The organism is Acinetobacter sp. BSP-28, assembly GCF_044130285.1.
Lineage (GTDB): Bacteria > Pseudomonadota > Gammaproteobacteria > Pseudomonadales > Moraxellaceae > Acinetobacter.
The window spans coordinates 1-114,195 of record NZ_JBIQOB010000012.1 but is presented as its reverse complement, the minus strand read 5'-3'; the positions used below and the strand labels follow the sequence as shown (position 1 = coordinate 114,195).

General features: G+C 41.3%; 101 protein-coding genes, 1 tRNA gene, 1 other RNA gene and 3 pseudogenes. 47 read left to right on the top strand and 59 right to left on the bottom strand.

Going from position 1 to position 114,195, the window contains the following annotated elements:
• The first annotated feature begins 250 nt into the window (after nucleotides 1–250).
• Complete coding sequence (locus tag ACE01R_RS10700) at nucleotides 251–1,420, top strand: JmjC domain-containing protein (protein ID WP_395551121.1); 1,170 nt, start codon at nucleotides 251–253, stop codon at nucleotides 1,418–1,420.
• 224 nt (nucleotides 1,421–1,644) lie between these two features.
• Here ACE01R_RS10700 and ACE01R_RS10695 read toward each other — a convergent pair whose 3' ends face one another.
• From ACE01R_RS10695 to ACE01R_RS10675, 5 genes are all read right to left on the bottom strand, one after another.
• The gene (locus ACE01R_RS10695) at nucleotides 1,645–3,525 is read right to left on the bottom strand and encodes an ATP-binding protein (protein WP_395551117.1); all 1,881 of its coding nucleotides are present in this window, start codon (nucleotides 3,523–3,525) and stop codon (nucleotides 1,645–1,647) included.
• A complete protein-coding gene (locus tag ACE01R_RS10690) occupies nucleotides 3,522–4,205 on the bottom strand; it encodes a response regulator (RefSeq protein ID WP_395551115.1) in 684 nt (227 codons plus the stop codon). Before ACE01R_RS10690 ends, ACE01R_RS10695 begins: the two co-directional genes overlap by 4 nt.
• Before the next feature lie 306 nt (nucleotides 4,206–4,511).
• Nucleotides 4,512–5,291, bottom strand: a complete 780-nt coding sequence (locus tag ACE01R_RS10685) for a glutathione S-transferase N-terminal domain-containing protein (protein WP_395551106.1) — start codon at nucleotides 5,289–5,291, stop codon at nucleotides 4,512–4,514.
• 23 nt (nucleotides 5,292–5,314) lie between these two features.
• Nucleotides 5,315–5,827, bottom strand: a complete 513-nt coding sequence (gene rraA, locus ACE01R_RS10680) for a ribonuclease E activity regulator RraA (RefSeq protein WP_395551101.1) — start codon at nucleotides 5,825–5,827, stop codon at nucleotides 5,315–5,317.
• Between the two features lie 12 nt (nucleotides 5,828–5,839).
• Nucleotides 5,840–6,505, bottom strand: a complete 666-nt coding sequence (locus tag ACE01R_RS10675) for a nucleoside-diphosphate sugar epimerase (protein WP_395551096.1) — start codon at nucleotides 6,503–6,505, stop codon at nucleotides 5,840–5,842.
• A 214-nt stretch (nucleotides 6,506–6,719) separates the two neighbouring features.
• On the opposite strand from ACE01R_RS10675, the gene rpsT reads away from it, so the two are divergent.
• Nucleotides 6,720–6,986 carry a 30S ribosomal protein S20 gene (rpsT, locus tag ACE01R_RS10670; protein WP_039622003.1) on the top strand — a complete coding sequence of 89 codons (267 nt, stop codon included), beginning with the start codon at nucleotides 6,720–6,722 and terminating at the stop codon, nucleotides 6,984–6,986.
• A gap of 429 nt (nucleotides 6,987–7,415) precedes the next feature.
• Here rpsT and ACE01R_RS10665 read toward each other — a convergent pair whose 3' ends face one another.
• The 3 genes from ACE01R_RS10665 to ACE01R_RS10655 all read right to left on the bottom strand — a co-directional run bounded on the left by ACE01R_RS10665 (nucleotide 7,416) and on the right by ACE01R_RS10655 (nucleotide 12,217).
• Complete coding sequence (locus tag ACE01R_RS10665) at nucleotides 7,416–10,151, bottom strand: M66 family metalloprotease (protein ID WP_395551094.1); 2,736 nt, start codon at nucleotides 10,149–10,151, stop codon at nucleotides 7,416–7,418.
• A gap of 408 nt (nucleotides 10,152–10,559) precedes the next feature.
• Entirely contained in the window at nucleotides 10,560–11,303 is a 744-nt protein-coding gene (locus tag ACE01R_RS10660) for a histidine phosphatase family protein (RefSeq protein ID WP_395551093.1), read from the bottom strand.
• 59 nt (nucleotides 11,304–11,362) lie between these two features.
• Nucleotides 11,363–12,217: a 3'(2'),5'-bisphosphate nucleotidase CysQ gene (locus ACE01R_RS10655; protein ID WP_395551092.1), complete on the bottom strand. Its 855-nt coding sequence runs from the start codon at nucleotides 12,215–12,217 to the stop codon at nucleotides 11,363–11,365.
• A 13-nt stretch (nucleotides 12,218–12,230) separates the two neighbouring features.
• Here ACE01R_RS10655 and ACE01R_RS10650 point away from each other — a divergent pair, with 13 nt between their 5' ends.
• From ACE01R_RS10650 to ACE01R_RS10635, 4 genes are all read left to right on the top strand, one after another.
• Complete coding sequence (locus ACE01R_RS10650) at nucleotides 12,231–12,917, top strand: HAD-IA family hydrolase (protein ID WP_395551091.1); 687 nt, start codon at nucleotides 12,231–12,233, stop codon at nucleotides 12,915–12,917.
• Nucleotides 12,910–13,347 carry an RNA-binding S4 domain-containing protein gene (locus ACE01R_RS10645; RefSeq protein WP_395551090.1) on the top strand — a complete coding sequence of 146 codons (438 nt, stop codon included), beginning with the start codon at nucleotides 12,910–12,912 and terminating at the stop codon, nucleotides 13,345–13,347. The genes ACE01R_RS10650 and ACE01R_RS10645 overlap by 8 nt, the downstream gene beginning before the upstream one ends.
• 156 nt (nucleotides 13,348–13,503) lie before the next feature.
• The gene (gene recA, locus ACE01R_RS10640; protein WP_395551086.1) at nucleotides 13,504–14,547 is read left to right on the top strand and encodes a recombinase RecA; all 1,044 of its coding nucleotides are present in this window, start codon (nucleotides 13,504–13,506) and stop codon (nucleotides 14,545–14,547) included.
• 71 nt (nucleotides 14,548–14,618) lie between these two features.
• Nucleotides 14,619–15,215 carry a regulatory protein RecX gene (locus tag ACE01R_RS10635; RefSeq protein WP_395551085.1) on the top strand — a complete coding sequence of 199 codons (597 nt, stop codon included), beginning with the start codon at nucleotides 14,619–14,621 and terminating at the stop codon, nucleotides 15,213–15,215.
• A gap of 42 nt (nucleotides 15,216–15,257) precedes the next feature.
• Here ACE01R_RS10635 and ffs read toward each other — a convergent pair.
• Nucleotides 15,258–15,354: signal recognition particle sRNA small type (gene ffs, locus ACE01R_RS10630), an RNA gene on the bottom strand.
• A 296-nt stretch (nucleotides 15,355–15,650) separates the two neighbouring features.
• On the opposite strand from ffs, the gene ACE01R_RS10625 reads away from it, so the two are divergent.
• Nucleotides 15,651–16,511 carry a YbgF trimerization domain-containing protein gene (locus tag ACE01R_RS10625; protein ID WP_395551083.1) on the top strand — a complete coding sequence of 287 codons (861 nt, stop codon included), beginning with the start codon at nucleotides 15,651–15,653 and terminating at the stop codon, nucleotides 16,509–16,511.
• A gap of 51 nt (nucleotides 16,512–16,562) precedes the next feature.
• On the opposite strand, the gene lpxA is transcribed toward ACE01R_RS10625, so the two are convergent.
• The 12 genes from lpxA to rimO form a co-directional block, all read right to left on the bottom strand.
• Complete coding sequence (gene lpxA, locus ACE01R_RS10620) at nucleotides 16,563–17,351, bottom strand: acyl-ACP--UDP-N-acetylglucosamine O-acyltransferase (RefSeq protein WP_395551082.1); 789 nt, start codon at nucleotides 17,349–17,351, stop codon at nucleotides 16,563–16,565.
• Nucleotides 17,348–17,833, bottom strand: a complete 486-nt coding sequence (fabZ, locus tag ACE01R_RS10615; protein WP_395551136.1) for a 3-hydroxyacyl-ACP dehydratase FabZ — start codon at nucleotides 17,831–17,833, stop codon at nucleotides 17,348–17,350. The genes lpxA and fabZ overlap by 4 nt, the downstream gene beginning before the upstream one ends.
• A gap of 6 nt (nucleotides 17,834–17,839) precedes the next feature.
• Nucleotides 17,840–18,907 carry a UDP-3-O-(3-hydroxymyristoyl)glucosamine N-acyltransferase gene (gene lpxD / locus ACE01R_RS10610; protein WP_395551081.1) on the bottom strand — a complete coding sequence of 356 codons (1,068 nt, stop codon included), beginning with the start codon at nucleotides 18,905–18,907 and terminating at the stop codon, nucleotides 17,840–17,842.
• Nucleotides 18,908–18,910: 3 nt separating this feature from the next.
• Nucleotides 18,911–19,408 carry an OmpH family outer membrane protein gene (locus tag ACE01R_RS10605; RefSeq protein ID WP_395551080.1) on the bottom strand — a complete coding sequence of 166 codons (498 nt, stop codon included), beginning with the start codon at nucleotides 19,406–19,408 and terminating at the stop codon, nucleotides 18,911–18,913.
• A gap of 36 nt (nucleotides 19,409–19,444) precedes the next feature.
• Nucleotides 19,445–21,907, bottom strand: a complete 2,463-nt coding sequence (gene bamA / locus ACE01R_RS10600; RefSeq protein WP_395551135.1) for an outer membrane protein assembly factor BamA — start codon at nucleotides 21,905–21,907, stop codon at nucleotides 19,445–19,447.
• 86 nt (nucleotides 21,908–21,993) lie between these two features.
• The gene (gene rseP / locus ACE01R_RS10595; protein WP_395551079.1) at nucleotides 21,994–23,349 is read right to left on the bottom strand and encodes an RIP metalloprotease RseP; all 1,356 of its coding nucleotides are present in this window, start codon (nucleotides 23,347–23,349) and stop codon (nucleotides 21,994–21,996) included.
• Between the two features lie 3 nt (nucleotides 23,350–23,352).
• Nucleotides 23,353–24,549: a 1-deoxy-D-xylulose-5-phosphate reductoisomerase gene (gene ispC, locus ACE01R_RS10590; RefSeq protein ID WP_395551076.1), complete on the bottom strand. Its 1,197-nt coding sequence runs from the start codon at nucleotides 24,547–24,549 to the stop codon at nucleotides 23,353–23,355.
• Entirely contained in the window at nucleotides 24,550–25,374 is an 825-nt protein-coding gene (locus ACE01R_RS10585; RefSeq protein ID WP_395551075.1) for a phosphatidate cytidylyltransferase, read from the bottom strand.
• 3 nt (nucleotides 25,375–25,377) lie between these two features.
• Nucleotides 25,378–26,130 (bottom strand): polyprenyl diphosphate synthase, encoded by a 753-nt coding sequence (gene uppS / locus ACE01R_RS10580; protein ID WP_395551074.1) that lies wholly within the window; start codon nucleotides 26,128–26,130, stop codon nucleotides 25,378–25,380.
• A 6-nt stretch (nucleotides 26,131–26,136) separates the two neighbouring features.
• Entirely contained in the window at nucleotides 26,137–26,691 is a 555-nt protein-coding gene (frr, locus tag ACE01R_RS10575; protein ID WP_092819386.1) for a ribosome recycling factor, read from the bottom strand.
• Nucleotides 26,692–26,769: 78 nt separating this feature from the next.
• The gene (gene pyrH / locus ACE01R_RS10570; RefSeq protein WP_092819385.1) at nucleotides 26,770–27,498 is read right to left on the bottom strand and encodes a UMP kinase; all 729 of its coding nucleotides are present in this window, start codon (nucleotides 27,496–27,498) and stop codon (nucleotides 26,770–26,772) included.
• A gap of 57 nt (nucleotides 27,499–27,555) precedes the next feature.
• The gene (rimO, locus tag ACE01R_RS10565) at nucleotides 27,556–28,899 is read right to left on the bottom strand and encodes a 30S ribosomal protein S12 methylthiotransferase RimO (RefSeq protein ID WP_395551073.1); all 1,344 of its coding nucleotides are present in this window, start codon (nucleotides 28,897–28,899) and stop codon (nucleotides 27,556–27,558) included.
• A gap of 360 nt (nucleotides 28,900–29,259) precedes the next feature.
• On the opposite strand from rimO, the gene glnL reads away from it, so the two are divergent.
• Nucleotides 29,260–30,369 (top strand): nitrogen regulation protein NR(II), encoded by a 1,110-nt coding sequence (glnL, locus tag ACE01R_RS10560; protein WP_395551072.1) that lies wholly within the window; start codon nucleotides 29,260–29,262, stop codon nucleotides 30,367–30,369.
• On the top strand, nucleotides 30,356–31,834 hold the full coding sequence (gene glnG, locus ACE01R_RS10555; RefSeq protein WP_395551067.1) for a nitrogen regulation protein NR(I): 1,479 nt from the start codon (nucleotides 30,356–30,358) through the stop codon (nucleotides 31,832–31,834). The genes glnL and glnG overlap by 14 nt, the downstream gene beginning before the upstream one ends.
• Before the next feature lie 67 nt (nucleotides 31,835–31,901).
• Here glnG and ACE01R_RS10550 read toward each other — a convergent pair whose 3' ends face one another.
• From ACE01R_RS10550 to mnmG, 3 genes are all read right to left on the bottom strand, one after another.
• Nucleotides 31,902–32,228 (bottom strand): hypothetical protein, encoded by a 327-nt coding sequence (locus ACE01R_RS10550; protein WP_395551059.1) that lies wholly within the window; start codon nucleotides 32,226–32,228, stop codon nucleotides 31,902–31,904.
• Nucleotides 32,229–32,355: 127 nt separating this feature from the next.
• Nucleotides 32,356–33,561, bottom strand: coding sequence for a 3-(3-hydroxy-phenyl)propionate transporter MhpT (gene mhpT / locus ACE01R_RS10545; protein WP_395551058.1), 1,206 nt, complete (start codon nucleotides 33,559–33,561; stop codon nucleotides 32,356–32,358).
• Between the two features lie 318 nt (nucleotides 33,562–33,879).
• Entirely contained in the window at nucleotides 33,880–35,760 is a 1,881-nt protein-coding gene (gene mnmG, locus ACE01R_RS10540; protein ID WP_395551057.1) for a tRNA uridine-5-carboxymethylaminomethyl(34) synthesis enzyme MnmG, read from the bottom strand.
• Between the two features lie 253 nt (nucleotides 35,761–36,013).
• Between mnmG and ACE01R_RS10535 the strand changes: the two are divergent.
• From ACE01R_RS10535 to ACE01R_RS10435, 21 genes and pseudogenes are all read left to right on the top strand, one after another.
• Nucleotides 36,014–36,358 (top strand): annotated as a pseudogene (locus tag ACE01R_RS10535) (hypothetical protein); the annotation flags it as partial.
• A 251-nt stretch (nucleotides 36,359–36,609) separates the two neighbouring features.
• Nucleotides 36,610–37,500: a bile acid:sodium symporter family protein gene (locus ACE01R_RS10530; RefSeq protein WP_395551056.1), complete on the top strand. Its 891-nt coding sequence runs from the start codon at nucleotides 36,610–36,612 to the stop codon at nucleotides 37,498–37,500.
• Nucleotides 37,501–37,761: 261 nt separating this feature from the next.
• Nucleotides 37,762–38,637, top strand: coding sequence for a bile acid:sodium symporter family protein (locus ACE01R_RS10525; protein ID WP_395551055.1), 876 nt, complete (start codon nucleotides 37,762–37,764; stop codon nucleotides 38,635–38,637).
• A gap of 133 nt (nucleotides 38,638–38,770) precedes the next feature.
• Nucleotides 38,771–39,688, top strand: coding sequence for a 50S ribosomal protein L11 methyltransferase (gene prmA / locus ACE01R_RS10520; RefSeq protein WP_395551054.1), 918 nt, complete (start codon nucleotides 38,771–38,773; stop codon nucleotides 39,686–39,688).
• 3 nt (nucleotides 39,689–39,691) lie between these two features.
• The gene (locus tag ACE01R_RS10515; protein ID WP_395551053.1) at nucleotides 39,692–40,567 is read left to right on the top strand and encodes a DUF3426 domain-containing protein; all 876 of its coding nucleotides are present in this window, start codon (nucleotides 39,692–39,694) and stop codon (nucleotides 40,565–40,567) included.
• Between the two features lie 392 nt (nucleotides 40,568–40,959).
• On the top strand, nucleotides 40,960–41,229 hold the full coding sequence (gene fis, locus ACE01R_RS10510) for a DNA-binding transcriptional regulator Fis (RefSeq protein WP_001086304.1): 270 nt from the start codon (nucleotides 40,960–40,962) through the stop codon (nucleotides 41,227–41,229).
• A gap of 94 nt (nucleotides 41,230–41,323) precedes the next feature.
• Entirely contained in the window at nucleotides 41,324–42,898 is a 1,575-nt protein-coding gene (purH, locus tag ACE01R_RS10505) for a bifunctional phosphoribosylaminoimidazolecarboxamide formyltransferase/IMP cyclohydrolase (RefSeq protein ID WP_395551052.1), read from the top strand.
• A 130-nt stretch (nucleotides 42,899–43,028) separates the two neighbouring features.
• A complete protein-coding gene (gene purD / locus ACE01R_RS10500; RefSeq protein ID WP_395551051.1) occupies nucleotides 43,029–44,312 on the top strand; it encodes a phosphoribosylamine--glycine ligase in 1,284 nt (427 codons plus the stop codon).
• Nucleotides 44,313–44,704: 392 nt separating this feature from the next.
• Nucleotides 44,705–45,619 (top strand): hypothetical protein, encoded by a 915-nt coding sequence (locus tag ACE01R_RS10495; RefSeq protein WP_395551050.1) that lies wholly within the window; start codon nucleotides 44,705–44,707, stop codon nucleotides 45,617–45,619.
• A gap of 898 nt (nucleotides 45,620–46,517) precedes the next feature.
• Nucleotides 46,518–47,390, top strand: a complete 873-nt coding sequence (locus ACE01R_RS10490; protein WP_395551049.1) for a MetQ/NlpA family ABC transporter substrate-binding protein — start codon at nucleotides 46,518–46,520, stop codon at nucleotides 47,388–47,390.
• 73 nt (nucleotides 47,391–47,463) lie between these two features.
• Nucleotides 47,464–48,489 carry a methionine ABC transporter ATP-binding protein gene (locus ACE01R_RS10485; protein WP_312160003.1) on the top strand — a complete coding sequence of 342 codons (1,026 nt, stop codon included), beginning with the start codon at nucleotides 47,464–47,466 and terminating at the stop codon, nucleotides 48,487–48,489.
• Nucleotides 48,486–49,181, top strand: coding sequence for a methionine ABC transporter permease (locus ACE01R_RS10480; protein WP_395551048.1), 696 nt, complete (start codon nucleotides 48,486–48,488; stop codon nucleotides 49,179–49,181). The genes ACE01R_RS10485 and ACE01R_RS10480 overlap by 4 nt, the downstream gene beginning before the upstream one ends.
• A 239-nt stretch (nucleotides 49,182–49,420) precedes the next feature.
• On the top strand, nucleotides 49,421–52,990 hold the full coding sequence (dnaE, locus tag ACE01R_RS10475; RefSeq protein WP_395551047.1) for a DNA polymerase III subunit alpha: 3,570 nt from the start codon (nucleotides 49,421–49,423) through the stop codon (nucleotides 52,988–52,990).
• 33 nt (nucleotides 52,991–53,023) lie between these two features.
• Nucleotides 53,024–53,881, top strand: a complete 858-nt coding sequence (locus ACE01R_RS10470) for an RNA methyltransferase (protein WP_395551046.1) — start codon at nucleotides 53,024–53,026, stop codon at nucleotides 53,879–53,881.
• On the top strand, nucleotides 53,874–54,683 hold the full coding sequence (gene cysE, locus ACE01R_RS10465) for a serine O-acetyltransferase (protein WP_395551045.1): 810 nt from the start codon (nucleotides 53,874–53,876) through the stop codon (nucleotides 54,681–54,683). Before ACE01R_RS10470 ends, cysE begins: the two co-directional genes overlap by 8 nt.
• 112 nt (nucleotides 54,684–54,795) lie before the next feature.
• Nucleotides 54,796–55,710, top strand: a complete 915-nt coding sequence (locus ACE01R_RS10460) for an ABUW_2363 family tetratricopeptide repeat lipoprotein (protein WP_395551044.1) — start codon at nucleotides 54,796–54,798, stop codon at nucleotides 55,708–55,710.
• A 132-nt stretch (nucleotides 55,711–55,842) separates the two neighbouring features.
• Nucleotides 55,843–57,852, top strand: a complete 2,010-nt coding sequence (locus ACE01R_RS10455) for an esterase/lipase family protein (RefSeq protein WP_395551043.1) — start codon at nucleotides 55,843–55,845, stop codon at nucleotides 57,850–57,852.
• A gap of 334 nt (nucleotides 57,853–58,186) precedes the next feature.
• A complete protein-coding gene (mutS, locus tag ACE01R_RS10450) occupies nucleotides 58,187–60,823 on the top strand; it encodes a DNA mismatch repair protein MutS (RefSeq protein WP_395551042.1) in 2,637 nt (878 codons plus the stop codon).
• Between the two features lie 200 nt (nucleotides 60,824–61,023).
• On the top strand, nucleotides 61,024–61,347 hold the full coding sequence (gene fdxA, locus ACE01R_RS10445; RefSeq protein ID WP_004279936.1) for a ferredoxin FdxA: 324 nt from the start codon (nucleotides 61,024–61,026) through the stop codon (nucleotides 61,345–61,347).
• 142 nt (nucleotides 61,348–61,489) lie between these two features.
• The gene (locus ACE01R_RS10440) at nucleotides 61,490–62,203 is read left to right on the top strand and encodes a D-Ala-D-Ala carboxypeptidase family metallohydrolase (protein WP_395551041.1); all 714 of its coding nucleotides are present in this window, start codon (nucleotides 61,490–61,492) and stop codon (nucleotides 62,201–62,203) included.
• A gap of 133 nt (nucleotides 62,204–62,336) precedes the next feature.
• Nucleotides 62,337–63,002 (top strand): O-methyltransferase, encoded by a 666-nt coding sequence (locus ACE01R_RS10435; RefSeq protein WP_395551134.1) that lies wholly within the window; start codon nucleotides 62,337–62,339, stop codon nucleotides 63,000–63,002.
• Between the two features lie 142 nt (nucleotides 63,003–63,144).
• Here ACE01R_RS10435 and ACE01R_RS10430 read toward each other — a convergent pair whose 3' ends face one another.
• From ACE01R_RS10430 to ACE01R_RS10390, 9 genes and pseudogenes are all read right to left on the bottom strand, one after another.
• Complete coding sequence (locus ACE01R_RS10430; protein WP_395551040.1) at nucleotides 63,145–63,987, bottom strand: universal stress protein; 843 nt, start codon at nucleotides 63,985–63,987, stop codon at nucleotides 63,145–63,147.
• A 133-nt stretch (nucleotides 63,988–64,120) separates the two neighbouring features.
• Entirely contained in the window at nucleotides 64,121–64,738 is a 618-nt protein-coding gene (locus ACE01R_RS10425; RefSeq protein WP_395551039.1) for a DapH/DapD/GlmU-related protein, read from the bottom strand.
• The gene (locus ACE01R_RS10420; protein WP_395551038.1) at nucleotides 64,731–65,330 is read right to left on the bottom strand and encodes an IMPACT family protein; all 600 of its coding nucleotides are present in this window, start codon (nucleotides 65,328–65,330) and stop codon (nucleotides 64,731–64,733) included. Before ACE01R_RS10420 ends, ACE01R_RS10425 begins: the two co-directional genes overlap by 8 nt.
• Nucleotides 65,331–65,444: 114 nt before the next feature.
• A pseudogene (locus tag ACE01R_RS10415) lies at nucleotides 65,445–65,540 on the bottom strand (hypothetical protein); the annotation flags it as partial.
• 117 nt (nucleotides 65,541–65,657) lie between these two features.
• The gene (lptB, locus tag ACE01R_RS10410) at nucleotides 65,658–66,404 is read right to left on the bottom strand and encodes an LPS export ABC transporter ATP-binding protein (RefSeq protein WP_395551037.1); all 747 of its coding nucleotides are present in this window, start codon (nucleotides 66,402–66,404) and stop codon (nucleotides 65,658–65,660) included.
• Nucleotides 66,404–66,970 (bottom strand): lipopolysaccharide transport periplasmic protein LptA, encoded by a 567-nt coding sequence (lptA, locus tag ACE01R_RS10405; protein ID WP_395551036.1) that lies wholly within the window; start codon nucleotides 66,968–66,970, stop codon nucleotides 66,404–66,406. The genes lptB and lptA overlap by 1 nt, the downstream gene beginning before the upstream one ends.
• The gene (gene lptC, locus ACE01R_RS10400; RefSeq protein WP_395551035.1) at nucleotides 66,954–67,502 is read right to left on the bottom strand and encodes an LPS export ABC transporter periplasmic protein LptC; all 549 of its coding nucleotides are present in this window, start codon (nucleotides 67,500–67,502) and stop codon (nucleotides 66,954–66,956) included. The genes lptA and lptC overlap by 17 nt, the downstream gene beginning before the upstream one ends.
• Nucleotides 67,503–67,543: 41 nt before the next feature.
• Nucleotides 67,544–68,083: a KdsC family phosphatase gene (locus ACE01R_RS10395; protein ID WP_395551034.1), complete on the bottom strand. Its 540-nt coding sequence runs from the start codon at nucleotides 68,081–68,083 to the stop codon at nucleotides 67,544–67,546.
• Nucleotides 68,084–68,086: 3 nt separating this feature from the next.
• Nucleotides 68,087–69,064, bottom strand: coding sequence for a KpsF/GutQ family sugar-phosphate isomerase (locus tag ACE01R_RS10390; RefSeq protein WP_395551033.1), 978 nt, complete (start codon nucleotides 69,062–69,064; stop codon nucleotides 68,087–68,089).
• A gap of 391 nt (nucleotides 69,065–69,455) precedes the next feature.
• Here ACE01R_RS10390 and cysS point away from each other — a divergent pair, with 391 nt between their 5' ends.
• From cysS to ACE01R_RS10370, 4 genes are all read left to right on the top strand, one after another.
• Nucleotides 69,456–70,877 (top strand): cysteine--tRNA ligase, encoded by a 1,422-nt coding sequence (cysS, locus tag ACE01R_RS10385; RefSeq protein WP_395551032.1) that lies wholly within the window; start codon nucleotides 69,456–69,458, stop codon nucleotides 70,875–70,877.
• A 65-nt stretch (nucleotides 70,878–70,942) separates the two neighbouring features.
• A tRNA-Gly gene (locus tag ACE01R_RS10380) sits at nucleotides 70,943–71,018 on the top strand.
• 298 nt (nucleotides 71,019–71,316) lie between these two features.
• The gene (locus ACE01R_RS10375; protein ID WP_395551031.1) at nucleotides 71,317–71,766 is read left to right on the top strand and encodes a universal stress protein; all 450 of its coding nucleotides are present in this window, start codon (nucleotides 71,317–71,319) and stop codon (nucleotides 71,764–71,766) included.
• Nucleotides 71,767–72,035: 269 nt separating this feature from the next.
• A complete protein-coding gene (locus tag ACE01R_RS10370; RefSeq protein WP_291353810.1) occupies nucleotides 72,036–72,422 on the top strand; it encodes a carboxymuconolactone decarboxylase family protein in 387 nt (128 codons plus the stop codon).
• 98 nt (nucleotides 72,423–72,520) lie between these two features.
• Here ACE01R_RS10370 and ACE01R_RS10365 read toward each other — a convergent pair whose 3' ends face one another.
• The 13 genes from ACE01R_RS10365 to ACE01R_RS10305 form a co-directional block, all read right to left on the bottom strand.
• A complete protein-coding gene (locus ACE01R_RS10365) occupies nucleotides 72,521–73,162 on the bottom strand; it encodes an ATP-binding cassette domain-containing protein (protein ID WP_395551030.1) in 642 nt (213 codons plus the stop codon).
• Nucleotide 73,163: 1 nt separating this feature from the next.
• A complete protein-coding gene (gene modB, locus ACE01R_RS10360; RefSeq protein WP_395551029.1) occupies nucleotides 73,164–73,847 on the bottom strand; it encodes a molybdate ABC transporter permease subunit in 684 nt (227 codons plus the stop codon).
• Between the two features lie 14 nt (nucleotides 73,848–73,861).
• On the bottom strand, nucleotides 73,862–74,626 hold the full coding sequence (modA, locus tag ACE01R_RS10355) for a molybdate ABC transporter substrate-binding protein (protein WP_395551028.1): 765 nt from the start codon (nucleotides 74,624–74,626) through the stop codon (nucleotides 73,862–73,864).
• A gap of 17 nt (nucleotides 74,627–74,643) precedes the next feature.
• A complete protein-coding gene (locus ACE01R_RS10350) occupies nucleotides 74,644–75,870 on the bottom strand; it encodes a molybdopterin molybdotransferase MoeA (RefSeq protein ID WP_395551130.1) in 1,227 nt (408 codons plus the stop codon).
• A gap of 8 nt (nucleotides 75,871–75,878) precedes the next feature.
• Complete coding sequence (gene moaCB, locus ACE01R_RS10345; RefSeq protein WP_395551027.1) at nucleotides 75,879–76,802, bottom strand: bifunctional molybdenum cofactor biosynthesis protein MoaC/MoaB; 924 nt, start codon at nucleotides 76,800–76,802, stop codon at nucleotides 75,879–75,881.
• Between the two features lie 39 nt (nucleotides 76,803–76,841).
• Nucleotides 76,842–77,399, bottom strand: coding sequence for a molybdenum cofactor biosynthesis protein MoaE (locus ACE01R_RS10340; RefSeq protein WP_395551026.1), 558 nt, complete (start codon nucleotides 77,397–77,399; stop codon nucleotides 76,842–76,844).
• Nucleotide 77,400: 1 nt separating this feature from the next.
• Entirely contained in the window at nucleotides 77,401–77,652 is a 252-nt protein-coding gene (locus tag ACE01R_RS10335; RefSeq protein ID WP_395551025.1) for a MoaD/ThiS family protein, read from the bottom strand.
• A 1-nt stretch (nucleotide 77,653) separates the two neighbouring features.
• Nucleotides 77,654–78,694 carry a GTP 3',8-cyclase MoaA gene (gene moaA, locus ACE01R_RS10330; RefSeq protein ID WP_395551024.1) on the bottom strand — a complete coding sequence of 347 codons (1,041 nt, stop codon included), beginning with the start codon at nucleotides 78,692–78,694 and terminating at the stop codon, nucleotides 77,654–77,656.
• Between the two features lie 133 nt (nucleotides 78,695–78,827).
• Nucleotides 78,828–79,454: a molybdenum cofactor guanylyltransferase gene (locus tag ACE01R_RS10325; protein ID WP_395551023.1), complete on the bottom strand. Its 627-nt coding sequence runs from the start codon at nucleotides 79,452–79,454 to the stop codon at nucleotides 78,828–78,830.
• Nucleotides 79,451–82,231, bottom strand: a complete 2,781-nt coding sequence (locus ACE01R_RS10320; protein WP_395551022.1) for a molybdopterin-dependent oxidoreductase — start codon at nucleotides 82,229–82,231, stop codon at nucleotides 79,451–79,453. The genes ACE01R_RS10325 and ACE01R_RS10320 overlap by 4 nt, the downstream gene beginning before the upstream one ends.
• A gap of 312 nt (nucleotides 82,232–82,543) precedes the next feature.
• On the bottom strand, nucleotides 82,544–84,163 hold the full coding sequence (gene nirD, locus ACE01R_RS10315; RefSeq protein ID WP_395551126.1) for a nitrite reductase small subunit NirD: 1,620 nt from the start codon (nucleotides 84,161–84,163) through the stop codon (nucleotides 82,544–82,546).
• 142 nt (nucleotides 84,164–84,305) lie between these two features.
• Nucleotides 84,306–86,852 carry a nitrite reductase large subunit NirB gene (gene nirB, locus ACE01R_RS10310; RefSeq protein ID WP_395551021.1) on the bottom strand — a complete coding sequence of 849 codons (2,547 nt, stop codon included), beginning with the start codon at nucleotides 86,850–86,852 and terminating at the stop codon, nucleotides 84,306–84,308.
• A 25-nt stretch (nucleotides 86,853–86,877) separates the two neighbouring features.
• Nucleotides 86,878–88,224 (bottom strand): MFS transporter, encoded by a 1,347-nt coding sequence (locus ACE01R_RS10305; RefSeq protein ID WP_395551020.1) that lies wholly within the window; start codon nucleotides 88,222–88,224, stop codon nucleotides 86,878–86,880.
• Nucleotides 88,225–88,672: 448 nt separating this feature from the next.
• On the opposite strand from ACE01R_RS10305, the gene ACE01R_RS10300 reads away from it, so the two are divergent.
• From ACE01R_RS10300 to ACE01R_RS10290, 3 genes are all read left to right on the top strand, one after another.
• Complete coding sequence (locus ACE01R_RS10300; protein WP_395551019.1) at nucleotides 88,673–89,260, top strand: ANTAR domain-containing response regulator; 588 nt, start codon at nucleotides 88,673–88,675, stop codon at nucleotides 89,258–89,260.
• A 3-nt stretch (nucleotides 89,261–89,263) separates the two neighbouring features.
• Entirely contained in the window at nucleotides 89,264–90,265 is a 1,002-nt protein-coding gene (locus tag ACE01R_RS10295) for an ABC transporter substrate-binding protein (protein WP_395551018.1), read from the top strand.
• 175 nt (nucleotides 90,266–90,440) lie between these two features.
• A complete protein-coding gene (locus ACE01R_RS10290) occupies nucleotides 90,441–92,519 on the top strand; it encodes a TonB-dependent receptor plug domain-containing protein (RefSeq protein WP_395551017.1) in 2,079 nt (692 codons plus the stop codon).
• A gap of 134 nt (nucleotides 92,520–92,653) precedes the next feature.
• Here ACE01R_RS10290 and ACE01R_RS10285 read toward each other — a convergent pair whose 3' ends face one another.
• Entirely contained in the window at nucleotides 92,654–92,929 is a 276-nt protein-coding gene (locus ACE01R_RS10285) for a hypothetical protein (RefSeq protein WP_395551016.1), read from the bottom strand.
• A 379-nt stretch (nucleotides 92,930–93,308) separates the two neighbouring features.
• Between ACE01R_RS10285 and ACE01R_RS10280 the strand changes: the two genes are divergently transcribed.
• Nucleotides 93,309–94,520, top strand: a complete 1,212-nt coding sequence (locus tag ACE01R_RS10280; protein WP_395551015.1) for an iron-containing alcohol dehydrogenase — start codon at nucleotides 93,309–93,311, stop codon at nucleotides 94,518–94,520.
• A gap of 243 nt (nucleotides 94,521–94,763) precedes the next feature.
• A complete protein-coding gene (locus tag ACE01R_RS10275) occupies nucleotides 94,764–95,732 on the top strand; it encodes an alpha/beta hydrolase (RefSeq protein ID WP_395551014.1) in 969 nt (322 codons plus the stop codon).
• Between the two features lie 16 nt (nucleotides 95,733–95,748).
• Here the strand turns inward: ACE01R_RS10275 and ACE01R_RS10270 are convergent, their stop codons facing one another.
• The gene (locus ACE01R_RS10270; protein ID WP_395551013.1) at nucleotides 95,749–96,930 is read right to left on the bottom strand and encodes a transcriptional regulator; all 1,182 of its coding nucleotides are present in this window, start codon (nucleotides 96,928–96,930) and stop codon (nucleotides 95,749–95,751) included.
• Between the two features lie 201 nt (nucleotides 96,931–97,131).
• Here ACE01R_RS10270 and ACE01R_RS10265 point away from each other — a divergent pair, with 201 nt between their 5' ends.
• Together ACE01R_RS10265 and ACE01R_RS10260 are read left to right on the top strand one after the other, a co-directional pair.
• Nucleotides 97,132–98,643 carry an aldehyde dehydrogenase family protein gene (locus tag ACE01R_RS10265; protein WP_395551012.1) on the top strand — a complete coding sequence of 504 codons (1,512 nt, stop codon included), beginning with the start codon at nucleotides 97,132–97,134 and terminating at the stop codon, nucleotides 98,641–98,643.
• A gap of 143 nt (nucleotides 98,644–98,786) precedes the next feature.
• Nucleotides 98,787–99,506 (top strand): glutamine amidotransferase, encoded by a 720-nt coding sequence (locus ACE01R_RS10260; protein WP_395551011.1) that lies wholly within the window; start codon nucleotides 98,787–98,789, stop codon nucleotides 99,504–99,506.
• Between the two features lie 74 nt (nucleotides 99,507–99,580).
• On the opposite strand, the gene ACE01R_RS10255 is transcribed toward ACE01R_RS10260, so the two are convergent.
• From ACE01R_RS10255 to tkt, 3 genes are all read right to left on the bottom strand, one after another.
• Entirely contained in the window at nucleotides 99,581–100,165 is a 585-nt protein-coding gene (locus ACE01R_RS10255) for a YceI family protein (RefSeq protein WP_086175873.1), read from the bottom strand.
• A 367-nt stretch (nucleotides 100,166–100,532) separates the two neighbouring features.
• Entirely contained in the window at nucleotides 100,533–100,748 is a 216-nt protein-coding gene (locus tag ACE01R_RS10250) for a hypothetical protein (RefSeq protein WP_395551010.1), read from the bottom strand.
• A 161-nt stretch (nucleotides 100,749–100,909) separates the two neighbouring features.
• Nucleotides 100,910–102,898, bottom strand: a complete 1,989-nt coding sequence (tkt, locus tag ACE01R_RS10245) for a transketolase (protein ID WP_395550995.1) — start codon at nucleotides 102,896–102,898, stop codon at nucleotides 100,910–100,912.
• A 933-nt stretch (nucleotides 102,899–103,831) separates the two neighbouring features.
• Between tkt and metK the strand changes: the two genes are divergently transcribed.
• Nucleotides 103,832–104,998, top strand: a complete 1,167-nt coding sequence (metK, locus tag ACE01R_RS10240) for a methionine adenosyltransferase (protein ID WP_395550980.1) — start codon at nucleotides 103,832–103,834, stop codon at nucleotides 104,996–104,998.
• A gap of 117 nt (nucleotides 104,999–105,115) precedes the next feature.
• Nucleotides 105,116–105,427: a monooxygenase gene (locus ACE01R_RS10235; protein ID WP_395550944.1), complete on the top strand. Its 312-nt coding sequence runs from the start codon at nucleotides 105,116–105,118 to the stop codon at nucleotides 105,425–105,427.
• Nucleotides 105,428–105,496: 69 nt separating this feature from the next.
• On the opposite strand, the gene ACE01R_RS10230 is transcribed toward ACE01R_RS10235, so the two are convergent.
• Nucleotides 105,497–105,730, bottom strand: a complete 234-nt coding sequence (locus ACE01R_RS10230) for a hypothetical protein (protein ID WP_395550943.1) — start codon at nucleotides 105,728–105,730, stop codon at nucleotides 105,497–105,499.
• A gap of 317 nt (nucleotides 105,731–106,047) precedes the next feature.
• Between ACE01R_RS10230 and ACE01R_RS10225 the strand changes: the two genes are divergently transcribed.
• The gene (locus ACE01R_RS10225) at nucleotides 106,048–106,233 is read left to right on the top strand and encodes a hypothetical protein (RefSeq protein ID WP_395550941.1); all 186 of its coding nucleotides are present in this window, start codon (nucleotides 106,048–106,050) and stop codon (nucleotides 106,231–106,233) included.
• On the opposite strand, the gene ACE01R_RS10220 is transcribed toward ACE01R_RS10225, so the two are convergent.
• Both ACE01R_RS10220 and ACE01R_RS10215 read right to left on the bottom strand, forming a co-directional pair.
• A complete protein-coding gene (locus tag ACE01R_RS10220) occupies nucleotides 106,234–106,875 on the bottom strand; it encodes a LysE family transporter (RefSeq protein ID WP_395550930.1) in 642 nt (213 codons plus the stop codon).
• 157 nt (nucleotides 106,876–107,032) lie between these two features.
• On the bottom strand, nucleotides 107,033–107,611 hold the full coding sequence (locus tag ACE01R_RS10215; RefSeq protein ID WP_395550927.1) for an FxsA family protein: 579 nt from the start codon (nucleotides 107,609–107,611) through the stop codon (nucleotides 107,033–107,035).
• Between the two features lie 122 nt (nucleotides 107,612–107,733).
• On the opposite strand from ACE01R_RS10215, the gene ruvC reads away from it, so the two are divergent.
• The gene (ruvC, locus tag ACE01R_RS10210; RefSeq protein WP_395550923.1) at nucleotides 107,734–108,279 is read left to right on the top strand and encodes a crossover junction endodeoxyribonuclease RuvC; all 546 of its coding nucleotides are present in this window, start codon (nucleotides 107,734–107,736) and stop codon (nucleotides 108,277–108,279) included.
• Nucleotides 108,280–108,305: 26 nt separating this feature from the next.
• On the opposite strand, the gene ACE01R_RS10205 is transcribed toward ruvC, so the two are convergent.
• Genes ACE01R_RS10205 through ACE01R_RS10195 form a run of 3 tightly spaced genes read right to left on the bottom strand, consistent with a single transcriptional unit; the run spans nucleotide 108,306 to nucleotide 110,428 of the window.
• Nucleotides 108,306–108,632 (bottom strand): hypothetical protein, encoded by a 327-nt coding sequence (locus ACE01R_RS10205; RefSeq protein WP_395550921.1) that lies wholly within the window; start codon nucleotides 108,630–108,632, stop codon nucleotides 108,306–108,308.
• A gap of 36 nt (nucleotides 108,633–108,668) precedes the next feature.
• Complete coding sequence (locus ACE01R_RS10200; protein ID WP_395550920.1) at nucleotides 108,669–108,944, bottom strand: acylphosphatase; 276 nt, start codon at nucleotides 108,942–108,944, stop codon at nucleotides 108,669–108,671.
• A complete protein-coding gene (locus ACE01R_RS10195) occupies nucleotides 108,941–110,428 on the bottom strand; it encodes an NAD(P)H-hydrate dehydratase (protein WP_395550919.1) in 1,488 nt (495 codons plus the stop codon). Before ACE01R_RS10195 ends, ACE01R_RS10200 begins: the two co-directional genes overlap by 4 nt.
• A 23-nt stretch (nucleotides 110,429–110,451) precedes the next feature.
• Between ACE01R_RS10195 and queG the strand changes: the two genes are divergently transcribed.
• Nucleotides 110,452–111,564 (top strand): tRNA epoxyqueuosine(34) reductase QueG, encoded by a 1,113-nt coding sequence (gene queG / locus ACE01R_RS10190; protein ID WP_395551124.1) that lies wholly within the window; start codon nucleotides 110,452–110,454, stop codon nucleotides 111,562–111,564.
• Between the two features lie 286 nt (nucleotides 111,565–111,850).
• Complete coding sequence (gene bioB, locus ACE01R_RS10185; RefSeq protein WP_395550918.1) at nucleotides 111,851–112,840, top strand: biotin synthase BioB; 990 nt, start codon at nucleotides 111,851–111,853, stop codon at nucleotides 112,838–112,840.
• Nucleotides 112,841–112,882: 42 nt separating this feature from the next.
• Here the strand turns inward: bioB and ACE01R_RS10180 are convergent, their stop codons facing one another.
• A complete protein-coding gene (locus tag ACE01R_RS10180) occupies nucleotides 112,883–113,095 on the bottom strand; it encodes a hypothetical protein (protein WP_395550917.1) in 213 nt (70 codons plus the stop codon).
• A 630-nt stretch (nucleotides 113,096–113,725) separates the two neighbouring features.
• Nucleotides 113,726–114,195, bottom strand: a pseudogene (locus ACE01R_RS10175) (hypothetical protein); the annotation flags it as partial.

Sequence of the window (114,195 nt, the reverse complement as noted above, 5' to 3'; positions counted from 1 at the left end):
TGACCTTTCAAAAGTAGAGAGATTGCCTACTCAAAGGTATAAAAATAAAATCAATTAAATATGAGGCAGTGCTGATTTTAAAAATTTAATATTTTTTGATTTATGAAAGAGACCTAATGGTTAAATAAAAGATAATTTGACTTAAATGATCAACATCCAAAACAATAATAAGATCAGAAAATCAACTTCAGCTTGCACCCCAGACTGACTCACGCGAAAATACATCCAAATTTACCAAGCAGTTTTAGCAATGTCCCAAACTTTAGACGTATTAGGCGGAATTACCGCTGAACAATTCCTTGCCGAATATTGGCAAAAAAAACCATTACTGGTTCGTAATGCACTGCCTGAAATTGCCGGTCTTTTAGAACCGAATGATGTTATGGAACTGGCGCTAGATGAAAATGTCACTGCCCGTTTAATCAAGCAAAAAGATAAAGATCAAAACCAATGGTCGGTAAAATCTTCCCCTTTGATTAAAGCTGATTTCCAGAAGATGCCCAAGCTTTGGACACTACTGGTTCAGGCCGTAGACCATTATTCATTTGATCTGGCAGAATTGTGGAAAAAATTCCCCTTCATTCCGCAATGGCGTCGTGATGACATCATGGTGTCTTATGCGCCTAAAGGTGGATCTGTCGGCAAGCACTTCGATTTTTATGACGTGTTCCTGGTACAAGGTTATGGTCATCGCCGCTGGCAATTGGGACAAATGTGTGATGCAGATACTGACTTCGTTGCAGGACAACCTTTAAAATTACTTCCTGAAATGGACGTGAATTTTGATGAGGTTCTTGCACCGGGCGATCTGCTCTATGTACCCCTTGGTTTATCGCACTACGGCGTAGCTGAAGATGACTGCCTAACTTTCTCTTTTGGTTTCCGTATGCCAAATGTAGCAGAAATGATGGATCGGGTCAGTGATAAATTTGCTGCGGATCAATTACTGAAAAACCCGCTTAAAGACATTCTGCGTGACAAAATCAGCCCGATTGGTCAAATAAGCCAAAATGAACTTGAGTATTTAAAAACCGAACTTTTAGCCCAATTGCAAAATCCGACTGTGCTTGAAGATGCCCTCATGAGCCTGATGTCAGAGTCGAAATATCCTGAAAATATTCCAGAGGCAGAAGCCATTGGTACAGGTGACTTGGAAGAAGCTCTGGATCAGGGTTATTCACTCATGCTCGAGCCGGCCTCTCGTCTGCTTTATACTGAAGCTGAAGGTGAATTGCTGTTTTGGGCAAATGGTGAAGGTATTTGTATTTCCGAAGCTTTTGCACCAATTTTAAAACAATTGGCGGATGGCAGTTCAGTACCGCTTGATGAAAATTTGTATGATCCCGACATGTTAGAAGACATTGTGAATCTACTCAATGAGTCTATTCTCATGTTATTGCCTTCTACTGAAGAAGAGTAAATAGCACCATAAGGGGGAAATTCGGTTTCCCCTTTTTTTATTTTTCGCTTTTTATATAACAGCATTTTTTTTAAAGCATATCTTTCTAAACACTAACCATATTTTAAAATGGCACTAAACTCTTTAATTTTGTATTTTTAAAATTTTCTTATTCCTGCGTATAAACATTCATTTTTACTAATAAAAGAGGTCTAATAAAGGTCAATTAATGAATATTGAACTGCTTATTTCAGCTGAACGATCGCCTGAATTATGGTGCGACCTGGCTCAGAAGATAATTTAAACTCGCCGCCCATGCGTTCCAAACGCATTTTCATACTGCGCATACCAATACTTAATCCTTGTTGGACTACACAATCAGCATCAAAACCTACACCATCATCTTCTATACTCAAAATAAACTGACGTTCTGTGACATAGACCATCGTTATCTTTACCTGCCTGGCCTGACTATGTTTAATGATATTGGTCAGGCTTTCTTCCATGACCCGTATCAAGGTAAGGCACTGCAAAGCATTAGGCACTGCTTGCCATTCCTGCGGGAAAATCCATTTAGAACGAATGTCCAGCTCATCCATAAGCTGACTAAAACGGTGCCTGACCGGTGCCACCCACAGTATAGGATTGACTGGAATTTTATTATCTGCAGATGAACCACTATCGATAATTTGTCGGAGATCATCTCTTAATAATTTAAGCATCGATAAAAATTGCTTGTTTGAAATATCATGCGCGCTTTGATCCACTAAAATCATCGAGCGAACCAGTGACGCACCCAAACCATCATGTAAATCATGGGATAAATTGATTCTTTCTTGCAGCTTGACATTTTTAAGCTCTAATTGATGTTTTTCATTTAAACTGGCGCTTAAATCATTACTGACCTGCTGAACTTTCATTTCCAACTGGGCATTAAAAGTTTCAATTTTTTTAACATTACGGGCCAATCTTGAACCTAATATAATCATCATAAAAAAGGTGATAATCGGTCCGGTATAGGGAGATAATGGTCGAACGCTCTTTACTATCTCCCCGGATAATAATAAAAGGTCGAATATCATAAAAATGACAATAGCGCTTAGGCAAATAGCTAAAAAAATATAATCTGTTCTTTTAGATTGAATGGCTTGATAACAGATATATAAATAACCAATAAGAAATAGCCCAACATAGATTAAAAATATCAGTGCAAAAACCCAATAAGCAGACTGCTGTGGGGTTAAAAAAATCCCTAAAATAATCAGTCCTGTAATTCCCCAAATAACTGTCTCAATTTTAATAAAACGCTTTTGGATAAATCTGCATAAATAAATACAGAAACTCACGATATAAAGAGCAAAAAAAGCCAAATTGGCCTGTGCTGCAATTAATGTATTTGGATAAGGAAATGTTTCTGTAGTAAGAATATTAGAAATAAAGAATGCCCACAGCAAGGAACTTAAAGCAAACCATCCAAAAGTGGTTTCTTTTCGCCGCGATAACCAAATAACAAAACAGATCACCCCAAAGGTAATGGATAAAATTAGATTAATCTGAAATAAAGTTCGGCGATTCCATACCTGACTTTGATATGACTCGTAATTGTTTTGTACATTATTAAAAGAAATCTGACCAATACCCGAAGACTGGAAAGCAAAGCCATTCACATAAATCAAAATTTCATTTTTTCCGCTATTTAATCCCGATATCGGTAAAATCCAGTAACGCGGCATATTCCAGCTTTTTGACAGCGGTTCTTGTAAATGCTTATCTCTCCAGAGTAAATCGCCATTTAAAAAGACTGCGCCGGCAGAATTAATATAATCAATTGAAAAAGCAATCGGCTCGGCAAGTTTGGCATTATTGTGACATGACCAGCTCCATTGAATTTTGTACCACGCTGCTCCGTTATAATTTTTCCAGCGTTTTTGCCACTGATCCGGTAAATTTACAGCTTGCCAGCCCTGCTGGGGTAAAATTGTGACTGAACTGGTTTTGACGGTATCAATAGAATGAATGTGCACTGCACATTGTGCATTAATATTTTCAATTATTTCGGCAGAACTGACCTGACTCAGCAGGCTAAGAACAAGAATAAAAAAATAATGCACAATCAATGACTTCATAGAATCCCTAAGGATCGTGCTGCACTCACGGCCTTTGTTCTTTTGGTCACCGACAATTTACGGTATATGTGCTTGATATGACTTTCAACTGTATATTTAGAAACAAACAATTGTTCAGCGATTTCCCGATTACTCATTCCTTGAGCGACCAGATTTAAAATTTCAGTTTCCCGGCCGGTTAACAGCTCCATATCTGCATCTATGGTTTTCTGATCATCGGCTACTGGTATGACCGCAGCCGATATCTGTTTTAAAATTTCTTGTGCAATAAAAGGGTCAATCGGCGCACCGCCACGTAAAATGCTGCGAATAGACAACAGTACTTCTGCATCATCACGTTCTTTCAGGACATAACCTGTCGCACCTGCCTTGATTGCTGAAAATAAACTTTCTTGAGTACTCCAAGCCGAAATCACCAAGATCATGGCATTGCTATCTAGTGCACGGAGCTTTTCAATCAGCTCTATGCCGTTGCCGTCAGGAAGTCCCAGATCAACTAAGGCCAAGGAAATAGGTTGCTGCTCTATTTCCATAAAAGCCTGTTGCAAGTTTTTAGCAAAAATGAGCATATCGTTGCTATAGCCCAGTTCTGTCAATATATTTCTTAAGCGATCTTGAATAAGACTTTCATCTTCAACAACTAAAACTGGTACGGGTAAAATCGTTTCTAATTCTGGCACAAACCACCCCCTGATAGAACCGCTTACTATAGCTAGAAAAACAATCTTAACGATATCCCTAAAACTAGGTAATTTAATGACTTTTAATTAATAAACGATCAATTTTATTTGCTATTCTGCTATCTAACAACCCACATTAACACCATAAAATAAAAACTTTAAAGTTTCAATCGAGGATTTATTCATCATTTATCAATTAATATTCTAAATATCATGCAGTGTGTGACACACTTTGCTTCTAGCTTAAATTGATCAGATATATACCAAAAAAACCGCTACTTTAGCGGTTTCTTTCTTCATATTGGATTACTGACCATATTGCAGGTTTAAGTATTTCACAATCTGTGCCGACTCAAACATTTTGACCTCAGTATTCGGGTCAATTAAATAAGGAACCTGAATGTCGCGCCCCATAATTCCAACGATCTTTTCACGTTTACCACCTGCTAATGGTTGATATTTTCCAGGTTTTAAACGCAGTACTGCCGGCCCCATATCCTGCCAGCGCTCTTTAGCCACGTTATGATAAACATAGGGTAGCTCAAGCTCGGTTAATAGTGCTCGTACCACACGTGTAAAGGGACTGGCTTCAAATCCCCATAACTCCAATAGTTGCTCAGGTGCTGCACGATCTTTTATTTTCTGCTTAATCCAGACGCCACGTGCACCATTCATGATGGTACCGGCTAAAGCTACGACAGGAATTTTGGGATAATGGGCAAATTTTTTCGGTGTGGTTCCAGTTCGACCATAATGTTTAAATAAATAATCAATGATGGCTTGTGATTCATATATTTCAGTACCGGTATTTTCATCTACGAAAAAAGGAAACTGTTTTTTTCCACCTTTTTCTTTGACGATTTTCCGGTATTTCTGGCCACCCTTAGGACAGGGATAAACCTCATAATCCAGATTTAATAAGGTTAAAACTTCACGCACACGGCGACAAAATGGCGAACCCTCAAACTCATAAAGTTTCAGTGATTTTTCAGGCTGCTTGGGAAAAGCTGTACCGCTAACACCGCGTCCGCCTTCAGTTAATGCTGAAGCCAAAGCTTGTATCACTTTAATTTGATGATTCACCATATTTTGTCCTTATATGTTTATCGTTATAAATCGACTAATTTTTCTTTTGCAATCACAATACCGTTGTTATCTGCATAGATGTAATCGCCAGAACTGATGCTTACACCACCAAAATACAAAGTTAAATCTACTTCGCCTATGCCTTTGCGATTGCTTTTTTGTGGTATTGCAGCCAATGCATGTACACCCAGATCCAGTTCGGCAATTGCATCCACATCACGTACACAACCATAGATTACCACGCCATTCCAGTGATTCTTAACGGCTGATTCTGCAATCATATCGCCCATCAAGGCACAGCGCATGGATGCACCACCATCCACCACAAGCACTTTACCGGTACCGTCAGTTGCTAGCAGTTCTTTGACACGTGAATTATCTTCAAAACACTTTACGGTTACCGCCTGGCCCCCAAAGCTTTTACGTGCGCCATAGCTGTTAAAGAATTTGCCATCCATCGATGGGGTAACCACCTGAATTTCTTTTCCTGGATTATCATCAAGTAAATCACATGTTACGAATGCTGGGTTAGACACTTTATATTTCCCTCATTTGGAATTTTGTATGCGTAAATTATCATAAATTTCAAATTTTTCAGTTTGAGTTTGCGCCGCCTCGACCATAGTATGAGCCACTTGCACTGCTGTCACTGGCTTATATTTAAATGTATCAGGAACCAAATGCGAGAATTTTTGATATAAATTTTGACTGATGTCTTCCAACATGCGTTGTTCTGATCGTTTGCCGAGTAATAATGAAGGACGTAAAATAGAAGCTTTTTCCAGCTTTAAATTCCGGATGTGACTTTCTAGCTGCCCTTTTACTTTATTGTAAAAAATTCTGGATTGTGCATTTGCGCCCATAGCACTAATCAACACATAATGTGTCTGGGTCGTTTCAAATAAATCGGCAAAATGTGCATTGATTTCATAATCGATATTATAAAAATTTTCTTTTGAACCTGCCTTTTTTAGCGTAGTGCCTAAACAACTAAAGGCATGACTATAGCCATTTACGTCTTCATCATTTAGTAAAAGAAAATCCTCCAAAATAAATTGTTGTACTTTTTTTAGGCTTTTAAGCTGATAATCTTCATGCCGCACGACTGCCGTTATTTTTTCACAGCTTTCAATCTCGCTGAGCTGTTTCAGTAGTTCACGCCCTACTAAACCTGTTGCGCCAATTACAATTGCACTTTTAATTGATTTAGTCATTTTTTAATCGATCTCTTTAGGTTTTACTAATGTAACGGTTTCTTTATACTTTTTATGCATCTAAAATGTTGTCAAATCAAGTCAAGACTTGACTTAACGCCATAGTTTAATCACAATATGGCACTTGTTTACGGGCTGGTGATAATTCTTCTGATGAAGGTTTTCAGTTGCAATTTCAGCCCGCCCAGACCAATCTAATTCAAGGAGTGCACGAGTGGCAAACTCTGCTCAAGCTAAAAAACGTGCTCGTCAAAACGTTAAAGCACGTAAACACAACGCTAGCTTACGTTCTATGGTTCGTACTTATCTTAAACGTACAGTAGCTGCTATCGCTGCTGGTGATTATGCTGCTGCTACAGAAGCATACAAAACTGCGGTTCCTGTAATTGACCGTATGGCTGATAAAGGCATCATCCATAAAAACAAAGCTGCTCGTCATAAGAGCCGTTTGAATGCACAAGTTAAAGCTTTAGCTAACTAAGTTGTTGCATTGAAAAAAGCCCGTTGAGGGCTTTTTTTACGCCTTGAGTTTAATCATGTATCACTAAAATTCACAACTTTATTTCATTTTTAGTATTAAATCGTTCAGTATCGACAAATACCCCCCATTGATGAAATGGCCATCACTTTATGGCAACTCAGATTGAATTTCCCCATCTAAAAACGATAGAAAATCATCCTTGTTCGAAGATGACAGCTTTACCACAAGGTCTTTCAAGCATTAAAGCAAGTGATGGGCTATGATGCTTCTTATATGATTTAAAATGATGTGATCGTAATAACCTGGCTAGCAAGTTTTAAACTTGGTAAATAAATATAAAAAGCCCTCCTTGGAGAGCTTTTGGGGTTATTTATAAAATAAAGATAGAATCAATAGTGACCTTGCTGCAATAAAGAAACCACCAATAATTTAGTTAGCTAACAGTCTTAAATTTTGTGGTTTTAAATAAGCCAATATTAAGCTGCTATTTGGCGTCAAGTTGGTCCACTTCTGATTTCCACCTCCAGTGCAGGCATAACGAATTAGATTTGCTCGGTTATTGGTTAAGCGACCCGATGCCAAATCAAAACACTGACCTGACTGGCTAATCGCTGATGTTTCAGGTTTCATGGTCCAGATTTGTGTATCTTTATCTGTTGCACAGTCAGTCAAAATAATTTTTGCACCGCCGCCTGTACTGGTTAAGCATTGTCCTACTGCATATCTACTTTGAATCCGTCCTAAACCATCGTAGACCCACTGTTCCGATGCATCAGCGCTACAACCACTTGAACCACTGATGAAGGTGTTGTATTGACCATTTTCGAGCTTTTCAACTTTTAGGCAGTTTGTACCATTTTTAATTAATGAGGTATTGCTGTTCAAATCACTTTTCGACAAACTCAATAATTGAATAAAATTATTTAATGCTGTCATGGCTTCAGGCTTATTGGTCTTTAAATCTGCCTGATATACATTCATCCAGCGGTTTAAACGGTAAATGGTATTTTGCTGTTGTGTATAACGATCCATCTGCTGTACCGCCAAGGCACTTAACTCATTTTTATTCGCTTTATAAGAATCATAAAGTAGTCGTGTCGCAGGTTTCAAGCTCACCACATCATTGGATGCTTGAGCTAATAATTCCTGCTCCAAAGTAGGCAACTCAATTTTTCTTAATGCACTATAACCTTCTGCTTTACCAATATGTACCGCAGGTTTAATCACATCTGTATATTGTGGAATATCCATCGATGCCAATAACTTTTCATTTGCATTGGCTTGTTTACAATACAAATCTACTTTTTGCGGCTGATCTGAAATTGCCAGATTGACATGTAGTTTATTGGCATTACTTCCCAAACGTGCAGGTGATAATGCAACGTTCTTCACCATATTGCGATATTGAATATTTAACCAACATGCAGACTGATCCAAAGCAGTATTTGCACTTGGCAAATCATAAACGTTGCCCCAGTTCGAACGCGCAGCAGGATACAGCAACCCCACCTGATTTACAGGATCATACCCGCCTAAAATCGTCAGCACTGGTTGTCCAAACATATGGGGACGCGGGTAATTCTGCTTTGCCTGATACCATACAGGAGAGGTTGAATTCGGCATAACCGGCTGTGCAACTTCCATTTGGCGCGTATCTTTATTCCACTTTTTATAGCCTGTGGGTGAAGTCTCATCCCAGACATAGCGGTCAAAATGCGGCTGAATCTTTAAGAATGTACTGTAACCTGTGTAATGGGTATATCTTGAGATGGTGCTGTCTGGATAGCCTCCAGACATTGCATCTTTACCATGAGGGAAAATGTCCTGAAAGTTGGGAATCCCGTTGCTTCCATCCCATTTCCATGTGGCCGTCCATGATAGATTGCCACGCATCATATTACGGTAGCCAATATATCCCCAGCCACTGTCTGCATGATGCGCTGCCCAGAATAAATTATCTCCCACTTGTCCAGGGTAATGCCCTAATCCATAATGGTGACCAATCTCATGACTGAATTCATTCCCCACCGAATCATACAATGTCAGCATGCCATTGCCGCCACTTAAACCGTGACCCTGTACGCCATTGGCATAATTTCCTTTGGTATGATGCACGACCACAGTTTGAGTAAGCTGCGGCTGGCTTTGGTTCGCCATCGAAGCACTGGTAATACCCCAGTTTGCAAGATTAATCCCGACACTGAATGTGGATTTCCCCACATCTTCACGCATATCCCCTGCGTAAGCTCCTCCTGTGCTGGTACTGGCAACATCATAAATCGTACCGTTGGAAACCATGACCCGGTTCAAGGTCATATCGTCGTATTTGGCAACTGTCATTTGTGCTGCAGGAATGGTTTGAAAATAATCCGTCCCCGCTTTTTCGGGCTGCAACAGCATATAATGACCATTGGATTGCGGATAATCGCTCAGCATCCCGACACGAATGTTATTTAGAACCAATTCCCCAGGTGCTGCAAAATCAATTTTTTCTTCAAATAGCTCACCGCTTCGGTTTTGATGATCAATAATTTTTATTTTTAATCCTGGACGTACTTCATCCCAATTCAGTCTAGCTGACCACGCACGTTTACTATATGAAACGCTCGGTCGTGTATCCATTTTATTTTGATCTGAAGCTGGAATTTGCGTAGGATCTTGCAGGTTAATTTGACGCAACAAGCGTCCATCTTGATAAATTTCAGCGGTTAATTGCGTCACATTTCCCATATCCAGGGTTGGTGTAACCAGTAACAGCGCTTCTTTTTCTGAGGTTAAGCGAGGCATTTTTTTTGCTTCGTTACCATTTGGATCCACGACATGGCCTTGAGCAAATTGAACCATTGCTTTAAAAGAACCATCCAGATCTACTCGAATATCACGGGTATTACCTAAAGCATTGTAATCGTAATATCCAAGCAATGCTTCATCCATGACATCTTTGGTCGGCTCAGGATAACTCTCTGGCTCTGCAACAGCTTCTTGCTCCTGATCTTTTTCTGGAGCAATGACATCTCCAATAAAATCGATTATTTCATCAACAATTGAAGAGTCTGATGGTGCAGATGAATTTGAAGATTCTGCTGTGCTTCCACCTCCGCCTCCACATGCCCCCAGCATTGCCGATAATATACAAATATTTAAATACCTAAACTGTAACTGCATCACATTCTCCCCCCAATAGCATCACAATTTCTCTAAAACAAAAAAAATATGTGCTTTTATTAAAAAAATTTATTTATCAAAAACTTAAGGCAAAAAATATTATCCTAGAAGAAAAAAATAAACCATAAAAAAATATGCAAAGCATTTCTCTAAATACTTGTATTTATTTGTTTAATTTTTTAATTTTTGATATAAAATGAGGACTTGTTAGAACATTTATTTATATGAAAATATTGTGGCTTATGAATGTTTTTGAAATGAGGTGTACACCCATTGATTACAATGTTGTTATTTTTAATTTAAAAGACGTATTTAAAATTACTATAAATAAAAAACTTAAAAATTGATTCTTCAAAAAATTGTGTAACTACATTTTATCTATAATTTAAGGGAGTGCTTTTTAAGCCTTTATTTTATCTTTTCCAGGTTCTGAAACTCCCGAATCGACAGTTCGTTCACTTCACCACGCCAAATCCATTTCAGTTTGGACTCCAAAAATACATCACCTTCAAACCAGACAAACAAGCCTTCCATCATTCTTGGCCAGTCTTCATGGCTAACGGTATTACGCCCGGAAATCACCGCAATAATGGCTGCCAAAATAGTATCGTGACTCACAGCCAGACTTAAACCAAAATGATCTTGCGGATGGGTGTTATAAATCAGCTCCAGCACATCGACCACACCGGTAATCGGATGTTTCATTCCAGGCAAGGCATTATTGACAAAACTGTTAATAAAACCCAAAGCACCCTGTTTTTGAAAATATGGACCTGCCTGTTTAATATCAAGCACAAAACTTCCCGGCTCAACCAGTAAGCCTTGCTGGACAATTTCAATATGATGGGTATTTTGTGCCAGCGTACTCGAATCGGCACCCTGTATCATTAAAGCAGCAGTATCGACACAGCGTTGTATCGGACTGGAAATACAATGCTGAATACTACGATCAGTATTATCAATTAAATAACCTCCCCACGCCTGTGCCAGCTCACGACCTTGTTCGGTTAACTGCAAGTCATAGCCAGCCAAGCCCTGTCCTGTGACGACCTCACGAAGAGAATGACGGGTAAACAGAGTAACAGGTGTTTTGGCATCAGGCAGCAAATCAAGCGCCTTCAGCATACTTGTAGGGAGTAGATCTAACGCCATGAAGCAGCCAAAATTAAACATGGGTACATACCCACACTATAGCATGTTAACGCATCAGCTCAATGTATGTTCGCCATAAGTCCTAGGGCTTGGAATGCCAATTTTTTCATCTCGATATTACGAAATGCGATAAAACCACCATTCAGCAAACTCTCGCGCTGATTATATACAAAGGGTCTGCCTTTAAAATCTACCAGCCCGCCACCGATGCGTTCAATCAGACATTGCCCTGCACTGGTATCCCACTCACTGGTCGGATGAAAGCGTGGGTAAATATCCACTTTCCCCTCCAGCATCATGCAAAACTTATAGGCACTCCCCGCCTTAAACTCTACAATTTCAACCTGCTGTTTCAGGATGCTCTGATATTCGGCATATTTTGGCTTGTTCTGACTGCTTTGACTTAAGCCCACCTGTACAGTTTTAGACTGCAGATCATCGACATACTGCAACCACTGCCCCGATTGAATCTCTAATTTCAATGGCAAGCCTTGTTTGGGACAAAAATATATCGTTTGCTCACTTGGGATGGCCAATACTGCAAAAGTGGTATAAGCACCTTCCACCAGACTTAAGTTAATTGTAAATTCAGGCCGTTTATGCAGAAACTCTTTGGTGCCATCCAGAGGATCGAGCAACCAGAAGTTTTGCCATTGCTTACGCTGGGTATTGTCACCTTCTTCAGATAACAAAGAGATGTTCGGAAAGGTGGTCTTTAATGCTGTCGTGATAAACGCATTGACCCGATAATCTGCCTGAGTTACCGGTGACTGGTCATTTTTGTGCTCGACATCAAAAGTTTCACCTGCACAATAGGCCTGATATTCTGCTCGCAAAATTTCACATGCCTGTGTCACAATGGGAACCAACTGTAAAATCAGGGCATCTTGCGGTGCCGTAGTTGCTTTAAACATAGATTACCTTCATATGCCGAATTATTCAGAAAAACCCACCATCATCTTCGACATGGATGGTACGCTTCTTGATCTTGCTTATGATGATTTCATCTGGAATCATCAGCTCCCTATTCGCTATGCAGAAAAGCATAACTGTACGCTTGAACAAAGTACCCAAGCGCTATTTCAATTTTACCAGCAACACAATCATACCTTAAATTGGTATTCCACATGCTTCTGGAGTGCAAAAGTAGGTATAGATACACTGGCCCTACAACAGGAATTTCAACACAAGGTGGCTTTACGACCAGGTTGTATTGAATTACTGGAATATCTTAAAGCCCAAGGCTATGCCTGCTGGATAGCGACCAATGCCGATTGTGAAGGCTTAAAATTTAAACTCGAACAAACCCAAATCGCGCATTATTTTGATGTGATTGTCAGCAGTGAAACTATTGGCTATGCCAAAGAATGCGTCGAATTTTGGCAACAGCTTCATGCACTGCATCCTTTTCAAGTCGAGCATAGCTATTTCATTGATGACACTGAAAAAGTGCTCAAAGGTGCAGAAAAATTTGGGATCCAGCATTTAATTAGCATTGCCCAGCCCTCATCTCAAAAAGAAATAAGGACTGAAAGTACTTATCCCATTTTACAAGATTTGACTGACTTAATAGTGATCTTAGAACAAGCTGAGGATCTGAAAAAATATGCCTAATTCTTCTCAACAGAACCATGTTGAAAGTATGCGTGTTGATAAATGGTTGTGGGCAGCACGTTTTTTTAAAACACGTTCGATATCCAAAGCTGCAATTGAAGGCGGTAAAGTCCATCACAATGGTGAACGGGTTAAAGTCTCCAAAGAGGTTCGTGTCGGCATGGAGCTCAGCATCCAGCAAGGTTTTGAGCGTAAAACTGTTGTCATCAAGGCATTATCCGCCGTTCGCAGTGCAGCACCGATTGCCCAGCAACTTTATGAAGAAACTGAAGTTAGTGTTGCACGACGAGAGTTGATTGCCACCCAAAGAAAGTTGCATAATCTAGCCCGACCTGAACATCGGCCGAGTAAAAAAGATCGAAGACAAATTAGTAAATTTAAACAAGATAATGATCAACAGTTCGACCAGCACTGGTCATATCACGATTAGAGACTGTTGACATTTAAGCGTCACATTCTGTCGCATTCGACTGAATTGATATAGTACATAAGGAATGAATCTGTCACTATACTTGAGTGGAACACGTTTGAAAGCAACACATCCACTTAAGTGAATATTTCTGTGACATCGTTTTGAGGTTGTGAGATGGATGATAATAAAAGCAAGGCGCTGAATGCTGCCCTAAGCCAGATTGAAAAACAGTTTGGTAAAAATACAGTAATGCGCCTTGGTGACAATACTGTACAGGCCGTTGAAGCGGTCTCTACAGGCTCTTTAACCCTGGATATTGCTCTGGGTATTGGTGGTTTACCTAAAGGCCGTATCGTTGAAATTTACGGCCCTGAATCTTCAGGTAAAACCACCATGACTTTGCAAGCCATTGCAGAATGTCAAAAAGCGGGCGGTACATGTGCCTTCATTGATGCTGAACATGCACTTGATCCGCAATATGCCCGCAAGTTAGGCGTAGATATCGACAATCTGTTGGTGTCACAGCCTGACAATGGTGAACAGGCACTTGAAATTGCCGACATGCTAGTACGCTCTGGCGCGATTGACCTGATTGTAGTCGACTCCGTAGCAGCCCTAACTCCACGCGCGGAAATTGAAGGTGAAATGGGCGACTCTCACATGGGTCTGCAAGCCCGTTTGATGAGCCAGGCACTGCGTAAAATCACCGGTAATGCAAAACGTTCTAACTGTATGGTGATCTTCATTAACCAGATTCGTATGAAGATTGGCGTGATGTTTGGTAGCCCTGAAACCACCACGGGTGGTAACGCGCTTAAATTCTACGCTTCTGTACGTCTGGATATCCGCCGTATTGGGCAGGTAAAAGAAGGTGATGAAATCATCGGTTCCGAAACCCGCGTAAAAGTCGTGAAGAACAAGATGGCTCCTCCATTTAAAGAAGCAGTGTTCCAGATTCTGTATGGTAAAGGTGTAAACCATTTAGGCGAATTGATCGACTTGGCAGTACAGCAAGAGATCATCCAGAAAGCGGGTGCTTGGTATTCTTATCAGGGCGATAAAATTGGCCAAGGTAAAAACAACGTCATTCGCCATTTGGAAGAAAATCCACAAATTGCGATAGAAGTTGAAAAGCTGATTCGTGAACAGCTCCTCACTACAGGTACAGTACCAGTAGAAGATAAAGACGAAGTAGAACCAGACTTTTTAGATGCTTAATTTCTCGCACAATAAAAGTTAAACTGTAAAACGCCCTACGGGGCGTTTTTTATTCGATGTGATCCAACCTTATGAGCAATCCAAAATTCCCCAACATGCTTGATTACGAAGCACTCAAGCAACAGTTTGATGAATCAGCTGACGAATCCACATGCTCAAATGTATCTCCCGATTCAAATGCCTTACATTTTGCAGATCAGCCTGAACCCAAACCCCAAGGCTTGACTGGAACACGCTTGCGCTCCTATGCTTTTGCGATATTGACACGCAAAGAGTACTCAAAAGCAGATCTGATCGAGAAACTTGCGCTTTATGCCATGGATCGGGATGAAGTCATCAAACTGGTGGATGAACTAGCAACAGAAAATTATCAGAGTGACCAGCGTGTAGCTGAGATGATGCTGTCAAGCCAAAAACGCAAAGGTAAAGGCCCAAACCGCATCAAGATGGCTTTAAAATCAAAAAAAATTGATAGCAGCCTCATTCAAGAAGAATTAAAAGAAACCGACTGGAATGAACAGGCCTATCAACTTAAAGTGAAAAAGTTTGGTCTGGAAGTCGAAAAAGAACCAAAACTGAAAGCCAAACAAATACGCTTTTTGATGTATCGGGGTTTTGAAATGGATGCGATTATGAAAGCGATTAGCCGTCGTGAAGATGAAATATAAATTGGGGGAAGAAATAGAAATTATTATAAAAACTGGTGGCAACCCTACCAGCAAGCCTTCGGCACATCATATTTCCACTACCGTTGCTACCTTCCGGTCCTGGCGGGGTTCGTGGAGTACAATTGCGAAGTAACCGGCAGGGCTACCATTGCAAGAACAGAGTATAGAGATTTTTAACTAACTTGCAAGTATTCAAAGCTGTTTTCCCGCAACATTACTTTTATTTGATTATTAAAAAAACAATATTGATTAAAAACAGCATTTTTGGATATTTTTTATCAGCACAATCAATTACTTTAAAACTACGACAAGATTGTAAACACATATTGCATTTCACGGGCCGGACGTTTTTAATGTCGTCATGTCTTTTAAATGGTCACACTTTAAAACCTCAGGTTTAGAAAGTACCAAAGAATACAAAATGGATGTTTTTTTATGATGCTCAAACAGCATGCTTTATGTGTACTCACCTTGTTGGGTTCCGCTTCACTTTATGCCAATGTCCCGATTGAATCACGCGGCTTGAGTCAAAATAACAGTATTGACCTCAGTGCTAACAATGTTGCCATTAATTCAGGTGCAACTGTTGCCAATGTGCCAACCAACCTAAATTGGCAACTTATGCAAAAAAACCAGCAATTGGAAAATGACATTCGTGCATTACGCGGCAAAATTGAAGAACAGGACAACGAAATTGAAAAACTTAAACATGAACTGACCAATCGCTATACTGACCTAGACCAACGATTAGAGCTGTTACAACAGAAAGTAGATCCAGAAAGTGCCGCGTCAGAGGAGGATAATCAACAGGATACTTCTCCCAGCGCCACAAACAGCACAGCCCCAGTAGCATCATCTACTACAACCCCAAATCAATCGACTCCTGCCACACCTAAGCAAGCCGTTGCTACCAGTGCTCAGCCCTCCGCAGAACTGGATAAAGCAGCCTATACTGTAGCATTGGATGCTTATAAACAAGGCGGTGCAAAAAAAGCCATCGCACCAATGCAAAACTTTATCAAGAATAATCCCAATAGTGTCTACATCAGTAATGCTTATTTTTGGCTAGCTGAGTTTAATCTGGCAATTGAACCAACCAATTATGTAGAAGCTAAAAAGAACTATAATATTGTGGTCAATCAATACCCCAATTCTGCAAAGGCATCACGCGCTCTATACCAGCTCTACAGTATGGCCAAAGATGTCGATCACAATACGACCCTTGCCAACCAGCTTAAAGCTAAACTACTAAAGAATTATCCTAAATCTGAAGAAGTTGGATATTTAAAGAAATAAAAACAAAAAAAGACACCTTAATAGGTGTCTTTTTTATAGCAATATATTCGATTAACGAACAATACCACGCTTTGACTGCTCCAAAGAATCAATCAATAGCTGTGCTTCTGGCGCTTCTGGCAGAATATCATCACGAATCTGCTGAATTGCTTGTTCAGTGGTTAAACCATCTTTGTAAATCAATTTAAAGGCTTGGCGTAATGCTTGAATCACATTCTTAGACCAACCTTTACGACGCATTCCTTCCACATTCATTGCAAAAGCATGTGCCGGATTACCGGATACCATCACATAAGCAGGTACATCTTTCAGAATTAACGAAGCACCACCAATCATGCTGTAAGAATCGATTTTACAGAATTGATGAATGCCCGAATTACCACCCACAACGACATAATCGCCCACTTGTACATGTCCTGCAACGCCGACATTGTTGGCAAAAATGTTATGGTCACCTACCATACAGTCATGTGCAATGTGCGTATTGACCATCAATAAGTTATGACTGCCAATTTTTGTGAGTCCTTGATCCTGAACCGTACCACGATGCAAACTGCAATGCTCGCGAATTGAGTTATGATCGCCGATTTCAAGCCAAGTCTCTTCGCCAGCATATTTTAAATCCTGACAAACTTCACCCACACTCGCAAACTGGAATATTTCATTGTTTTTCCCAATACGAGTATAGCCACCAACCACTACATGTGAATGTAGCTTGGTGCCCTCACCAATAGTGACCTTTGGCCCAATAATACAATAAGGGCCAATTTGTACATCTGCAGCGATGACTGCAGATGAGTCAATAATGGCGGTTGGGTGAATTAAATCGTTATTACTCATGCCTGCTCTATTTTCTGATGCGAAACCATAATTTCCGCGGTTGTTGCTACAACGCCATCAACTGTGGCTATACAATTATATTTGTAAATGCCACGTTTGTGCATAACCAATTCTGATTTTAATACCAATTGGTCACCAGCAACGACTTGTTTTTTAAAACGAACCTTTTCAGCGCCCGCAAAAAGAAACAATGAACCTGGGCCTGGTTTTTCATTATTCATGATAAAACCAAGTATACCAGAGACTTGAGCTAATGCTTCAACAATCAGTACACCCGGCATAATTGGATAGCCCGGGAAATGTCCCTGTAAAAACTCTTCGTTGATTGAAACATTCTTATAGCCCACAATGCCATTGTCAGTCACATCTACAATGCGATCGACCAATAAGAATGGATAGCGGTGAGGTAAATATTCACGAATTTGTTGAATGTGCATTGGCAATTCAGGTTTCGTAAATGCAGCAGTATTCGACTCAGTCATCATAATCTATTTACGCTTAAAAGTTGATTCAAGGGACTCGATTTGAGCCTGTATATGATCAAGCCGTTTGAGTAACTGGGTCAATGGCACATCTGCTAATTGTTTAAAGCGTACCGCAGCGCGTTTCCAGTGCAAACTTTCCAGCATCGGTGTGCCAGAAGAATAACTCCCTGCCTCAGAAATACTTTTTGTGACCATTGACATACCGGTAATTATGACATTATCTGCAATATTAATGTGACCTACCACCCCTACTGCACCTGCAAACACACAATTTTTGCCAATTGTGGTACTACCTGCAATACCACATTTTGCAGCAAGTGCTGTATTGGCACCAATTTTTACGTTATGGGCAATTTGCACAAGATTATCAATAATGACACCATTTTCCAGAATTGTGTCATCGAGTGCGCCACGGTCAATACTGCAATTTGATCCAATTCTGACGTCATTACCGATTTTAACTGAACCTAATTGTGCAATACGATGCCATTTACCTTGGTAAGGCGCAAAACCAAAACCTTCTCCACCAATCACAGTATTGGCATGAATACGGACGCGGTCACCGATTTTTGTTTCACCGGTTAAAGTGACATGTGAATCAATAAAGCATTGCTGACCAATTTCAACATCATCATCAATTTTAACGTGTGATTGAATGACGGTATCATCACCCACCACACAATGCTCACCAATAACCACATAATGCCCAATATAGGCACTATCGGCAATTATGGCAGAAGGATGGATCTGTGCTGTACTTTCTATGCCCTGATGCTGATTTTTCTTTTCAAATACATGCGTCAGAATGGCAAAAGCAAGATAAGGATTATCGACCACAATAAAATTATTGTGCGTATCTAGCTGATTTTTTAGAGCTGAAGTGACGATCAAGGCACCTGCTTTTGAAGCACGTGCCTGATCCAGATATTTATCGGCGTTTACAAATGCAATATGTTTCGCTTGAGCCGCATCCAAGCTAGCCAATCCTTGCAAGATTAAATCAGATTGACCTACGCACTCGCCCTGTACCAGACGGGCAAGATCTTCTAAGCGAAATTGTCTAAGATTCATTGATTACTTAATAACGTTAACCTTTTGAATCATTTTATCAGTTAAATCATACTTAGAGTCATAAGCAAGTGCGGAATTTTTATTTAAAACAATATCCAGGTTATTTTCTTTACGCAATTGTTCTGCGACTTGCTTAACTCGAGCTCCTAAAGTCTTATTCATCAGCTGAATAGTAGACTGAACTGTGGTTTGTACACTTTGCTGCAGCGCATTAAACTCTTTAAGCTGGGTTTGAAACTGCGCAGACATTTTTTGCTTTTCAGCATCGGATAAATTAGGCGTTTGTTGAGCACGTTGCTGCAGAGCTTCCAGCTCTTTAGCCAACTGTTCCAGCTTGGTGGTTTGTGGCTGTACTTTTTGCTCTAGCAATGTATTTTGCTGTTTTAAATAAGTACTATTTTGTACCACTTTCTCCAGGTCAACCACACCATAACCCGCAGCATGTACAGCGGAAGTGCTAGTCAAACCAGCAAAAACAAGGCCTATTAATATTTTATTCATGCAAATATCCTTTTTTAAACCCATTGAGGGTCGTACTTAGAAAGTACGACCAATCTCAAATTGGATATTTTTAGTATTATCACCGTCTTTTTCATTTAACGGATAAGCATAACTGAGAGATAGCGGCCCAATCATGGTAATCCAGGTAAAACCTGCACCTACGCTATAACGCATATTACCAGCATCAAAACCGAAGTTATCTTCGCAATACTGTTTCGCATCTACTTGAGTATTACTAGAATTCAAGTATAAGTTTCCTTTCGGAATATCACACTGAGTATCAAATACTTGTGCACCTTCAGCAAACAGTACTGGACGAACCTGACGCGTCCAATCACCTTTAAACGGTAATGGTAAAGCCAGTTCGGCACCAAATTGTACCAAAGCATTACCACCCACTTCTTCAGGATCATAATCTTGGGTCTGAGATTCATTAAAAGTCACCCCAGGATATTTAGGACCTAATGTACTGTTGTCATAACCACGTACTGAGCCAAAACCACCGGCATAGAAGTTTTTATAGAATGGCAAGTCGTTACCATAACCCAACTTACCATAACCACGTAATACAAAGCCCTTACCTAAAGGCTGGAAGGCTTGGGCATCATAAGTAATTTTTTGATATTCCACATCACTGCCTGGTAATGCAATTTCACCATTCACACGATGTGACATACCTGATGTCGGGAAAACAGGACGGTTCAAAGTATTATAAGACCAACCTAAATTAAGATTATAGGTTAAGAAATCACCATTAAACTTATTATCAAATGGAACTTCTGATCCCGCAGGACAATTAAATAAACCTGTTGTTGGATCTTGAACTAGAGCAACACTACATCCTGTACCTGTACCTGTCGCTTTACCACCATTTGCCAATAGATAGTCACGAACATAAGTAGAAACATATGGACCAGTCGTTACTTCAGTCTGATCAATATTTAAACCCGCACTCACGCTTTGGTTTTCGTCAATTGGATAACCGAAGTTAATACCACCACCAAAGCTGTCCGTCACATAGTTATTGACGTTATAATCTTCATCTAATTTGGTTTTACGGTAATACATGTTATAACCACGACGCACACCATCAATGGTGAAGTACGGATCAGTCACGCTTAAATTATAATAATCTTGTGTTTCTGAACGCGATAAATCAATCGAAACACTATTACCCGTACCCAGGAAGTTAGTTTGACTTAAACCAGCCTGGAAGGTCACACCGCCACTTTGCGAGAAACCTACTGCCAGTGTACTGGTACCTGAATGCTGCTCTTCAACATTCACGTTCAGATCAACCTGATCAGGTACGTTGGGAATACGGGCTGGTTTAATATCAACCGTTTTAAAGAAACCTGTACGCTCTAGACGAACTTTAGATAAATCAATTTTCTCATTGCTGGCTAATGCACCTTCCATCTGGCGCATTTCACGACGCAACACCTCATCGGCAGTTTTGGTATTACCGGTAAAATTGATACGACGAACAGTGACTTGCTGACCCGGATTAATATAATAATTTAAATCAACAAGTTTGGTTTCTTTATTAATTTCAGGAACAATATTGACTTCAGCATAGTAATAACCGGCATTACCATACTTACGCAGTAACAGTTGTTTAACTGCATTAACTTTTTCTTGAGAATAAATCTCGCCATCTTTATAGATTTGCAATGCTTTTAATTCTTCAGGTTTGTAAAGTGCATCGCCCAAGAACTTGCTTTCGCCAAATTTAAATTGCTCGCCTTCTTCTACAGCAACTTCGACAAAGATATTCTTTTTATCTTCACTCAAGTTCAAACTTGAGTTGGTGATATTGAAATTGATATAACCCTTATTTAAATATAAAGCACGCAAAGCCTCAAGGCTGGCTGCCATCTTTTCACGCGCATAGCGATCGTTACGGGTAACAATCGAACTCCAGCCGCTTTCCTTCACCGCAAATGCTTGCTTGATTTCGCTTTCTTTAAAAACAGTGTTGCCGATAATATTGATATCTACAACTTTAGCCGCCTTACCCTCAACAAAATCAATGGTTAAATCAACACGGTTATTGGGTTTGGCAGTCGTAATCACCTTAACATCGGCATCATAACGACCTTGCTGCATATACTGCTGTTCAAGTTCAGTTTCAATGGTTTGCAAAGCAGATTTTTTCAAAACCTCGCCTTCTGCAATACCCATTTTTTTCAACCCTTCTTCAAGGGCTTCTTTAGGAATAAGTTTATTTCCCTTAAACTCAACCTTCGAAATGACTGGACGTTCTACAACGCTAAAAACAAGCGTATCTGCTTGTTGAGATGCCTTGATATCATCAAACAAGCCAGTGGCATACAAAGCACGAATCGCATTTGCAATGGTCGCATCATTAACACGATCGCCAGCATTGACAGGCAACATCCCATAAACATTTTCTGGCGTTAAACGAACAAGTCCGTCAATTTTGATATCGCGGACAATGAATTCATCTGCTGCATATACTTGTTGTACTGCTGCCATTGCACTAACGAGTGCCAAAGGCATAAATAAATGTGTGTGCTGCATGCCAGTCTTTTCCGATGTTAATTTATTACATATTTACGTTGTTATAAACGCATGAAGTCATTGAATAATGCAAGGAGCATCATACTACCGAGCAGTACCATACCAATTTTTAAACCAACCAATTGTATTTGTTCAGAAACAGGTTTACCACGAATTAGCTCAATAAAATAGTAAACCAGGTGTCCACCATCAAGCATTGGAATAGGCAATAAATTCAAAATACCCAAACTCACGCTCATTAAGGCCATAAATGAGATAAAGGTTTGCCAACCCATTTCTGCACTTTTCCCCGCCACCTTAGCAATGGTGATCGGTCCCGATAAATTATCCAACCCAATTAAACCACGTACCATTTTGACGATCGAGTTCAAAATCATACCTGAAATTTGACCCGTTTTATCAACAGCCATAACCAAAGCTTCAGTCGGGCTGTATTGAATGGTTTGCTTATATTCTTCGGGAATGGTTATTTTCCCCGGGGTATTTTGTACACCCAGCATACCTGAAACATTGCCCATACTATCACGCTTGGCTTGCGGCATTACCTGTAAATGTAGCAGCTGATTTTGACGTAATACATCTATTTTTAATAATTTTTCTGGTGAAGCCTGAACAACTTGAACCACATCAAACCAGTCATTCATTTTCACGCCATCAATGGCCACGATTTTATCGCCTTCTTTCATCCCTTGACGAATAGCCGCACCATCTTCACTCAGCTTACTGACCACGGGAGCAATATATGGCCGGTATGGCATAAAGCCTAAACTGTCTAATGCAGACTGGTTTTGATTTTTTAAGAAGTTCTGGATAGGTAAGTTAAAGGTTTGCAACTGACCTTGACGGTCGGCCTGAATCTGAATTGAACCGGTTTCACCCACACGGTCCACCAAGGCAAAATTTAACTTTTCCCAAGTGGTTACTTGTGTTCCGTCGACTGTTGTAATTTTGTCACCAACCTGCATTTGAGCTGTAGCAGCAGGTGTATTAGGTAACACTTTACCTACACGGGTATTCAATTGTTCTTGTGATGGAATAAATAAAATCCAGAACAATAACACGGCAAAAACCAGATTGATCAATGGCCCAGCAGCAACAATCGCAATACGTTTCCAGGGATGTTGGCGGTTGAATGCTTTGGGTAAATCCTCCTCAGCAACACTACCTTCCCGTTCATCCAGCATTTTCACATAGCCACCCAATGGCAATGCTGAAAGCTGATATTGAATGCCCGATTTTTTAGAGGTCCACTTGAATAAGGTTGGTCCAAAGCCAATAGAATAAACTAAAACTTTAACACCCAGTTTACGTGCAACAATATAATGTCCAAACTCGTGAATCGCGATGAGCGGTCCAAGGAGTAAAATTGCTGCCACAATAATAAACAAGGCATTCATATTTTAGCTTCCTTTATTGATGACAATTTGCTGGGCAGCCGATCGAGCCATTTGATCAACCTGTAAAATACGCTCAATTGATTCTGCAGCGCCACCTTCAACCAGATTTAAGGTCTGTTCTACCACTTGAGAAATTTCAGTAAAACCAATCTCATTTTTCAAGAAGGCAGCAACAGCAATCTCATTGGCAGCATTTAAAATCGCAGGAGCTAGACCACCAGTTTGCATGGCTTGACGTGCAAGTTTTAATGCCGGAAAACGTATGGTATCAGGTTCCTGAAAATCCAGCTGTTGATTGACAAACAGGTCGAGGGCAGGCACATGAGTTTGAATACGTGTCGGCCAGGCAAGCGCATGCGCGATTGGTGTACACATATCAGGATTGCCCATTTGTGCCAAAGTCGAACCATCCACATATTGAACCATAGAATGAATGATACTCTGTGGATGTACTACCACTGTTACAAACTGTTCTGAAATTGCAAAGAGATGACAAGCTTCGATCAGCTCTAAGCCTTTATTCATTAAGGTTGCAGAATCAACAGAAATTTTTTGACCCATCGACCAATTCGGATGTTTACACGCTTGTGCAGGTGTCACATTCTGTAATTGTTCAAGACTATGATTTAGAAATGGCCCGCCAGAAGCTGTAAGTAAAATACGGGAGACGCCCTGTTTAGGCTGACCGTTGCGCTCTGTTTGGAAATAATTCTGAGGTAAGCATTGGAAAATAGCATTATGTTCAGAGTCGACCGGAAGCAATTCTGCCTGATAATCACGTGCAGCCTGCATCATGATATCACCCGACATCACCAGTGCTTCTTTATTGGCCAACAGGACACGCTTACCCGCCTTAACCGCAGCCAAGGTCGGCAATAAACCCGCAGCTCCCACAATGGCTGCCATGACTATATCAACATCTGCATGTTCGGCAACAGCGATCAAGCCCGCCTCATCAGTCAAGATTTCAATATTAGTTAAAGACTGCTCATTAAAATATTGCTGTAACTCTTTAACTCGACTGGAAGGAACAACCACGATTTTTGGTCGATATTGTTTGCATATTTCAACGAGTTCCAAAATTCTGCTATGCGCCGTGACTGCAAAAACAGAATACTTTTCAGGATGCTGTTGCAGAACTTTTAAGGTACTTTGACCAATTGAACCCGTTACACCCAATATACAAACAGATTGTGACATCTATAAATCTACACCAATAAGTTTTAAAACATACATGCCTGCAGCAAAAATTGGAGCAGCAGCAAGCAATGAATCAATGCGGTCAAGTACGCCACCATGTCCTGGCAGAATACGACCTGAATCTTTAATTCCAGCGCGACGTTTGATCATGGACTCAAACAAGTCGCCAAGAACCGAACTGAATACGGTAATCACAGATAAAATTAAAAATAAAATATGCTGTGCCAGCGTTAAATCCAAATAAAGGACCTCTACTGCTACTACAATCAGCATGGCGGTAAAAATACCACCGTATAAACCTTCTACTGATTTGTTTGGACTGACATCTGGAGCAAGTTTTTTCTTGCCCAATTTACGCCCAACAAAATAAGCACCGCTGTCTGCACCCCATACCAGTAAAAACAGGTACATGAGCCACCATGGAGAGCTATGCCATACAGAGAAAATTGCGGTAACTGCAGCAGAAACTAAAATAAATCCAATAATTTTTAGGCTGGGATTGTACCATCCATCATAGTCTGGATAGGATTTAACCCAAAAAATACTGCAGATCCAGCAAATAATGGAAGCAGCCCAAAGCAGCAGAGCGATATCATTAAAATATAATGCTAAAGTTGCTAAAGCAGCTGTGGCAAGTCCATAAACCCAAGCTAAAGGCTTAACAAGATTTTTATTTTTTCTTGGCATAAGCTTAAACCACTCATACCCTGCAACCCCTGCTGCAACAATCATCAGCATAAACATTGGATACTGAGACTGTGTAGCAAACATACAACTCAGTACGACTGCTACCAATACCAATGCGGTTATAATCCGCTCTAACATTTATTAATTCTCAAGTTTCTCTTGTTGGATTTGCTCTGAAGTTTTACCAAAACGACGTTCACGTCCAGCAAAGACAGCGAATGCATCATCTAATTCTTCTACAGTAAATTCAGGCCACAAGGTTGGGGTAAAATATAGTTCAGCATATGCCGCTTGCCAAAGTAAAAAATTCGACAAACGATAATCACCACCTGTACGAATGAGTAAATCCACAGCAGGTAAATCGGCCATGCAGACATGTTGCCCAAAGAGCTCCACGTCAATATCTTCAACCGCAACTTTTTTTGCCAGCACATCTGCTGCAATCTGTTTTGCAGCCTGAGTCATATCCCACATACCACCATAACTAATGGCAATGGTTAAAGTCATGCTGTCGAACTTAGCAGTCCTTTGTTCAGCTTGCAACATTAACTCGCGTAAACGGTCAGACAAACGCGAACGATCGCCAATAAAGCGCAAGGCAATATTGAACTTTTCCATCCGCGGCAATTGCTCATGAATGGTTTCTTCCAACAATACCATGAGTAAATCAACCTCAAATTGAGGACGATTCCAGTTTTCACTCGAGAATGCAAAAACGGTTAATGCTTGAATATGATTTTTTCTACAGTGTTCAACGATCGGATCCAGAACATTCTTCCCCTCACGATGTCCTGCACCTTTTTGCATTTGCTTTTTTTTTGCAAAACGATTGTTGCCATCCATAATGATGGCAACATGTTTTGGAAGAAGCATACTGTCTTCTGATACGGTCATTAAATCTTAGACCTTCATCAATTCAGCTTCTTTAGCAGCTAGACGTTTTTCAACTTCAGCAACAAATTTATCGGTGATTTTTTGGATGTCATCACCTGCACGACGCTCATCATCTTCAGAAATTTCTTTTTCTTTCAATAATGCCTTGATGTCGCCCAATACGTCACGACGAATGTTACGGATTGCAACTTTGGCATTTTCCGCTTCATTACGTGCAACTTTCTGCATGTCACGACGTGTTTCTTCAGTAAGTGCCGCCATCGGTACACGAATCGCGTCAGCCGTAATTGGGTTCAAGCCCAGGTCAGATTCACGGATTGCTTTATCAATTGCAGAGACCATTGAACGTTCAAATGGCTGAACAAGCAATGTACGTGAATCTTCAACACCCACGTTAGCTACCTGGTTTAATGGTACATCCGAGCCATAGTAAGGAACCATAACACCGTTCAGGATTGATGGATGCGCACGGCCTGTACGAACCTTGGCAAAACCATGCTCCAAAGACTCAAGCGTCTTGTTCATGCGGTCTTCTGCGTCTTTTTTAAGATCGTTAATCATGTGATCTTCCTTACTTAATTCTAAGAAATGTAATAACTAAATAGCGTGTAGTATAAAGAGCTTTCAGGCTCACGTACATTAATTCGTAACGTGAGTCCCTTCTTTTTCACCCATCACCACAGAAAGCAATGAACCAGCTTTATTCATATCGAATACTTGAAGTGGCACGTTATGGTCACGACATAGGCAAATCGCGGTTAAATCCATCACACCTAATTTTTCATCAAGCACTTGATCGAAAGTCAGTGTTTCGTATTTCACGGCATCATCGTATTTGCTTGGGTCTTTATTATAAACACCGTCCACTTTAGTCGCTTTCAAGATCAGGTTGGCTTCAATTTCGATACCACGTAAGCATGCTGCGGTATCTGTAGTAAAGAAAGGATTACCTGTACCAGCAACAAATACACATACTTCGCCTTGAGTTAAATGACGAATCGCATCACGACTTGAATAAGATTCAACCACAGCACCAATTGGCAGTGCTGACATTAAACGGGTTTTGATGTTGCGGCGTACCAAAGCATCACGTAATGCCAAACCGTTCATTACGGTTGCCAACATACCCATCTGGTCACCTGTTACGCGACCAACCAGACCGTCTTTTTGCAATTGGCTACCGCGGTATAGGTTACCACCGCCCACTACGATACCCACCTGAACACCCAGGCCAACCAAGTGTGCAATCGCTAAAGACATTTGATCAAGCACAGTTGCGTCAATACCCATATCTTTATTTCCAGCAAGAGCCTCACCAGAAAGTTTCAATAAAATACGTGCATAACGGGGCTTTTTTGAGTCCAACATCAGGAAATCTCCGAATCTTACAATTTCAAAATTTTATTCGTCTATTTTTATGACAGATCAAGCAGACTTAACTCGAATTAACTTCGCATATAAATCATATTCATCTGCATCGGTAATTTCGACTTCAAGCAAATCACCTGCTTTAATCTGGCTTTTATCAATATCTTCTACAAAGACATTCCCATCAATTTCAGGTGCATCAGCATAAGAGCGTGCAACTGCCACCGGGAATTCGTCTTCCAGCTCATCTACTAAAACAGTCATGGTTTGGCCAATGCGTTTTTGCAGTTTGGCTGCAGAAATTTCCTGCTGTACTTGCATGAAACGCTCGTAGCGATCTTGCTTGATTTCTTCAGGTACATGATCTGGAAGATCATTGGCTGTCGCACCTTCTACAGGTGAATAGGTAAAGCAACCTACACGATCAAGCTGAGCTTCTTTCAACCATTCAAGTAAAATTTGGAAATCTTCTTCTGTTTCACCCGGGAAACCAACCACGAAAGTGGAACGGATCACCAGTTCAGGGCATTTTTCACGCCACAGTTTAAGACGTTCTAAAGTGTTTTCACTATGAGCTGGTCGCTTCATCAACTTTAAGATGCGCGGACTGGCATGCTGAAAAGGAATGTCCAAATACGGTAGGATTTTGCCTTGAGCCATTAAATCAATGGCTGCATCGACATGCGGATATGGATAGACATAGTGCAGACGCACCCAGATGCCTAACTGACCCAATGCTTCACACATGTCAAAAAATTTGGTTTTAACCGGCTGGCCGTTCCAGAAATCAAGCTTGTATTTGGTATCTACACCATAAGCTGAAGTATCCTGAGAAATAACCAGTACTTCTTTTACACCGGCTTTTTTCAGCGCTTGGGCTTCATTTAATACCGAACCGACGGGACGTGAAACCAGGTCACCACGCATGCTTGGAATGATACAGAAAGTACAACGATGGTTGCAGCCTTCTGATATTTTTAAGTAGGCATAGTGTTTCGGAGTTAAACGGATACCCTGTTCCGGAACAAGGTCAATAAACGGATTATGCTTAGGCGGTTCTGGAACGTACTCGTGTACGGCTTCCATTACTTCTTGATATGCCGCAGCACCAGTCACTTTAAGGACATTCGGGTGCATTTGGCGAATTTTGTCTTCATCTTTACCCAAACAGCCTGTCACAATCACACGACCGTTTGCGCTCATGGCTTCGCCAATTGCATCTAAAGATTCTTGTACTGCAGATTCAATAAAACCACAGGTATTAACAACAACTAAATCAGCACCATCGTAATCCGATGCTACATCATAACCTTCAGTCTTCAACTGAGTTAAAATTCGTTCGGAATCTACCAATGCCTTAGGACAACCTAAAGAAACAAAACCGACTTTGGGGGATTTCATGAATCTGCGCTCCACTATAATGCGCGTATTGTATGTCTTTTCCGATCATAAAAACAGGTGGAATCCGGACTCTTTGCATTGCGCACCAAAATATGCCTATATTTTTAGCAAATACTTCAAGTGCACCATTTTGGTTCACTAATAATTGTATTTCTATTACTATGGAATTGGAATTCTGTTATTAAAAACAAAAAAGCACACTTTTATAGCGGCAGAATTTATATTTATACCCATGCTCAAAGTTGGCGTGCATTTTGCTTTATTTCGACAACGTTTAACTCGTTGAATGTCCCATAACGGGGAGAAATGACAAGAAGTGCAGATGCCATTGCGCTATTTTAACACAGGATGCTTTCGCAAATGGATCAACCCGTCGCTATCGACTACCGCCTTTTAGTGGATAACTTAACCACCGCAATTTTATTGGTCGACAGTAAGCTGAATATTTTTTATTTGAATTCATCTTGTGAATCTTTGTTCGACATTAGCTTACTGCGTGCGGCGGGACAGCCGGTTTTAAATTTACTGCATATGCCAGATGATGAGTTCAATACTGAAGAAGCTTTATTAAATACCTTTAAAACCGGACAACCTTATACGCGTCGTGAAGCCGCCATTAGCGTCAATTTCAAAGATATTCACGTGGATTATACCGTTTCACAAATTAATTCAGCAAAACCCTACCACCCGCTCCTACTGATTGAACTGAACCAGATTGACCGGATGTTAAAAATATCCAAAGAAGAAAATCTGATTCAGCAACATCAGGTCGCCAGACAACTGATTCGTGGTGTCGCCCATGAAATTAAAAACCCTTTAGGCGGCATCCGTGGTGCCACCCAGTTGCTGGCGCGCAGCCTGAATGATCCGCAATATGAAGAATTTACCGACATTATTATCAGTGAAGTAGACCGTTTACGCAATCTGGCCGATACCATGCTAGGTTCCCGTCAGCTACCAAGCTACGAACTGGTCAATGTGCATGAGCCTTTAGAACGTGTACGTTCACTCATTACCAATCAAACCAAAAAGAAAATCAAGATTACCCGTGACTACGATCTATCCTTACCTGAAGTGATGGCAGATCGCGACCAGTTAATTCAGGTCATGCTCAATATCAGCGTCAACGCCGTACAAGCCATGATGGAAAATAAAGAGTTCTTTGTTGATCATCAGCCGGAACTAATTTTAAGAACCCGGATTCAGCGCTTGGTCACCATTAACGGTGTATTAAAACGTTCTGCGGTTCGTATTGATATTGAAGACAATGGCCCGGGTGTACCTGAAGAAATCTTAGAATCGGTATTTTATCCATTAGTCACAGGACGTGCTAAAGGCACCGGGCTCGGTTTGAGCATTGCACAAAACATAATGCACCAACATAACGGAATGATTGAATGCCAATCCGTTCCGGGAAAAACAGTATTTAGCTTATATTTACCTTGGGAGTCTAACCATGTCGCGAAATAAAATATGGGTCATTGATGATGATCGTGCCATGCGCTGGGTTTTGGAAAAAACCTTCAAAGAAGAAGGTTTTGACGTGACCAGCTTTGAAGAAGCACAGTCTGCACTGGATCAACTCAGCATAGAGGCTCCTGATGTTATTTTAACCGACATTCGTATGCCCGGTATCGACGGTCTGACCTTTCTGGGTAAAGTCAAAGGCTCTCATCCTGACCTACCTGTCATTATTATGACAGCACATTCAGATCTGGAATCTGCGGTATCCAGCTATCAAACAGGTGCTTTTGAATACCTACCCAAACCATTTGATATTGATGAAGCCCTGGCACTGGTTAACCGTGCCATCCTGCATATTGCAAAATTACAGCAGCAGGAATCTGCCAAAGCCGTACCAGCCATTCAATCAACGGAAATCATTGGTGAATCCCCTGCCATGCAGGAAGTATTCCGTGCCATTGGCCGTTTATCACAGTCGCACATTACCGTATTGATTAATGGTGAATCAGGAACCGGTAAAGAACTGGTTGCACATGCGCTACATCGCCATTCGCCACGTAGCAGCAAACCTTTTATTGCCTTGAATATGGCAGCCATTCCTAAAGACCTGATCGAGACTGAACTTTTCGGTCACGAAAAAGGCGCTTTTACCGGTGCCAATTCACAGCGCCAAGGTCGTTTTGAACAAGCCAATGGCGGTACACTATTTCTAGATGAAATTGGGGACATGCCATTTGAAACCCAAACACGTTTACTGCGTGTCTTGGCGGATGGTGAATTCTATCGTGTCGGTGGACATATTCCGGTTAAGGTTGATGTGCGTATTGTTGCAGCAACCCACCAAGACCTGGAAAAACTGGTGCATGATGGACGCTTCCGTGAAGACTTGTATCATCGTCTGAATGTGATCCGTATTCATATTCCAAAACTAGCCCATCGCAGTGAAGACATTCCAATGTTGGCGCAGCACTTCCTGGCCCGTGCGGGTAAAGAATTAGGCGTAAATCCTAAAATCTTGCGTCCAGAAACCCAGGAATATATGCAACAGCTACCGTGGCAAGGCAACGTGCGTCAACTGGAAAACACCTGTCGCTGGCTCACCGTGATGATCACCGGACGTGAAGTTTATCCAGAAGACCTGCCTTCGGAACTAAAACAGATTCCAATTCAACGTTCAGGTGAAGATGCTCAACCGCACAATACCTTTGACCGTATTTCACTGCATCATTGGGATGAGTTATTGGGTCAATGGGCCATTCAGAAACTTAAAAATGGCGAAATGAAGATTCTGGACATTGCTACACCCATGTTTGAACGCACTTTAATCACTGCTGCTTTACAGCAAACCCGTGGTCGTAAGCGTCATGCAGCTGAATTGCTGGGTTGGGGCCGCAACACCTTGACGCGTAAACTGAAAGAGCTAGGCATGGACACTGCCGATGATGATATAGAAGAAGAAATCGAAAGCTAATTTCCATATACATTAAAAAAGCGCCCAAGGGCGCTTTTTTATTGCTGCGTTTTTAACGGTTCAGTGCTTATGCGGTAAAACCCACATATCGAAAATACCCCTCTACACCCAAATCAGATTTCAAAATCAAATAATTAGGATAAGTGGCTTGGGTAATTTCAGCAAACATATTCACCTGATCATCATTGGCATGCAGGTCATCTACAGTACGCAGCATGCTTTGCTCAAATTCATCGGTCATATATTCAAAGCCAATATCCATGGCGATAAATAAAGTATGCCCACAAGGTTGTACATACTGCTCTTCAGCCCAGTCAATGACATTTTGCTGGCAATGCGGGCATGCAATGTTGTCTGTTGCCTGAATGGATAATGGAATAAGTTGATAAGCCATATAAAAATTAATCTGTTTTACTATCCGCACATTTTAACAAACTATTTTAACTTCGCTATTTGTTCAAAGCAGATTTGCAATAAAAAAGGGAATCTTCAAGATTCCCTCGCTTTACATAGTTAGACTTTTATTTATATGCTGCTTTATAACGTGATAGTGCAGTTACCGCCACAGCAGAGATTACTACTGCCGGCAAACTCGCCATTAAAATACCTGTAGTTCCCAAACCGAGTGCCAAGATTTTCCCAGTCAGTAATGGTCCAGTCATTGCACCCAAACGCCCTAGAGAAATCGCACTACCTACACCGGTCACTTTGCCCGTGCCTGAATAGAAGATTGGTGAAATACCATACAGAATAGACTGACCACCTGTAGAGAAGATCCCACCCATCACACCGGCTAGAACCAACACTGGAATAGAGGTAGTGGTGAATAACAGACTAAGGGCAACAAATAAACCGCTATAGATAATCACTGCCATCTGCCAAAGTTTTAAGCGATCAAGCAAATAACCCAAAGCCAAAGTACCAATCACCGCGCCTACCTGGAATACCAGCATCACCATAAAAGCCTGTGATTTTTCTAAGCCTTGTCCCATCAGCAAATTAGGTAACCAGCTAATCAAAATATAATTGATCATCAGGGTAAAGAAGAAGCCTACCCAAAGTGGCAAGGTATTTTTATATTGCTGGTTTTTAAATAATACTTGTGCCATTCCCAGAACTGCTTCTGTAGACACTTGCTCAACAGCAACCTGCTTAGGCTTATCTTTAAGAATAATCGCCATGAATGGGAGCAGCGCTAATGGTGCCAAGCCTCCAATCAAAAAAAGGGTATGCCAAGAAATATCTTTAAATAAGATAGCCAAGCCTGCAACGAAAATTGCACCTACCGGTAATCCGCAATACATCAAGCTGTTCAGCTTGCCGCGATTGGCTTCCGTCGCCTCATCACCCACCACAGAAATCATGGTTGGCATCGCAGCACCCAGACCTAAGCCGGTAAAGAAGCGCGCTGCATATAAAATTTCAATACTTGGCGCGATGGCAGTAAGCGACATAAATAGGCCGAAAATTGCAATTGAAAGCATTAAAACTTTCTTCTGCCCCAAATAGTCGGCAACACGTCCACCAAAGAACGCGCCAAATAACATACCAAAAACACCCAAACTAAATACATAACCCATTTGCACCTGGTCTAGAGCAAATGTTTCAGCAATTCCTTTTGCGGCAATACCGGGAACCTGAAGATCAAAACCTTCAAAAAATGCGACCCAAAAACACAAAAATACTGTTAAGAATTTCTGCATTTTACCTGTTTGTATTTGCGCCATGATTGAACTCCGTCCATATTAAGCAAATTAGCCCACAGCAATTTGCTTCACTATTTTCAGATCAATCTGTTGAAATAAATACCACTACAATGGTCGGGTTTAATGTGCGTTACCTCAAAAAAAACCATTCAAATTAGACATAAAAGATTAAACAAATAGACATAATAGATCTTAATTTTATTTATTATTTCATATTTTCAAATACTTATAATTTCGGTAGTTATTTATGATCAAACCATAGTCAAAAGTAATAGTTTAAAATTAAACGATAAAAAGCCCGCGTTTAGCGGGCTTTTTATCAACTTAACTCACATTGTATTAAGCAGTTTTTTTCGCTTGATTGTTCTTACGAATGGTAATCATCACCAGTTGAACTGCTGCTGGTGTTACGCCTGGAATACGGCTTGCTTGAGCCAATGTTTCAGGACGCACATCTTTTAATTTAAGTGTAATTTCACGCGACAAGCCTGAAACCACATCATAATCAAAGTCAGCAGGAATACGAGTTTCTTCCAGACGCTTCATTTGTGCTACGTCTTCTTGCTGACGGTTGATATAACCTTCGTATTTCACGGCAATTTCAATTTGCTCACCGACAAATGCTGAAACCTCTGAACCTGTTAGCTCTGCAATTTGAGCGAAGCTGATGTTTGGACGTTTTAACAGATCAATGGCTGAGCATTCTTTAGAAAGATCAGCACCGGTCATTTCCACGAATTTTTTACCCATCGGGTTGTTTGGCGCAGCCCAAAGGTGTTGCAAACGGCCTTTCTCGGTTTCTACTGCTTCCATTTTTTCACAGTAAGCAGTCCAGCGTTCATCATCCACCAGACCCATTTCACGGCCAATGGCAGTTAAACGTTGATCCGCATTGTCTTCACGCAGCATCAAACGGTATTCCGCACGTGAGGTAAACATGCGGTATGGTTCTTTGGTACCCAAAGTGATCAAGTCATCAACCAATACACCCATGTACGCTTCATCACGTTTAGGTGTCCATTGTTCTTGATCCCAAGCACGGCGTGCAGCATTTAAGCCTGCCAATAAACCTTGTGCACCCGCTTCTTCATAACCGGTTGTACCGTTGATTTGACCAGCAAAGTACAGGTTATTAATCGCTTTGGTTTCTAAAGAGAATTTCAACGCTTGCGGGTTGAAGTAATCGTATTCAATGGCATAACCCGGACGAAGAATGTGAGCATTTTCCATACCACGAATCGAACGCACCAATTCAAACTGCACATCGAATGGCAGTGAAGTCGAAATACCGTTTGGATAAAGCTCGTGTGTATCTAAGCCTTCTGGCTCCAGGAATACCTGGTGCGAATCTTTATCAGCAAATTTATGAATTTTATCTTCAATCGATGGGCAGTAACGCGGACCCACACCTTCAATCACACCAGTATACATTGGTGAACGGTCGAGGCCTCCACGAATGATGTCGTGAGTACGTTCATTGGTATGTGTGATGTAACAGTTGATCTGTTCCGGATGCATAGACGCATCCCCCATGAATGACATGGTCGGAGACGGGAAATCACCCGGCTGTGGTGTCATGACAGAGAAATCAACTGAACGTGCATCGATACGCGGTGGCGTACCTGTTTTTAAACGACCTACAGGCAAGTTCAATTCACGTAAACGTGCAGCCAATGAAATTGATGGAGGATCACCGGCACGGCCGCCACTTGATTTTTCCAGACCTACGTGAATCACACCGCCTAAGAATGTCCCTGTTGTCAACACAACGGTTTTTGCATCAAAGCGAATACCCATTTGTGTCACAACACCTTTAACGGTATCACCTTCAACAATCAGGTCATCTGCCGCTTGCTGGAAAATATCTAGATTGGCCTGATTTTCCAAGGTATCGCGAATCGCAGCTTTATAACGGATACGGTCAGCTTGAGCACGGGTTGCACGAACCGCTGCACCTTTACGTGAATTCAGGATACGGAACTGAATACCACCTTTATCGGCAGCCAATGCCATTGCACCACCCAAAGCATCAATTTCACGCACCAGGTGTGATTTACCAATACCACCGATGGCCGGGTTACAGCTCATCTGCCCTAAAGTCTCAATGTTGTGAGTCAAGAGCAGAGTCTGTCGACCCATACGCGCTGCAGCAAGGGCTGCTTCGGTACCTGCGTGACCGCCACCGATAACAATGACATCGTAAACTTTAGGATAATGCATAATGGTTTGAGAGATAAAAAATGATGACGGAGTATTATATCAAAACTGAACAAAATAAGTTGACAAAATGAGTCGAATTTCTTGATGAGAATTGAATCGATTTTCAGTCTTTTAATGTTGCAATGTAATTCCGCTTTTCAGACTCGCTATAGAAATGAAACATTTAAGTAAATTTTTTTACTTGATTAGCATTGTTTAAATTTGATTACTTTTTAAGCTATAGGTTGGGTACATTACGAACAAAGGTATAAAGATGAATAAGAATATTGTCCTCTCATCCATTCTCTGTGGTTTATGTTTCGCACCATTTGCAGCTTCAGCAAATGATAAAGTCGAAAAAGTATATGATTCTCAAAGGTACCAAAAGGTTTGTAAAGGTAAAAGTCAGGGCGCACAGGTGAGTTTTGCATATCGCGGTATTATCTGGAATGGTACCTGTGAACCTCAATTCTTCCCCTCAGCAAAAAATTCGTCCATCGCAGGAGATGAACCTGAGTTAACCAGTGCATGTAGTGGAGATACTAGCGCAACATCTGTAAGCATCAACGGGACAGAAGTTAAAGGTAAATGTGCTTTAGGTTTTATGGCTCCTCGACCTTCTTCTCAATCCCAAATGCAAATGCAGCAATCCCAACCACAAATGCAACACTCTCAACCAGAAATGCAAACTCAGCCTCAAATGCAGCCACAACCTGAGATACAACCACAACAATCCCCATAAAATGTTAATTTTATTGAAATTATTAACGGGTAAAATACTTGAGTTTTACCCGTTTCATATATTGCTAATTTAAAAAACTCGTTTAAACTCAAATAATATTAAGGATATAACAATAAAAAGGATACTCCATGGATTCGGGACTATTTACCTTTTTTTTACCTATCATACTTGCCTTCATGATGATTGGTTTAGGGCTTGAACTCACAGTTAAAGATTTTCTTCGTATCCGTTATCATCCCAAAGCTATTTTTTTAGCTTTATTTTCACAACAGATCATTTTGGTTGGCGTTGCATTTTTTATTTGTATTTTATTTAAGCCCTCTCCCTTTCTAGCGATTGGCTTAATGTTGCTTGCCGCTTCTCCAGGTGGCCCTACAGCAAATTTGATTAGCTATATTTTTAAGGGAGATGTGGCCTTAAACCTTACCCTTACTGCCCTTAATTCTATTATTTGTATCTTTACCCTGCCTTTTATTGTCAATTTATCGATGCATTATTTTTTAGGTGAGTCGCAAAGCTTTGCCATGCCTATTGAAAAAATCATTCAGGTCTTTTTAATTATTTTTATTCCGGTTTGTTTGGGTATGCTGATTCGTTCACTTACCCCTAAAACTGCACTGAAATTAAATAAACCCATGCGATTATTTTCGGTCATCTTTGTATTTTCGATTTTTTTGTATGCGCTCTATAAAGAAAGATTCCATGTCACTGAATATTTTGCCGAGATTGGCATTGCCATGGCGCTATTTTGCCTGATCAGTTTTTTAGTGGGCTATCTCGTCCCACACTTATCTGGAATTTCCGATAGACAGGCACGGGCATGTACTTTTGAAGTAGGGATTCACAACACAGGTTTTGCAGTGACTATTGCACTTTCAGTATTATCGAATACGACGATTGCCATTCCCGCAGGGATTTATACTATTTTTATGTATATTTTCGCCTTTGCATTTGGTTATATCTTGAGCAGAAACCCACAACTACTTAGTAAAGACAATGCACGCACTTTAAATGGCTAAAACACAACTGCCGGGTTGAAAACACACTTATATAAAAAATATATAGTTCATTGCTTTAAAATTTTATCCGTCACTATTTTAAAATTAGCAATGAAAATGCCTCGGTTCATAGGCTAAAAATGAAACTCAATCCATGTTATTTATATAAAGCTGGAATATTAACTTATATATATTTGTTGATACATCTATGTTGTCAGTATAGTTGCATGATAAAAATCAGTAAAAACTTAAATCAAGAAGAATAAAAATAGGAGATTTCCAATGGATTCAGGAATCATTACCATTTTACTGCCCTTAGCTCTTGCCATTATCATGATTGGGCTAGGATTGGAATTAACCCCCAAAGACTTTGCTCGAGTCAGCAAACATCCTAAAGCCGTGCTGATTGCCCTGTTTTGTCAACTGATTATTTTGGTCAGTATTGCATTCGTCATTTGCAAGGTTTTAGCGCTTCCCCCTCTACTTGCTGTAGGTTTAATGCTGCTAGCCGCATCTCCAGGTGGCAGTACCGCCAACCTGTTTAGCTATCTGTTTAAGGGCGATCTGGCACTCAACATTACCCTTACTGCAATTAATTCTGTGATTGCAGCCATAACACTACCTTTAATTGTGAATTTTTCCATTGCACATTTCATGCAAGACGCCCAGCAGATCAATTTACAATTTGGTAAAATTGTTCAGGTTTTTGCCATTATCATTGTCCCGGTCTGTATAGGCATGCTGATTCGGCACTATGCCCCACATTTCACAGAAAGGTTAAATAAGCCGCTACGCATATTCGCTGTCATATTTTTAATATCGATTATTATTGGTGCGATTCTGAGTGAACGTCAGAATATTGCTGAATACCTAACTCAAGTAGGCATCGCGACTGCTTTGTTCTGCATGCTCAGCCTATGTATCGGATACTTGCTGCCTCGACTGTTCGGCATCAACAGTGCCCAAGCGCGTGCCTGTGCATTTGAAATTGGCATTCATAATAGTACCCTGGCCATGACCATTGCACTTACCGTTATGGCGAACTCCACCGTTGCCATGCCAGCTGCGGTATATTCTATTTTTATGTATATCTTTGCTGCACTCTTTGGCATGTTATTAAATAAATTCGCATCTCACCCAACGGCCATAGCCACCTGATTCAGCCACCATAAATAAAGGACGTCAATGTGCGTCCTTTTCTTTTTCAAGATAGTTTTTATCAATATATAGTGGTTTCCGCCCGAGTTCCGTTACAATGGCATTTTTAAAAAGACAAATTTAGGTTATCTCCGTGAAGTGGTTACAAATTCATATTACTGTTGAGCAAGCTCAAGTCGATTTTACTGAAACACTGTTAAGTTCATTAGGTGCAGTGAGCGTAACTTTAGATGATGCTGAAAATCAGGACTTGCTTGAACCACTTCCAGGTGAAACGCCTCTGTGGAATAAAGTCATTGTGACTGGTATCTATGCACAGGAAGATGACGAAGAAATCGATGTAGATGCTCTTATTACCTTTATTACTGCTCAGATGCCTGAAGCACCATTACGTTACGAATTTCTTGAAGATCAGGAATGGGAACGTACCTGGATGGATGCCTACGAGCCTATTCAAATTGGCGAAAAATACTGGATTGTACCTGAATGGATGGAAGCGCCTGAAGCCGATGCAGTCAATATCAAGCTTGATCCGGGTCTGGCTTTTGGTACCGGTAACCATGCCTCAACCTTTCTTTGTCTGCAATGGCTCGGCAAAACCGATCTTAAAGATAAAGTTGTGATCGACTATGGTTGTGGTTCAGGCATTTTAGGTGTGGCTGCATTATTACTGGGTGCGAAAAAAGTCTATGCTACTGATATTGATCCACAAGCAGTACTGGCGACCCAACAAAATGCCGAATTGAATGGCGTACTTGAAAATCTGTATGTAGGTCTGCCAGACGAGTTCAATGAAGAGCTGAAAAACCAGAAAGCCGATGTGTTTGTTGCCAACATTCTGGCAGGTCCATTAATGGCTCTTGCGCCTGAATTCGCAACTTTGGTTAAATCTGAGGGAGAGTTCGCACTTGCCGGCATATTAGAAGAGCAAGTTGCTGATGTTTCTAGTGTTTATTCTGAATTTTTTGATATACTGCAAGTCGAAAAGCGTGACGAACATTGGTGTCGAATTTCGGGTAAACGCCAAAATACCCATACAAATTTTGAATAGACTATGAGCGAAAAACAAACCTGCTGCCCTAACTGTTTAACCAAGTACAAAGTCTCTGTGGCTCAACTTACAGTTGCTCGCGGTATGGTTTGTTGTGCAAAATGCTCAACCAATTTTAATGCATTAACCCATCTGGTCGTAGAGAAAGAAGAAACTTTCTCTGCCGTCCAAACTGCTTCTGCTTTAGATCCAGACAAACAAACCGCTCTATCCAATGAACTCGTTAAAGAGCACTTCATTACGGAACAGCAACCAGTACAACATTTACTGGATATTTTCGATCGTAAAGTCGAAAACTCGAATATCGATTTAAAGACCTATCTCAATAACCTGAATTATTTTAGTACGGAACCGATTGGCAACTACCCTGCACTGAACTGGTCAGAAAAAGCTGAACAAGAGAAAAAATATGGTGCGCGGCATTATGTTTTATGGGGCACAATCAACGTATGTTTAGCCAGCTTGCTGATTTTGCAGTTTTTTTGGTTTAACCCGAAAATTTTAAATAACAGCCCGGTATTTAGTGCTTTATTTAATAGCGCATGTCAGGCATTCAATTGTTCGGTTATGGAAGAAAATTATCGCCTGATTTCCACCAACAAGCTAAAGGTGAAACAAATTTCCAAACAGGAAACCCAGTTTACTGGAGAACTGATTAACTATCATACAGAAAGTTTGGCTCTTCCAATGATCAAGGTAAATTTGAAAAAGAGTGGAGAAATTATATCGACCTATTCCTTTAAGCCTTCCGAATACTTGATTACCAGTCTGCAAGGAATTCAACGAATCCCGCAGAATAGTCCTTTTAAATTCAAATTGAGCGTTCCTGTGCCACGTAAAAGCTTTGACACTTATAGTTTAGAAATAATTCGTCCGTAATATTGAAAAAAACTATTAAAAAATACAAAAAAATGTAAAAAAAATGCAGTTTTCTTGCTCACTTTTTCTTAGACAATGCTATGATACGCGCCACGAAAGCTTAGTGCTGCAAACTCCTCGAAAATTTTTACAACAAAATCGTCTAACTGAAAATGCGCTTTATTAAATATAGCGTATAGAGTAGATTTTTTTGTTTTGATTTTGGGTGGTAACAAATATTAATCTATTGTTACGCTTAAATTTCGATCAAAAACGTCGAGTTGTGGCAAGCTAAATGATCAAGTTTTAGAGCTCTAGTTTTAGGATCTAAAACTAGAGCTCATTGAATTTTTATAGACCACTTTTATATATCTCTTTACCCAAGTGATATTTGATTTTTCGGATTAATTCGCATGAATAGCAAGTCTCCTATTTTTACTGCACAATCTGATGTCGCTCTTCGTATTCACGTAGATCGCGCAGTTCGCCATTATTTTGCACAATTGCAAGGCGAGCAACCCTCTCAGGTGTATGACATGGTGCTGGCAGAAATGGAGAAGCCTCTTCTATCTGTAGTTCTTGAATATACGCGTGGTAATCAGACACGTGCTGCCGAGATTCTCGGACTAAACCGTGGTACTTTACGTAAAAAGTTGAAAGCTCACGGTTTAATGAGTGAATAAATGATAAAATGCTTGCGGCTTCCGCAGGCATTTTTTTTACCTGCATTTTGCTAATTTGTTTTAATCTGTTCCTTTGAAAACTGTGACGAAGATCATGACTATTAAACGCGCTTTAATCTCTGTTTCTGACAAGACTGGTATTGTTGAGTTTGCACAAGACCTTGCTGCTCTTGGGGTAGAAATTTTATCTACTGGTGGTACATACAAGTTGTTAAAAGACAACAATGTTGCCGTAGTTGAAGTTTCAGAGCACACTGGTTTCCCAGAGATGATGGACGGCCGTGTAAAAACGCTACATCCGAAAATTCATGGTGGTATCCTGGCTCGTCGTGGTCTAGACGAAGCTGTGATGGCTGAACACAACATCGATGCGATCGATCTGGTTGTTGTTAACTTATATCCTTTCGCTGCAACTGTAGCTAAACCAAACTGTTCACTTGCTGATGCAATCGAAAACATCGACATCGGCGGTCCAACAATGGTTCGTGCTGCTGCGAAAAACCATGCATCTGTCGGTATCGTTGTAAACGCATCAGATTATTCAACAGTTGTTGCTGAACTTAAAGCAAATGGCGCTTTATCTTACGAAACTCGTTTCGATTTAGCCGTTAAAGCATTTGAACATACTGCACAATATGATGGCATGATCGCTTCTTACTTAGGCGCGCGCGTAGGTAAAGAAGAAGGTCAATCTGACAAGTTTGCACGTACTTTCAATACTCAATTGAACAAAGCGCAAGATTTACGTTACGGTGAAAACCCACATCAATCAGCTGCTTTCTATGTAGAATCAACAGCAACTGAAGCTTCTGTTTCAACTGCTAAACAGTTACAAGGTAAAGAATTATCTTATAACAACATCGCAGATACAGACGCAGCACTAGAATGTGTTAAATCATTCGCGAAGCCTGCATGTGTAATCGTAAAACACGCAAACCCATGTGGCGTTGCAGTGTCTTTAGACGGTATCAAAGCAGCTTATGACCTTGCTTATGCAACAGACCCTGAATCTGCATTCGGTGGCATTATTGCATTCAACCGCGAATTAGACGTTGCTACTGCTCAAGCGATTGTTGACCGTCAATTCGTTGAAGTGATCATTGCACCTAGCATTGCTGAAGGCGTGCTTGAAGTGACTGGCGCGAAGAAAAACGTACGTGTACTTGTATGTGGTGAACTTCCTGCGATTGATGCTCGTCAAGCTCAACTTGATTACAAACGCGTAAACGGTGGTCTTTTAGTTCAAGACCAAGACTTGGGCATGATCACTAAAGATGACCTTAAAGTTGTGACTAAACGTGCTCCAACTGAACAAGAAATTGATGACATGATCTTTGCTTGGAAAGTTGCGAAATACGTTAAATCAAATGCAATTGTATATGCAAAAGGCCGTCAAACCATTGGTGTCGGCGCAGGTCAAATGAGCCGTGTAAACTCTGCTCGTATTGCTGCAATCAAAGCTGAACATGCTGGCTTAGTGGTTGAAGGTGCTGTAATGGCGTCTGATGCATTCTTCCCATTCCGTGATGGTATTGATAACGCTGCGAAAGCAGGTATCAAATGCATTATCCAACCGGGTGGTTCTATGCGTGATGAAGAAACAATTGCTGCTGCTGATGAAGCTGGCATTGCAATGGTCTTCACTGGCATGCGTCACTTCCGTCACTAAGTGATTGGATATTAATGTAATGACAAAGTCATCTACATTTAGACAAATAGATTTCTAATCTTGCATAAAGTCCTCTCCTATTTTTAGGCTGAGGACTTTATGTCATTTTCGATTCATGGAGTATGAACCGATGAATATTTTAGTTTTGGGTAATGGCGGTCGTGAACATGCATTGGCATGGAAAATCGCACAAGATGACAAAGTCGCAAAAGTATTTGTAGCACCGGGTAATGCAGGTTCTGCAACTGAAAATAAATGCGAAAATGTTGCCTTAAATATTTTAGACAATGCTGCAATTATCGACTTTGCTAAAAACAATGCGGTTGATTTAATTGTCGTTGGTCCTGAAGCACCACTTGTAAATGGTGTAGTCGATGCTTGCCGCGCTGCTGATCTTAAAATCTGGGGTCCAACCCAGTTTGCTGCACAGCTTGAAGGCTCAAAAGCATTTGCCAAGCACTTCTTGAAACGTCACAACATTCCAACTGCGTTCTACGATGTATTTACCGAAGTTGACGCAGCCAAAGCTTTTGTTGAAAAGAATGGTGCACCGATCGTCATCAAGGCAGATGGTCTTGCTGCTGGTAAAGGCGTGATCGTTGCCATGACCAATCAAGAAGCATTTGATGCGATTGATGACATGCTTGCAGGCAACAAATTTGGTGATGCTGGTTCTCGCGTTGTGATCGAAGAGTTCCTTGCGGGTGAAGAAGCATCTTTCATTTGTATGATTGATGGCAACAACATCTTGCCAATGGCAACCTCTCAAGATCACAAACGTATCTTCGAAGGTGACCAAGGCCCGAACACTGGCGGTATGGGTGCTTACTCTCCAGCTCCGGTTGTGACAGCTGACGTATTCGACAAAGTCATGAAAGAAGTCATGCGTCCAACTGTTGATGGCATGAAAGCAGATGGTCACGTTTACACTGGTTTCTTATATGCAGGCTTGATGATTGATGACCAAGGTCAGCCTAAAGTGATCGAGTTTAACTGTCGTTTTGGCGACCCTGAAACTCAACCTATCATGATGCGTTTAAAATCATCTTTAGTTGATTTGGTTGAAGCAGGTATTGCAGGTAACCTTCCTGCTGAAGCTGAATGGGATGAGCGTAAAACTGTTGGTATTGTACTTGCATCTAAAGGCTACCCTGAAACGTCTAGCAATGGCGATGTCATTTCAGGTTTAGACACTGAAATGGCTGATGCGAAAGTATTCCATGCAGGTACAAAAGCACTTGAAAATGGTGACATTGTCACTGCGGGTGGTCGTGTGCTTTGTGTGACTGCACTTGGTAATACGATTGGTGAAGCGCAAGCCAAAGCTTTGGAACTTTGCCAAAAAGTGACTTTTGACGGCGTTCAATACCGTAAAGATATTGGTTACCGCGCGATTGCACGTGAAAATGCTTGATTGATTTCATTGAGTGAAAAACCCGCCTAGTGCGGGTTTTTTATTTACAAAAATAGATTTTTAAAGTCTAAACCTAAGTCCGTGAATGTGATATTTCACACTAAAAAATTCAATTCGTTTCCACCCTAACTTTAAGTACATGTTTTTAAATAACTAAAAATTTATTTGGTATAACGTGTATTATGTTAATTTTAAATATTCTTCATAATTTATTTTTCTAAAACGTGTAATTTTTTAATAATTTTCAGTATTGTTTTATTACGGATGAAGTGATGTATATCACACGTTCGGGCATTATCGTAAGAACTAGTTACCCAGTACAATTTTTCGTTGTTTAAGGAAATCGAGAAAGTAAGACCAAGTAAATTGCTGAATGACAAAAAGGATTAGCGATGAAATTATCATATAAAATAGTATTTTATAGTGCTTTGATATTACTAGTTTATTTAGTCGTAAGAATTATTATTTGGCAATATGAAGAATATAACGAAAGACGAGGTTACTGTTCAGCAGAAGGAAAATTTTTAACTGAAAAAGAAAAACTACAAAATTTAAGAGCAGATCTTGTTGTGCAAGATTTAGAAGAATGGAGTCAGAATACGGATCGTAATGAATTTTCAAGAATTCTAATTTCTAAATATGATTTAAGCGATAAAGAAAAGATCATTAATATAATGGAAAAATCTAATATTAATAAATCGTTTAAAGAAAATTTTGGAATAATTGCGATAGGAACAATATCTGAATATATTGATAGACGTTCCTGTTTGCGAGAACCTAGTCGTTGTTATGACTTCAGTAAACTTCATCACAGCCTACGAAGCCTATGGAAAAATGATAATACAGTCGATATCAAATATTTAAAAAACTTAGATAAAAATTATTCTATCATCATTAACGGTGAGGGAAGTCAATCTTTTATGGCTTCAATCTCCCCATTGTCAAGTATTATAAAAACAGGAAAAAATAACTATCAGATATCATATTATTCTATTTATAAATTCTGTTGTGATCGTGAATCTATTAAAGAAAAAACAGGAATAACGAATTTGAGTAATAAGAAAAAAACTGCGGAACAAATACAATTAGATTATAAGGAGATATCACTGTTACACCTAGATCAAATAGATGGTAGAAGTAGAGATGGTATTTATATTGTGGACTTATTCCAAAATCTAACATTAAGCAAACCAGAGCTAGTGCAAAAATATGGTTTGTTTTGGAGCGTAGGAAGCTTAAGGAGTAGTTCTTATCCAGTAGTCAGAAATATAACAGCCACAGCCTGTGGCACCATCGTTGAAAATTAAGAAAAAATAACTATGAGAATAAGAACTACACAAAGTAGATAGAGAAATCTTTTTATAAGTTGCTTCTTCTTTGAAATATGATTATTTAACATAATGGTGACTACACTAAGTACACTTGTATATTAATTTAATTATCAATTACTTATTGATTTAAATTCAACATAAAAAATCGTAAAAAGCCGATCTCGAAACAAGTTGGTTTCTTTTTTAATCAAAACTAAAATCTTTTACCAATGATTTTGTTAAAAAAGCAGTCGATTATCCCCCCTTTTCTGATTTCTCAACGCTTCATTTCCTCAATAATCACCCAATTCTTAAAAGCAATATTTCGTATAAGAACCTGTACTCCTCTCCTACCTCTATTATTCTTCATTAACCAATTCACTATATTCTTTTTGTCCTGAGTTCAAGCAACAAGACTTCGTAAACGTGAAGAAACAATATTAAAAATATCAAATTAGCACTTATCCATTTTGCATCTTTGTATTTTCTAAAAATTTATATAGAAACAAAATTCTTTTAATTATCAGTTTTATTCATTGCAATAAATTTAATCTATTGTTTTATGAGTTAATTTATTAAAATATATCACTTTCTTATGCAAAATTAAGCTAAGTATCAGATTTATAATCACTATTATGCATAATAAAAAATTGCTATCATTACCCAAATTTAAAGTTAGCCTGAATGAACAAAGCTGCTTTGGATACAGCGAGACTTGCTATTCACAGCTTTGCATTGATTAGGTGATGCGACTGATATCTGATTGCATTGAATTTCAGGTCATTTTAAAGTCGTATGCATCAATCGGTTTTTACTGATTCAAGCTTGATTTAATCTCTCAATACAATAGATTCGTAAATTTAAAGCCAAATTTAAATTTACTTAGGATGAATACATGAAAAAGCTCCTTGGTCTTGTACTAGGCTTATCCGTTGGCTTAGCTGGCTGCGGCAAACAAGAAGCGCCTGCATCTGATGCTGCTCAAAATAAAGATTCTGCGGCAGTACAAACTGTCACTATGGCGTCTACAGGTTCGGATGCTGAAGTTTGGCGTTATATTGCTACCCTTCCGGAAACCAAAGCTGCCGGCATTAAGCTTGAAGTGAAAAACTTCACTGACTATGTGTCTATGAACACTGCTGTAGCCAATAAAGAAATTGATGTAAATGCCTTCCAATCGTATGCCTATCTGGTTGCTTTCAACGAATCCAATAAAGACAAGATTGCTCCGCTTTCTACCACTTACCTGGAACCAATGGGTATTTACTCAAGTAAAGTGAAGAAACTGGATGAGTTCAAAACAGGTGCAACCATTGCCATTCCTAACGATGGTGCAAATGAATCACGTGCATTATTGTTACTTCAATCTGCCGGTTTGGTAAAATTAAAACCTAATTTTGACAATGTGAAAGGTACACCTTCCGACATTATTGAAAACAATAAGAAAATTGTGATTAAACCAATCCAGATGGCAACTGCTGTACGTGTAAAAGACGAAGTCGATGCAATTGTATTGGGTAATACCTTGGCAATGGAAGGTGGCTTAAATGTGCTGAAAGACTCTATTTATTATGAGCCTATCGACCAGAGCACCAAAATGAATGTCAACATTCTTGCTGTTGCAGCTGACCGTCAAAATGACCCTGTGCTACAAAAAGTAGGCGCGCTTTACCACACTGAAGCAGTGAAAAAATTTGTTCAGGAAAAATTTGGTGGCACCAAAGTTGACGTAAATAAACCGATTAGCTATCTCACTGAAGCAAAATAGTAATATAATTGGGTTATCTAAACAGGCAAAGTTTCTTTGCCTGTTTTTCTTTTTATAGATAGTTTTTGACCATATGATTGAATTTAAAAATATTTCAAAACACTATCAGCTTAAAGGTCAAACAATTCGTGCCTTGGATCAAATTAATTTACAGATTCCAGATGGCAGTATTTTTGGCATTATTGGCTATAGTGGTGCGGGTAAAAGTACCTTAATCCGCCTGATTAATTTGCTCGAACGACCAAATGATGGTCAAGTCATCATTAATCAAAAAGATTTTACTGCATTGGATGCACGTTCATTACGTCAGGAACGTGCCAACATCGGTATGATCTTTCAGCATTTTAATTTGTTGCAGAGCAAAACTGTCGCAGCCAATATCGAAATGCCAATGAAACTGTTGGGCTGGAGCAAAGCCGAGCGTGAAAAACGTTTAGCGGAATTGCTCGAGTTTATTGATCTTAAGCATAAAAAAGATGCTTATCCGGATGAACTCTCTGGCGGTCAAAAACAGCGTGTAGGTATTGCCCGTGCCCTTGCCAATCATCCTAAAATTTTACTCTGTGATGAAGCGACCTCGGCACTGGATCCGCAAACCACCAAATCTGTTCTAGATTTGCTTAAAAAGATTAATAAGGAACAAGGCATTACCATTGTCATGGTGACCCATGAAATGGATGTCATTGAAACTGTGTGTGATTATGTTGCGGTCATGGAACAAGGTCAGGTGATCGAAACGGGTTCGACGCTGGAAATTTTTAGTCAGCCACAGCATCCAACCACGAAGAATTTTATTCAGACCGTTTTGCAGCAGCAACTTCCTGTTAATATTCTACAAAACCTGGAAAATCAAAATCATAACAGTATTTATAGCTTGCAATTCCTCGGAACTTCTGCACAAGAAACCGTGGTTCAGGCAGCCATTAAACAGTTTGATATCAGCTTGAATATCCTGTTTGCCAATATGACTGAAATTAACGGTTCAGTGATTGGACAAATGTTTGTACAGCTTTTAGGTGATCCTGCGGTGATTGAACAGACTGTTGCATTTTTCCAGCAAAATGGTGTCAAAGTTGAACAGTCTGGAGTCAGCGCATGAGAGATTTAATTGTTCAATGGCTGACAGAAATTACCGCACCGTATTGGAAAAGCTCACTTTCGATTGACCAGTTTGTTACCGCACTGCAAGAAACCATGCATATGGTGTTTTTTGCCATGCTGTTCGGTTGTATCTGGGGTTTTATCCAGGCCATCATTTTGCTGGTGACCCGTCCTGACGGCATTCTGCCAAACCGGGTGATTTATCATGGCTTAAACCCGATTGTAAATGCGCTGCGTTCATTGCCGTTTATTATCCTGCTGATTGCCTTTATTCCACTGACCAAATTGCTGGTGGGCACATCGATTGGTACATGGGCAGCAATTGTGCCACTGACCATTTATATTGGTCCTTATATGGGTCGATTGATTGAAACTTCATTGCTTGAAGTAAATGAAGGTATTATCGAATCAGCGCAAGCGATGGGTGCTTCACCACTGCAAATTATTTTCAAGTTTATTTTGCCTGAAGCACGCAGCTCCCTGATTTTAAACCTGACTACAGCCACCATTAGCCTGATTGGTGCAACGGCGATGGCCGGTGCCGTGGGTGCCGGTGGTATTGGCGATCTGGCCATTTCCTATGGTTACCAGCGTTTCGATACCAGCGTGGTCATTTTGACCGTGATTGTGCTGTTATTGCTAGTGCAATTTGTGCAAACCTTTGGTGAATGGCTGTCACGATTAAGATAAAACACCCTTATCTGATGCCCTCAATTGAGGGCTTTTTTATATCCAGAATTAGGCTTGAAATACAGCTTCACTTCCAATTTATATGCAGTGATGCAAAATCATTTAACCTACTAACATGGCTTTGATCACCTATCCATCTCACTAAAAAATCAATTTTGAACTTGAATTAGCTAAATAATAATCCATGACTTTTCCTAGAGCATGCTAAACTATCCAGTGGTTTTTGCAGGGACTCATTTATGCACTTTGTTCATCTTGGTATACATACAGAATTTTCAATTACAGAATCTATCGTACGTATATCTGATCTTATTAAAGCTGCTGCAAATGATGAAATGCCAGCATTGGCGATTACCGACTTATCCAACCTACATGCTGCGGTAAAATTCTATAAAAAATGTCTCGATAAAGGCATTAAACCCATTTTAGGTTCAGAAATTCGCCTGAATAATGCTGAACACCGTGTGACATTGTTGTCGATGACCAATAAAGGCTGGCGCAATCTGACCGAACTGGTTTCAGAAGGCTTTATCAGCGGTCAGCAACTCGATATTCCTTGTGTGCAAAAAGACTGGATTCTCAATCAGCATCAAGACCTGATTGTGCTATTGGGCATGCAATCTGATGTCGGCAAAATGCTGATCACCTCAAATCCAGATAAGGCTGAACCCCTACTTCAGGAGTGGATTGAAAAATTCGGCAATCGGGTTTATTTGGCTTTGAGTCGTACTCAGCGCCCCGATGAAGATGCCTTTATTGAAGAAGCCGTTAAACTCGCTAAAAAATACAATATTGGCGTGGTTGCGCATAACGATGTGCACTTTATTAGCCGTGAAGATTTCGAAGCGCATGAAGCACGTGTCTGTATTGCCGATGGTTATGTGCTAGGCGATAACCGTCGTCCTAAAACCTATAGCCCAGAACAATATTTCAAAAATTCGCTAGAAATGACTGAATTATTTTCAGACATTCCGACCGCGATTGAAAATACCTACCATATAGCCAAACGTTGTAACGTTACCCTGCGTTTAGGCTTTAATGACTTGCCGGACTACCCGATTCCGGAAGGTCACACCATTGATACCTACTTTGCCCATTTATCTGAACAAGGTCTGGAAGAACGCTTAAATTTCTTGTATCCGCCCGAAAAGCGTGGTGAAGACTGGCCTGAAATCCGTAAACCTTATGACGAGCGTCTCGCCTTCGAAGTGAAGATTATTCTCGACATGGGTTTCCCAGGTTACTTCCTGATCGTGATGGACTTCATTCAGTGGTCCAAAGGTAACGGTGTACCTGTTGGACCCGGCCGTGGTTCGGGTGCCGGTTCACTTGTGGCTTATAGCTTAAAAATTACCGATCTGGATCCTCTACGTTACGACCTGCTGTTCGAACGTTTCTTGAACCCGGAACGTGTATCGATGCCCGACTTTGACGTCGATTTCTGTATTGCCGGTCGTGACCGTGTCATTGACTACGTGGCACGTACCTATGGACGTGAAGCAGTATCGCAGATTGCCACTTTCGGAACCATGGCGGCCAAAGGTGCGATTCGAGACGTGGCACGTGTTTTAGGCAAATCCTATGGTTTGGCTGACCGTATTTCAAAAATGATTCCGACTAAGCCTTTGGGTTTGAGTCTGGAAGAATCGATTGAAGCAGAACCTCAGCTCAAGGATATCGTCACCAATCCGTCTAACCCGGATAATGACGATGCCGCTGAAATCTGGGAAATGGCACTCAAACTTGAAGGGATTACCCGTAATACCGGTAAACATGCCGGTGGTGTGGTCATTGCACCGACCAAGCTGACCGACTACTCAGCCGTGATGTGTGATGCCGATGGGACTAACCGCGTTGCCCAGTTCGATAAGGACGATGTCGAAGCGGCTGGTCTGGTCAAGTTCGACTTCTTGGGTCTGCGTAACTTAACCGTAATTGAAGATGCGATTAAGCATATTAATGCGCGTCCGGATGTCACTGAACCGGTCAATATTTCCTATATTCCACTGGATGACAAACCGGCCTATGAGGTATTTGCGACCGCCAATACCACAGCGGTATTCCAGTTTGAATCCGTGGGCATGAAAAAAATGCTCAAGGAAGCACGTCCAAGCAAATTCGAAGAAATTATTGCCTTCGTGTCCTTGTACCGTCCAGGTCCAATGGACCTGATTCCTGACTTTATTCACCGTATGCATGGTGGTGAGTTTGAATATCTGCACCCATTATTAGAAGGTGTGTTGGAACCGACTTACGGGATTATGGTGTATCAGGAACAGGTAATGCAGGCGGCACAGTTCTGTGCCGGTTATAGTCTGGGTGGTGCGGATTTGCTGCGCCGTGCCATGGGTAAGAAAAAACCTGAGGAAATGGTCAAGCAGCGTCAAATCTTTATTAAGGGTGCCGCTGAAAAAGATATTGATGAAGCGACTGCCAACCATATCTTTGACTATATGGAAAAATTCGCCGGCTATGGTTTTAACAAATCGCATGCCGCAGCCTATGCCCTTGTTGCCTATCAGACGGCATGGTTAAAAGCGCATTATCCTGCTGAATTTATGTCCGCGGTGATGACCTCGGAAATGCAGAACACCGACAACATTGTGTTCCTGATTGATGACTGCCGTATTAATAGTTTGGAGGTTCTTCCCCCATCCATCAATATGTCTTTGTATAACTTCCATGCCAGCAGTGCAAATACCATTGTCTATGGTTTAGGTGCAATTAAAGGTGTGGGTGAACAGGCCATGCAGTCGGTGATTGATTCGCGCATACAGGATGGTCCTTATAAAGATTTGTTTGATTTCTGCCACCGTGTAGATTTGAAAAAAATCAATAAACGTACCCTTGAAGCACTCATCCGTGCAGGTGCGATGGACTGTTTGGGCATTGAACGTGCTGACCTCATGGCACAACTTCCTGAAGCGGTTCAAGCGGCTGAACAGGCACGTTCGAACCGTGAATCAGGCATCATGGATTTATTCGGTGAAGTTGAGGAAGTTCAACGTAAACCATCAAAACCGGTTAAACCGTGGTCAGATGAAGTTCGCCTCAAAGGTGAAAAAGATACTTTGGGACTGTACTTAACCGGACATCCGATTGATGTGTATCGCCTGGAACTCAAATCCTTTATTCCAGTCAGAATCAATGAACTCACCCCGACTCGTCGTGGAGTAACCACCGTATTCGCCGGTCTGGTGGTCGATGTCGCCAATTTCCCGAACCGCATGATGGTCACTCTGGATGATGGTACCGCACGTATTGAAGTGTCGGCCAATCATGAACGCTTCCAACGCTTTAAAGACATCATTCAAAATGAAAAAGTGGTGGTAATTGAAGGCGAAATTTACGAACGTGAAGGTTTTGACCGTCCTATGGGACGCCTGACCAAAGCCTTTAGCCTGAATGAAATCCGTCAAAAACGTGCCAACAGCATTCAAATCAAGCTGAACACTGAACATCTAAACCCTGCATTGAGTCAGGATTTACGCAAAATATTAACCCCGTTCTGTAATGTCGATATGTGCAATCATATCCCGATGCAATTACACATTGATTATCCTTATGCCTCTGCTGATATCAACCTGGGCCTGAATTGGAAGGTGGCCCCACTGGATGAGTTGCTGACGAAATTACGTGACTATTTTGGTAAAGATATGATTCATATTGAATATCAGGTCAAATCCAAGGCGGCCAAAGCTGTGAGTTATGAGCAGGCCATGCCTGCGAATGTCCCGCCGCCTCCAGCCAATGTGAGCATGGATGAAGCGATGGATATGTATCAGGCTGAAGCCAGTCAATATTCTTAATTTTTAAATATTTAAATTCAAATCGGACACCTTATGAGTCAAGTTGACAATGCTGTGGTTTCCGCACATCTCTCTCATGTGCGTATTGTCATGGTCAATACTACCTTGCCTGCCAATATCGGCAGTGCATTACGCGCCATGAAAACCATGGGGCTATCCAAGCTGGTACTGGTAGAGCCTAAAATCTATCCGCATCCTGATATTGATGCACTGGCCGCAGGCGCAACCGATCTGATTGAACAGATTGAAATTGTGCCGACTTTGCAAGAAGCCATTAAGGATTGTCATCTGGTCTTTGGCACCAGTGCACGTAACCGCACCATTCCCTGGCCTTTACTCGATGCCCGCCCGGCTGCGGAAAAATCATTGCAGGCTGTGGTAAAGGACAAACAGGAAATCGCGATTGTATTTGGGCGTGAAGATCGTGGCCTGACCAATGAAGAACTGGCGATGGCCAATTATCATGTCACCATTCCGGTCAATAGTGATTATGGCGTACTGAATGTTGCTCAAGCCATTCAGGTGATTTGCTATGAAATGCGCATGGCCGCCATGGCATTGACCGAACAGGCGGAAGACCCTAAAGCCACCATGCATGTCACCGATGACATTGACATGCAGTGGGATGAGCCTTTGGTAACGCATGAACAGATGGAACAGTTTTACCCGCATATTGAAAAAATGCTGGCCGAAATTGAATTTATGGACCCGAAAAACCCACGATTATTGCCTTTACGCTTGCGTCGTTTATTTGGACGTATACAATTAGATCGTATGGAATATCATTTACTGCGTGGCATCTTTAGCCGTGTACAAGCATTGAATAATGGTACATGGGAAAAATCTACAGACAAAACAACCGATTCTTCAGAGGATCAACCTAATGCTTAAACAGCTCAAAGAAGACATACAAGCTGTATTCGCGCGCGATCCTGCAGCACGAAACACTTTAGAAGTTCTCACTACCTATCCGGGCATTCATGCGCTGATCATGCACCGTATTGCCCATGAACTTTGGCAAAAAGAGTGTAAAGGCTCTGCGCGCCTGCTGTCTTCTTTTAGCCGTTTTGCAACCGGTATTGAAATTCACCCGGGTGCCAAAATCGGTCGCCGTTTCTTTATCGACCATGGCATGGGTGTGGTAATTGGTGAAACTGCTGAAATTGGTGATGACGTCACGCTCTATCACGGCGTCACCCTCGGTGGTACCACCTGGAACAAAGGCAAGCGTCACCCAACACTGGAAGATGGTGTGGTGGTCGGTGCAGGTGCCAAAATTCTGGGCCCCTTTACCGTGGGTAAAAATGCCAAAGTCGGTTCCAATGCGGTGGTGACCAAAGCAGTACCGCCGAATACGACTGCTGTAGGTAATCCTGCGCGCTTCATTACCAAAGACCAGCCGAAGGATGCTGAAGAAGCACGTCGTCGTGACTATGCGGAAAGTATTGGCTTCCAGCCTTATGCTGCCACACAAGACCAGTCAGATCCGATTCTGGATGGCATGCGTGTGCTGCTTGACCGGATTCAGCTCAATGAAAAACGCATGAACACCTTATGCCAGCGTTTATCCCTGCTCGATCCCACCTTTAAAAAACAGCAGCAAAATGAACAGCCTTTTAGTGTTGAAGAACTTAAAATTATTGAAGATGTGCGCCGTGAATGCGAAGCGCAAAGTAGTCAATCCAAAGCCTGACGGACTGTTCTGAATCTTAACAAGCCCTTACTTGTATGTTCCTGAGAGTTTTTTTAGACTCAGGAACATACCTATTGATTAATTTTTAAAATTAAATGAACGGATGAGCCCTATGACCCTTAAGCCTTTGGCATGTACATTGATTGCTGTTTCTTTACTCTCAGCGTGTAGCTCGACACCAACAAAAGATAAAAATTCGAATGCACCGATCATTTTTACTGAACCTGAATTGACTGCTCCATTCTATGCGCTGAATCCATTCAACTATGATGCACCACCTCCATTTGAAATTGCATTACAAAAAGCTGCTGCACAGCCTGTAACAAAAATGGAAGTCACGTTGCCAAGTAACCCGACTAAAAAAGTGACGCTTGATGTCAACAAGCTGATCATTCCTACCGTAAACAGCAAACAACGTAATGTAAAATATGCCGTTATGGCGGGTGATAATGAATTTGATATCACCGAAATTGATGACTTTTTGCAGTTGGTAGAAGGCAAGGCACGCCATTATCCACCACGTTTTACCGAACGTCAGGAACGTAAAGGCTTTGAAGCCAAACTCAAAGAAGTGACTCAACAGCTTGATACCCTGGCATCTAAAGACAATGCTTCTTTTGATGTGTTGATCCGTGCATTTAAAGCCAGTGTGATGGCCCGCAACCTGGACTTGGGTTCAGTCTATACCACAAAATCTTTAACCTATGCACAGCGCATATTAAAAATTAACAAAGAAGATGCCGAAGCAAACTTCTGGTTTGGCTTTGGTTTATCTGAAGGTGGTGGTCAACGTGAAGCCATTCCTTATTTAGACAAAGCCATGAAAGCAGGTGTACAGGAAGCGTATTTATCCGCGGCAAACAATTACATTGCCATGGAACAAAAGAAAAATGCCATTCAGGTATTGAAAAATTACAAAGCGAAATACCCGCAAGAAGCTGAAGTGGCTGACCGTTTAATTGCCGAAATTGAAAAGCAAGGTCGCTGGAATGTATGGCAAGTACTGAATCCAGCTAAAGCGCCTTAATCCTTTATTTTGCAGTCACACTTAAAATAGGCCGTCCAGTACGGTCTATTTTTTATTTCAGTGAATTGAAAATTAGATGAATTATCGTATGATGAACAAAACTCAAATAAATACTGAACGTAGACACTCTTTATGCCAAAACAAATATATCAGGTTTTATTTGCCTCTCTCCTGAGTAGTTTTCTACTTACAGGTTGTCAAATCGTCAGTGTTAAAAACCAAGCCATCAATGTCACGATTGCCAATGAACGTGAAAGTATCCTCACCCGCAGTAAATTAAGTGAAGCCAGTTTAAATGTGCTGTCGATGACCGGGCGTGAAGCTAAAATCTGCTCGGATCAACCGGATCAATGTATTCAGGAACTGCAACAAATTCCACAGATTCAGGATGAACAACTGCTGTCGACCGCAAGTGAAATCTATTTATCCAAGGCACTGGAATTTGAAAAATCATCTGATTGCAAAGTTAGCATTTTGACTAGCACCAAATCTGAAGAAAAACAAAAATTACAACAAGCGACTTATGAAAAATGTCTGGATCAGCAACTGTATATGCTGGATAAAAGCATTCGCTATAGTTATGCCTACATGTTTAAAACCAAACGTGGTCCACAAGACCGTATTTTTGACAACCGGCAAGTTCAAATCCGTGACTTCTATAATTTGTCCTTAGCCAAACTGGTTTCCGCCTATGCTTTACGTTATAAGCCCACAGCTGTAGAACCAAAAATTAAAGTCGGCAAGAGTATTTACAACATCAACTTTGATGACTATCCACAGCTCAAACAACAAAAAATTGAGCAACTGCTCTCCAGCTATAATCTGAACTTTTCCGGTTTACGTTCGATTAACCGTCGCGATGGTTTTGGGTCAGAATTCGTCGTAGTGTTGCCACAAGTAAAAGATGATATTGGCGAAGGTAAAAATAAATATATTATCGACCCCATCAATTTTAGCTATAAAAATGGCATCAATCCGAATATTCATCAGGCACGCTATTTAGCGGCAACCCTGACTGCTCAGCCTAAATCCGCCAGTAATGTCAACGACATTTTAAATAATGCCGAATTTGAAATTAAAGCCTTTGATCCCTACAAATACGAACAGGTCAAGTTAGCTGGTAAAACCTATCCGCTGGCTGCCAACTTTTCCACGCCATATGGCCTTTGGTTAGCACAAAACAATCTGGTTAAAGCGGCTTACTTAACCCTGATCGATCGTGATGATCATCTCACCATGCCGCATTTATATATGCTGGAACCGTACAACCCGAATAAAAAAATCATTGTCTTGGTCCATGGTTTAGCCAGCAGCCCTGAAGCCTGGATTCGATTGACCAACGACATTATGGGCGACCCGGTATTGCGCGAACACTATCAGGTCTGGCAAGTATTCTACTCAACCAATATGCCCATTATTGAAAGTCGCTTCCAGATTTATGCTCTGCTGACTCAGGCATTTTCCCAAGTCGATGCCAAAGCATCGGCAAAAAAGAATGCCGTCCTAGTTGGACATAGCATGGGGGGGATCATTGCCCGGCTATTGGTGAGTGATGCCGATGTGACTAAAAAAGCCCTGGCCATGATGAACAACCGCCAGCTCAATAAATATCAGAAATTGCCGATCATTTCGCAGCGCTTAGTGATGAAAGATATTCCGAATTTTAGTCGTGCAATTTTTCTAGCAGCTCCACATAAAGGCACGGATTATGCTGATCGCTGGTTTACCAAAGCTGCACGTAAAATTATTCGAATTCCCGGAGCCTTTCTCTCTGCAATAGGCGATACGCTTCAAAATCAAGATTTGGATTTTAAAGATTTGATGCAGCAAATCGACAATGGCCTGATTCAGAACGGGCCAAGTGATTTAAGCCATCAATCTAAATTTATGGAGCTCACCAAAGATATCAATCCACGCAAAGGCCTGACGTTTCACTCCATTATGGGCAATGTAACGGGAAGTGATGACCTGAATGTCATTACGGATGATGTGGTACCTTATCGCAGTGCCCATCTGAATGGTGCTGTTTCAGAAAAAATCATCAAAGGTGATCACTCCATTCAGGAAACACCCGAAGCTGTTTTGGAATTGCGCCGAATTTTAAGACTGCATCTGGTGCAATTAGGTTTATATAAGCCTTAGTTCAAGGCTGCACTCAGGCCATCTCCATCGACAATGTCATATAGAACTTAGGTTGTCGATGGATCCCCAACCAGGATAAAAATCTGAGCCTCTGTTGTCCTATTTTTTACCCATTTACTGCAAAGCATTTTTCGCTATTCATACAAATTTGATAAGATGTCCGAGCAAATGAAACTCAGTTCTTTCATAGATCAGCTTGGCTTGAAAATAACAACAAGAACAAAGCCAAAGTCTAGGATTTAACGATTATCGTTTCATGCACACATTTGAAATTGGTGAGACAGCCAAGTTTTTAACGATTAGATGTATTTAAATATTTAAGGATTTTATCTCAATGAGTTACCCGGAAATCATGGCTGATCCTTCCACTTTAACGCCGATGATGCAGCAGTACATGAGCGTCAAAATGCAGCATCCACACTCCCTGATGTTTTATCGCATGGGTGACTTTTATGAACTGTTTTTTGACGATGCCCATAAAGCAGCCAAATTATTGGGGATTACCTTAACCCACCGTGGCAAGGCAAATGGTGAACCGATTCCCATGGCAGGCGTTCCCTATCATGCCGCTGAAGGCTATTTGGCCCGTCTGGTCAAAAAAGGCGAAACCGTGGTCATTTGCGAACAGCTAGGTGAGGTTACCGGTAAAGGTCCGGTTGAACGTGGTGTAGTGCGGATTATTACTCCTGGCACCCTGACCGATGATGCTCTATTGAACAGTCATCAGTCTTCCAATCTTGTGGCACTCTGTCTACAGCAAGGTCAGATTGGTATCGCATTGCTGGATTTGAGTGCCGGTATTTTCAAGGTACAACAACAGGAGTTCCAACAAGAGCAACTCGCAATTGAGCTTTCACGTTTAATGCCAAGCGAGATTGTGGTTGATGAAGACATTGTTGATCCCAATATTATTGAGCAGATTAAAAAACAGCTCGACTGCCCGGTGACCCGCCGTCCCAATGTCGATTTCAACCTGAACAATGCACAAAAAACCTTATGTGATCAGTTTGCGGTATCTACCCTGTCCGGCTTTGGGATTGACCATTTACCGCTGGCCAAAGCCGCTGCTGCAGCACTGATTCATTATGCCAAAGAAACTCAGAAGACAGCTTTACCGCATATTCGCTCGATTCAGCTGGAACAAAGCAGTGACTTTATTGCTTTAGATCCGGTCACGCGTCGCAATCTGGAACTGGTTGAACCTCTATTTGAACATGGTACATCCCTGTTCCAACTGATTAATGACTGCCAGACTGCTATGGGTGGCCGACTGCTCAGCCGCACACTGATGCAGCCTTTACGCGACACCAAAATACTGGATGCCCGTTTGGATGCCATTGCTGCTATGCTCAACGGCTATCATGAATCCCCTATTCGTTTGGTCCTGAAAGACATTAGTGATATTGAACGCGTGCTGAGTCGTGTCGCCCTAGGCAGTGCACGTCCACGTGATCTGGTACAACTGCGTCAAGCCTGTGCACAGATTCCTCTATTACGCCATGCCATTCAGCCGATTACCCAGGCCAAGCAATCGTTACTTATTCAACAATTAAATGATGAACTGGGTGATTTCCACGGTCTGCATCAACGTCTGATGTCCGCCATTGTCGAAAATCCTCCTGTTTTATTACGTGATGGTAATGTCATTGCAGAAGGCTTTGACAGTGAACTGGATGAGCTGCGTAAAATCCGTGATTACGCGGGCCAGTTCCTTATTGATCTGGAAACTCAAGAACGTACCAACACCGGCATTTCAACCCTGAAAATTGGCTATAACCGTGTCAGTGGCTACTATATTGAACTGACCCGCGCCCAAGCCGAGCAGGCACCAGATCATTACATCCGTCGCCAGACCTTGAAAAATGCCGAGCGTTATATCACGCCAGAACTAAAATCTTTTGAAGATAAAGTACTGTCGAGTGAATCACGTGCCCTCGCACGTGAAAAAATGCTATTTGAAATACTGCTGGATGAACTACGTCAAGACATCGGCAATTTACAGATGATGAGCAGTGCCATTGCACAGATTGACATGCTGGCCAATTTTGCCCATCAAGCCCGTTTACGCAACTGGTCACGCCCAGAATTCAGCCCTGAAATCGGGGTGAAAATTGTTGCAGGTCGCCATCCCGTGGTAGAAGCTTTAAATAAAACTGCCTTTACCCCCAATGACACGACTTTAGATTATAACCATCGTATGGCCATTGTAACCGGGCCAAATATGGGCGGTAAATCGACCTTTATGCGTCAAACCGCGCTGATCAGTTTACTGGCCTATTGTGGATGCTATGTACCTGCCAAGTCTGCTGTATTAGGTCCGATTGACCGTGTATTTACCCGTATTGGCTCAGCAGATGACTTGTCTACTGGCAAATCAACCTTTATGGTGGAAATGACCGAAACATCACAAATTCTGCATCATGCCACCAATCAGTCTTTGGTACTGATGGATGAAGTCGGACGCGGAACCAGTACTTACGATGGCCTGTCTTTGGCTTGGGCCTGTGTTATTGACCTGAGCAAACGGATTAAATGCCTGTGCCTATTTGCGACTCATTATTTTGAATTGACCGAACTGGGCAAGGAATCTGGGATTGATAATTATCATGTCACAGCCAAGGAACTGAACGGTAATTTAATTCTGCTGCACAAGGTTCAACACGGTCCTGCCAGTCAAAGTCATGGCTTACAGGTGGCCAAACTGGCTGGTATTCCTGCCAGCGTGATTAAAGAAGCGCAAAACCGGTTAAAGATTCTGGAAAAACAGCAACATCAACAGATCAATAAAGCAGTACAAAATGATCTGTTTAGTGTAGTTGATGAACCTGCTATTGAAATCATTGAGCGTGTAGTGGAAATTGAAAAAGATGTGCCTGCCCTGAATCTGTTAAGATCGCTGGATGTAGATAGTCTGTCACCGCGTGAAGCCTTACAACAGATTTATGCTTTAAAAGATGCCTTGGAAAGCTGATTAAAATCTGCAGCAGAAAAAGACTTCTAAATAGAAGTCTTTTTCATTTATTACATATTTTTAAGGATATGTTCAGTTTTTAGCAAAATTAACAGCCTTATATATAATAAATATCAATAAAAGCAATTGTTAGTTACCTACATTTTTGCCTAAAATACAACAAGAGTAATTAGAACCATATTTTTTAGGTAGCTGTCGCCATGACCTTTGTTGTCACTGAAAATTGTATTAAATGTAAATACCAAGACTGCGTAGAAGTTTGTCCGGTAGATTGTTTCTACGAAGGTCCAAATTTCCTCGTGATTAATCCTGATGAATGTATTGACTGTGCATTGTGTGAACCTGAATGCCCGGCAAATGCTATTTTCTCGGAAGATGAGTTACCTGAAGGTCAGGAAGTCTTTATTGAGCTTAATGCCGATCTTTCACAAAAATGGCCAAACATCACACAAATTGGTGATCAACCTGCTGACCGTGAAGAGTGGAACGGTAAAGCAGACAAGTTACAGTATTTGGAAAAATAAGACTGTTCTTGGACTTAAAAAAAGATCAGCCCATGCTGATCTTTTTTTATACTGAAAAAATACATTTGATTGCAATATTTTCAAATTTTATCCTTCAAATTAGATTAAAATAGCTCGTATTTATAAATATTTGATTTCTATAATGAAGCATGTTTTAAAGGGCTTACTGGGCTTGAGTCTGGTCCCACTTGTCATGATTGGATGTACGACATCTCCTCAGAAACAAGGGCAAATACCCGATGGAAAACGGATCTTCATTCCCCAAGAACGCATTAGCCTTGAACGCCCAATTCCGCCAAAAACAGTACCTTATGTTTATAATTCATGGGTAGCGCTTGGTGATAATTTACATCGTGTCCGTGAATATGAAACTTTTCTGGAACGTAATGGTGTGGGTAATATTATCCCGAGTTTTGAATTATTGCGTACTGCCCGTGACTGGCAAAAATGTGGCCGTTCCCAATACATGATTCCAAATCGTGAATTGTGGAACAATCAGATTGCTACTTTGCGCGTCTTTAAATATCTGGTGGCTGCTAAAGTGCTTACCGAATTTGAAGTGACCTCGGTTTACCGGGATTTATCCCTTAACCAATGTGCGGGTGGCGCAAATTCGTCTCGTCACTTGTTTAATTCGGCGATCGATTTCCGCATTGGGCCTGAATTTCCACAAGCACAAGATTATGCTTTTATTGAAAATACCAAATTTAAATTATGCCAGTTTTGGTCACAGTACGGACAAAGCCTGAATATGGGGCTTGGGCTGTATTCATCTGGTCAAATCCATATTGATACCCAAGGTTACCGTACCTGGGGACCCGACCTGTCACGTCACAGCTCAATGTGTAGTTTTTAAAATATGGGATTCATCAAAAAGAGATCTTGCTGATCTCTTTTTTATTGCCCGATTTTCAATAAATCAAAACGATAAATTGCACTCTGAATGGAAAGGTTTAAAATGCATGCATCGCAACAAAGGTGACAAAACTATGCAACAAATGTGGACAGAGATTGATGCTTACATCGATTCACATTTAATTCCAGAAGACCCCATTCTGCTACAGACATTAAAAAACACTGAAGATAAAGGTTTTCCAGATCACCTCGCAGTCGCGCCCAATCAGGGTATGCTGTTGCAAATGCTGATTCAGATGAACAAGTGCAAGCGTGTGCTTGAACTGGGTACGTTTGCTGCTTACAGTACCATGTGGCTGGCTCGTGCCCTGCCTGAGGATGGTTACATCCTGACCATTGAAGGTCGTGATACTCATGCAGCCTTGGGTCAGGAAAATATTGATAATGCCAAACTTCCGCAGACCATTGATCTTAAAGTAGGTCGTGCAGCAGATGTATTAAAGGCATTACCTGCAGATTTTGAACCATTTGACTTTATTTTTATTGATGCCGACAAACAAAGTTATCCCGAATATTTGGAACTCAGCTTAAACCTGTCACATTCAGGTAGCATTATTTTTCTGGATAATGTGATTCGCGCCGGTGAGATCATTAATCCTGAAAATCACAAACCAAGTATTGAAGGTATTCGCGATATGTTTGTAGCTTTGCAAAACCATCCTCGAATTCTGTCTTGTACCGCATTACAAACGGTTGGAAGCAAGGGACATGATGGCTTTGCTATCGCCATAGTGAAATAATATGACACAAAGGTTAAAAAACAATCTTTTTGTTTTTTTATCTATTTATTAATTATTTACAAATACTGTCCATATAGTTATCCACAAGTTATGCGGATAACTATGGCCAATTATTAACCACACTTATCAAGTAGTGATTAACTTATTTCACCACCAGTAAGGGTACGGTTGAATTTCGGAATATACTGGTTGCGACGCTTCCCAAGAAGAATTGGCGAATCTTGCTGTGACTAAATGCACCCAGTAATATCAGTTGTATACCATGTTCGCTTTGGTACTCCAGTATATTTTCTGAAACATCACCGTAACGATATTCTGTAATGACATCAAGACCTGCGTCACGTAAATACTGTGAAGGCTCATTCAGTATTTCCGGATGATCACCCACATACAACAAATGACATTGTAATAATTTTAATAAATCACTTTGTGCTACACGTTTCATCAGATTAACGCAGGTCGGTGAATATTCATAGGCAAAAATAAATCGTGTTGGTGGCTTAAACTGTTCCCCAACAGTCATAACCGTACACTTTGCGCCACGGATAAAGTTTTCCACATTACTGCCGATCGGCTTGTTTCGTTCCGCAGAACGCTCTCCGACCCGGCCAATAATGGCAATATCCCCTTCTTTCAGCACATGAAAACTTTGTTCCAGAAAATCCCCCTTTTCTTGCAGATGTGAGGCGGTAATCTGATATTTTTGCTGAATCATTTCGGAAATATGATTTAAAAGATTATTGCTGTAATCAAGGGCCAATTCACTTTGTTTTTGTTCAAGTTCGGCCAGTTCTTTCAGTAACATTGCATTACTTTCAAAACCAATCACTCCACTGATTTCCCCCAAATGATAACTTGCAGGGTAATAATCTAAAACCTGTAATAATACCAATTCACGTTGTGTCTGCTTCGCGACCCATGCCGCAGCTTCAGCCACTGCATTTACACAGGGAGAAGAATCAATACAAGCGATTACACGTTTCATTTTCGCCTCGCTTTTCGCCTCTTCAGGCTTTAAGTCTAATTGTTGTTTTTAACTTAGCATAACTCTTCACCCCTGTGCATGCTTTTATGTAATTAGACTTACTCCCTGATTCATCTTTATTTTCTTGGAATTTTTAATTCCGATGACGAATAAATTTCGCCGGATTACCCGCCATAATATTTGCCTTTTCAACATTTTTTGTGACCATACTATTCATGCCGACAATGGCATGTGCATCAATCTTTACACCATCTTTAACGCCAACATGCGCGCCCAGCCACACATCCTGACCTATTTCGATACCCTGAGAACGTACCGGTTGCTGATAAATGGGGTGTTGCAGTTCCATACCGTGGTCAAAAGCATATAAATGGCAATATGCAGCCATTCGCACCTGATCATGTAGCTTGATCCCCATACGCCCACCATCGAGAATACAGTGATGGTTAATGGCGACTTCATTACCAATCTCTAAAGGGCCATGCAAGGTACAATCTGCGGCAATAAAGCTATTATCCCCAATAATTATTTTCCGACCCGGCTCGGCAAAAATATGGGCCAGCGGTGAAATAAAACAGTTTTCACCAATTTCGACTGTTTCCATTTCCATCAAATAAGTTTGATATTCTTTTTGCCACTCTTCTGCCCAGCCGCGATTTTTCGGTTTTAATGACCAGTATAGCCAGGGCATATAATTCAAACGGTGCTTATGCTGTTCACGATATTTTAATAGCGGATCTTGCTCAGTCATGTTCAGGCTCTTCTACAATTTTCAGTTGTTCACGACCACGGGTCACATCCTGAATTTTTAATGACAAGGGCTCTATTTGATGGACTTGTAACAAGGCTTCAACCTCTACACCCGTCGCATGATACTGTTCTTTAAATTCGATCTGCTGCTGGTTTAATTCATACTGGAAAATGGCCCATTCATTAAACTGGCAGGCAAAGCTGACTTTTTTCTTTTCGATCAGTTCAATTTTTTCCGCCAGTAATAGGCACTGCCCTGCACAACCACCATAGGCCCGAACCAGACCGCCCGTTCCGAGTTTAATACCGCCAAACCAGCGATTGACCAGAACGATAATATTGGTTAATTGATTGCCTTCAATGGTTGCCAGAATCGGTCTTCCAGCAGTGCCTGATGGTTCACCATCATCATTAAAACGTACATGGTGGCCAATTTTCCAGGCCCAGCACTGGTGTGTTGTGGTTAAATCCTTATTCACCTCCAGAAAATCTTTAACCGCCTGTTCATTTTCAACAGGCGCAGCAATCGCCTGAAAGCGACTTTTTTTAATGTCTTCTTCGAAAGTAACGGATGAGGCAATGGTAAATGGCATAAATCTAGAATAAATAACAGCACTACAGCAGTATAGCCTGTTTTCAGTGGCTTGCAGATACAAAAAGCCTCCTATTAAGAAGGAGGCTTTTTAAAATTGGTCCGCAAATTTTAATTAGCGTTCACGTAAAGCTTCCTGTGCTTTATTGAATGGCTTAATCAGGTAATCCACTACAGAATTTTCACCTGTTTTAATATCTACCGTGGCGAGAGATCACTACTTAGCGGTTGCATTATCACCCAAAAAAGACTCGGATTTAAAAATCCGAATCAGATATTATTGCAAAAACATGGTGTTAAACTTCAAATGCTCATCGAAGACTTATAATTAAACTGTAAAATCTTCACCCAGATAAACTTTGCGCACAGTCTCATTTTCCAGTACTTCTTGCGGTGTTCCCTCTGCAATCACGGCACCTTCGCTAACAATATAAGCATGCTCACAAATGGCCAAAGTTTCTCGAACATTATGATCGGTAATTAATACACCAATTCCGCGGTCTTTAAGATTACGAATAATGTCCTTGATATCCCCTACAGAAATAGGATCGACACCGGCAAAAGGTTCATCCAGCAGCATAAATTTCGGATCGGCAGCCAGTGCACGGGCAATTTCGGCACGACGGCGTTCACCGCCAGACACACTCATTCCCAGTGAATCCTTAATATGCGTGATTTTAAAATCAGCCAGTAATTCATTTAAACGCTGTTGACGCTGCTGCTTGTTCAAATCCTTACGGGTTTCAAGAATCGCCATAATATTTTCAGAAATGGTCAGTTTTCTAAAAATGGATGCTTCTTGCGGCAAATAACCAATGCCTTTGCGGGCACGTTCATGCATGGCCAAGTCTGACAAATCAAGATCATCTAAATGAATCTCACCCTTGTCCATACGAACCAAACCCACCACCATATAAAAACTTGTGGTTTTACCTGCACCATTGGGGCCAAGCAATCCCACAATCTGTCCACTCTGCATCTCGAAAGAGACATCTTTCACAACCCATCTTTTACTATAATTTTTTGCCAGATGTTTAATACACAATGTTTGGGGCTGATTTAGCGCTTGATCCATTAATCACGTGCTCCTGGGAACGATTTTGAGCTGGAAGGTGGAATCACAATTTGCACACGACCCGAAGATGAACCGGTATTGTTTGGTGTACCCGTCGCTTCTACATCACCCTTATTCATACTGTATTTCAAAGTATTACCGCGAATACTTGCTCCATCCTGCTGTAAAGATGCATTGCCAGTCAAGGTGATAATGCCGGTTTGGGCATTATAAAGAATCTTCTGTGCCTGACCTTTGGCCAAACCTTTATTTACATCGACTTTTTGTTGAAAACGCGCGGGGCCACCGGTTGCAGTAATGGTACTAATTTGTTTTTGACTGTCCAGATTGGCAACAATAGAGTTGGCTTGCAATCTCATGGTGCCCTGTTCAATGATGACATTCCCACTATAGGTCGTCACCCCGGTTTTTTCATTATAGGTAGCACGGTCTGCGACCAATGAAATAGGCTGATTTCGGTCAGAAGGAATGGCAAGTGCCGCTGCCGACGAGAATACAACCAAACCGGCTAAAGCTGCTTGTTTAAGCACAGTTTTAGACAATGTAAGCTTAAGATTTTGGTTCATATTTTCCTCGAATATTAAAAAATTCGTATTGACCGTCATTTAAATTGGCTTTCAGACCTTGGCTTACAAATTCAGCTTGCGGAGATTGCACAATGACCTGTTTATCTGTCTCAATTTCCCGAGTTTTAGGATATCCGGTTAATTCCTGGGTCTGAAACTGCATTTTGCCCTGTTGCATCAACTTGGTCGCCACGACATTTCCCGACAGAACCACCCGTTGATTATCTTCATAACTGTTTGCAACTTTGGCATAAAAAGTTGCATCGACGGCGCCATCTTTATACATGGAAGCATTCAGGTTGGTCAGTTTTGCTGTTTCTTTTTGCATGTCCTGTTCAAGACGATCGACCTGGGCACGGACATACAAATTACCGTTATCATCGGTTTGAGTCAGGTTAATTTTTTCAGCGGAATAGGTCATGCTTCTGGCTGAGTCAACCTCGAGCTTGTTGCCCTTACCACTGTAATAGTAGTAACCACCACTTATAGCTGCAATTGCTATAGCAGTTACGTATAAAACTTTTGTATCCATAAGTGTGGTACTTAACTCAAATTCAATGAATTGTTTAACAATTAATGTGGCACAGCAGTATAAGTTTCAAGTAGCTGTTGGTAAGCTCCTTTGGCCATCAGAATCATGTCACAGATTTCACGCACCGCACCACGTCCACCCATGGCCTGAGTGACAAGGTCAGCGCGACGGCGAACTTCAACATGACCATTGGGAACAGTCACTTTCATACCTGCAATGGCAAATGCCGAAAGATCAGGCCAGTCATCGCCCATATATAAACAGTCTTCTGGAGCAACATTCAATTGGGCACAGGCTTCGCGTAATGCAGTACCTTTGTCTTCACGGCCTTGAAAAACCAGGTCTACGCCTAAGTCAGACATGCGTTTTTCCACAATATTACTTTTACGTCCAGTAATAATAATGACTTTTACACCCGCTTTCTGTACAAGTTTCATACCTAAACCATCACGGATATCAAAGGACTTGATTTCATCCCCCGTATTTGTCAGGGTGATAAAACCATCACTCAAAATCCCGTCGACATCAAGAACCAAAGCTTCAACATGACGTGCCTGTTCCAATAAAATATAAGATGCCATTTATTAATTTACCCCAGCTTGAATCAGGTCATGCATGCTAATCACACCAATGACCTTATTTACATCATCTACAACCACAAATTGATTGATTTTCTTTTCGTTCATACGCTCTAAAGCTTCAACGGCACGTGCTTCTTGCAAAATGGTCAATGGATTTTTGATCATCACTTCTGAAACAGGCAAGTTCACATCAAAGCCTTGCTGCTTATCAATTAAACGACGTAAATCACCGTCAGTAAAAATCCCGAGCAATACGTCATTTTGATCCACAATTGTGGTTAAACCTAGGCGTTTGTTTGAGATTTCGTATAAAACCTGATTCATTGGTGTATCTGGAGATACTTTTGGCAATTCCGTGCCCATATGCATGAGGTGTTTTACATGCAGCAACAAACGTTTACCTAAAGCACCGGCTGGATGAGATAGCGCAAAATCATCAGCCGTAAAGCCACGAGCATCCAGTAGAGCCACAGCTAGAGCATCACCCAAAGCCAGAGTTGCAGTGGTGCTTGACGTTGGTGCCAGACCCAGTGGACATGCTTCCTGGATATTGCCTAAAGTTAATGCTACATCGGCATTTTGCGGCATAGGACCTTTAGCATCACCACTAATGGTAATTAAAGGAATTTCCAGACGCTTGATCAAAGGCATGAGCATCATGATTTCATCGCTCTTGCCCGAGTTAGAAATAGCGATTAATACATCGCCAGGTACCAGCATACCCAAATCACCATGCCCTGCTTCACCTGGATGCATAAAGAACGATGGTGTACCCGTAGATGCAAAGGTGGCTGCCATTTTACGGCCAATATGCCCTGATTTGCCCATACCGGTAATGACTAAACGCCCTCGACACTGCAAGATGATTTCACAGGCACGGCTAAAACGATCATCAATTTGTGTCGCCAATATTTCCAGTGCTTGTTCTTCTATACGCAAAGTTTCTAATGCAACTTTTTGAAAGTCTATTTGATTTGGCATATTTGGTGGGTTCAAAATAGGTTTACCTTTACTCTATACAGAGTTGATTCAATCAAGCAAAAAATAATTTTCACAATTTTATCATATCTATGCAAATGTCACGTTTCTAAATTACAAGATTTCAATAATTGTGCAGAAATTATGGCGATCCGCTATGCTTTTACTCATTGTCAATCAAAACGCACTTTTGATGGCTCAATTGTTATTTCCCCTATTCATCGTTGATTATTTTTATTTGTAATGTGCCATCTTAAATCATCAGTCATAACATACGATATCCACACAGAAATATATTCCTTAAAAAATTCCTGCATTTTTTCGTTTTAACTTTATGAAAAAAAATGCTTAGGTTAAGATTGAACACCATTTTCAATAAGCTTCTAGAAAACCTATGCAACCATTTGTTCTATATAACTCAGAGCAACGTAAAAAAGTTGAATTTGTTCCACGTAAAGAAGGACATATCGACATGTATGTGTGCGGTATGACGGTATACGATTACTGTCATATTGGACATGCTCGAGTCATGGTTGCATTTGACTACATTATTCGTTTCCTGCGCAGCCAGGGCTGGAATGTTAAATACGTTCGTAACATTACAGATATTGATGACAAAATCATCAAACGTGCCAATGAAAATGGCGAAAGCATTACCGTTTTGACAGATCGCTTCATCAAAGCGATGAATGAAGATGCTGAGAACTTAGGCTGCTTGCACCCGGATGAAGCACCTCGTGCTACAGATTACATCGACCAAATGCAAAACATGATTGGCAATCTGGTTAATAAAGGCACTGCTTATCCATCTGCAAATGGCGATGTGTATTTTCAAGTGGAAAAATTTGCCAAATATGGTCGTCTTTCAGGTCGTAAACTGGAAGATATGCAAGCTGGTGCCTCTGAACGTGTCGATGTAGAAGTTGAAAAGAAACATCCCTTTGACTTTGTGCTTTGGAAACACGCCAAAGAAAATGAACCGTCATGGGCTTCACCTTGGGGCAATGGTCGCCCAGGCTGGCATATTGAATGTTCGGCCATGTCAACGTGCTGCCTAGGCAATCATTTTGACATTCACGGTGGTGGTTCAGACCTCATGTTCCCGCACCATGAAAATGAAATTGCGCAATCAGAAGCATCAACGGATGAACAGTATGTGAATTACTGGATGCACGTCGGCTTTATTAATGTCGATGGTGAGAAAATGTCTAAGTCTTTAGGCAACTTCTTTACCATTCGTGATGTGATGGATAAATTCCATCCTGAAGTGATTCGTTACTTTATTGTGTCTTCACATTATCGTAGCCCGGTGAATTTCTCTGACGTGGCATTAAAAGAAGCAAAAACAGCACTTTCACGTTTCTATCATTCATTCAAAGCTTATCAACAAGCGTATGGTGAAAAAACTGTAGATACTTTAGATGAAGCTTTAGTTGAACGTTTTAATACTGCCATGCGTGATGATTTCAATACAGCTGAAGCGATTGCCGTGCTATTTGAAATCAACAAAGAATTGAACCGTGCTGTCAAAGATGAAAATGCTGAACAGGCTGCAGTGTATTATTCCACCTTGCGTCACTTGACCAATATTTTAGGACTGGTTCAACACAATGTAGACGACTTCTTGAAATCAGATATTGGTCAGGAAGCTTTAGGTCTTTCTGAAGAGCAAATTGAAGATCTGATTCAACAACGTACAGACGCGAAAAAAGCCAAGGAATTTGCCAAAGCCGATGAAATTCGTCAATCTTTGCTCGATCAAGGCGTGGTTCTGGAAGATACCCGTCAAGGTACCATCTGGCGTCGTGCTGATTAATTAAACATTTGGAAGCATAAAGAGTTGACAGTTGAATGAAACTCTCTATAATTCACTTCCATATTGCGGGAATAGCTCAGTTGGTAGAGCATAACCTTGCCAAGGTTGGGGTCGGGAGTTCGAGTCTCCTTTCCCGCTCCAGAATACAAAAAACCCTCATCGAAAGATGAGGGTTTTTTTATTGGATACGATCCAGAGATATATAACAGAATTATTCTAAAATCCCCCCAAAACCGTATAACGATCGTTCCACTATAGCAGCTGATTATCATGGATGAATCAACCTATTTTTCAAACCACCTCAAGCATAGCCATTAATTTATTTAACTACCTAATAAAAAATAATAAAAAGTTATATTTATCCTGTTTTCATATTACTCCCCCCTACTTATGCTAATCTTAATCCATATAATAAATATTGAAACAAGAGGATAACATCATGGGTTACCAGCATATCTTAGTTTCTGTGGATGATTCTCCTACCTCTCTCGCTGCAGCTGATCAAGCAATGATGTTGGCTAAAGCCATGGGAAGTAAAGTGACCATCGTCAGCGTGGTAATTATCGACCCTTTAACCAGTGTCAGTTTTTATAAAAATGTACCTGGAGTCACAGATTATTTTATGGAAGCCAAAGCTCATGCTAAAAATATATTAGCTGAGCTAGGTTCCCGATTTTCTGAGGCAGGCATTGCAGCAGAAACTAAACTTTTGACCAAACAATCCCCTAGTGATGCCATTGCTGAACTGGCCGATGAATTAAAAGCTGATTTGATCGTGGTTGGATCGCATGGCCGAACCGGTTTGAAAAAAACCTTTATTGGCAGTATCGCCCAAGATATTTTGACCGCCAGCCACGTTCCCGTGCTTGTGGTTAAACATACACAATAATGCTTTGACCGAACCATTAATCCACATCAGATGGGTTAATGGCTTTCAAACAATTAAGCATTGAAACTGTTTTTAGGTTTCTATCCTCTGCTCAACCAATCTTATTTCTGCACTATTTTTAAAAGATTAAAAGCCATGAAGATGAGCTGAAAAATCATCTTGTGAACGCTATAAAAAGATCTAACTACGACTATCCACTAATACGCATCGCCTTCATGCAGGCATACACTTTTCTGATGTTCTTTTATTAAGATTGAAAGAGTAAAAACATGTCACAACAAGATTTTGAAAATGGTTTAAAAGTTCGTACCGAAGTCATGGGCGAAGCTTTTGTAAAACGTGCACAGGACAATACAGTACCCTTTACCCAACCCTTACAAGACTGGATTAATGAACATGCCTGGGGCTCAACCTGGCAACGTGAAGGTGTCCTTCCCCGCAAATACCGTTCATTAATTACCATTGCTTTTTTAACTGCACAAAAAAGCCCAACTGAACTTAAAGGTCATGTTCGTGGCGCACTCAATAATGGTGCAACGGTAGAGGAAATTCAGGAAGTGTTATTACACAGCTTGCCATACTGTGGTGCTCCTGCTACCCAGGAAGCCTTTCGTGCTGCACTTGAAGTCATTAATGAGTATCAAAAGCCTGAATAATCCATTTTGGTTTTGATTGTAGATCGCCTAAGCAATTTAGGATTCAAATTGCTTAGGCTATATTTTTAATTCTAATTATATCGTGTCCCAGCCTCAGCTTAATAAGACTGTAATGTACCTTGATTTAATTGCAAGATATCAGCCTCTAAATATTCCAGTTCTTCAGGATGATGCGTGACATAAATCATCTGTAAATCAAGCTCATCTTTCATCCGTTTAAAAAACGGTAAAATTTGCTGTTTTAAGCTCCGGTCCAGTCCAGTCAATGGCTCATCCAGAAGCAGTAAGTTCGGTGAAGACAACAAGGCCCGACCGATGGAAACCCGCTGTGCTTCCCCGCCCGAAAGTTGATGAGCCTTACGCTGAATCAATGGGGTCAGTTCCAGTAACTCGACAATTTCATCAAACTGAAATTTTCGTTCCGATTTATCCAGTAATTTTTCTGCATAACTTAAATTTTGCTGCACATTTAAATGTGGAAACAGTAAGGCATTTTGGAAAATGAGCGCGATTTTACGTTGATGCATCGGCACATGAATATTTTGCTGAGTATCAATGAACACCTGTTCATTCAATTGGATACAACCCTGCTGTGGCTTGAGAAAACCCACAATATTTTTTAGCAAGGTGCTTTTACCACTCCCCGATGCTCCGACAATGCCTAACAATTGCTGCTGCATTGTCAGTTCAACATTCAAACTAAAATCAGCCTGCTGATATTGAAAATTACATTTCAACATTTCAAGTTCCCAATTTCCGTTGATATTTCTGCAAAATAAAATAATTCGCAATCAGTGCTGAAAAGGCCAGACACAAAGATAAAATCACCAGCCGCATGGCAAACTCTTCCCCATTCGACTGTTGTAAGAAGGAATAAATCGCAATCGGAATCGTGCGGGTTTCATCTGGAATATTGCCGACAAAAGTAATGGTGGCACCAAACTCCCCCAGACTTCGGCTAAAACATAAAATACTTCCAATCAGCATGCCCGGCAGTGCCAAAGGCAGGCTGATACTGCAAAACACTCTGAACGGTCTTGCTCCCAATGAACCAGCCACCTGTTCCAATTGCCGATTAATCAATTGAAAAGACAGGCGAATCGGCTGCACCATCAAGGGGAAAGCCACGATCATGGAAGCCAGTACCGCCCCTTTCCAGTTGAATGCTAACTCAATCCCGAGCGTATTTAGATATTGTCCAACCCAGCCTTTATTGCCAAACAATAGCAACAGTAAATAGCCCAAAACCACTGGTGGCAATACCATCGGTAATTGTAAACACGCTTCGACCAGAAATTTCAGCCTGAATTCATGGCGGGCCAAAGTCCAGGCCAGTGCCACGGCAAAGGGTAAACAGATCAGCGTTGCACATAAGGCAACTTTTGCCGAAAGATATAGAGCACTGAGTTCTTCGGGGCTGAACATTAATGAGTGATCACCTATGATTGATTCATGCGAAATCCATATTTTTGAAAAATGCTTTTCGCATGCGGACTGGTTTTTATAAATTTTTCAAATTGAATTGCATCTGCGTTCTTTTCGCCCTGTTTGGTCAATGCCAGCGGATAAATAATCGGATGATGTGAATCTGCCGGGAAGGTTCCAATAATGTTTACTTTCTGGCTGATGAGTGCATCGGTTTTATAGACAATTCCCACTTCACATTCACCACGTTCGACAAATGCCAAAGCTGAACGCACATCATCTGTTCCTACAATGCGTCCTTTTAAACTATTCAACCAATTCAGCTTAATCAAACTCTGTTTGGCATATTTACCCGCAGGGACAGATTCCATTTGCCCGGTACAGAGATGTCCTTTAAAAGATTGCGCAAAATTAAAACCGGATTGGGCTTTAAAAGGAATGTTTAAATTTTTCGGGCTAATCACCACCAGTTGATTGAATAATAATGGCTTGGCTTGATTTACATGAATGATTTGCTTTTTGATCAGATAATTCATCCAGTCTAAATCTGCAGAGAAAAAGATATCGCTGCTGGCCCCTGCTTCAAGCTGTTTGGAAAGTACTGATGACGCACCAAATACCGCTACAACATCTGTTTTCGGATGTTGTTTTGCATAAATTTTTTCAATGTCGCTAATGGCATTGCTCAGACTGGCAGCCGCATAGACTTTTACCGTGCCTGCATAGCTAGAGGAAAATGTAACTGATAAACACACTGCTAAAAACAGGGATTTTTTCATAAGCATTTTCCTCATCATTAAATAAATAGACCTTGCACGATTTGCCCTTTGGATAAAGCTACTCCCGCAGGAATCCTGACCAGACAATTGGCCTGCATTAAATTGCTCAGCATATGTGATTGCTGTTTCGACAAGCTTCTGACCTTGAGCAATCCCTGATCAAAACTGGCCGACATTCTTAAAAAACGTTCTCGGCCATCCATTTTCACATCATGGCTCAACACGGCGCTAAACCAGTCCGGTTGCTGTTTTTGTCCTTGCAAAGCTCTTAACAAAGTAGAGGTATAAATTTGCATGCCCACATAAACTGCTGCGGGATTGCCCGGCAGTCCAAGCAGATAGCAACGTGTGCAGTCAGCTCGTGTTAATTCTGCAAAGAACATCGGCTTGCCAGGCTTCTGTTTAACTTTCCAGAACATCTGTTCAAAGCCTAAATCGAGAGCTACGGGTCGAATAAAATCATAATCCCCAACCGATACACCGCCGGTGGTTAAAACCAGATCATAACTGTCCAATAATGTTTGAATTAAACCTTTAACTGCAACTTCCGTATCCGCCACATGGAAAATTTCAACCTGCTGTCCTTGATTCTGAAACCAGGCTTGAATCAACGGCCCATTGGCATCGAAGATTTTACCTGTCGCAAAGTCATCTACACTCTCCGCAACTTCATCCCCGCTAATCACCACTGCAACTTTGGGATATTGATAAACTTTTACCGTTTGAATACCCGCCATACTTAAAGAAGCAATAGCACCTACAGAGAGTACTTGTCCCTGACTGGCCAGCAATTGTCCCACTGCAATTTCTTCACCGACATCTCGAATGTCGGCATGGGCAGTTAAGTTTTCGGTAATTTCTATTTTTGTAGCATCTGTGAGTTGAACAATTTCCTGACGCGCCACCGTAGTAGTCCCCAAGGGAATTTTAGCTCCGGTAAAAATCCGCACAGCCTGCCCAACTTCAAGTTCGAATTCAGCCTGTTGCCCTGCCCGGATTTCTCCAATCAAATCAAAGCGGCTATTGGCGTCAATGGAAGATTCCGCACAAATGGCATAACCATCCACAGCACTTTGCGAAAATAAGGGCAAATTAATGCTGGAATAAACATCTTCAGCCAAATAACGATTTAAAACCTGATTTAATTCAAGTTGTTCAATCGCTAAGGCTTGAGTACGCTCTAAAATTAAATCCAGTGCCTGATCTACCGTGATCAGGCCAGGTTCAGCACCACATCCCGACATTGCGCTGCTCATTGATAACCACCTGGATGGGGAATATTTTTCTGTACATCAAATAAGTGCACCAATGCAGGTAGTACCGCGATCAAGGATTCTTTCGCGCCCTGACGGCTGCCCGGCAAAGTCATCACCAGACTGTTATCAATATATCCGGCCACGCCACGACTCAAGGCCGCATATGGCGTGCGCTTCTGTCCAAAACTGCGTGAGGCTTCCATCAAACCGGGAATTTCCCGTTTTAATAAAGGCTGAATGGTTTCTACAGTAAGATCTTTCGGACCCAATCCTGTACCACCGACGGTTAATATCAATGGATAGTCATTTTTTTGCTGTTCAATCAACGCTAGCAGTTGTTCCGGACTGTCAGGAATGACGTGATAAGCAATCTCGCTAAAATTGGCTTCCTGTAAAATTTCCAGCACATTTTGCCCGGCAGTATCCGGTTTTTTACCTGCAGCCACTGTGTCTGAAAGTACAATAATTGAAGCAGGCATTGCTTCTTTTAAGGCGCGGGTAAAATGAGACTTACCACCTTTTTTCTTTTGTAATTTAACCTGATCCAGACATAAATCTTCCGGCTCACAATGCGGTTTGAGCATGTCATATAGTGTTAAACCAGCAAGACTGACTGCGGTTAAGGCTTCCATTTCCACACCTGTCGGTCCAATGGTTTCTACTGTTGCAATAATTTCGACATGGTCATCAAACAGTTCATACTCCACATCGGCACGGTAAATTGGCAGTGGATGACACAATGGAATCAGCTCATCGGTACGCTTTGCTCCCAGAATGCCTGCAATTCGTGCTGTCTTTAGTGCATCGCCTTTTTCAGTATTACCGTTACGGAGCAATTCTATGCAATGTGGCGGTGCGTGCAGAATTCCTGTGGCTACTGCAGTGCGATAACTCTCTGCTTTCATCCCGACATTTTTCATTGCATATTCCTATGATTCATTTTTCAAAATATTGTTCAATTAAAGCGGCCATTGATAAATCGGTGCAGCATGATCTTTGACATGGTCACAATGCTGATGATCATGATGGCCTGATGAGTCTGTAGGATGATGATGTGAATGAGCCACATCTCCTTCATCTTTACGGATGCAACAGCCCTCCACATATTGACTACTGCCATCCATATAAAATTCTTCTTTCCAGACCGGCACTTCGTGCTTGACCCGTTCAACCGCTTCTTCACAGGCGGCAAAGGCTTCACGGCGATGTGCAGCATAGGCTATGGCGATAATGGCTTTTTCACCAATATCCAAAGCGCCAATCCGGTGAATGACCCTAACATAGGACACACCATATTTCTGCTGAATGTCCTGTTCAATCTGGCGAATCATTTTTTCCGCCACTGGCGCATAAGACGTGTATTTCAACGCCTTGACTGCCTTGCCTTCATGATGATTACGCACGGTGCCAATAAATACGCCAATACCGCCGCATTCAGGAAACTGCTCAATCTGATCAAAACTGTCTAAAGTTAAGGCGGTATCCTGAATTCTGGAAAATGCTTTCAACTGTTCCATTTCAACCTCCTGCCACAGGTGACAGCAACACCAGAGTCGTATCTGCATGGAATTGAGTTTGACGTGAAATAATGTCCTCACCGATGGCACAGGCACAGCGTTCGATCATGGCAAAAGCCGCAGGATAATCCTGTGCTACTTGATCCAACACTTCGGCAACCGTACTGTTTGAACTGCAGATCAATTCCAGGTTTGGAGGTAACTGTCGTTCTACCGCACCGAAGGTTTCAATTTTAATTGTGATCTGTGACATCTTAACCTCCAATCATATGCATGCTGATTTTGCGCGATGGCTGATTTTTTAAACGTTGTTGTATGGCATGAAAACCTGATTCTTTGTTCCAGATATAATGTGATAATGCAGCATGCAAGCTCAGTTCACTCAGAGGTTCAGAAGCATTCAGCGCTTTAATTTCAGTTTTAAGATTTAAACCTTGAGGCGCAAACAGGCAGTTATAAAACTCACCTTGTGCGGTTAAACGCACCCGGTCGCAAGTCCCACAAAATGAATTGGTAATGGTGGAGATGATGCCGATCGGATGACCATCAATAAAATACTGTCGTGCCGGCTCTGAACTTGAACGAACTGAAGAGGCGTCTTGGCTCGTTACTGCAAATTCAGTATTTAATATTTCTAAAATTTGCTGTTCACTGACCACATGTTCACTCGACCATTTACGGTCACCATCCAGTGGCATAAATTCAATAAAGCGTAAGATAATTTTTTGCTGCACCGACCAACGTGCTAAAGGCAGAATTTGATCCTCATTCATGCCCTTCATCAATACACTATTGATCTTGATCGGCAACCCTACCGCTTGTGCCGCCTGAATTCCTTCGAGTACAGGAGATAAATCTTTTTGGGTAAGCTGTTTAAATTGCTGGACATCCAAACTGTCCAGACTGATATTCAGGTCATCCAGTCCTGCCTGTTTTAACGCCTGTGCATATTGTTTTAAATAATGGGCATTGGTGGTCATGGAAATGCGTTTCAGCCCAAGCTTTTTTAGCTGTTGAAGCTGGGCAACAAAATGCACCACCCCTTGACGCAATAACGGTTCACCGCCAGTGATGCGAATAAATTCAATGCCATGACGCACCATAAAATCACAAAACTGATAAAGCTCCTCAAAACTGAGCAAATCGTGTTTTTTCATCCATTCAGGATGTTCCGGCATGCAATAGACACACTTAAAATTACAGCGATCGGTTACTGAAATTCTCAATTTACACTTGTTGCGACCAAACTGATCGACAAATCGTGTATTGGTTTCAAGCTCTGTCATCATATTCATGTTGAACATCCATCTTCAGGCATCTTGCTGTAATCGCACAAGAATTGTGCGTAAGATTTAAATCGCCCCATCTTGTTATAATTAGATTTGCAATAAGTGTTCCAACTTTGTGCTGAAGAAGAAATTTTCGGGTTTAGTGCAAAAATTTAAGTTGTTGATACTGCTGCAGCTCATCCAGCGAGTTAATACTGTGAAAAAACAGGGCATGATTTTCAAACCGTGCCACTTGAGCGTTCAAATCCGAAAAACACTGCCTTAAACTGCGCTGTTTTTGCTCAAGATGCGTAGTAAGAGTGCGTAAGCTGCTACGCTTGACCAGACAGAAGGGATACAGGGCTGTACCATTGATTTCTACATAAGCCACTTCGGCCAGAGTGTTTTTACTCAAAGCCTGATGCAGCTTAAGAACAACTCTTGCAGGAATAAAGGTGACATCACAGGGGATGAACAGCACATAATCGGCCTGTACATGGGTCCAGGCACTTTTCATTCCCATCAGCGGGCCTAAAAATCCGCTTTCATCATCCTGATAACAATGAATACTGGGAATGATTTTTTGATAAATTGAATAATCACGATGACTGTTGATCCATATCTGTTGAACACTGAATTTCAGCTGTTGATGGATTTTGATCAGTTGAATTTGGTCATCAAATTGCTGTAACAGTTTATTGATGCCATTCATCCGTTTTGCCTGCCCACCGGCTAAAATCACCAGGTCAGTGCGCGGATATACCGAAAGTTTCAATTTCTTTCTCATTCCACCGCCTCCATTTGACAAGCCTTGATCAGGCCACGAATTTCAGGCAAACATGAACCGCAATTGCCACCCGCTTTTAAACATGCAGTGACCTGTTTTTCATCGGTGATATTTTGAGTTTTAATGGCATCAATAATGCGGTTTTTACCCACTTTAAAACAGCTACAAACCAACGGCCCTTCATTGTTGGCCATAGACATCGGTTGACCGGCAAGCAATGCCTTACGATGCATGGCACTTAAACGTTCACGTTTAAACAGGCTTGCGACCCAGTCGCGATCTGGAAGTAAAGCTTTAGGGGCAATATATAGGCTGGCAATCAAATGCCCATCTTTCAATACCACGCTGTGACTGATATGTGCAGTTTGATCTTCGATATTCAGCCATTCAAAACTTTCATCCTGAAACGGTAATAGCTCTTTCAAATGCTCAGTGGTCTGGGTAAATTTTTTACGGTCTGCCAGTTCATAGCGCACAGCTTTAGCCGTGGTAATTTTCGTCCACCACACCGTATTTTCAATCGAGGTTTGCACGATTTTTTCAAAGCCCTGACGCACGAAAAACACGCCCTGCCACTGGCTATAAAAGGGATGGATGATTACCGGGGTATGTTTAAATTCAGGTTCGCCGGAAATGGCATCCACAACAGGATTGACCACTTTGCCAATACGGGCATCCGATGCGACCTGATCATTCCAGTGAATCGGTGCAAAGACTTGTCCACGACGAATATCATCACTGACCGTGGCACGTAATACGCAGTTGCCCCATTTCGATTTGACTTCTACCAATTCGCCATCTTTGATCCCATATTTCAATGCATCATGTGGATGGATTTCACAATAAGGCTCTGCGCGATGGGTACTTAAATTAGCAGATAAACTGGTACGGCTCATGGTATGCCATTGATCTCGAATCCGGCCGGTATTCAGTACCAAAGGAAATTCGCTACAGATTTGATTAACCGGATCTATCGCGGTAATGGCGATAAATTTAGCCTTGCCATCTGCATGGCTAAATTGCCCTTCGGTATACATTCGAGCGACTGCATCATCTTGTTGATGTTTAGTCCACACTGGCCACTGCACTGGTTGCAGTTCATCATATTCGGTTTTATTTAAATTGCTTAAAGCCTTTAGATTGAAATAACGGAAGTTTGGCGTTTTCTCGCGATGATCCAGATCTGAATTTTGTTCAGCCGAAAGTCGTGCATGTTCCAGAAAAATGTCATGACTATTATTAAACTCAAAACCATCAAAGCCCATTTTTTTAGCGACCTGACTAATCGCCCACCAGTCGGCTTTAGCCTGTTCTGGCTCATCTAAAAAGGCACGCTGTCTGGAAATACGGCGTTCAGAATTGGTGACGGTACCGTCTTTTTCACCCCAGCCTAAAGCCGGTAAAAGCACATCGGCATATTGTGTGGTGTCGGTGTCTTGGCAAATATCAGACACCACCACAAATTCACACTTGTCTAAGGCACGTTTGACCTGATCGGCATCGGGTAAACTCACCACCGGATTGGTCGCCATAATCCAGATGGCTTTGATTTTGCCACTTTCTACCGCATGGAATAGATCAACGGCCTTGAAGCCAGCCTGCTTGGCAATATAAGGGCTTTGCCAGAAGTTTTGCACCAGTTGCTGATGGTTTTCATTTTCCAGCTCCAGATGGGCCGCCAGCATGTTGGCTAAACCGCCCACCTCACGACCACCCATCGCATTCGGCTGCCCAGTCATGGAAAATGGCGCTGCACCCAGCTTACCAATTTTTCCGCTGAACAAATGACAATTGGTAATGCTGTTGGCTTTATTGACGCCTTGTGAAGACTGATTCACCCCCATGGAAAACAGGGTCATCACTTTTTCAGTTTGGGCGAATTGCTCATAAAAAACTTGCAGTTTTTCCAGTGAAATACCGGTACGTACTGCGACATCATCAATGGACGATTCAGTTTGGCTGTGTGTCAAAGCCTGCTCTAAACCTTGCGTATGTGCAGCAATAAAATCTTGGTCTGCATGACCATTTTGCGCCAGATATTGTAATAAGCCATTAAATAAAGCGACGTCTTGCCCCGGTAAAATCGGCAAATGTAAATCTGCTGCTTCACAGGTACTGGTAAAGCGTGGATCAATCACCACTACAAACAGGTTACGCTGTTCTTTAGCTTTCATAATGCGTTGATATAACACCGGATGACACCATGCCGTATTTGAACCCACCAGCACCACCATTTCGGTATGTTCAAAATCTTCATAGCTCGCCGGAACAATATCTTCACCGAAAGCGCGCTTATGTGCCGCAACCGCAGACGACATGCAGAGTCGTGAATTGGTATCGATATTTGCTGTACCGAGATAACCTTTGACGAACTTGTTCACCACATAATAGTCTTCAGTCAGCAATTGCCCCGACACATAAAAGGCAATACTGTTATGACCATATTGATCAATGTATTGCTGAAATTTTTCAGCAATTAAATCCATTGCAGTATTCCAGTCAGTTCTTTCTCGCTGATTCTTTCTGCCGAGCATGGGATGAAGAACACGTGTTTCTAGGCCAATGGTATCGGCCAGATTACTGCCTTTAATGCACAGTTTCCCGTAGTTGGATGGATGATTGACATCCCCTGCAACTGAAACTTTTTGACCTAAAGCTGTGTCCTGTACAGTCGCAGTTACGCCACAACCCACCCCACAATAGGGACAGGTGGTATTGGTGATTTTGGTATTTATTTCTGTGGAGCTATGCAGTTCCATTACAGGGATACTATTCATTTCTGCTTTGCTCCTTAAATTTTGAAACTTTCAATCCGATGCATTTCAAATCATTCTGTACCCTGTTCTCGGCGGGGTCTTTTCAACTATGTTTATATGCCATGATTAACCTTCGGTTCGACCTACTTTTCTTTTGGGAAAAGTAGGCAAAACCTGAGCCACACTGTGGCGTAAGATCCGCAAAACTCGTTCACATCCGCCATTTATCAAAAAATTCGCAGAAACATGAGTTTTCATATTTCGTCCTGCCTCAAACAGTTGCGGATGACGTTTCCGCGTATCCTGTTTGGTACATTACAAAATGGATTTTTCTTAACCTGCTTTCTTTAATGCAAAATCTTTACCAAAGAGCAATTTATTACGAATATTACTGATTAGCGTTTGGTCAGAAATCAGTTCTGCATACCAGGCCCCATCTTCAGTATCACCAAACAATACTGCACCAATGACTTTATCTTTTTGAATAATAATGCGTTTATAGATCTGGCGTTTTTCATCATTCAAGATAATATCTTCATAATCATCCTGCGGTTCAAAGTTTCCAGCTGAAAATACGTCGCAGCCACTGACTTTCAACTGCGTCGGCACTGTTGGCGCCTTAAAAACCAAGCTACCATGTTCAGCCAGATGTGAGGCACAAATAAAAGCTTGGCCCCAAAGTGGTTCAACCAAACCAAAAGTTTGCCCCCTATGTTCAATACACTCACCCACCGCATAAATACTTGGGTCAAAGGTTTGCATGGTGTCATTCACGATCACACCACGGTTACAACGTAAGCCGGCACTTTGCGCCAAGGCCATATTCGGACGAATGCCCACAGCAAAAACCACCAGATCAGCATCTAACACGGTGCCATCTTTCAGCTTGATTTGGGTGACATAACCCTCTTCGCCAATCAGTTGTTCTGTATTGGCTTGAGTGATGATATTGATGCCCTTGGCTTCAATACTTTGTTTTAACAGGCTGCTTGCACGACTATCCAATTGACGTTCCATAATCCGGTCCATCAAATGCAAAACTGTCACATTCATGCCACGTTGTTTCAGACCATAAGCCGCTTCAAGTCCCAACAGACCACCACCAATCACTACTGCATTTTGTTTAGATTTGCAGTATTCCAGCATGGTATTGACATCATAGATATCTCGGAAACTGATCACACCTTTTAAGTCCGAACCCGGAATTGGCGGAACAAAAGGTTTAGAACCTGTCGCCAGGATCAAGCGATCATAATCCACCACTAGGCCTTTTTCGGTATAGACTTGTTTACGTGGACGATCAATTTTGACCGCAGCATCACCGGCAATAAAACGGATATTTTTGTCGCTATACCAGGCATGTGGATGCAGCATGATATCGTCAATGGTTTTATCCCCTGACAGCACCGGTGATAGCATGATGCGGTTATAGTTTCCCCATGGCTCTTCGCCAATTACGGTCACTTCATAACGTTCAGGTGCCATATCCAGCAAGTCTTCCAGACAGCGCATACCCGCCAGACCATTGCCCACCAAGACTAGCTTCATCTTTTCCTGTGAAGTGCTGTTATTGGTAATATAGGTTTTTTGCGGTGTAGGGCTAACCCAAACCTTGCCATTTTCAATCTTGCTTGGGAAAACTAGTAACTTTTGGTCTTTATCTTCTAGACAGCGTCCGGTGGCCAGACTGAAATGTTGTTTATAGATCGGAGATGCCACAACACGCTCACCTTGCAAATCACCAATGATGCCGCGTGACATCACAAACGCCTGACTGAATGGATCTTGATTGCTTAAGGCATAGACCCGTTTTTCATGACCGACACGGAAAATGGCAATTTGCTGATTTTCAATTAATGCACCCACGCCTGTATTTGGAGTAATGTCATCCAAGGCACAAATTTCCAGCCATTCCAGCTCGTTGGTTTTATTCATCTCTTTAAATATTGTCATCATCTTTATCCTTTTCTTTAACTTCTTTCATCAAGATTCATACCCTCTTTTGTGTTTCTCCCTGAGCTTGGTTTTAAGCACTGCTTTAAAGCCAGGCGCAAGAGAAATAAATAAGAATGTGATGAAAGAAGTTCTAAATCTCTTATGCTTCAACAACAGGGATACGAGTCACATCACGTTCAGCGTCGGTTTTGGGGCGGATTTGACCGCGAACCTCAGCGAATTGGATGTGTGGATCGTTTTGCTGTTCAACTTTTGCATTGATAAAGGTTACGAAGCGTTTACGCACTTCCGGATCTTCCACCGCAGTGCGCCATTCATCTTGATATGTTCCTACAACATGGCTCATACGGCGTTCAAGTTCGGCTGCCAAACCAAGCGAGTCATTCACGACTACATCTTTTAAATAATCCAGACCACCTTCCAGGTTGTCACGCCATACCGAGGTACGTTGCAAACGGTCTGCGGTCTGGATATAGAACATAAAGAAACGGTCGATATAACGAATTAAAGTTTGGGTATCCAAGTCAGATGCCAGCAATTCAGCATGGCGTGGTTTCATGCCGCCATTACCGCAGACATACAGGTTCCAGCCTTTTTCAGTCGCAATCACGCCCACATCTTTACTTTGTGCTTCAGCACATTCACGGGTACAGCCAGACACTGCCATTTTCAATTTATGTGGTGAACGCAGGCCTTTGTAGCGGTTTTCCAGGAAGATCGCTAAGCCCACTGAATCATCCACGCCATAACGGCACCAGGTACTGCCGACACATGATTTCACGGTACGCAATGATTTACCGTAAGCATGACCCGATTCAAAACCGGCATTGATCAGTTTTTCCCAAATTTCAGGCAATTGATGCACTTGCGCACCAAACATGTCGACCCGTTGTCCACCGGTGAGCTTGGTATATAAACCGTATTCTTTGGCAATTTGACCGATTGCAATAAGACCCTCTGGAGTGACTTCACCACCTGCCATACGAGGCACAACCGAGTAAGAGCCATCTTTTTGAATATTACCAAGATAATAGTCATTACTGTCTTGCAGACCGGCATGGCTTGGTTTGAGCACAAAGTCATTCCAGCAAGATGCCAGAATATTTGCCGCAGTCGGTTTACAGATATCACAGCCGATCCCATGACCATGTTGCCCGATCAGATCATCAAAGGTTTTGATTTCATTGACCCGCACCAGGTGATACAGCTCTTGGCGTGAATAGGCAAAGTGTTCGCAAAGGTGGTTGTTAACAGTCACCCCTTGACGTTGCAATTCAGATTTCAATACTTGAGTGACTAAAGGTGCACAGCCACCACAAGCAGTTGCGGCTTTGGTACATTTTTTTAGCGCACCCAGTGAGGTTGAACCATCGGCGATGGCACTGCAAATATCTGCTTTAGAAACGTTATTACATGAACAGATGGTTGCGCTATCTGGCAGTAAATCGACCCCGCTACCACCTGTTTTCGCTGATGATTGCGCATAACCCGGCATGATCAGGCTTTCCGGATTTTCCGGGATAGCCAGGCCATTCAGCATCATTTGCAGCAGGTCATTATATTCTTTGGCACAGCCCACCAGCACTGCCCCGAGTAATCTGGTTTTTTCCGCATTCACCACAATCTTTTTATAGATCATGGCATCTTCATCGGCATAAAAATAGCTGAGTGCATTTGGCGTCATGGCATGGGCATCACCCACCGATGCGACATCTACCCCCATCAGTTTCAGCTTGGTACTCATATCTGCACCGGCAAATTCATTGCAGGCCTGATCCATCACATGCTTGGCGGCAATACGCGCCATGTCATAGCCCGGAGCGACCAAACCGTAAATTTTGTTTTGCCACAGTGCACATTCACCAATCGCATAAATGTCAGCATGAGAGGTTTGGCAATAATCGTTAATCACGATACCGCCACGCTCACCAAGCGCCAATCCACTTTGACGCGCCAATTCATCACGTGGGCGAATCCCCGCAGAGAATAAAATGATATCGGTTTCAAGTTCAGAACCATCGCCAAACTTCATCACATGCGTGGTATTTTCACCCGCTTCAATGCATTGAGTAGCTTTTTGGGTATGAACTTTTACGCCTAAGTTTTCAATTTTTGCACGTAAAACCTTACCGCCCAGGTCATCAATTTGCACTGCCATTAAACGCGGTGCAAATTCCACTACGTGAGTTTCTAAGTTTAAATCGCGTAAAGCTTTCGCAGCTTCCAAACCAAGCAAGCCACCACCAATCACCACGCCGGTTTTGGCATTTAAACTTGCGGCACGAATGGCATCTAAATCTTCAATAGTACGGTAAACAAAACAGTTTTCGCGGTCATTACCAGGAATAGGTGGTACGAAAGCATATGAACCTGTTGCCAGTACCAGTTTATCGTAAGCAATGACTTCGCCATGATTAGTCGTAACGGTTTTGTTCAGTGTATCTATTTCAGCAGCCTTGGTGCTTAGGCGTAAATCTATGCCATAAGCATCTGCAAAATCTGCACGACATAAAGTTAAGTCTTTGGCTGACTTGCCTGTGAAATATTCTGTTAAATGCACGCGATCATAAGCTAGACGTGGTTCTTCTGCCAGAATCGTGATTTCAACCTCGTCACCTGCAAGTTCAAGAACCGATTCAATAAACTTGTGCCCGACCATTCCATGACCAATCATGACTAATTTCATATTCATTCTCCTAAATCTTTTTTACTTAGCCTTGAGCCATGTTGTTACGTTCAAGCACTGCCTGTTCAAACAGTTTTTGCTCTTTTTCTTTATGTTCTACAGAGAAGCGGATCATCAATACAAAGCTTGCTGCAATCACCACCAATCCACCCAGTGCCATAAGACAGGTCTGAATATCCAGCATGCCTTTCAACAAGAATCCTGCAGCCACTGCACCCACATTACCGCCTGCACCAATAATGCCGGCTACACCACCTAAAGCATCACGGTCAATGAAAGGAACCAGTGCATACGTTGCACCGCAAGCCATATGGGTAAATAGTGCGAATACGGTCATAACAAGAATTGCGAGAACTGCGGTATTCATTTGTGAGAACAAGATCAGGAACAGACCTTCCATCAGGATCATGCCGAACAATACTTTAGTACGACCATCTAGACCTTTTTTAGTTGCTACCTTGTCTGAAACAATTCCACCCAATGCACGGGCAAACAATGCCAGCAAACCAAAGATCCCTGCAGCCAAACCTGCTTCTTTTAAGCCAAAGCTAAAGTGTTCGACGTAGTACATCGCCACGATGTTATGAATGAAGATTTCAATACCAAAGCAAGCGGCATAAGCGCCGAACAGAATCCAGACACGGTAGTTGCGTGCAGCGTGCATCAGAATCACCATGCCACCTTTTTTCTCACTACCGACTTGGATGCCTTGCGCACGAAGTTCTTTAAAGTTGCCTTGTGGACAGTCTTGAGTAAATTTCCAGTACAACGCACCGACAATCAGCATCATCAAACCTGGAACAATCAGCGCAATTCTCCAGCCCATTGCCTGTTCCACACCAAACATCACCAAGGCAGCAAGCATTAATGGCATAAGCGCTTGTGTTGCACCACCACCCGCATTCCCCCAGCCTGCTGATGCAGCATTGGCAGTACCAACCACATTCGGTGCGAACATGATACTGGTGTGATATTGGGTGATGACAAAGCTGGCACCAATCGCACCAATCAGTAAGCGGAAAAACAGGAATGATTCATAACTGTTGGCAGAAGCCACACCAAAGACTGGAATACTGCCGATTACTAACAATGCGGTATAGGTTTTGCGTGGACCATACTTGTCACATAAAGGCCCAACAATGAGACGCACAATAATTGTGATTGCCACTGCGGCAATATTGATATTGGCAATCTGGTCTTTGGTTAGATGAAACTCACCTGCAATCACAGGCATGAGCGGTGCACAGGCAAACCAGGCAAAGAAGCAGACAAAAAAGGCGAGCCAACTCATGTGGAAGGCTCTCATCGCCGCGCTGTTAAAACTAAAAAGACTTATTTTTGTTGCTTTTTTTTCATATAAATTTGAAGACATAACCTTCTCCTTCCTGAACTGAACGCATTGGGTCATCTGTTATGCAGATAGCTACATAGCAGATTCGATCAGAACGGACGTCGTTGGCCGTCTTACAAATTTTTTAGAGTCGTCTTTGACTCACAAGAGATTAAGCAATGACTGTGCCAACAATAAAACAATATTTTTTAACTTTTTATTTTTTATCATTTTTTATTTACTACTTAATGTTTTTCGCACAAATTCATTTATGCATCTGCTCGTCTGAACAACCCACTGGCTATTTCTAGCCACTGTTTTTGTGCTTCCTCGTAGCGCATTTTTGCTTCAAGACAGTGCACAACACGGTATATTCAATTTTTATATCTGATTTTTATAACAAAATTAAAGTTTTAATAATTTTGGCATTTAAATTGCTTTCGCTTAGATAGAAATTTTTCTGGCTTTGCTTGATGGTATTTAGCTCAATATGCCAAAACTTAAAATTGCACTGATTGATGACGATCAAGAACGTGCCAACTATATAAAGGCTTCCCTGATCGAACACCATTTCGAGGTGGTTGCCTGCCTGACGATCGACCATTTAAGCTTGTTTCGTCTGGAACAGTTACATGCAGATGTCATTTTACTGGACATGGATCATCCACATCGTGACATTGTTGAAAGTTGTGTCAGCCAATTCGATTTGCCCACTGTGCTGTTTACGAAAAACAGTCATAAAGACACCATTAAAAGTGCCATTGATGCAGGGGTCACGGCTTATATCGTCGATGGCATTGATCCGGCCAAACTGCAAAGCATTTTAGAAATTTCGATTGCGCAGTTTAACAAACATAAAAAATTGCTGGATGATCTTGAAGATACCAAAAACAAACTGGCCGACCGTAAAGTGGTAGAGAAAGCCAAAGTGCTGATGATGCAATTGCATTCCCTGACTGAAGAACAGGCATTTCAATTACTCAGAAAAAATGCCATGAGCCACCGCATGACCATTGGAGAAATGGCACGGCGTTTATTGGATGCCCAACAACTGTTACAAAACCAATTCAAGGATTAGGCCATGACAGCATTAGAAAAAACCAAAATCCAGATTGGCTACATTCCTTTGCTTGACTGTGTGGCCATCCTTTGGGCCAAACAGCGTGGCTTCTTTGATGAGCTGGGTCTGGATATCACTTTAGTCAAGGAAACCTCATGGGCCAGTTTAAGAGACCGCCTGGCCTTTGGCTTTTTAGATGCAGCACATTGCCTGTCTGCCATGCTTCCTGCCGCAGCGCTGGGTGAAGACCAGCTGGGTATTCCTTTCCAGACTGCACTGGTGCTGAGTCATAACCGCGCCTTCATCAGCCTGAGTCAAAAATTATGTTTTGACCTGCAAATTTCAGCGCAAGATAATGCCCAACAATCGGCAGAGAAAGTAGTCTCTGCCATACAAGCGCAACAATCAATTCAACTGGCGCATGTATTTAAACAGTCGATTCATCATTACTGTTTAAGAGAATGGCTCGCGCTTGCCAATGTTGAGGTCGCTCAAACCACCAAACTTACCATTCTCCCGCCCCCTTATATGGTCGAAGCTTTGGGCAATCATGTGATTGATGGTTTTTGTGTCGGTGAACCCTGGAACACCCAAGGTGAACTGTTGGGCATCAGCCAGATTGTGGCCAGCAGTCAGGACATTATTCCCAAGGTTGCAGATAAGGTCCTGGCCGTAACGTCCGACTGGGCAGCTCAACATCCTCATACTCACCGCGCTTTAGTGACTGCCATTGAAAAAGCACAACAAGAATTGCAGATTCTGGAGGACTATACTGAAGTCTGGAAGATGCTGGTTGACTTTAATATTGTCCAGTTTCAATGCTCTGACAGCATACATGTGAAAAAGTTTCATTCTATCCAGAATATCATCCGTCACTTTGTCGATGAAACCTCAGAACCCAAAACTGAGGATTTTCAATGGCTGATTCGGCAAATGGTGAAATGGGACCAGATCAGCATCAGCGATGAAAACATTGAAATGATCAGCCAGAACTGTATTTTATCTTTCAACCATCAAGATTGAGTCAATGCCCCCTGTTTACTCCTCAAAATAAGCTGCGGGGCTAAATGATTAATTTTAGGTCTATTTCAGCTAAATCTGCCTTTAATCTTTTATTTTTATTTGCGCTATTTTCCACAATTTTTCTCCATATTTTTACGTTATCTTACGCATAAAATGACATATGGAACATTCAATAATGAAACGCATACAATCGCGTTGGAAATTAAGTGCATTAAGTTGTGCTTTATTTACTTTTATGTCTCCAACTTGGGCTGCGGATAGCGCAACAGATACAATCCCAACAGACAGCACTGTCCTCCAAACAGATCCGGTACAAACACTAGCCACTTTAAAGTTTGAAGCAGCACCTGCCCAGTTCAAAGATCAGGATATCAGCGCAGTCGCTAAAACCATTGTCACTCGCGAAGAAATGCTGCAATTCGGCGATCAGTCGGTGAATGATGCCTTACGTCGTGCTGCCGGTTTTCAAATGCCAACACCGGGACAAGGCCCACGAGGTGGCGGCGGTGCTTCAGGTATGCGTTTTCGTGGCGGCAGTGCTCCGGTATTCCTGATCAATGGTGAACCTGTTCAAGGCGGTCCACGTGGTGGCATGTCTGTCGTCGACAGCATCACCCCCGACATGATTGAACGTATTGAAATTACCAAACAGCCAAGTGTCGCTCAGGCCTCTGTGGCATCTTCTGCGGTCATCAATATTATTCTTAAAGAACCGCTGGATAATGCCCGTATAGGCGGAACCGTCCGAGCTGGATATGGCTTGGCAAAATCTGAGCAGAAAGAAGAAGAACGTAAAAACCTGAGTGTACAAATGGATGGGCGGGATAATGCATGGTTATACAGCCTGTCTGCCAATCAAATGTGGAATGACACCACCTCGATCACGCAAACCCAGACCAGCAGCCAAAGCCGCGAACAAAAACGTGTGACGGAACGCAAGTCACAAATGCTAGCACCCCGTGTTGAATATGAACTGGATGACCAGCAAAAACTGGTTGCCGAATTGTTCTATCGCAACAATGAAAGTAACGGCTCACGTGGCGATCAGACGCAAAATGATAAAAATGACAGTATTCGTTTGAATACCCGTTATGAACGTAAAGACAAAGGCAATTCAGACAAGATTCGTCTTTCTGTAGAACAGCAGAATGAAACCGAATCGACCCGCTCTCCTTCTTTCAGCAATTATACTGATGAAACGGTTAATGAATATGGTGTGGCTTATGATGGCGTGCGTAAATTCGATGAAACTCGACAGCTGAAGTTTGGTGCAGATGCACGAAACAACGAGCTTGAAAGCAATGTCAGCCAGACTTTGGATGAACAACTCTATGCCTTGTATGCCGAAGGTAGCTGGAAATTTACTGATCGTCAAACCGTGACTTTAGGTGCCCGTCAAGAATGGATCGAGCGTTCTGGTTTAGTGGATTATAGTGACAGCCACTTAAGTCCAGTCTTGGCACATCGTTTTGACTTTGATGATCATTGGTCATTACAAACCAATATTAGCCAGGCTTTCCGTAGTCCTAAAGCAGACCGTTTATTGCCAACAGTTTCAGTGTCTACAGACAGTGATGCTGGTAGTCTGAACAATCCAGATCGTGGTGGTAATCCTAATTTACGTCCTGAAAAAATTACTGCCTTTGAATCGACTTTGGGCTACAACACGCCCGCAGGTGGCCTCAACATCACCGCATATCAACGCGAAATTGATGACTACGTCGAAAAAGTGATTCGTCAGGAAGGCACACGCTTTGTAGAACGACCTGTCAACCAGGACAATGCCTCTACTTATGGTGTTGAAATTGCTGGACGTTATGCCTTGAAACAAACCGAAAATGGCCATTCATTCATGTTGAATGGGCAACTGTCTACTGTGCGTGCCAAAGTTGAAGATGAAAATCATCAGGAACGCCTGGTCAGTGATGTTGCGCCTTATACAGCCAGTGCGGGTGTATCTTATAACTATCAGCCTTGGCGTATTTCGACCAGTGTCAATCTAAACTACGTGCCTGAATTTACCCGTGCCCTGGATAATCAGCCCTATGACCGTACCAGCAATGAACGGGTGAATATGGATATCAGTGTAACCAAACGCTTTGATGATGGCTGGGCCACTAGTCTAAATGCACGCAATATCTTTAGCACAGATTATAAAGAGCGCTTAAACAACCAATCTGATGGCAGCCTGTATGAGTCACGGGTGAATCAGGCCATTCCAAGTGTACTCATCAGTGTAGAAAAGAAATTCTAAACTGAAATATAAAAAACCGGTGCCAGACACCGGTTTTTTATAGCAAGCTGTTCGTTGTAACCAGGCCTGTTTTTGCTTAAGTGGATAAGCATAAATCTTTTATGGGCTATTCAGCTTTCCTATTCAAATAAATTTTAAACTAGCAGTGCCTTAAGCAAACTCGCTATTCTTAAAGTATGTTGTTTATTTCCTTTTTGTTCCATGACCTTATGTTCAATGCGCCATAGATAATCAAAAATTTCAGACTCGCTGGCATTTTCGTTCAGCATATTAAAAATTTTGGGTAAATAATCCTCATATTCATCCCGCATGGACGGATTACAGCAAATTCCTAAGGGATCCCATTCCTGCAGTAAAATTTTATGTATGGCATGTAATAATTTGGCATCTTTATTTTGTGTGGCTTCCATACACCCCCCTAATATTTAATACAATAATCACATAAATAAAATATTGTTTTCTCAGTAAAAGATAATCTATTCATAAAAGCAGCCTAGTTATATAGCACTTTCAGATTTGCCGTTAACCCTTTTCTTATCCTTAAAAAAAGTTTTTTTTAGATTATCTTTCATTTTAAAAGTTGTATCACTCATTCAATGTAATTCCAACCCCTTCATCTATTTTAATTTTGCATTTAAATTTCCACAATCCCGGCATAGAAAAATACCTAAAATCTAAAAATTTTAAATGGTAGGTTTTTGGTAGGTGGGATTTTTTTAAGCTTCATTGAATACTCAACTCACGGTGAGGGTCACCGATAATACAATGAATGGTAGAAGGAATCGCACCATGGCTTTTAAAAATATTGCAGATCAAACAAACGGTTTTTATATTCCCTGTGTTTCACTTTTCGGACCGGGCTGTGCCAAAGAAATTGGTGCAAAGGCACAAAATTTAGGTGCAAAAAAGGCCTTGATTGTGACCGATGCCGGTCTATTCAAATTTGGTGTCGCAGATACCATTGCAGCTTACCTGACAGAAGCTGGTGTAGACAGTCACATTTTTCCTGGCGCAGAGCCAAATCCAACCGACATCAACGTACATAATGGTGTACAAGCCTATAATGATCATGGCTGTGATTTTATTGTGTCTTTGGGTGGCGGTTCATCACATGACTGTGCCAAAGGCATTGGTCTGGTAACGGCTGGTGGTGGTCATATCCGTGATTATGAGGGGATTGATAAAAGTACCGTCCCGATGACTCCGCTGATTGCGATTAATACCACAGCAGGTACAGCCTCTGAAATGACGCGTTTCTGTATTATTACCAATACCGATACTCATGTAAAAATGGCGATTGTCGACTGGCGTTGTACACCACTGATCGCCATTGATGATCCTAAACTGATGCTGGCCAAACCTGCAGCCCTCACTGCAGCAACCGGTATGGATGCATTGACGCATGCTGTTGAAGCTTATGTGTCTACAGCTGCCAATCCGATTACCGATGCCTGTGCAGAAAAAGCCATTAGCATGATTAGTGAATGGCTCAGCCCTGCGGTAGCCAATGGTGATAACTTAGAAGCACGTGATGCCATGAGCTATGCGCAATATCTTGCCGGTATGGCATTCAACAATGCCTCACTCGGTTATGTACATGCGATGGCGCATCAGTTAGGTGGTTTCTACAACTTGCCACACGGCGTATGTAATGCAATCTTGTTGCCACATGTATGTGAATTTAACCTGATTGCCTGCCCTGACCGTTATGCCAGAATTGCCCAGCTTATGGGAGTCAACACTGCAGGACTGACGGTGACTGAAGCTGCATTTGAAGCCATCAATGCCATTCGTCAACTTTCTGCCTCAATTGGTATTCCATCAGGTTTAGCTGAATTAGGCGTTAAAGAAGCTGATTTAGGCATCATGTCGGAAAATGCGCAAAAAGATGCCTGCATGCTGACCAACCCACGTAAAGCCACACATGCACAAGTGGTCGATATCTTTAAGGCAGCTTTAAAATCCAATGCATCGGTAGTCGATTTTAAAGCAGCAATGTAATACCTCCATGTAAGTCTTCTCTCCTATCTTGTGACTTACATTTTTGGCAACCAGCATTCCCGCTCCAATCTGGAGCGGTTGAGGAAATAGTCTTGAACCGGCTGTTTCCTCAACTGATTCCTTGGCCCCTGTATAACACGGGATCAGGAATATGGTTGCTTCTTTTTTTTAAAGAATTCAATTTGACAAATCTTTAAGCATCATGAAGGATAAAAGAAAATAAATCCTGCTTAGAGTATAAAAATGACAAATGGCACCATCGAACCACTTTATCAACTGGATGTACTAGGTCAAGGCTATGAACAAGCCACCCTGGATTTTCCCGATGATTATGAAGGACAAGTCACTGCAACCTTAATCCGAAAAAAAACAGTGCAGTCCACACAGAAAGCAGTTTTATATATTCATGGATTTATCGACTATTTTTTCCAAACTGAAATGGCAGAACGGTTTAACCAGCATGGTTTTGACTTTTATGCGCTGGATTTGCGCAAATATGGACGTTCTCATCTGCCGCATCAAAAATATTATAACGTACGCGAAATTGCTGAATATGATGCAGAAATTACCCAAGCCTTAGACATTATTAGCGCAGAAGGTCATGATACGGTTCTGCTCTGTGGACATTCAACGGGTGGCCTCACCACAACACTTTATGCAGCCCATCATCCCGATCATCCTTTAATTAAAGCGCTTTGGGTCAATAGCCCCTTTTATGACTTTAATATGAACCCAATCAAGAAAAAACTGGGCCTGCCCAATTTAAGTCGCGTCGGTAAAATCTGCCCGGATTTAAAATTCCCCAGCGAACTGAATAAATGGTATGTGACCAGTTTGCACAACAGCTTAAAGGGAGAATGGGACTTTAATCTGGAATGGAAACCCAAGACTTACCCTATGGTTCGCTTGAGTTTTGTACGGGCAATTTATGAAGCGCAAAAGGAAATTCATCAAGGTGTAAGCTTAAATATCCCGACTTTAGTGATGCATTCGCATCAAAGCAAAAATCCGAAAAAATGGCATAAATATGCACAAACCAGTGATGTAATTTTAGATGTCAAACATATAGACAAATATGCCAAAAAAATGAAAGGCGATGTCACCATCAGAGAAATAAAAAATGGTTTACATGACCTGGTGCTGTCGGAAAAATCGGTGCGCGAAAATGTCTATCACCAACTGTTTGAATGGTTAAAGCAGAAAGGCTTATAAAGATAATTGTGCAATATTAATTATCTTTATATTTAAGTAAGGTTTGATGCACGGGGTGTGTTTTGGGCATAAGTTCAATTAAACGCTCCACCGCATCAATTGCTTCTGGAAAATGTGCCACATGTTTAAGCAAAACATCAGTCTCGTTGGCTTTAAAAATGGCATCACTTAAACGCGACTCCAGACAATCCCGCCATGCACATAAAAATGGACTTTCGGTTTTTGCCAGAAAAACACCGGTACACAGTTTTAAGGCCGAATCGATATATCCGGCATCTAACGATTGTTCGGTGAGTAAAAAATCAGCCTCAACATGTGCTAATAATCTATAGGGTCTAGACCCCAACATGCCGCCTAAAATATCGCGCAATTGTGACATTTCGGCTTTTAAAGTACCGATACTGACTTTGCGTTCGCCATAGAGTGCCTGATGCAGGCTATCCAGACTTAAGCCTTGCGGACATAAGGCCAATATGGTCAAAATTTCAATTTGTCGTGGTGTGAGCACCAAGACCTTGCCATTAAACAACACTTGTGGCACGGAAAAAGCCCGGATAAACAATCGCTGTTTTTGATATTCAAGTAATGCAGATTGAATAATCGAGGCACAGCGTTCAGCGGCAAGCAAACCCAAACTATTATGTTTTTGCCAGGTGGTTGACAGGTCAATGACTCCTAAAACCTGTTTTGAATAGGGATCAATGATCGGTGCTGCATAACAAACCCAATCGTGAATAGAAGACATGTAATGCTCATTGGAGAATACACAACTCGACTGTTGGGTTTTTAAGGATAAAGCTAAAGCATTGGTTCCGACCAGTTCCTCGCGCCACTGGCCGCCTTCGATAAAATGCACACTTTCTGCTGCACGCTGCATTTGTGGACTGGATGCTGTCCAGATGATGGTACTGCCGATATCACCCACTGCTAGCACCATGGAAGATTGCTCGGCAATATGTTTTAAATCCTGTGCGCAATGTTGCAAGGCATGTTCTAAAGCTGTGGGATAGGTTTCTTTTTGTAAATGAACCAATGGCGCAGCAGCACGATCTTTTGGAATTTCAGCAGAAGTAGAGCGTTGCCAGGAACTGATAATGCTTTGTCCCAACTGTTCCGCATGCAAGGGAGATAAACTACTACTTTGCCTAAACTGATCAATTTTAAGCCTTTTTTGCATCAAATTTTGCTTATTCATCATTCCTTATTCTCACAACAATTCATGACTTACATCCACTGTAATCGTTATTTTTAAGATTGTTTGAAAAGTTTGTAAACCTTCTTGTATCCAACCTTTCTCCAACCTTATTCCCTGTATGCTAATCAAATAATGTACAAAAGTACCTTATACCAAAGCTGTAGATGCAGTTTAAAACACGAAAATAAGCAAAGGAAAATTCATATGCGTTATGCCGATCCTAATCAACCTGGTTCAAAAGTTCAGTTTAAAGCCCAATATGAAAACTTTATTGGCGGTCAATGGGTTGCCCCGGTAAAAGGTCAATACTTTGACAATATTTCTCCTGTTGATGGTAAAGCCTTTACCAAAGTCCCACGCTCAAGTGTTGAAGATATTGAACTGGCACTCGATGCAGCGCATAAAGCCAAAGCACAATGGAATAAATCTTCCCCAACGACCCGCTCAAATATTCTGTTAAAAATTGCTGACCGTTTAGAAGCCAATCTGGAGCTTTTGGCAGTGGCTGAAACTTGGGATAATGGCAAACCGGTCCGTGAAACCCTGGCGGCAGATATTCCTTTAGCGATTGACCATTTCCGCTATTTTGCCGGCTGTATTCGCGCACAGGAAGGTGGCATTTCAGAAATTGATGAAGACACCATTGCCTACCACTTCCATGAGCCTTTAGGAGTGGTTGGACAGATTATTCCCTGGAACTTCCCTATTTTAATGGCGACATGGAAATTGGCTCCGGCATTGGCTGCGGGTAACTGTATTGTGCTCAAACCAGCTGAACAAACTCCAGTCAGCATTCTGGTGCTGGTTGAACTGATTCAAGACCTTCTACCGGAAGGCGTTTTAAACGTTGTGAATGGTTATGGCATTGAAGTGGGCCGCCCATTGGCTACCAACCCACGTATTGCCAAAATTGCATTTACCGGCTCAACAGCTGTCGGTCAGCAGATCATGCAATATGCAACCGAAAATATTATTCCGGTAACCTTAGAGCTAGGCGGTAAATCACCAAACATTTTCTTTGAAGATGTTATGGCTCAGCAAGATGACTACTTAGAAAAAGCGCTGGAAGGCTTTACCATGTTTGCCCTGAACCAAGGGGAAATCTGTACCTGTCCGTCACGTGCATTGATTCAGGAAAGTATTGCTGACCAGTTCTTAGAGATGGCAGTAGAGCGGGTAAAACGCATTAAGACCGGTCATCCACTCGATACAGAGACCATGATTGGGGCACAGGCTTCTCAAGAACAGCAGGACAAGATTTTGGGATGTATCGCAACCGGCCGTGGAGAAGGTGCTGAACTATTGACGGGTGGTGAAGCACGTCATGAAGTTGGCCAAGGTTTCTACATTGAACCGACCATTTTCAAAGGCACCAATAACATGAGAACGTTCCAGGAAGAAATTTTTGGACCAGTACTCGCAGTGACCACCTTTAAAGATTTTGATGATGCCATCAAGATTGCCAACGACACTATTTATGGCCTAGGTGCGGGGGTGTGGTCTCGTTCTGCTCATACCTCTTACCGTGCAGGTCGTGCAATTGAGGCCGGTCGTGTATGGACCAACTGTTATCATATCTACCCTGCACACGCGGCATTCGGTGGTTATAAAAAATCAGGTATTGGACGCGAAAACCACAAGATGATGCTTGATCATTACCAGCAAACCAAAAACTTGCTGGTGAGCTATGCCACCAAGCCAATGGGCTTCTTCTAAACATAAAGTTGTATCAAGTATTGCAAAAGCGAACTTCGGTTCGCTTTTTTTGCTTTAAATTGCAAACAATCAACAGAGAAATATTCATTTTTCTGACTATTCAAGCTAAATTGCTCTTATTCCTGACAGCTTAGAAAAATAGCATGACTACAGCATCTCCAGACTTTCCCGACACCATTTATGCCATTCAACACCTTGCCTTTGAAGACCTGGGTGCATTGGAAGATGTTTTCTATCAGCTTGGCTTTCGGGTACGTTATTTTGAAGCGGGTGTAGATGACTTAACTAAAGCACTGCAGCACAAAGGCCTGACCATTATTTTAGGTGGGCCGATTGGTGTCTATGAAACAGATGATTATCCATTCTTACAACAAGAAATAGACTTACTAAAAGTGCGTTTAGAAGAAAACTTACCCACTCTTGGCATCTGTCTAGGTGCTCAGCTGATTGCCCATGCCTTGGGTGCCAAAGTGTATGCAGGGCATCAAAAGGAAATTGGCTGGAGCAGATTAAGTCTTTCCAATGCCGAAAATAACCTGCTTTCACCCTTAATTGATACTCCAGTATTACACTGGCATGGCGATACTTTCGATTTGCCTGAACAGGCTGAATTATTGGCAAGTTCAGAAATTTACCCCAATCAGGCTTTTTCAATCGGGAAAAATATTCTGGCTTTGCAATTCCATATTGAAGTTGCAGCAGACAGTCTGGAAAAATGGCTCATTGGCCATACCTGCGAATTACGTAAAGCCGAAATCAACATTCCTGCTTTACGCACCGACAATGAAGCATATGCGACTACCTTAGAATCAAAGGCTCAAGCTGTATTACAAAATTATCTAAAAGAAGTTGCCGCAATTTAATCAAACTTTAAATGTGAATTTAAGAAATAAAAAAGCACCATTTATATGGTGCTTTTTTATAAGCTAATTGGTACTTATTTTTTCGCAGGAACAGATGCTTCGGTGGTAATGTTCACCGTAATTTTATCGCCCACATTCGGAACATAAGCGCCTACGCCAAATGCTGAACGGTTAAATGAAGTCGTCGCATTGAAACCAATAGACTCAGCTTTAGTCATTGGATGTACACCCTGCTTATTTAACACTGCATCTAAAACTACAGGTTTAGTCACATCTTTCACTGTAAGGTTACCAGTGATTTTGTATTTGTTTTTACCTAAAGCTTGAACTTTAGTACTTTTAAATGTGATGTTTGGATACTTCGCTGCATCAAAAAAATCTGCTGTTTTTAAATGCTCATCCAATGCTTTTACGTTGGTATTTAAACTCGATAAAGGAATAGTCACATTAACAGATGAATTTGCAGGTTTTGCATTATCTACGTTAATGGTACCTTGAATGTCGCTAAAGTTTGCAGATGGAGTAGAAAATCCAAAATGGTTCCAACTAAATACTGTTGCGGTATGGGTTGGATCAATTTGATAGGCAACCGGTTTTGCTAGAGACAAAGTTGCCACTGATGCAACTGCCAGACCTAAAGTTATTGCTTTGAAATTCATGTGTAGTTATCTCGCTTTGGAATGGTTGTTAGTGTATACATTTCTTATTTTAATTCACTGATACAGATAAAACGATATGTTGCAAGAATAGAACAATCTCTAGGTAATTAAGATAAATTAATGAAACGATGCAATCTTATTCGTTTAATATAATGATAATCATCATAAATTATTTAGAAATCATGATCTTCAATTTTATGCCATTGCCGCATTCATATGCTTTACTTAATGATTTAATACAAAAATATACAGTTAAGCGGACTCATCATAAAAGTCCGGAAAACCAAGTGATTCATCACCGAGAATTTTTAAGTTACCAAAATCATAAAAGCCCCAAACAGGGGCTTTTATGATTACATTTCTCGCTTTATAACTTTTCAACCAAAATTCGATCCACCTGTTTCATACCGGTATGCTTTTCATGGTTTTTACGGCGAATCTTAATCACCTTATCTTCCTGCAAATCTTGCAGCATCAGTTCAACCGCAACCATCGCTTCAAGTTTGAGGTCTGCACCAATCCATTTCTGTTCACCAGCATCCATCAGGACAATTTCATCATTAATCTGATCATAAAGGCTCATATTTTCCTCACTTGGGGCAATCAAGCACCCATGGCTGAATACTGTATGAATGAATTAATTTTAAACCTTTAAGTTTAAATCATTCGTTACAAATCGTTATTTCTTCAATAAAAAAACGCCCCTTGAACTGAGGCGTCTTTTTAACCTATTAATCGAATTGATTAAGCGGTAATTTCTTTCACTGCTGCAACAACAGCTTCAGTAGTAATACCGAAGTATTGGAACAAATCTTTTGCAGGTGCAGATTCGCCGTATGTAGTCATACCGATTACACGACCGTCTAGACCTACAAATTTCCACCAGTAATCGACATGCGCAGCTTCAACCGCTACACGCGCGCGAATGTTTGAAGGAAGAACAGCCTCACGGTAAGCCGCATCCTGTTTTACAAATTCTTCAGCACACGGCATAGACACTACACGTACACCTTCAAGTTGTGCATACGCTTCCATTGCCAATGAAACTTCAGAACCTGTTGCAATGATGATGGCTTTCAATTCACCTTTTTCTTCAGCAAGAACATAACCACCTTTCGCTACGTTCTCAATTTGCGCTTGAGTACGAGTTTGGAATGGTAAGTTTTGACGAGAGAAGATTAACGCTGTAGGACCTTCAGCACGTAACAATGCAGATTTCCAAGAAATAGAAGCTTCTACAGTGTCACATGGACGCCATGTATTTAAGTTTGGTGTGCCACGTAAAGAGGCAATTTGCTCTACAGGTTGATGTGTAGGACCATCTTCACCCAGACCAATTGAGTCATGCGTATAAACGTGGATTACACGTTGTTTCATCAATGCAGACATACGTACTGCATTACGTGCATATTCCATGAACATCAAGAATGTTGCAACGTAAGGGATGAAACCACCGTGAAGCGCTACACCATTGGCAATTGCAGTCATACCGAATTCACGTACGCCGTAGTGAACATAGTTACCTGCTGGATTGTCTTGTACGCCTTGCGCACCTTTCCAAAGTGTGAGGTTAGAACCTGCAAGGTCAGCAGAACCGCCCAAAACTTCTGGCAACAATGGTACAAGTGCTTGAAGTGCATTTTGACTTGCTTTACGAGTCGCAATAGTTTCAGCTTTTGCATTTACTTCAGCGATATAGGCATCCGCTTTAGCAACAAAGTCAGCCGGTAATTCACCGCTTAAACGACGCTTAAGTTCAGCCGCTTCAGTTGGGTATTTTGCAGCATATGCAGCAAAAGTTTCATTCCAAGCTGCTTCTGAAGATGAACCTTTCGCTTTTGCATCCCAAGCTGCATAAACGTCAGCAGGAATGACAAACGCTTCTTCTTTCCAGCCCAAAGCTTCACGAGTCAATGCAATTTCGTCATTACCTAACGGTGCACCGTGGCAATCTTCTTTACCTTGTTTGTTTGGTGAACCTAGACCAATCACTGTTTTACAGATGATGATTGTTGGCTTAGCAGTTTCAGCTTTAGCAGCAACAGTGGCTTGACGAATGGCATCTGCATCATGACCGTCAACTTTAATCACTTGCCAGCCGTAAGCTTGGAAACGTTGTTCTGTGTCGTCAGAGAACCAGCCTTCAACTTCACCATCAATCGAAATACCGTTGTCATCATAATAAGCAATTAACTTGCCTAGACCCAAAGTACCTGCGAGTGAACATGCTTCATGAGAAACACCTTCCATTAAGCAGCCATCACCAAGGAAACAGTAAGTGAAATGGTCAACAACCTGAATGTCGTCTTTGTTGAATTGCGCAGCCAAAGTTTTTTCAGCAAGTGCAAAACCAACCGCATTGGCAATACCCTGACCCAATGGACCAGTGGTTGTTTCAATACCTGGTGCATAACCTAATTCAGGGTGACCTGGAGTTTTAGAATGCAACTGACGGAAAGATTTTAAATCTTCGATAGAAAGATCATAACCTGTAAGATGCAATAGCGCATATTGCAACATAGAGCCATGGCCGTTAGACAATACAAAACGGTCACGGTTTGCCCATTGAGGGTTTTGTGGGTTGTGATTTAAAAATTCGCGCCAAACGACATCAGCGATGTCTGCCATCCCCATTGGAGCACCTGGATGTCCTGAATTTGCTTTTTGCACAGCATCCATTGCCAATACACGAATTGCGTTTGCAATACGACGTTCGTTAAGCGGGGTTGTCATAGGTCAGAGTCCAACTAAATCGTTTAAAGAAGATGATGAATAGGAAAATTCAAAGCTGGCTATATTGTCTTAAAAAAACAGCAAGGGGTAAAGTCTAATAGCCAACATTTCGGCATTTATTCACAACTGGGCATATTTTAATGCAGGCAGAGCTCAATTTCACCTCATTTGCAAATACTTAGCGCATGAGTAAATGCCTTGAGTTATTTAATTTAAAATGTCTATATGACATTTTAACGATTACTGTCCTGCATTAAAGTTCTTACATCCGTCCTTTTATTTTTCCCTATAGGAGAAAAATAAAGCAGGTTCAACAATGATAGAGACATCTATTATGGCTATTGGATATAGACTTCAAAGCTTTTCATCTTTCACTGAATATTCACGAAATCTTTTTATTGCTTATTCTTTGATAAATTTCCTAGCTGAAAATGAGGACAAATTAAATTTTACCGGCCTCTAGATTGATGAATAAACATGCAAAAGCACTAAAACTGAATAAAATTCACTTTAAATAGAACTAACTGAAAAATTTAATACCTTTTAAATTTTAATTTTATCGCTTCATTTTATGCACTTTAATCCTCCCAGGCTTTAACCAGGATAATTTTTTATCGAACAAATATTATAAACACATAATATGTATAACTTTTTAAACCAATCAAATACGTTTATCAATATTTATAATAATTTTTGATCAAAAACTGAAATCATTTTGAAACATAGATTAAATATTTGCTTAACTAAACTCTTGCTGGGCAAAATTACAATTTCAACACCAATTTTAACGACTTATCAGTTTTTTAGATGCCCATATCAATTAAAAAGTCGTTGAATTGAAATAAATTCATTCATTTTTATCGTCTAGAACTGGTTCAAAAGTCTAACTCGATGTAACATATTGCGTCTTTTGAATTAACTGTGATAGGACTTATGCGCGAGTACGCTGTATTTACCTCGGAATCTGTAAGCGAAGGCCATCCGGATAAAATGGCTGACCAAATCAGTGACGCTATTTTGGATGCAATCTTAAAAGAAGACCCATATGCACGGGTTGCTTGTGAAACGCTTGTAAAAACGGGTGCGGTAGTACTTGCCGGTGAAATCACAACAACTGCAAATGTTGACTTTGAAGCAATCGTACGTCAAACCGTAAATGGCATTGGTTATCATCATTCTGACCTCGGTTTCGATGGTTCAACCTGTGCCGTGATCAACATGATTGGTAAACAGTCTCCTGAAATTGCTCAGGGTGTAGACCGCCAAAAACCTGAAGACCAAGGTGCCGGTGACCAAGGCTTAATGTTTGGTTATGCCAGCCGTGAAACTGACGTGTTAATGCCAGCTCCTATTTCATATGCACACCGCTTAATGGAAAAACAAGCTGAATTACGTCGTAACGGTTCATTACCATGGTTACGTCCAGATGCGAAAAGTCAGGTGACTTTTGCTTACGAAAACGGCATGCCGGTTCGTTTAGATGCTGTGGTACTTTCTACCCAACACGATCCTGAAATTTCACAAGCGAATCTTAAAGAAGCTGTGATTGAAGAAATCGTGAAAAAAGTGATTCCTGCAGAGATGTTCCATGCAGACACCAAATTCCACATCAACCCGACGGGTATGTTTGTGATTGGCGGTCCTGTTGGTGACTGTGGTCTAACCGGCCGTAAAATCATTGTAGATACTTACGGTGGTATGGCACGTCATGGCGGTGGTGCTTTCTCTGGTAAAGATCCATCTAAAGTTGACCGTTCAGCAGCTTATGCTGGCCGTTATGTTGCAAAAAATATTGTGGCTGCTGGTCTTGCTGATAAATGTGAAATTCAGGTGTCTTATGCAATCGGTGTTGCAGAGCCAACTTCTATTTCAATCAACACATTTAACACTGCAAAAGTGCCTGAAGAACTAATCATTCAATTGGTTCGTGAGCATTTCGACTTACGTCCATATGGCATTACCCGCATGTTGAACCTGATCCAGCCGATGTATAAGCAAACTGCTGCTTATGGTCACTTTGGTCGTCAAGGTTCAGACACTGCATTTACCTGGGAAAAAACAGACAAAGTGGAAGCGCTTAAAGCCTCTGCCGGACTGTAAGTTTTTTCATTTAAAAGCCCACATTCTTGTGGGCTTTTTCATTTCTGCTTTAAAATAATATACAAAAGCCTAAAATTTTATGATCAATCATTTTTTTTATTGCATAGGATAAAAACCATGGCCGTTATTCTTCAAGTTGACTTCCCTTCTCAAGGTCCATTTGGGGAGGAAATGTATCAAGCCTATCAACAACTTGCCGAAAGTATTAATCAAGAAGATGGCATGTTATGGAAAATATGGACAGAAAATAGTGCCACCCAAGAAGCGGGCGGCATCTATTTATTTGATAGCCAAGCCAATGCAGAAAAATACTTACGCATGCACACTGCACGTCTGCAAAGTTTTGGCATCGATAATATTCGTGGAAAAATTTTTGAAGTGAATCAGGCTCTGTCTACCATCAATCAGGCAGACTTTTTAAACATCTAAAATTGATCCACATTAAAAATCCTGACCATTAAAAATCAGGATTTTTTCAATCCTTTAAACTGAATTCTGTTATTGTCTGGCACTAATCACTTCAAGTACCGAGGGTTGCACAGGAACGTCTTGATGATCCTGTAAATAAACATGGACAATTTTAAAGAAAATCACGGCTGCCAGGCAGGTTAAAATACAAAAAATCCAGAAACCATAAGGACTTTTAATATTATGTGAACCGCAGTTCGTGCACTTTTTTTCAGTTGATTCAACAACCTTGTTACAACAGGCACAATGATATTGATATAGCATGACTATGCTCCTACTTTCATTCTTGTTTTTATGTTCCATCTGTATTTTAGATGGACTGTAGTCTCAATAAAATCATATGCCTGTCTTTATATAGATACAAGTCTATTTATCAACAAGTGGAGCTTAGCCAAGCAAAAACATTATCCACTATCACTTAAGATACTAATTTTTAATAAAAAACCTCAACAAAACATCAAAACCAAGAAGCATTATTTATAACGCAATGCAATAAAGCATACTTGAATCTGTGTATTTTAATCTTCTCCCACAGGTTCATGTTTTTAGTTAAAATAGCAGTGAATGACTTGGAGAATCTCATGGTTCAACTGATTAAAAAGGGAGGCTTGCGCGAACGTGCCAACCGTAGCCGTAGCTATAAAGGTTCAGAAAATACAGAAGCAACCTTAAAACCTAATCGCTACGTACAGCTACAAAAAAATGAGCAAGTCACATCACCTGCTTCCCTATCCATACCAGTTACTGATGAAACTGCTTCCAAATAGTTAAAGCATGGCAAATGCGTCATACCATAACCAGATGGCAAAAATCAGGAATAGTCCACCTGAAATTACATCAATATAACTGCCAGAACGCTGATATGCGGTCTTAATTTTTGGTATGGACAAAATTAGCATCAGTAAAGTAAAAACCAAAAAGGTTTGTATTGGAATAATAATGGCCAGCTGGGTTTTTAAATGGCTTGAAGCTGAAGAACTTAAGGCCAGAGAAAAGACACTACTAAAATAGATCAGTGTTTTGGGATTGGATAGATTGGTCAATAATCCTGATAAAAAATAATTTTGAGCAGCTGCTGTCGCAAGTTGCTGACCCTCCGTTTCTACACTGGTTTGCTGTTTAAGGGTTTTTAATCCTCCATTCAACATAGCCCAGCCCATCCGTGCCAGAAACAGTCCTCCAACCAACATTAAGATTTGCTGTATCCATGGAAATTGTTCAATCAGCACGGTAAAGCCAAGTAGAGTCAATACCACCCAAACCAGAATACCGACTGAAATACCCAAAATAATCTTTAATGTATTGGCTCTGGATGTAGATGCCGAACTTCTGGCAATCAGCAAAACATCCGGTCCCGGGCTCAGCTGTGCAACAAAATGCAGTGTACAAATGGTCAAAAGCAATGACATAGAAATAGAGGAGATTTTTAAAAAATGTATTATATCTTTTGTTCAATTTTTTGCATGCCTCCTGCCCTCAATTTGGCTAATAAAAGTGGCAAAAAAAAGCCGAATCATCATGATCCGGCTTTTCAAACACTATAGTTACAAAGATAGGGCTATAAACTTATTTATTCGCATCTTTCATTTCAATTTTTTTCGCGTCTGGTGTCACTTCACGTGCTTCACCATCAATAATGCTGGAATCGTGACGCTGTGAACCGCCGCCTTGCTGCATGTCTTGCATTTGACGCATTAAATCTGCAAATGGGTTTTGACCCTGAGCATCACCGCCCATGCCATTCATATTACCCATCATGCCACCCATCATTTTATCCATCATGGCTTGCTGACGTTTTGCCATGGTTTTCATCATGACATTTTTAAAAGCATTCTGTACGCCTGGAATCAAAATTAACAATGCCAAAACATCGGTAATTAAGCCCGGAATAAGCAGAAAAAAACCGGCCAGAATTTTAGGCAGATTATTGGTTAATGCAGGATCACCACTCATTTGCCCCATTTGCATTTGCTGCATTTGTGGCATTAAACCAGATGAATATTTACGAATCAGGTTCATACCAATAAAAAAGGCAGCAACAAACCAGAAAAATACGTACCACATGCTGCCGACGAGGTCACCCACGCCAATCCAGACAAAAACTTCCAGGATTAAGCCAACCAGTACAATAAGAAATAATTTCATGAAAATTAATCTAATCTCAACAAAATGAATAAGGTGTAGTCATTAACTGCTTAATCACTATCAAGCTTTTTTGCTACGCTTATGTAACAATATGGGCGTTATTTTATTTTTAAAGGGTTTGCATGTCATTAATTATCGGTATTGACCCAGGTTCACGCTTAACAGGTTACGGCATCATCGAAAGAGATGGGCAAAAGTTAACGTTTGTAGATGCAGGAACCATTCGTACCGAAACCCCTGAAATGCCTGAACGTTTAAAACGAATTTTTGCAGGTGTGGAACGCATTGTTAAATTTCATGGCCCGACCGAAGCTGCAGTCGAACAGGTGTTTATGGCTCAAAACCCGGACTCGGCTTTAAAACTGGGACAAGCTCGTGGTGCCGCTATTGCAGCCTTGGTGAATCTGGATTTACAGGTGGCTGAGTACACCGCCCGCCAAATCAAACAGTCTGTAGTCGGTTATGGTGCAGCAGATAAAGAACAGGTGCAGATGATGGTAATGCGCATTTTAAATTTAAGCATTAAACCACAGCAAGATGCGGCCGATGCTTTGGCTGCTGCGATTTGTCATGCGCATGCATCAGGCAGTATGAGCAAAATGGCGGTACTCAATGCGCTTGGTGGTATGGCACGAGGTCGTAGCCGTTACAGTGGTCGAAGACGTTAAAACCCTATAAATATATTTAAAATAATTTAAAGATAAGGTGCAAAATCTTTGCGCATTTCCCGGACTGAGGGTTGCTTGCTATAAGTAAAGGTGACTCTCCGTCCAAAGCTTCTAACATTCTTTTTCTGATTCGGATCAATTCGAATAAAAATCAGCTCATCCGGTTCATTGCGATGATTGATTTCACAAATCATGATGGTTTGGCTCTTTTCAATTACTTTATATTGAGGAAATTCTTTTTGTACAATTTCTTTAAATGATTTATTAGCCGAACCAGAATCTGTGCGTTGAGTATAAATCACCAGAAGTATACAAACCACAACGACTATGGCGACGACCAGATATTTTTCCATTATTTCCTCTTAACCCATTATTTTTATAATTTTTATTTAACACAGGATGTTAAAGTCTTGAATATTCAGCTCTAGCTGAACTGGTGTTTGAATAATCTGGGAAACTTCAGCCCGACTCGGCCCGATCCAACTTCGTTGCAAAAGCTCCTGAATAATCAGTTCATCCCCCACAACCACGGCTTCTACTTCACCCGTAGGCAAATTTTTCACATAACCTTTCAGTTCTAATTCTATAGCCTGTTGTTCAAACCAACGACGATAACCAACACCTTGCACCCGGCCCTGAATAATGAGTTTAACTGCCTTATTCATTGGTCATTCCCCTGATTCACCACATGATAAATTGCTGCATTCATATGATGAGCTTGTAAACCACGCATGCCTTGCTCCGCCAGCCAATCTCCCGCTAAAGCATGCAGCGTGACAATTTCATGCAGCTGGATTTTCCCGGCAAATTGCGCCTTTAAACTGGCAGTCATTCCGGCTAAGACATCGCCCATACCGCCAGTTCCCATACCGGCATTTCCAGCAGTACAGATCCACAGCTGATCTTCCAGAATCAAACTACCCGAACCTTTCAGTACCCATTGACCTGCATATTTTTCCTGAAGGGCGTGTATCGCTGCGACTCTATCCTTTTCAACGTCTTTAACTGAACACCCCAACAATTTTGCTGCTTCACCCGAGTGAGGTGTAGCATAACTATTTGCTTTTAATGCTTCTGGATGCTCCGCTAAGAACCACAGTGCATCTGCATCCAGCACCACGTGTAGATGGTCAGCTGAATTTAACTTCGGAAACCATTTAAAATAGTGCTGTTCTGACCATACATCACGGCCAAGCCCCATGCCAAAACTGACGGCATCGACATGATCTAATAACTGCTGAATTTCGGCTTTAGTCAAGGCATTGATGTCACGCAGCATGATATTGGGTGAACGTGCCAAAATTGCAGTGTGATGTTTTTCATGACAAACAATAGTGACTTTGCCCGCCCCTGCACTAAATGCAGACTCAGCCGCCATCATTACTGCTCCGCCCATATTTTCATGACCACCCACGACCAGTACATGACCATAACTGCCTTTATGACCAAAAGCCTCACGCTTGGGTAATGAAATAGTACTTGATGAAAGCTGGGCAAGCAGTTTTAATTCTGTATCTGTAGGAATCAGCGAAATCACCTCGACCTGCCCTGCAAACTCCTTGCCTTGACCGGTAAATAGTCCTGCCTTTAGTCCCAAAGCAGTATAGGTGTAATCTGCCTTGATGGCACACGATAAAGGCTGACCAGTGTTGGCTTGTAGACCACTTGGAATATCAATGGCGATTTTCAGGCCAGTTTGGACATTGATACTTTGAATAATCTGTTGCCAGTCTACATCCAGTTCTCGGTTTAAACCTATGCCAAACAGTGCATCTATATAAACATCATACTTTTTTTGAAATACAAACCCGGAATGGATATTGATGTCAGCATCTACAGCTTCCTGATAGGCACTATGTAAATCTTTAGAGGCACCCAATTCAGCGGCATAAATATCAACATGCAAACCTTGTTGTTTTAAATATTTAGCCGTGAGATAGCCATCACCGGCATTATTACCCTGCCCACAACAGACAGCAATATTTTGGATGTTTTGTTGCTGGAAAATAGGAAGTAAGCGCTGTGCAATCATCCAGGCCACTTGCTGCATTAAGCCATAAGAACTATTTTGCTGGGCAAACCAGCGTTGCTCCCATGCTTGAATACTTTGGCTATGATAAACAGGGCTATGGTAAACTTGCTGAGGCATTCTTCTTCCCTTTTTATGTAATTATGGCTTCATCCACAGCATCACAAAAAATTCCTTTAGATCAATATGATCCTGAAACGCTGAAAGCGTGGATTAAAGCACAGGCGTTGCAATTAGGTTTTAGTGATTGTGTCATTGCCAAACCGGATGCTCAAGAAGAATTGCCACGTTTTCAAGAATATTTGAAACGTGGCTACCATGGTGACATGAAATTCCTGGAAGAAAATCTGGAAAAACGTGCCGATCCGACTTTGCTGGTGCCGGGGACCAAAAGTATTATCTGTGTACGGATGAACTACTTGGTGGAAACACCCAAGCCGCGTTATGTGCCGGATGAACCAAATGCCGCCATCATTGCACGTTATGCGCGTGGTCGCGATTATCATAAAACCATGCGTGGTCGCCTCAAAACATTAGCCAGCAAAATTCGGGAAAAAGTCGGTGATTTTGAATCACGCCCCTTTGCCGACTCTGCTCCAATCTTTGAAAAATCTCTGGCCGAAAATGCCGGCATGGGCTGGACCGGAAAACATACCTTACTGATCCATAAAAAATCAGGTTCATTTTTTGTTTTGGGTGAACTGTTTACTTCACTTGAACTGCCCTTTGACAGTCCGGCAACCAAGCACTGCGGTTCATGTACAGCGTGTATTGATATTTGCCCGACTCAAGCCATTGTTGAACCCTATATGCTGGATGCGCGTAAATGCATTGCGTATTTGACCATTGAATATCAAGGCATCATTCCTGAAGAATTACGCCGTGGCATCGGTAACCGTGTGTTTGGCTGTGATGATTGCCAACTGATTTGTCCCTGGAACAGTTTTGCCAAGAAAACCAGCATTGAAGATTTTAATCCGCGTCATGGTCTGGATCAGGTCACTTTATTGGACTTATGGCATTGGGATGAAAGTACCTTTTTAGCCAATACTGAAGGTAGTCCATTACGGCGTACCGGTTACCAAAGTTTTATGCGTAATATTGCGATTGGTTTGGGCAATGCGCCTTTTTCCGCTGAAATTGTAGAAACTCTAAAGCAAACTCGCGACCAGTATGATGAGATTGTGCAAGTCCATATTGATTGGGCCATTCGTGAACAACTCGCCAAATCCAATTCAATATTGAGCCAAAATTAACAGCATCTGCTTCGGTTTTTAATTTCAAGATCATGACAAAGTTTGGCTTTTAGAAAAAATATAATGCCCAGATCAGTACAAATTTAAAAATAACTGTAAAAAACTTTGTAAGGATATTTACAAGAAATCAGTTTAGTTTGTAACTAAATATACAATCTTACAATTATCGTAAATTTCAAAAATTAATCGTTAGATACTATTAGATTTGGTCGTTTATGCCTTTGGATTTGGCATAAATTATGTATGATAAAGAGCAATTAATAATGATGATTATGGATTTTCACTAATGAATGTACGTAATGACTGGACACGAGAAGAAATTCAGGATTTATATAACCAGCCTTTTTTAGATTTAGTTTTTGAAGCACAACGCATTCATCGTGAACATTTTGCAGCAAATACCATTCAGGTCAGCACCCTGCTTTCTATTAAAACGGGTAAATGTCCAGAAGATTGTAAATATTGTTCTCAATCAGCGCATTACGATTCAAAGCTGGAAGCTGAAAAACGTATTGCCGTTGATAAAGTAATTCAAGAAGCCAAGGAAGCACTTGCTTCAGGTTCATCACGTTTTTGTATGGGCGCTGCTTGGCGCAATCCGCATGAGCGCGATATGCCTTATGTACTGGAAATGGTACGTGAAGTGAAGTCACTGGGATTAGAAACCTGTATGACTTTAGGAATGCTCAATCAGTCGCAAGCAGAACGCTTAAAAGATGCAGGTTTAGATTATTACAACCATAATCTGGATACCTCACGCGAATACTATTCCAATGTCATCAGCACCCGTACCTTCGATGACCGTTTAAACACTTTAGATTTTGTCCGTCAAGCCGGCATGAAAGTATGTAGTGGCGGGATCGTCGGTTTGGGTGAAAGTAGCCAAGACCGTATTGGTTTATTGCATGAGTTAGCAACCTTAGCGATTCACCCTGAATCGGTACCCATCAATATGTTGGTGCCAATTGAAGGTACGCCGCTTGCAGATGTAGAAAAATTAGACATCACTGAATGGATTCGTACTATTGCTGTTGCCCGCATTATTATGCCTAAGAGTTATATTCGTCTGTCTGCAGGTCGCGAATCTTTATCGGATGCCGATCAGGCGCTGGCCTTTATGGCAGGTGCCAACTCGCTTTTCTCGGGTGAGAAACTCTTGACCACCCCAAATGCCGGCGAAGGCAAGGACAAACAGTTATTTAACAAGTTGGGCTTAATTGCTGAAAAAGCCAAACCAACTGTCAAAGAACTTTCAGTCGATGCCATGGCCAGTTAAACTGACCAAATTCTAAAAAAAGCCCATTTGGGCTTTTTTTATTTAGTTAGAAGTAAGCAAAATGCCATAGCGTGCATTTAAGTAATTTCCCTTACAAATAACGTCTGCTCCATTGGCATGGTAAACCACCAGTTCGTGGGTAAATGTGTCATAACTGAACGAATCAAAACAATCCTGATGATGACTTAGCCAGACCAAAGTGTCTGCCAATTGATCAGTGACAATGTAAGTATCTGCAGTAAAATCGATGTTCATAAATAAAAGTTCAACCCTTTTATATTCTCATTGTCATAATTTTAACTTTTTTGCAGATTGATATCCTATTTTGCAATTTTTATTTTTAAGAACAATCTTCGTCAGACTACGTCAGCTCCGTCCACTACTCTAATTTTGGACGTGGAAGAGTAAACTTTTTTAACAATAAAATGAAATAGAACAAGTTAAATTTTAAAAATCAAAGATAAATCACATAAAATTTTAGTGATTAACTATTATTAATTTTTTATTTTATTGAATTGAAAAAAGTGAGCATTATGCTCACTTTTTCACAATTAACATGACGGGCTTAAAGCTATTTGTTGGCTCCACACTTCCTGCATTCCTTATAATGTTCCCCTATTTCTTCCATATGTTCATATTCATAAACATGTAAACAAAACAATTTCATAAGCAATTGAAGCATTTCCTAAACTCCATGTTTGTTTATTTTTAATTAAACTTTTTAAAATAAATATTTCATCCCGAAATACGAATGTGATCAAAAAAAGACCACTGTTATTTATTACCATATTTTTATGATAATTCAAATAACTTTACATGATTTTTCTCAAAATTATAAATTTAAAGCTCAAGCCTATTGGTGATGTAATAAATATTCGCAGCGGTCTAATGCATATATTTCTTCATTTCAATTTCAGGTTGCTGTGCTAAATTGCATAGTTCAGCATTCCGGAAATCTTTTTTAATATGCTTTAAAGACAATGGGTTAGCTTTTAAGGCAAGTTTAAATAGAGTTTCAGAATACTCTCTCAAAAACTGGATGACATAAGGTTTTTTCTGTATTGCCATGCTCCATAAATCTTCGCTGGCATGTTGTATATGCTGAATCGCATAAGGCCGAAGTTTTACTGCATGTTCACATAATTCTTTACTTGGATGATCCATAAACTGAATAGACATTGGATTATTTTCAATCGCCATCAGATACATGGCTGGCGTTGGTTTACGAATGTCCCGAATAGCCATGCCATCTTTACGTAATGCCATGTAGCAAAGACCTTCTGTCTGTTCTTTCACATATTTAATCGCTTGTGGATTCGATTGCACTGCTGCCTGACAAATCTGTTCTGTTTGTT

Bases quoted from the DNA above. Each gene is read 5' to 3' on its own strand.
- ACE01R_RS10700 (WP_395551121.1), top strand. From the start codon at position 251: ATGTCCCAAACTTTAGACGTATTAGGCGGAATTACCGCTGAACAATTC.
- ACE01R_RS10695 (WP_395551117.1), bottom strand. From the start codon at position 3,525: ATGAAGTCATTGATTGTGCATTATTTTTTTATTCTTGTTCTTAGCCTG.
- ACE01R_RS10685 (WP_395551106.1), bottom strand. From the start codon at position 5,291: ATGGTGAATCATCAAATTAAAGTGATACAAGCTTTGGCTTCAGCATTA.
- ACE01R_RS10675 (WP_395551096.1), bottom strand. From the start codon at position 6,505: ATGACTAAATCAATTAAAAGTGCAATTGTAATTGGCGCAACAGGTTTA.
- ACE01R_RS10665 (WP_395551094.1), bottom strand. From the start codon at position 10,151: ATGCAGTTACAGTTTAGGTATTTAAATATTTGTATATTATCGGCAATG.
- ACE01R_RS10660 (WP_395551093.1), bottom strand. From the start codon at position 11,303: ATGGCGTTAGATCTACTCCCTACAAGTATGCTGAAGGCGCTTGATTTG.
- ACE01R_RS10655 (WP_395551092.1), bottom strand. From the start codon at position 12,217: ATGTTTAAAGCAACTACGGCACCGCAAGATGCCCTGATTTTACAGTTG.
- ACE01R_RS10650 (WP_395551091.1), top strand. From the start codon at position 12,231: ATGCCGAATTATTCAGAAAAACCCACCATCATCTTCGACATGGATGGT.
- ACE01R_RS10645 (WP_395551090.1), top strand. From the start codon at position 12,910: ATGCCTAATTCTTCTCAACAGAACCATGTTGAAAGTATGCGTGTTGAT.
- recA (WP_395551086.1), top strand. From the start codon at position 13,504: ATGGATGATAATAAAAGCAAGGCGCTGAATGCTGCCCTAAGCCAGATT.
- ACE01R_RS10635 (WP_395551085.1), top strand. From the start codon at position 14,619: ATGAGCAATCCAAAATTCCCCAACATGCTTGATTACGAAGCACTCAAG.
- ACE01R_RS10625 (WP_395551083.1), top strand. From the start codon at position 15,651: ATGATGCTCAAACAGCATGCTTTATGTGTACTCACCTTGTTGGGTTCC.
- lpxA (WP_395551082.1), bottom strand. From the start codon at position 17,351: ATGAGTAATAACGATTTAATTCACCCAACCGCCATTATTGACTCATCT.
- fabZ (WP_395551136.1), bottom strand. From the start codon at position 17,833: ATGACTGAGTCGAATACTGCTGCATTTACGAAACCTGAATTGCCAATG.
- lpxD (WP_395551081.1), bottom strand. From the start codon at position 18,907: ATGAATCTTAGACAATTTCGCTTAGAAGATCTTGCCCGTCTGGTACAG.
- ACE01R_RS10605 (WP_395551080.1), bottom strand. From the start codon at position 19,408: ATGAATAAAATATTAATAGGCCTTGTTTTTGCTGGTTTGACTAGCACT.
- bamA (WP_395551135.1), bottom strand. From the start codon at position 21,907: ATGGCAGCAGTACAACAAGTATATGCAGCAGATGAATTCATTGTCCGC.
- rseP (WP_395551079.1), bottom strand. From the start codon at position 23,349: ATGAATGCCTTGTTTATTATTGTGGCAGCAATTTTACTCCTTGGACCG.
- ispC (WP_395551076.1), bottom strand. From the start codon at position 24,549: ATGTCACAATCTGTTTGTATATTGGGTGTAACGGGTTCAATTGGTCAA.
- ACE01R_RS10585 (WP_395551075.1), bottom strand. From the start codon at position 25,374: ATGTTAGAGCGGATTATAACCGCATTGGTATTGGTAGCAGTCGTACTG.
- uppS (WP_395551074.1), bottom strand. From the start codon at position 26,130: ATGACCGTATCAGAAGACAGTATGCTTCTTCCAAAACATGTTGCCATC.
- frr (WP_092819386.1), bottom strand. From the start codon at position 26,691: ATGATTAACGATCTTAAAAAAGACGCAGAAGACCGCATGAACAAGACG.
- pyrH (WP_092819385.1), bottom strand. From the start codon at position 27,498: ATGTTGGACTCAAAAAAGCCCCGTTATGCACGTATTTTATTGAAACTT.
- rimO (WP_395551073.1), bottom strand. From the start codon at position 28,899: ATGAAATCCCCCAAAGTCGGTTTTGTTTCTTTAGGTTGTCCTAAGGCA.
- glnL (WP_395551072.1), top strand. From the start codon at position 29,260: ATGGATCAACCCGTCGCTATCGACTACCGCCTTTTAGTGGATAACTTA.
- glnG (WP_395551067.1), top strand. From the start codon at position 30,356: ATGTCGCGAAATAAAATATGGGTCATTGATGATGATCGTGCCATGCGC.
- ACE01R_RS10550 (WP_395551059.1), bottom strand. From the start codon at position 32,228: ATGGCTTATCAACTTATTCCATTATCCATTCAGGCAACAGACAACATT.
- mhpT (WP_395551058.1), bottom strand. From the start codon at position 33,561: ATGGCGCAAATACAAACAGGTAAAATGCAGAAATTCTTAACAGTATTT.
- mnmG (WP_395551057.1), bottom strand. From the start codon at position 35,760: ATGCATTATCCTAAAGTTTACGATGTCATTGTTATCGGTGGCGGTCAC.
- ACE01R_RS10530 (WP_395551056.1), top strand. From the start codon at position 36,610: ATGGATTCGGGACTATTTACCTTTTTTTTACCTATCATACTTGCCTTC.
- ACE01R_RS10525 (WP_395551055.1), top strand. From the start codon at position 37,762: ATGGATTCAGGAATCATTACCATTTTACTGCCCTTAGCTCTTGCCATT.
- ACE01R_RS10515 (WP_395551053.1), top strand. From the start codon at position 39,692: ATGAGCGAAAAACAAACCTGCTGCCCTAACTGTTTAACCAAGTACAAA.
- fis (WP_001086304.1), top strand. From the start codon at position 40,960: ATGAATAGCAAGTCTCCTATTTTTACTGCACAATCTGATGTCGCTCTT.
- purH (WP_395551052.1), top strand. From the start codon at position 41,324: ATGACTATTAAACGCGCTTTAATCTCTGTTTCTGACAAGACTGGTATT.
- purD (WP_395551051.1), top strand. From the start codon at position 43,029: ATGAATATTTTAGTTTTGGGTAATGGCGGTCGTGAACATGCATTGGCA.
- ACE01R_RS10495 (WP_395551050.1), top strand. From the start codon at position 44,705: ATGAAATTATCATATAAAATAGTATTTTATAGTGCTTTGATATTACTA.
- ACE01R_RS10490 (WP_395551049.1), top strand. From the start codon at position 46,518: ATGAAAAAGCTCCTTGGTCTTGTACTAGGCTTATCCGTTGGCTTAGCT.
- ACE01R_RS10485 (WP_312160003.1), top strand. From the start codon at position 47,464: ATGATTGAATTTAAAAATATTTCAAAACACTATCAGCTTAAAGGTCAA.
- ACE01R_RS10480 (WP_395551048.1), top strand. From the start codon at position 48,486: ATGAGAGATTTAATTGTTCAATGGCTGACAGAAATTACCGCACCGTAT.
- dnaE (WP_395551047.1), top strand. From the start codon at position 49,421: ATGCACTTTGTTCATCTTGGTATACATACAGAATTTTCAATTACAGAA.
- ACE01R_RS10470 (WP_395551046.1), top strand. From the start codon at position 53,024: ATGAGTCAAGTTGACAATGCTGTGGTTTCCGCACATCTCTCTCATGTG.
- cysE (WP_395551045.1), top strand. From the start codon at position 53,874: ATGCTTAAACAGCTCAAAGAAGACATACAAGCTGTATTCGCGCGCGAT.
- ACE01R_RS10460 (WP_395551044.1), top strand. From the start codon at position 54,796: ATGACCCTTAAGCCTTTGGCATGTACATTGATTGCTGTTTCTTTACTC.
- ACE01R_RS10455 (WP_395551043.1), top strand. From the start codon at position 55,843: ATGCCAAAACAAATATATCAGGTTTTATTTGCCTCTCTCCTGAGTAGT.
- mutS (WP_395551042.1), top strand. From the start codon at position 58,187: ATGAGTTACCCGGAAATCATGGCTGATCCTTCCACTTTAACGCCGATG.
- fdxA (WP_004279936.1), top strand. From the start codon at position 61,024: ATGACCTTTGTTGTCACTGAAAATTGTATTAAATGTAAATACCAAGAC.
- ACE01R_RS10440 (WP_395551041.1), top strand. From the start codon at position 61,490: ATGAAGCATGTTTTAAAGGGCTTACTGGGCTTGAGTCTGGTCCCACTT.
- ACE01R_RS10435 (WP_395551134.1), top strand. From the start codon at position 62,337: ATGCAACAAATGTGGACAGAGATTGATGCTTACATCGATTCACATTTA.
- ACE01R_RS10430 (WP_395551040.1), bottom strand. From the start codon at position 63,987: ATGAAACGTGTAATCGCTTGTATTGATTCTTCTCCCTGTGTAAATGCA.
- ACE01R_RS10425 (WP_395551039.1), bottom strand. From the start codon at position 64,738: ATGACTGAGCAAGATCCGCTATTAAAATATCGTGAACAGCATAAGCAC.
- ACE01R_RS10420 (WP_395551038.1), bottom strand. From the start codon at position 65,330: ATGCCATTTACCATTGCCTCATCCGTTACTTTCGAAGAAGACATTAAA.
- lptB (WP_395551037.1), bottom strand. From the start codon at position 66,404: ATGGATCAAGCGCTAAATCAGCCCCAAACATTGTGTATTAAACATCTG.
- lptA (WP_395551036.1), bottom strand. From the start codon at position 66,970: ATGAACCAAAATCTTAAGCTTACATTGTCTAAAACTGTGCTTAAACAA.
- lptC (WP_395551035.1), bottom strand. From the start codon at position 67,502: ATGGATACAAAAGTTTTATACGTAACTGCTATAGCAATTGCAGCTATA.
- ACE01R_RS10395 (WP_395551034.1), bottom strand. From the start codon at position 68,083: ATGGCATCTTATATTTTATTGGAACAGGCACGTCATGTTGAAGCTTTG.
- ACE01R_RS10390 (WP_395551033.1), bottom strand. From the start codon at position 69,064: ATGCCAAATCAAATAGACTTTCAAAAAGTTGCATTAGAAACTTTGCGT.
- cysS (WP_395551032.1), top strand. From the start codon at position 69,456: ATGCAACCATTTGTTCTATATAACTCAGAGCAACGTAAAAAAGTTGAA.
- ACE01R_RS10375 (WP_395551031.1), top strand. From the start codon at position 71,317: ATGGGTTACCAGCATATCTTAGTTTCTGTGGATGATTCTCCTACCTCT.
- ACE01R_RS10370 (WP_291353810.1), top strand. From the start codon at position 72,036: ATGTCACAACAAGATTTTGAAAATGGTTTAAAAGTTCGTACCGAAGTC.
- ACE01R_RS10365 (WP_395551030.1), bottom strand. From the start codon at position 73,162: ATGTTGAAATGTAATTTTCAATATCAGCAGGCTGATTTTAGTTTGAAT.
- modB (WP_395551029.1), bottom strand. From the start codon at position 73,847: ATGTTCAGCCCCGAAGAACTCAGTGCTCTATATCTTTCGGCAAAAGTT.
- modA (WP_395551028.1), bottom strand. From the start codon at position 74,626: ATGAAAAAATCCCTGTTTTTAGCAGTGTGTTTATCAGTTACATTTTCC.
- ACE01R_RS10350 (WP_395551130.1), bottom strand. From the start codon at position 75,870: ATGTCGGGATGTGGTGCTGAACCTGGCCTGATCACGGTAGATCAGGCA.
- moaCB (WP_395551027.1), bottom strand. From the start codon at position 76,802: ATGAAAAATGTCGGGATGAAAGCAGAGAGTTATCGCACTGCAGTAGCC.
- ACE01R_RS10340 (WP_395551026.1), bottom strand. From the start codon at position 77,399: ATGGAACAGTTGAAAGCATTTTCCAGAATTCAGGATACCGCCTTAACT.
- ACE01R_RS10335 (WP_395551025.1), bottom strand. From the start codon at position 77,652: ATGTCACAGATCACAATTAAAATTGAAACCTTCGGTGCGGTAGAACGA.
- moaA (WP_395551024.1), bottom strand. From the start codon at position 78,694: ATGAATATGATGACAGAGCTTGAAACCAATACACGATTTGTCGATCAG.
- ACE01R_RS10325 (WP_395551023.1), bottom strand. From the start codon at position 79,454: ATGAGAAAGAAATTGAAACTTTCGGTATATCCGCGCACTGACCTGGTG.
- ACE01R_RS10320 (WP_395551022.1), bottom strand. From the start codon at position 82,231: ATGAATAGTATCCCTGTAATGGAACTGCATAGCTCCACAGAAATAAAT.
- nirD (WP_395551126.1), bottom strand. From the start codon at position 84,163: ATGACAATATTTAAAGAGATGAATAAAACCAACGAGCTGGAATGGCTG.
- nirB (WP_395551021.1), bottom strand. From the start codon at position 86,852: ATGAAATTAGTCATGATTGGTCATGGAATGGTCGGGCACAAGTTTATT.
- ACE01R_RS10305 (WP_395551020.1), bottom strand. From the start codon at position 88,224: ATGTCTTCAAATTTATATGAAAAAAAAGCAACAAAAATAAGTCTTTTT.
- ACE01R_RS10300 (WP_395551019.1), top strand. From the start codon at position 88,673: ATGCCAAAACTTAAAATTGCACTGATTGATGACGATCAAGAACGTGCC.
- ACE01R_RS10295 (WP_395551018.1), top strand. From the start codon at position 89,264: ATGACAGCATTAGAAAAAACCAAAATCCAGATTGGCTACATTCCTTTG.
- ACE01R_RS10290 (WP_395551017.1), top strand. From the start codon at position 90,441: ATGAAACGCATACAATCGCGTTGGAAATTAAGTGCATTAAGTTGTGCT.
- ACE01R_RS10285 (WP_395551016.1), bottom strand. From the start codon at position 92,929: ATGGAAGCCACACAAAATAAAGATGCCAAATTATTACATGCCATACAT.
- ACE01R_RS10280 (WP_395551015.1), top strand. From the start codon at position 93,309: ATGGCTTTTAAAAATATTGCAGATCAAACAAACGGTTTTTATATTCCC.
- ACE01R_RS10275 (WP_395551014.1), top strand. From the start codon at position 94,764: ATGACAAATGGCACCATCGAACCACTTTATCAACTGGATGTACTAGGT.
- ACE01R_RS10270 (WP_395551013.1), bottom strand. From the start codon at position 96,930: ATGATGAATAAGCAAAATTTGATGCAAAAAAGGCTTAAAATTGATCAG.
- ACE01R_RS10265 (WP_395551012.1), top strand. From the start codon at position 97,132: ATGCGTTATGCCGATCCTAATCAACCTGGTTCAAAAGTTCAGTTTAAA.
- ACE01R_RS10260 (WP_395551011.1), top strand. From the start codon at position 98,787: ATGACTACAGCATCTCCAGACTTTCCCGACACCATTTATGCCATTCAA.
- ACE01R_RS10255 (WP_086175873.1), bottom strand. From the start codon at position 100,165: ATGAATTTCAAAGCAATAACTTTAGGTCTGGCAGTTGCATCAGTGGCA.
- ACE01R_RS10250 (WP_395551010.1), bottom strand. From the start codon at position 100,748: ATGAGCCTTTATGATCAGATTAATGATGAAATTGTCCTGATGGATGCT.
- tkt (WP_395550995.1), bottom strand. From the start codon at position 102,898: ATGACAACCCCGCTTAACGAACGTCGTATTGCAAACGCAATTCGTGTA.
- metK (WP_395550980.1), top strand. From the start codon at position 103,832: ATGCGCGAGTACGCTGTATTTACCTCGGAATCTGTAAGCGAAGGCCAT.
- ACE01R_RS10235 (WP_395550944.1), top strand. From the start codon at position 105,116: ATGGCCGTTATTCTTCAAGTTGACTTCCCTTCTCAAGGTCCATTTGGG.
- ACE01R_RS10230 (WP_395550943.1), bottom strand. From the start codon at position 105,730: ATGCTATATCAATATCATTGTGCCTGTTGTAACAAGGTTGTTGAATCA.
- ACE01R_RS10225 (WP_395550941.1), top strand. From the start codon at position 106,048: ATGGTTCAACTGATTAAAAAGGGAGGCTTGCGCGAACGTGCCAACCGT.
- ACE01R_RS10220 (WP_395550930.1), bottom strand. From the start codon at position 106,875: ATGTCATTGCTTTTGACCATTTGTACACTGCATTTTGTTGCACAGCTG.
- ACE01R_RS10215 (WP_395550927.1), bottom strand. From the start codon at position 107,611: ATGAAATTATTTCTTATTGTACTGGTTGGCTTAATCCTGGAAGTTTTT.
- ruvC (WP_395550923.1), top strand. From the start codon at position 107,734: ATGTCATTAATTATCGGTATTGACCCAGGTTCACGCTTAACAGGTTAC.
- ACE01R_RS10205 (WP_395550921.1), bottom strand. From the start codon at position 108,632: ATGGAAAAATATCTGGTCGTCGCCATAGTCGTTGTGGTTTGTATACTT.
- ACE01R_RS10200 (WP_395550920.1), bottom strand. From the start codon at position 108,944: ATGAATAAGGCAGTTAAACTCATTATTCAGGGCCGGGTGCAAGGTGTT.
- ACE01R_RS10195 (WP_395550919.1), bottom strand. From the start codon at position 110,428: ATGCCTCAGCAAGTTTACCATAGCCCTGTTTATCATAGCCAAAGTATT.
- queG (WP_395551124.1), top strand. From the start codon at position 110,452: ATGGCTTCATCCACAGCATCACAAAAAATTCCTTTAGATCAATATGAT.
- bioB (WP_395550918.1), top strand. From the start codon at position 111,851: ATGAATGTACGTAATGACTGGACACGAGAAGAAATTCAGGATTTATAT.
- ACE01R_RS10180 (WP_395550917.1), bottom strand. From the start codon at position 113,095: ATGAACATCGATTTTACTGCAGATACTTACATTGTCACTGATCAATTG.